This is a genomic window from Acetobacterium sp. UBA5834, assembly GCF_002435675.1.
Lineage (GTDB): Bacteria > Bacillota > Clostridia > Eubacteriales > Eubacteriaceae > Acetobacterium > Acetobacterium wieringae.
This window is the reverse complement of record NZ_DJGY01000044.1, coordinates 1-89319: the sequence shown is the minus strand read 5'-3', so window position 1 is coordinate 89319 and position 89319 is coordinate 1. Positions and strand designations below refer to the sequence as shown.

General features: G+C 42.9%; 79 protein-coding genes, 1 tRNA gene, 2 pseudogenes and 1 CRISPR repeat array. Of the genes and pseudogenes, 34 read left to right on the top strand and 48 right to left on the bottom strand.

Annotation, left to right across the window (positions count from 1 at the left end; translation table 11 throughout):
* Positions 1-36: 36 nt before the first annotated feature.
* Positions 37-1709: direct repeats of the CRISPR family, unit length 30 nt; unit sequence ATTTAAATTCCAATATGGCGAAACTCTCAT.
* 176 nt (positions 1710-1885) lie between these two features.
* The 8 genes from cas2 to cas6 are packed head-to-tail and all read right to left on the bottom strand — an operon-like array spanning position 1886 to position 10203.
* Positions 1886-2164, bottom strand: a complete 279-nt coding sequence (gene cas2, locus B3F51_RS09080; RefSeq protein ID WP_286809244.1) for a CRISPR-associated endonuclease Cas2 — start codon at positions 2162-2164, stop codon at positions 1886-1888.
* A 12-nt stretch (positions 2165-2176) separates the two neighbouring features.
* Positions 2177-3169 (bottom strand): type I-B CRISPR-associated endonuclease Cas1b, encoded by a 993-nt coding sequence (cas1b, locus tag B3F51_RS09075; RefSeq protein WP_286946684.1) that lies wholly within the window; start codon positions 3167-3169, stop codon positions 2177-2179.
* Positions 3170-3183: 14 nt separating this feature from the next.
* Complete coding sequence (cas4, locus tag B3F51_RS09070) at positions 3184-3678, bottom strand: CRISPR-associated protein Cas4 (protein WP_286946681.1); 495 nt, start codon at positions 3676-3678, stop codon at positions 3184-3186.
* Between the two features lie 34 nt (positions 3679-3712).
* The gene (gene cas3 / locus B3F51_RS09065; RefSeq protein ID WP_286946679.1) at positions 3713-5956 is read right to left on the bottom strand and encodes a CRISPR-associated helicase Cas3'; all 2244 of its coding nucleotides are present in this window, start codon (positions 5954-5956) and stop codon (positions 3713-3715) included.
* A gap of 26 nt (positions 5957-5982) precedes the next feature.
* Positions 5983-7068, bottom strand: coding sequence for a CRISPR-associated protein Cas5 (gene cas5 / locus B3F51_RS09060; RefSeq protein ID WP_286946676.1), 1086 nt, complete (start codon positions 7066-7068; stop codon positions 5983-5985).
* Between the two features lie 30 nt (positions 7069-7098).
* Complete coding sequence (cas7i, locus tag B3F51_RS09055) at positions 7099-7983, bottom strand: type I-B CRISPR-associated protein Cas7/Cst2/DevR (RefSeq protein WP_286946674.1); 885 nt, start codon at positions 7981-7983, stop codon at positions 7099-7101.
* Complete coding sequence (gene cas8a1, locus B3F51_RS09050) at positions 7980-9446, bottom strand: type I CRISPR-associated protein Cas8a1/Csx8 (protein ID WP_286946672.1); 1467 nt, start codon at positions 9444-9446, stop codon at positions 7980-7982. The genes cas7i and cas8a1 overlap by 4 nt, the downstream gene beginning before the upstream one ends.
* 13 nt (positions 9447-9459) lie before the next feature.
* A complete protein-coding gene (gene cas6, locus B3F51_RS09045) occupies positions 9460-10203 on the bottom strand; it encodes a CRISPR-associated endoribonuclease Cas6 (RefSeq protein WP_286809255.1) in 744 nt (247 codons plus the stop codon).
* A gap of 465 nt (positions 10204-10668) precedes the next feature.
* Between cas6 and B3F51_RS09040 the strand changes: the two genes are divergently transcribed.
* Positions 10669-10968, top strand: coding sequence for a DUF2442 domain-containing protein (locus tag B3F51_RS09040; protein ID WP_286946669.1), 300 nt, complete (start codon positions 10669-10671; stop codon positions 10966-10968).
* Between the two features lie 93 nt (positions 10969-11061).
* On the opposite strand, the gene B3F51_RS09035 is transcribed toward B3F51_RS09040, so the two are convergent.
* Complete coding sequence (locus tag B3F51_RS09035) at positions 11062-11202, bottom strand: phage holin family protein (RefSeq protein ID WP_148636394.1); 141 nt, start codon at positions 11200-11202, stop codon at positions 11062-11064.
* A 433-nt stretch (positions 11203-11635) separates the two neighbouring features.
* Here B3F51_RS09035 and B3F51_RS09030 point away from each other — a divergent pair, with 433 nt between their 5' ends.
* Positions 11636-13198 (top strand): sensor domain-containing protein, encoded by a 1563-nt coding sequence (locus tag B3F51_RS09030; RefSeq protein ID WP_286946668.1) that lies wholly within the window; start codon positions 11636-11638, stop codon positions 13196-13198.
* Between the two features lie 62 nt (positions 13199-13260).
* Here B3F51_RS09030 and B3F51_RS09025 read toward each other — a convergent pair.
* Positions 13261-13337: transfer RNA gene (locus B3F51_RS09025), tRNA-Pro, on the bottom strand.
* Between the two features lie 192 nt (positions 13338-13529).
* Between B3F51_RS09025 and rlmH the strand changes: the two genes are divergently transcribed.
* The 8 genes from rlmH (at position 13530) to B3F51_RS08985 (ending at position 21555) form a co-directional block, all read left to right on the top strand.
* A complete protein-coding gene (gene rlmH, locus B3F51_RS09020) occupies positions 13530-14009 on the top strand; it encodes a 23S rRNA (pseudouridine(1915)-N(3))-methyltransferase RlmH (protein ID WP_070371127.1) in 480 nt (159 codons plus the stop codon).
* Between the two features lie 31 nt (positions 14010-14040).
* Positions 14041-14925, top strand: coding sequence for an Hsp33 family molecular chaperone HslO (gene hslO / locus B3F51_RS09015; protein WP_148636391.1), 885 nt, complete (start codon positions 14041-14043; stop codon positions 14923-14925).
* Between the two features lies 1 nt (position 14926).
* Entirely contained in the window at positions 14927-16465 is a 1539-nt protein-coding gene (malQ, locus tag B3F51_RS09010) for a 4-alpha-glucanotransferase (protein ID WP_286946667.1), read from the top strand.
* 208 nt (positions 16466-16673) lie between these two features.
* Positions 16674-17843, top strand: a complete 1170-nt coding sequence (locus tag B3F51_RS09005; RefSeq protein ID WP_070371124.1) for an ABC transporter substrate-binding protein — start codon at positions 16674-16676, stop codon at positions 17841-17843.
* A 197-nt stretch (positions 17844-18040) separates the two neighbouring features.
* Positions 18041-18934 carry a branched-chain amino acid ABC transporter permease gene (locus B3F51_RS09000; protein WP_070371226.1) on the top strand — a complete coding sequence of 298 codons (894 nt, stop codon included), beginning with the start codon at positions 18041-18043 and terminating at the stop codon, positions 18932-18934.
* A 14-nt stretch (positions 18935-18948) separates the two neighbouring features.
* On the top strand, positions 18949-20052 hold the full coding sequence (locus tag B3F51_RS08995; protein ID WP_148636389.1) for a branched-chain amino acid ABC transporter permease: 1104 nt from the start codon (positions 18949-18951) through the stop codon (positions 20050-20052).
* Entirely contained in the window at positions 20052-20855 is an 804-nt protein-coding gene (locus B3F51_RS08990; RefSeq protein WP_070371122.1) for an ABC transporter ATP-binding protein, read from the top strand. The genes B3F51_RS08995 and B3F51_RS08990 overlap by 1 nt, the downstream gene beginning before the upstream one ends.
* The gene (locus tag B3F51_RS08985) at positions 20842-21555 is read left to right on the top strand and encodes an ABC transporter ATP-binding protein (RefSeq protein ID WP_286946665.1); all 714 of its coding nucleotides are present in this window, start codon (positions 20842-20844) and stop codon (positions 21553-21555) included. The genes B3F51_RS08990 and B3F51_RS08985 overlap by 14 nt, the downstream gene beginning before the upstream one ends.
* A 41-nt stretch (positions 21556-21596) precedes the next feature.
* Here B3F51_RS08985 and B3F51_RS08980 read toward each other — a convergent pair whose 3' ends face one another.
* From B3F51_RS08980 to B3F51_RS08970, 3 genes are read right to left on the bottom strand one after another with little or no spacing between them, the layout of a single operon-like run.
* A complete protein-coding gene (locus tag B3F51_RS08980) occupies positions 21597-23132 on the bottom strand; it encodes a Ppx/GppA phosphatase family protein (protein ID WP_250932945.1) in 1536 nt (511 codons plus the stop codon).
* Between the two features lie 2 nt (positions 23133-23134).
* Positions 23135-25243, bottom strand: coding sequence for an RNA degradosome polyphosphate kinase (locus tag B3F51_RS08975; RefSeq protein WP_286946663.1), 2109 nt, complete (start codon positions 25241-25243; stop codon positions 23135-23137).
* Complete coding sequence (locus B3F51_RS08970) at positions 25240-26790, bottom strand: exopolyphosphatase (RefSeq protein WP_250932949.1); 1551 nt, start codon at positions 26788-26790, stop codon at positions 25240-25242. The genes B3F51_RS08975 and B3F51_RS08970 overlap by 4 nt, the downstream gene beginning before the upstream one ends.
* Before the next feature lie 176 nt (positions 26791-26966).
* Here B3F51_RS08970 and B3F51_RS08965 point away from each other — a divergent pair, with 176 nt between their 5' ends.
* Positions 26967-27656, top strand: coding sequence for a DUF554 domain-containing protein (locus B3F51_RS08965; RefSeq protein WP_250932950.1), 690 nt, complete (start codon positions 26967-26969; stop codon positions 27654-27656).
* A gap of 99 nt (positions 27657-27755) precedes the next feature.
* On the opposite strand, the gene rd is transcribed toward B3F51_RS08965, so the two are convergent.
* From rd to B3F51_RS08895, 14 genes are all read right to left on the bottom strand, one after another.
* A complete protein-coding gene (gene rd / locus B3F51_RS08960) occupies positions 27756-27914 on the bottom strand; it encodes a rubredoxin (RefSeq protein ID WP_070371116.1) in 159 nt (52 codons plus the stop codon).
* Between the two features lie 119 nt (positions 27915-28033).
* Entirely contained in the window at positions 28034-28954 is a 921-nt protein-coding gene (locus B3F51_RS08955) for an ROK family protein (RefSeq protein ID WP_070371115.1), read from the bottom strand.
* Between the two features lie 15 nt (positions 28955-28969).
* Entirely contained in the window at positions 28970-29593 is a 624-nt protein-coding gene (locus tag B3F51_RS08950; RefSeq protein WP_070371114.1) for a Yip1 family protein, read from the bottom strand.
* Between the two features lie 117 nt (positions 29594-29710).
* Positions 29711-31006 carry an ABC transporter permease gene (locus tag B3F51_RS08945; RefSeq protein ID WP_148636384.1) on the bottom strand — a complete coding sequence of 432 codons (1296 nt, stop codon included), beginning with the start codon at positions 31004-31006 and terminating at the stop codon, positions 29711-29713.
* Between the two features lie 12 nt (positions 31007-31018).
* Complete coding sequence (locus B3F51_RS08940) at positions 31019-31894, bottom strand: COG1361 S-layer family protein (RefSeq protein ID WP_187389149.1); 876 nt, start codon at positions 31892-31894, stop codon at positions 31019-31021.
* A gap of 39 nt (positions 31895-31933) precedes the next feature.
* Positions 31934-32614 (bottom strand): ABC transporter ATP-binding protein, encoded by a 681-nt coding sequence (locus B3F51_RS08935; protein ID WP_070371111.1) that lies wholly within the window; start codon positions 32612-32614, stop codon positions 31934-31936.
* Positions 32615-32688: 74 nt separating this feature from the next.
* Positions 32689-33513, bottom strand: coding sequence for a hypothetical protein (locus B3F51_RS08930; protein ID WP_070371110.1), 825 nt, complete (start codon positions 33511-33513; stop codon positions 32689-32691).
* A complete protein-coding gene (locus B3F51_RS08925; RefSeq protein ID WP_148636382.1) occupies positions 33507-34202 on the bottom strand; it encodes an ABC transporter ATP-binding protein in 696 nt (231 codons plus the stop codon). The genes B3F51_RS08930 and B3F51_RS08925 overlap by 7 nt, the downstream gene beginning before the upstream one ends.
* Positions 34183-34572 carry a GntR family transcriptional regulator gene (locus B3F51_RS08920; protein WP_070371108.1) on the bottom strand — a complete coding sequence of 130 codons (390 nt, stop codon included), beginning with the start codon at positions 34570-34572 and terminating at the stop codon, positions 34183-34185. The genes B3F51_RS08925 and B3F51_RS08920 overlap by 20 nt, the downstream gene beginning before the upstream one ends.
* A gap of 137 nt (positions 34573-34709) precedes the next feature.
* On the bottom strand, positions 34710-37346 hold the full coding sequence (locus tag B3F51_RS08915) for a methyl-accepting chemotaxis protein (protein WP_286946660.1): 2637 nt from the start codon (positions 37344-37346) through the stop codon (positions 34710-34712).
* 205 nt (positions 37347-37551) lie between these two features.
* On the bottom strand, positions 37552-39183 hold the full coding sequence (locus B3F51_RS08910) for an ABC1 kinase family protein (protein ID WP_084633701.1): 1632 nt from the start codon (positions 39181-39183) through the stop codon (positions 37552-37554).
* A complete protein-coding gene (locus tag B3F51_RS08905) occupies positions 39170-39565 on the bottom strand; it encodes a hypothetical protein (protein ID WP_286946658.1) in 396 nt (131 codons plus the stop codon). Before B3F51_RS08905 ends, B3F51_RS08910 begins: the two co-directional genes overlap by 14 nt.
* Positions 39566-39785: 220 nt before the next feature.
* Positions 39786-40982: a threonine ammonia-lyase gene (gene ilvA / locus B3F51_RS08900; RefSeq protein ID WP_070371950.1), complete on the bottom strand. Its 1197-nt coding sequence runs from the start codon at positions 40980-40982 to the stop codon at positions 39786-39788.
* Between the two features lie 209 nt (positions 40983-41191).
* Positions 41192-42847, bottom strand: a complete 1656-nt coding sequence (locus B3F51_RS08895) for an NAD(P)H-dependent oxidoreductase (RefSeq protein WP_286946656.1) — start codon at positions 42845-42847, stop codon at positions 41192-41194.
* A gap of 371 nt (positions 42848-43218) precedes the next feature.
* Between B3F51_RS08895 and B3F51_RS08890 the strand changes: the two genes are divergently transcribed.
* From B3F51_RS08890 to larC, 8 genes are all read left to right on the top strand, one after another.
* Complete coding sequence (locus B3F51_RS08890; protein WP_148636377.1) at positions 43219-44520, top strand: DUF362 domain-containing protein; 1302 nt, start codon at positions 43219-43221, stop codon at positions 44518-44520.
* 111 nt (positions 44521-44631) lie between these two features.
* The gene (locus B3F51_RS08885) at positions 44632-46629 is read left to right on the top strand and encodes a sigma-54-dependent Fis family transcriptional regulator (protein WP_286946654.1); all 1998 of its coding nucleotides are present in this window, start codon (positions 44632-44634) and stop codon (positions 46627-46629) included.
* Between the two features lie 2 nt (positions 46630-46631).
* Positions 46632-47333, top strand: coding sequence for a lipoyl(octanoyl) transferase LipB (gene lipB / locus B3F51_RS08880; RefSeq protein ID WP_228883139.1), 702 nt, complete (start codon positions 46632-46634; stop codon positions 47331-47333).
* A 57-nt stretch (positions 47334-47390) separates the two neighbouring features.
* Positions 47391-47627, top strand: a complete 237-nt coding sequence (locus tag B3F51_RS08875) for a biotin/lipoyl-containing protein (protein WP_070371954.1) — start codon at positions 47391-47393, stop codon at positions 47625-47627.
* A 4-nt stretch (positions 47628-47631) separates the two neighbouring features.
* A complete protein-coding gene (locus tag B3F51_RS08870) occupies positions 47632-48375 on the top strand; it encodes an SDR family NAD(P)-dependent oxidoreductase (protein ID WP_228883137.1) in 744 nt (247 codons plus the stop codon).
* Between the two features lie 33 nt (positions 48376-48408).
* Positions 48409-50268: a non-ribosomal peptide synthetase gene (locus B3F51_RS08865; protein WP_070371956.1), complete on the top strand. Its 1860-nt coding sequence runs from the start codon at positions 48409-48411 to the stop codon at positions 50266-50268.
* Positions 50269-50316: 48 nt separating this feature from the next.
* Complete coding sequence (larB, locus tag B3F51_RS08860) at positions 50317-51066, top strand: nickel pincer cofactor biosynthesis protein LarB (RefSeq protein WP_070371957.1); 750 nt, start codon at positions 50317-50319, stop codon at positions 51064-51066.
* A 49-nt stretch (positions 51067-51115) separates the two neighbouring features.
* The gene (larC, locus tag B3F51_RS08855) at positions 51116-52267 is read left to right on the top strand and encodes a nickel pincer cofactor biosynthesis protein LarC (RefSeq protein ID WP_070371958.1); all 1152 of its coding nucleotides are present in this window, start codon (positions 51116-51118) and stop codon (positions 52265-52267) included.
* A 96-nt stretch (positions 52268-52363) separates the two neighbouring features.
* On the opposite strand, the gene B3F51_RS08850 is transcribed toward larC, so the two are convergent.
* The 4 genes from B3F51_RS08850 to B3F51_RS08835 form a co-directional block, all read right to left on the bottom strand.
* The gene (locus tag B3F51_RS08850) at positions 52364-53884 is read right to left on the bottom strand and encodes a methyl-accepting chemotaxis protein (RefSeq protein WP_286946651.1); all 1521 of its coding nucleotides are present in this window, start codon (positions 53882-53884) and stop codon (positions 52364-52366) included.
* 226 nt (positions 53885-54110) lie between these two features.
* The gene (locus B3F51_RS08845; RefSeq protein ID WP_070371960.1) at positions 54111-54833 is read right to left on the bottom strand and encodes a DUF2786 domain-containing protein; all 723 of its coding nucleotides are present in this window, start codon (positions 54831-54833) and stop codon (positions 54111-54113) included.
* A gap of 158 nt (positions 54834-54991) precedes the next feature.
* Positions 54992-55759 (bottom strand): EFR1 family ferrodoxin, encoded by a 768-nt coding sequence (locus B3F51_RS08840; protein WP_286946650.1) that lies wholly within the window; start codon positions 55757-55759, stop codon positions 54992-54994.
* 46 nt (positions 55760-55805) lie between these two features.
* Positions 55806-56138 carry an ArsR/SmtB family transcription factor gene (locus B3F51_RS08835; protein ID WP_070371962.1) on the bottom strand — a complete coding sequence of 111 codons (333 nt, stop codon included), beginning with the start codon at positions 56136-56138 and terminating at the stop codon, positions 55806-55808.
* Between the two features lie 274 nt (positions 56139-56412).
* On the opposite strand from B3F51_RS08835, the gene larE reads away from it, so the two are divergent.
* On the top strand, positions 56413-57219 hold the full coding sequence (gene larE, locus B3F51_RS08830) for an ATP-dependent sacrificial sulfur transferase LarE (protein WP_250932977.1): 807 nt from the start codon (positions 56413-56415) through the stop codon (positions 57217-57219).
* A 74-nt stretch (positions 57220-57293) separates the two neighbouring features.
* Here the strand turns inward: larE and B3F51_RS08825 are convergent, their stop codons facing one another.
* On the bottom strand, positions 57294-57983 hold the full coding sequence (locus B3F51_RS08825; protein ID WP_286946648.1) for a glutamine amidotransferase: 690 nt from the start codon (positions 57981-57983) through the stop codon (positions 57294-57296).
* 322 nt (positions 57984-58305) lie between these two features.
* Between B3F51_RS08825 and B3F51_RS08820 the strand changes: the two genes are divergently transcribed.
* The 9 genes from B3F51_RS08820 (at position 58306) to B3F51_RS08780 (ending at position 66316) form a co-directional block, all read left to right on the top strand.
* Complete coding sequence (locus B3F51_RS08820; RefSeq protein ID WP_286809308.1) at positions 58306-59139, top strand: MetQ/NlpA family ABC transporter substrate-binding protein; 834 nt, start codon at positions 58306-58308, stop codon at positions 59137-59139.
* Between the two features lie 73 nt (positions 59140-59212).
* Positions 59213-60226, top strand: a complete 1014-nt coding sequence (locus B3F51_RS08815; RefSeq protein WP_148636365.1) for a methionine ABC transporter ATP-binding protein — start codon at positions 59213-59215, stop codon at positions 60224-60226.
* The gene (locus B3F51_RS08810; RefSeq protein WP_148636364.1) at positions 60216-60875 is read left to right on the top strand and encodes a methionine ABC transporter permease; all 660 of its coding nucleotides are present in this window, start codon (positions 60216-60218) and stop codon (positions 60873-60875) included. Before B3F51_RS08815 ends, B3F51_RS08810 begins: the two co-directional genes overlap by 11 nt.
* A gap of 28 nt (positions 60876-60903) precedes the next feature.
* Positions 60904-61437 carry a 2-oxoacid:acceptor oxidoreductase family protein gene (locus B3F51_RS08805; protein ID WP_148636363.1) on the top strand — a complete coding sequence of 178 codons (534 nt, stop codon included), beginning with the start codon at positions 60904-60906 and terminating at the stop codon, positions 61435-61437.
* Positions 61438-61740, top strand: coding sequence for a 4Fe-4S binding protein (locus B3F51_RS08800; RefSeq protein WP_148636362.1), 303 nt, complete (start codon positions 61438-61440; stop codon positions 61738-61740).
* Complete coding sequence (locus tag B3F51_RS08795; protein ID WP_148636361.1) at positions 61733-62902, top strand: transketolase C-terminal domain-containing protein; 1170 nt, start codon at positions 61733-61735, stop codon at positions 62900-62902. The genes B3F51_RS08800 and B3F51_RS08795 overlap by 8 nt, the downstream gene beginning before the upstream one ends.
* Positions 62895-63806: a thiamine pyrophosphate-dependent enzyme gene (locus tag B3F51_RS08790; protein WP_286946645.1), complete on the top strand. Its 912-nt coding sequence runs from the start codon at positions 62895-62897 to the stop codon at positions 63804-63806. Before B3F51_RS08795 ends, B3F51_RS08790 begins: the two co-directional genes overlap by 8 nt.
* The gene (locus tag B3F51_RS08785) at positions 63803-65131 is read left to right on the top strand and encodes a phenylacetate--CoA ligase family protein (RefSeq protein ID WP_148636359.1); all 1329 of its coding nucleotides are present in this window, start codon (positions 63803-63805) and stop codon (positions 65129-65131) included. Before B3F51_RS08790 ends, B3F51_RS08785 begins: the two co-directional genes overlap by 4 nt.
* 12 nt (positions 65132-65143) lie before the next feature.
* Positions 65144-66316 carry a pyridoxal phosphate-dependent aminotransferase gene (locus B3F51_RS08780; protein WP_148636581.1) on the top strand — a complete coding sequence of 391 codons (1173 nt, stop codon included), beginning with the start codon at positions 65144-65146 and terminating at the stop codon, positions 66314-66316.
* A gap of 36 nt (positions 66317-66352) precedes the next feature.
* Here B3F51_RS08780 and B3F51_RS08775 read toward each other — a convergent pair whose 3' ends face one another.
* Entirely contained in the window at positions 66353-67531 is a 1179-nt protein-coding gene (locus B3F51_RS08775) for a MalY/PatB family protein (RefSeq protein WP_148636358.1), read from the bottom strand.
* Entirely contained in the window at positions 67528-68673 is a 1146-nt protein-coding gene (locus tag B3F51_RS08770) for a trans-sulfuration enzyme family protein (protein WP_148636357.1), read from the bottom strand. Before B3F51_RS08770 ends, B3F51_RS08775 begins: the two co-directional genes overlap by 4 nt.
* A gap of 202 nt (positions 68674-68875) precedes the next feature.
* Here B3F51_RS08770 and B3F51_RS08765 point away from each other — a divergent pair, with 202 nt between their 5' ends.
* Together B3F51_RS08765 and B3F51_RS08760 are read left to right on the top strand one after the other, a co-directional pair.
* A complete protein-coding gene (locus tag B3F51_RS08765) occupies positions 68876-70744 on the top strand; it encodes a ThiF family adenylyltransferase (RefSeq protein WP_286946643.1) in 1869 nt (622 codons plus the stop codon).
* Positions 70745-70924: 180 nt separating this feature from the next.
* Positions 70925-71263, top strand: a complete 339-nt coding sequence (locus tag B3F51_RS08760; protein ID WP_148636355.1) for a DUF2325 domain-containing protein — start codon at positions 70925-70927, stop codon at positions 71261-71263.
* A 93-nt stretch (positions 71264-71356) separates the two neighbouring features.
* Here the strand turns inward: B3F51_RS08760 and B3F51_RS08755 are convergent, their stop codons facing one another.
* From B3F51_RS08755 to cysK, 13 genes and pseudogenes are all read right to left on the bottom strand, one after another.
* Positions 71357-72268 carry a PLP-dependent cysteine synthase family protein gene (locus B3F51_RS08755; RefSeq protein ID WP_070371978.1) on the bottom strand — a complete coding sequence of 304 codons (912 nt, stop codon included), beginning with the start codon at positions 72266-72268 and terminating at the stop codon, positions 71357-71359.
* A 1-nt stretch (position 72269) separates the two neighbouring features.
* The gene (locus B3F51_RS08750) at positions 72270-73430 is read right to left on the bottom strand and encodes a trans-sulfuration enzyme family protein (RefSeq protein ID WP_286946640.1); all 1161 of its coding nucleotides are present in this window, start codon (positions 73428-73430) and stop codon (positions 72270-72272) included.
* A 20-nt stretch (positions 73431-73450) separates the two neighbouring features.
* Complete coding sequence (locus B3F51_RS08745) at positions 73451-74488, bottom strand: uroporphyrinogen decarboxylase family protein (protein WP_286946639.1); 1038 nt, start codon at positions 74486-74488, stop codon at positions 73451-73453.
* Entirely contained in the window at positions 74485-75405 is a 921-nt protein-coding gene (locus B3F51_RS08740; RefSeq protein ID WP_286946637.1) for a homoserine O-succinyltransferase, read from the bottom strand. Before B3F51_RS08740 ends, B3F51_RS08745 begins: the two co-directional genes overlap by 4 nt.
* Before the next feature lie 125 nt (positions 75406-75530).
* Positions 75531-76838, bottom strand: a pseudogene (locus B3F51_RS08735) (O-acetylhomoserine aminocarboxypropyltransferase/cysteine synthase family protein).
* A 639-nt stretch (positions 76839-77477) separates the two neighbouring features.
* Positions 77478-79163 carry an ASKHA domain-containing protein gene (locus B3F51_RS08730; protein WP_286946635.1) on the bottom strand — a complete coding sequence of 562 codons (1686 nt, stop codon included), beginning with the start codon at positions 79161-79163 and terminating at the stop codon, positions 77478-77480.
* A 5-nt stretch (positions 79164-79168) separates the two neighbouring features.
* A complete protein-coding gene (locus B3F51_RS08725; protein ID WP_286946634.1) occupies positions 79169-80191 on the bottom strand; it encodes a uroporphyrinogen decarboxylase family protein in 1023 nt (340 codons plus the stop codon).
* A 51-nt stretch (positions 80192-80242) separates the two neighbouring features.
* Positions 80243-80914: a DUF1638 domain-containing protein gene (locus B3F51_RS08720; protein ID WP_070371984.1), complete on the bottom strand. Its 672-nt coding sequence runs from the start codon at positions 80912-80914 to the stop codon at positions 80243-80245.
* A 1-nt stretch (position 80915) separates the two neighbouring features.
* The gene (locus tag B3F51_RS08715; protein WP_286946631.1) at positions 80916-81869 is read right to left on the bottom strand and encodes a CobW family GTP-binding protein; all 954 of its coding nucleotides are present in this window, start codon (positions 81867-81869) and stop codon (positions 80916-80918) included.
* Positions 81870-81981: 112 nt separating this feature from the next.
* Positions 81982-83061, bottom strand: a complete 1080-nt coding sequence (locus B3F51_RS08710) for a uroporphyrinogen decarboxylase family protein (protein WP_228883104.1) — start codon at positions 83059-83061, stop codon at positions 81982-81984.
* 48 nt (positions 83062-83109) lie between these two features.
* The gene (locus B3F51_RS08705; RefSeq protein WP_070371987.1) at positions 83110-83775 is read right to left on the bottom strand and encodes a corrinoid protein; all 666 of its coding nucleotides are present in this window, start codon (positions 83773-83775) and stop codon (positions 83110-83112) included.
* A 244-nt stretch (positions 83776-84019) separates the two neighbouring features.
* Positions 84020-84454 (bottom strand): RrF2 family transcriptional regulator, encoded by a 435-nt coding sequence (locus tag B3F51_RS08700; protein WP_070371988.1) that lies wholly within the window; start codon positions 84452-84454, stop codon positions 84020-84022.
* The gene (cysK, locus tag B3F51_RS08695; RefSeq protein ID WP_286946628.1) at positions 84454-85383 is read right to left on the bottom strand and encodes a cysteine synthase A; all 930 of its coding nucleotides are present in this window, start codon (positions 85381-85383) and stop codon (positions 84454-84456) included. The genes B3F51_RS08700 and cysK overlap by 1 nt, the downstream gene beginning before the upstream one ends.
* Before the next feature lie 280 nt (positions 85384-85663).
* Between cysK and B3F51_RS08690 the strand changes: the two genes are divergently transcribed.
* The 3 genes and pseudogenes from B3F51_RS08690 (at position 85664) to B3F51_RS08680 (ending at position 88437) form a co-directional block, all read left to right on the top strand.
* Positions 85664-86785, top strand: coding sequence for a cysteine desulfurase family protein (locus B3F51_RS08690; RefSeq protein ID WP_286946627.1), 1122 nt, complete (start codon positions 85664-85666; stop codon positions 86783-86785).
* 23 nt (positions 86786-86808) lie between these two features.
* Positions 86809-87627, top strand: a pseudogene (locus B3F51_RS08685) (tRNA 2-thiocytidine biosynthesis TtcA family protein); the annotation flags it as partial.
* A gap of 57 nt (positions 87628-87684) precedes the next feature.
* Positions 87685-88437 (top strand): tRNA threonylcarbamoyladenosine dehydratase, encoded by a 753-nt coding sequence (locus B3F51_RS08680; protein WP_148636341.1) that lies wholly within the window; start codon positions 87685-87687, stop codon positions 88435-88437.
* Between the two features lie 37 nt (positions 88438-88474).
* Here the strand turns inward: B3F51_RS08680 and B3F51_RS08675 are convergent, their stop codons facing one another.
* Positions 88475-89188, bottom strand: a complete 714-nt coding sequence (locus tag B3F51_RS08675) for a response regulator transcription factor (protein ID WP_148636340.1) — start codon at positions 89186-89188, stop codon at positions 88475-88477.
* Positions 89189-89319 lie beyond the last annotated feature (131 nt).

Here is an 89319-nt window from a genome sequence, read left to right as displayed (position 1 = left end):
ATTTTTATTTTACAATAAACAAAGACTTAACCGATGATTTAAATTCCAATATGGCGAAACTCTCATCACTTTGAGCCGCCTGATACATTGCATCAACACCACATTTAAATTCCAATATGGCGAAACTCTCATCGAAATGGACGTTTGGGCCAAAAACGAATTTGGCCATTTAAATTCCAATATGGCGAAACTCTCATTTGAAGGGTTTTCGATTGAAATCATTAATTAATAATTTAAATTCCAATATGGCGAAACTCTCATCGATTTAAAGGGGTATTACAAGAAGTTTTCTCAAATTTAAATTCCAATATGGCGAAACTCTCATTTCCGGTGACTTTTCTTTTATCTTTGCGGCGATTATTTAAATTCCAATATGGCGAAACTCTCATGGCGGCCATTCAGTTTGACCAGGACTTAATAAAAAATTTAAATTCCAATATGGCGAAACTCTCATGTTAATCCCCATTTATGATAAAACAAAGTCCTACCAATTTAAATTCCAATATGGCGAAACTCTCATTAGACTCAATCCGGCGTGTTCGACCGAACTGGAATCAATTTAAATTCCAATATGGCGAAACTCTCATCCGGTCAAGCGTTTACGGGGTAAAGGTTACGTTAACATTTAAATTCCAATATGGCGAAACTCTCATGGAATAACAGGCGTTATTGATGGTATTGGAGATATCGCATTTAAATTCCAATATGGCGAAACTCTCATAAAAATTAAAAAATAAGACCCGTTTCGTTACAAAAATTTAAATTCCAATATGGCGAAACTCTCATAATGAATTTTCGCTTATTTTACCTGAAGCAGAAAATATTTAAATTCCAATATGGCGAAACTCTCATGAATTTCACTGATGCTTCATCGATCATCAGTAAAGTCATTTAAATTCCAATATGGCGAAACTCTCATGCTGCTAGTATTGCCAGAGTCGCTGATAATACATCATTTAAATTCCAATATGGCGAAACTCTCATAAAACGGCAAAGTTATCACAATAGCGACTGAACCAAGATTTAAATTCCAATATGGCGAAACTCTCATAAATGCATCAAATTAGCCGCTTAACGGCTTTAAATTAATTTAAATTCCAATATGGCGAAACTCTCATACGATTTACGTTCTCATTGGAGCCACGTTCCCAGCATTTAAATTCCAATATGGCGAAACTCTCATTTTGCGGGGATGACGGGATCGAGTGCTACTACAATGATTTAAATTCCAATATGGCGAAACTCTCATCGCAAAATTTTTATTTCCAACCTCTAATAGATGAAATTTAAATTCCAATATGGCGAAACTCTCATCTGTTTTATTATTTAGAGGACTGGAATAATTTTTCATTTAAATTCCAATATGGCGAAACTCTCATGGGAACTGCTGTCATGATTTATTATATTTATTCTGATTTAAATTCCAATATGGCGAAACTCTCATTAATTGCCGTTCTTCGAATGATAAAAACCGCTTAACAATTTAAATTCCAATATGGCGAAACTCTCATGGTCTTTTATTGATGTCGTATTTGCGTCCATCTCTTATTTAAATTCCAATATGGCGAAACTCTCATAGGCGGGCTATATAGAATTCATCAATCCACTCCTGCATTTAAATTCCAATATGGCGAAACTCTCATTTCCTCGTTGTCACCTACATCACCATCCTGTCTTGAATTTAAATTCCAATATGGCGAAACTCTCATGCGCTTTCTTTTATAGCGCTCGTTTAGTATGTTTCAAAGGTCTGTTTTGTCGACCTCTATAATTTAATAAATTTAAAATCAAATTATTCAAATTTAGCTCAACAATCATTATTCTTTTCCCATGCTATCAACAATTGTCAACCCCACTGTATTTTTACATGATCTCAGGTCGACAATTATAGAAAGTTATCCGTTTTATCATCTTCCCTTGCCCATAGTTCTTTTTTCAGCCATCGCTCATTTCGACTTTTAAATAAAATAACCGAATCTATGTCTTTACGAACATATTCATTTAATTCATATCTTAAATTCATGATCTGAGGTTCAGATAATTCCCCTTCAAATACAGAATTTTGGATGTGGTTTAAATATTTCTTGCATATTTTAAACGTCTTACTAAGTACACGCTGTCCACCATCATCGCCGCAGATATCATATACTAGAATAACATACATTTCGTTGCACCTCTACCACCAAATTTTAAATGGTTCATATTCTTTTTCTCCCAGCAGATGTTTAATCATTTTATAGCATTCCAACCGAATTAAGTATTGATAGGACACCGATTTCTCCAGATCCCGATGTTTGATTGTCGTCTGCAATTTGGCATCCAATTCGGCTACAATTGTTTTAGAGGCTTCTTTGGTTAAATGTAAATAGTTCAAATTCTTTGTGAAACTCTTTTCTGTAATCTGATTGCGATTCAACAACGAAAAAATCAGTCGATCTGCTAACAATGGTTTAAAGATCTCAGCTATATCCAAGCATAATGAAAATCGTCTTGTTCCCGGTTCATGTAAAAAACTGATCGTTGGGTTTAATTGAGTCTGATAGATTTCTCCCAAAACTTTAGTATAAACAAGGGTATTGACAAATGAAATCAGCGTATTGATCATATTGTCCGGAGGATTCTTAACACGTTTTGTAAAATCAACATCCTGGTCTATGATTTTATTCCAAACCGAATAATAAGTTTTACGAATATTGCCTTCATATCCCATAAGTTCTTTTATTCCTGTCGTATTGGGTACGTTTTTTCGCAAATCTTCAATGGTCCCCATTTCAGTTTTAACATCTTTTCCACGGCCGTTATAATAACGTAAATTTCTGAATATATTATAGGATGCGCCATCGATCAGAGCTCTTGCTATCTGCATTCTTTTTTCATTGTCCTGATAATACTCAACCTGTTTAACAATGATATTCCCCGAAACCAACTGTTCTCTGGGATAGAAACTGCCTGTGTAAAAGCTGTAATAATTGAAAAAATGTATGCACACACCATATTTTGCCAACAAATTGATCAAACTGGTGTTCAAACTCATTTCTGACATCACATAAAGATTCCCCATATTTTCAATGGGCAAATCCCTATTTCCATTCGCTTCACTCGTAAAAGTTATGGTATTATCTTTTCTACGAATGATACCATCATTATAAAAATAATAATCTCGTTTCATCGTCACCCTGACTTTCAAATAAAACACAAATCATGATAGGCACATGCTTTGCAGATCGCCATTTTCCTAAATGGCGGCGGTATTTCTTCTTTTACGATCTTTGTAATAGTAGCTAGAATTTTTTCAATTTCGACAACATCTTCTTCTGACAGCGATACTTCAACACTTTGTTTCAATAACGGATAATCGATTTTTGCGGTAATCCCGATTGCACCTTTTTTCAGCAAATAATAGAGATAATATTTTACCTGGAGAATACTGGCTTCTTCAATTTTTCTGCTCTTTTTTAATTCGTGAAGAACTTTTTTCGTGCGAATATAGTCAATATTAATGACATTGTCGATATTGATATGCTTATCATCCCTGCTATAAGCGTTCTCATCGAGGAGTTTTCCTATTTTGACTTGATCACTGTTTTGTTCCATTTGAATTTCATGATAAAAATACCAAAGCTTTCGGTGGCAAACCTGATAGTAATAAACCATTACTCCAGTAATCTCTTTTTCCAAAATGCATACCTCCTTCATTATCATTGCTTGAGTTTCAAAAGAACTCTGCTTTTCTGATGGTTTGAAAGTCCATCTTGCGAAACCCCAGCAAGTCATCATATTGACATTCCAAAACCTTTATCGATTCAAATCTTCCAATTTGAATCGGGGTATAAACTGTGGCCTCTCCACGAGCTTTTGCCTTTTCGTAATTTTTTGCGTGATATGATTCTACAGAAAGGGTATGAGCATAAAGCTTTTCCTTTAATGCAATTTTCTCTTTAGTATCAGTTTGGGGATGATTGATCTTTTCAGTCAATTCAAATATTTCTTCCCTGTGAGCATCAAAAACCGGACTGGGAATGATCTCCACAGTCAGAATGTTGCGGAGTTTGATATCATTCTGCTTTAATTGATAGGGCTTGATGGTTGCAATCCAATTGCATTTTTCTTTATAGGCCTGGTAATAATTCGAACTTTTTAATTTTTCAGTTGTGAGGTGCTCATTCATCAAAGCGAGTTTTTCTGCTTCGGTTATCGGCCCGTTCCAGTTCCCGAGGGCTTCTTTCGAAATGTTAAAAATATCCCAATCAATAAACCCACGATTATTAATAATGAATAGATTCTCATTGATAACAGTATATACAAAGCAATTTGTCACGTCAGTTGGCTTCACACCCTTGCGATTGCAACGTCCCAGTCTTTGCAGCAGGGAATTGAGATCCTGCAACTCTGTGAATAAATAATCGAAATCAATGTCCAGACTCGCTTCCACCAGGGAGGTTGACACCCAGATGCCATTCTGAATATCAATGGTTTTTTCATCTTCTTCATAAGTTTTCCCAAACTCTTTAATCGCGGCTTCTTTTTGCGTGCGATCCCCCCGAGTAAATTTACTGTGTAGCAAGAATAATTCATCTTTCGACACCATGTCTGCTTCGCTTAATTTCTCATAAATCTCCTGCGCTTTTTTTACGGTATTACAGATGACTAGTATTTTGTTGCCTTTTGCCAATGCTTTGTTGGTTTTATATTGGTTTAAGACATCGGTAACGCTTAATTCTTCCGCCTTAACCAGAATATTATGCCGCAGCGTATTATCGAAAAAGCTTTGTTTGATCAACCCAGGAATTGCTTTATTCAACTCATCTTCCACAAAAGGCGCTAGTGTGGCCGTTAAAATAGCAATCTTTCCGCCCAGTTCGCAAATCCGCTTTAAACCCATCAACAGATAAGCCAACAAGTCACTGTCATACATTTGTATTTCATCAATAACAATTTTTGAGTAAGACAAGGTTGCCAGTTTAAGCTCATACCCCTGATATTTAAAAACGAAATCAAAAAGCTGATCCATGGTGGCGATATTTAATGGTATTGAATGTTTTAGCCCGCGATTACGATATTCTTCAACATCAAAATCCTCCCGATCAATTCCAGTCATTTCTGTTTCACTGTTATCCATCATGCCCAGATAGTAAGACAGTGAAGAAGAGTGGAGCAGCGCCACCCGTTCATACAGTTTTTCGGTCACAATCTTTTTCTGTTGATCCGCTACAATACGATGATAAATTGCGTTAATAGCGGTTCTTAGTGGCAGTACAAAATAGCCCTTATGATTACCGATCCATAAAAGCCCGGCTTCGGTTTTACCCATGCCGGTTTGTGCCACAGCAATAATATTTTTATTTCTGTGGTTGATGCAGAAATTCTGTAAATCATTCCAACGGTACCCCAGGCGGTCGAGGCCACTTTCTAAAAAATCATTGGGATATTCAGACACATAACCGCCACTGGCACTGTAATCACATTTGTGAAGTAATCCCTTGATTAACACAACCTGATCATCTTCAGTCCACATATTCAATTTATATTGAAGACTATGCTTGACAGGATAACAAGTAAAATTCTTTAAGAGTGCTTTACACAAATCTTTTTTATCTTTTAACACTTCATAAGGATCAGCATAATCGTGATGAAATAGAACGGCTTGAACCACTTTGTAATAGTCTTCCTGGCTGTCGAATGCCTTGGGATCAATGAGAAAAATCGATAAGATATTGTGATAAACTTCCCGCTCCAATGACATCCGGATTTTTTTGTCACTCATTACTCGATTTTGGAATTCGGCATTTGCCTTCCCAAAATCATGAAACCAACAGGCTTTTTTTGCTAGATCATATACTTTTTTATTATCGATATAGCCAAGGTTTTTGATCCGTTCCAATTCCCTTAACAGTTCAAGACTATGCTCCTTTATGGTTTTATCCGGTTTAGCCTGATATTCTTCTGGCTTCTTCATAACTCCCCCTATTTCAGAAACGTGACTTAAATCAAATTAACAATATACTCTTGCTGACCATCCCGATCCAACCAGACCGTGTCGCTCGTTTCTTCAATACAGTATTCTGACAGATATAACACTGATTTTTTGTTGAAAATGCGCTTCTCATCGATTATTTGATAGTTTTTGTTCAAGCCATACCGTGTGCCACCTTCGCCTTTTGTCTCATCTCCGATATTAGTTGGCATCAGCAAGCCTTTTTTAATGTCACGATAATCCAGGTACGCTGAATAGGAACTCGTTACATCACAGTCATCATCCTGCACCAGTTCAACAATTTTTGCTTCGATGACTTCAACAAAATCTTCACTACGACCAATGGCTTTCAAATTGTAGATATTGTTCAAGATGTCTTCTAAAATATTGTCTTCGGCTGCCACATGTATAAGCAGTTCAATATTATTGAGTATTTCATAAAACTTCAGTGATGTTGTCAAGGATCGAAACTTTGAAATGGGTTTGGTATAATGATTTTCTTTATACTTTTCAAACTCGTCTTTTATGTGTTTTTCGGTCGCTTTAATTTGCGCTTCTCTGCGGTTGAGTTTAAGATATTCTTCCGATTTTTTATCTAGCCTGTTTTTTTTGCTTTTTAAAGTTGCTTTACGACGTTTGATCACTTCTAGAACCGGTTTAATACGAGAATTCTTGAACACCTCAATTTGGTTATTCAGATCTTTTAAATCAATAAACTCCTGGTACAATGCTTCATTGAAGATGTTAGCATCTGCTCTTATTCGAAAATCACAGCCTTTAGACTTCCGTGGTGCCACAACCTTTTCAAAAGCCGTGGATAGTAACTCCGGATTTCTCATTTTGACCAAAACACCCCGATCAGGAAAAATTGAATTCAAAAAGCAATGATCGGTATAGGGTTCACGGTGCATTGACTCATATTTTCCCTGGATACTCAAATCCATGGGGTGATATTCTCTGTAGCCGCAGGCATCATGGAGTGCTCCGATAACGGTTGAAAAGGGTGGTAATGGATAGGTCATTTTATTTGTGTCGCTTTCCTCCTTACGATAATTGGCACTGCTCTGCTGCAACCGGATTCTTAATGCCTTCATAAAAATCACCTTCTTTCTAGCTGTTTGTCATCACACCCCATACCAGGCATCGATTTCTTTGTATAAATCGCCAAAGAATGCTGTCATCGATTTCGGCTTTAACTGTTTCACAATTTCATCCTCATTTAAAAACTCTTTGCCTTTAAGTAAACCACAGCTAAATCCTTTTTCCAGCTTACCGATTAAATCTTCACTTAATTCCAGATTTTCGCCTTGGACCCTAACCACATTTTCAAAGTAATGGGTTTTACGGGGTGACATGCCACCCACGATAAAAATTGGTTCAGCATTGTCCAGGTTTCCTTTGACAACCAGACTCAAATTTTCAACGGTTTCGACAATGGCTTTCACGCGTGCTGCCTTTTCTTCAGAGCTGGCTTCATTGTTAAAATTTTCATCCTTGCCAACCATTTCCAGATCAATGGTTAAGCTATATACTTTTAATGATTTATCATACTCATACTGATATGGCATTAAACCTGCGGGATTATCTTTTGTCTTTTCCTGTAAATTAATTCCTTTCTGCCGTGCTTCAGTACTGGCCAAATAAAGGTTATTGTGGAAACGGGTCTCATTGACAAAGTTATCGGTTGAAATCGCATCAGTAAGATAGAAGGAGCTCTTACGGATATAGGTCGTTCCTTTGGTGCTCATATAACCACCCTCCAGTGCCTTACAATTGGCGGCGTTTAAATCTTCGGTTACCAATTTTTGTGTAGCACCGTCGACTTCTGTCTGGAGATCATCATATAAACCACTTTGTACCATTATCGCATTTTTTAAGCTTTCACGACTCCGTATCGAATAGACTTTTTTATTCTTGAATACTTTTTGCACACTGGAAATAATTCCCAAACCTTCTGAGTAATTGGCGGTCATATTTGCCACAATCGTTAGTGTTAATGCTTTTTTCATGCTTGTGTTCCTCCTTCATTTTTTGTCTTATAATCAGTCTCGTTTCGCAATGCATTGATAAATGTATAGGCAATGTCTTTATTGTTTTCAAAATCTTCAAATAAATCATAGGCAAAATTAAACGAAACATCTGAATAATTGGATAATTGTAAAAGGATCTGACAGACCCGATCATAATCCTTAAAGACAATTGCGCTGGTTAATTTTTGGCGATAGGATTCAATTTTATTAGTCGGTATTTTTTTTACCACTTCTTTGGCACAGGCATAAGCGCCACTCATTTTCTTTTTCATCATTTCTCCCCCCCTGCGGATTAACCAATTAATCTCAATAAACTGACTTATTAAATAATCATTGCCGTTTTTTTGTTTTAAGAACAGCTCGATGAGTTCATCGGTTAATATTAAATTTAAAATACAATTGGTCACTTTTTCCTGAATATCGATGTAGTAATTGTCATTGATTTTTAAAGAAAAACAAAATGACTTGTAATTAATAAAATCAATTTTACCCATGGTTTTTAAAATTTTCATACTTTCTTTACGGATATAGAGGGTTTCAAAAAAATCACGTTCCCGATTTTTGTAAATCACTTCTACATCTTCATCGATAAAACCCGCCGAATGAATAATACTGTTGAACAAGGAATAACGGACATTCTGATTATTGTTTTTGTTTTCATCATGATCTTTTTGGATCTGATGACTTAAAAAGGTATGCGTCTGTTTTAGCTGCTTTAATGAGCGATTGGCATTGATAAAAAACGCCTCCCGATCGCCATTAAAAGCGAAAGGAACCCAGTCAAAGAGAAGAGAATCTATTCCAGTTTTTGTTTTTGCATTGAAATTATAGGCACTTGAACGACCTTTTTTCCCCACATCGAGGGAATAACCTGTTAATCGGCAGCAGTCTCCACTTTCATTGCACAGTTGATAGGTATTGTTGTAATTGGCATAGAGATTTTTCTTATACCGGAAACTCTCTTTGGTTAAATGATCCCTGTTTTCTTCGATAGCTGTCAGAATCTCCTGCTTGTTCTGACCATCAAACTTCATTTTGCTAAAAACACTTTTCATCACAGTATTTCCCGCTAACCATGAATTGATTTCTTTCAATTCGTCGTCATTAAACTGCGATTTCTTCAGCTGTTCCTGGATCAGCAGTGGGTATAAGTCTTTTGAATAAATTTTTCTAACAAAATCAAAATAGCTTGCTTCTGTCAAAAGCGCTTTTGCAAAACATAGATATTCAAAACCTGTTTCACTTTCATACACAATTAGCGCCTGATCCGGTAAATCTTTTACTATCTCTACTTCATTGAGCAATTCAACTTCTTTTTCAACAATCGGAATTGCCAGAAAGTCAAAATACTTCATCAATCCCAAAGCCGCAGCCGAATAACGCCACTCGTTAGCTGACAATTTAATGTAGGTTTTTTCGTTAATTATAAATGCTTCAATCACCTTGAACCTCCTTTCAGAACAAATCCTGGGCAATTAATTCAAGTAGTCCAAAACCAGCACTGTGACGGGAACCCATTCCGGCATCATAAAAATACTGAAGCAAGTCAGCCTCTGCTTCGAATTGAAACAACCCTGTCGAAACAGGTATAAAGCGGTTATAATGCTTAACTGGCACAATTTTGCAATTTAAAGGTTTACATTTTAAGTTCTCGGCTTTGTTTTCTCCCAATCCTGCCCGGACAGCCTGGTTAATCAGGACCATTTTCAACTTCTCAAGAAATAAATCATCATTATGGACGTAATAATTGTCGGTATTTTGTACCCGGTCATGGTCTCTGATACAAAGACCCGAACCCATTGCGGTCTGAAAAATAACTCTATTGGTGATTATCTTTTCGATCTTTTTTTCATGAATGGCAACAAGTTTCATTTCATTGCTGTTCGGTAATGGAAATGGCTTATTTTTCTGGGCAATAAAAGCTGCATACATAATAAGGGCAACCTTATCCTGATCAACAGCCGAAAATAAAACTTTCAACTGGGGTTTACCCAATATAATTTTTTCCTTTTGAAAATCAGGTCTATTAAATACGATCGAGAATGAAAACGACTTTGCAATGGTATCCTTATAAAAGCGATCAAAATACTCACCGCCTTTTGCTTCAGACAGTGACTTTTTTATAAAAGATATCATGATCTTCCGGTAATCCAATGGAAATTCCAAATTTTTTAAATTAAAATATAATTCGAGTTTCAATAGATTTCACCTCCTTTAATCCTAAACAGCTCAATACGTCCCAAAGAAGACGGCTGTTATAAACTGATCGTTTTAGCAAGCTCTTACATAACAAAACCCTCCTTAAGAATTTATACTTCTAATTTATAACTTTAATGCCGAACTTTTTTCAGCACAATGCAAATGATAATTAATCATTTAGATTTAATTATTTTTAACTTTATCTTAACATATCTTTTTATTATGACAAATTATTTTTCAACTTTTTTGTTTGATTTTCATTTTTTTATTATTATATCTTTATTGTTGTGCCATATGTGGGATAGGTTCTCATAATTTTCGCAATTTTTAAATAATTCTACATAATTTCTTTTAAGGTTATTTATCTAACCGATTGCGCTGCTTAAAACCTCGGCGTAACCATAATCCTATTGAGAAAAAACAGCCACTACATTATAATCAAGGTAAATAGAGGAGGTTACGACCATGTATATTATCAACGACATCGCTTACGCCGGGGAACCTCCGCCGATGCTGAAAATCAAGTCGGTGCGACCGCTTGGCGACTACCGTTTGTGGGTGTGCTTTAGCACCGATGAAACAAAAATTTTTGATTTTAAACCCTTGCTGGATGACCCCGTCTTTATCCCCCTCAAAGACAAGGCCGTGTTCGAGCAGGTGTATGTCGACTATGGTGTGGCCGTATGGAATGATGGCGATATTGATATTGCCCCAGAAAAACTCTATGCCGACGGGATTGCGGTCAACGACGCTGAAATTGCCTGAACGCTTTCACTTAAGCTTATTTAAATAACTGCCAAACAAAAAAACAGCGACCCGACATCGCTGTTTTTTAATTGCTTTTTTTATTTGCTTTCCCTACTCCCGCTCCTCCCCCAGCTCCGCCACCACCTGTCTCAGCCGTTTGGGGATCGGCACCCCCAGGGCACCGAGGTTTTCGATGATGCTTAAGCCTTCATTGGAGAGGTAGAAGAAGATCATCGCCGAACGCAGGGGCACACCGTGTGCGCCCGGGTTGACGGTTTTAAGAAAACAGGTTGAAAGGGTTAGGGCTGCTTTTTCCGGTTAACTGATTAAAGAAAACGAATCACCAATTTTAACAATTTGTCAAAAAATGTTTCCCTACCTTTACAATGGCTTGATACCGCCAGATCATACTACAGTTCCCGGCCGTCCCGGAGGCATTTAATCTGAACGATGCCCGGCCTATAAAAATTGAGCATCAAAAGATTGTCGTTTGCACAGCTCGCATTTTTACAGTTTCATCAGCTGACTCAACCATTTGTATTCCACCGTTTCCGGTTTAATATGCCAGACCTGATTGCCATTAATCACCCTCGTCATAACCTTTTTCTGATAAAGATGGTTTTTAGGGTATACTATACCCTATCAGCAGACGATCAAACGGACTGAAATAAAAAGGAGGTGCCCGATGAAAAATGACACTGCACCCAACACAAAGTTATCCACCAACGTGATCCGGATCACCGTGATTGCTCTGGCCATTAATGCCCTGGACTATTTTTTAATCCGCAACCTGTTTTCTGACGTTGCCAACCCTGCTATTTTTTACGGTCTTGGTTTTATGGTGCTGTTTATGCCAGTGCTCGCTGTTTATCTGCACCGACAACAAAAAAGCGCTAATCCGGAGGACAACGACCAGCCTGACAGCTGTGAAATCGATAAAACTGCTTTAACCCGTGAAATTGATGAAAGTGAAGCCCGCTATCGGGTTCTGGTCGAAAACTCACCGGCAGGCATTATCACCTGTGACCTCGACGGTAACATCACCACCGTCAATCCGGCTACCCTGAAACTACTGGGATCGCCTTCCGCACAAGCCACCAAACAGATCAATGTGTTTACCTTCGGGCCCTTGGTTGAATGCGGTATCGCTGGCAGTCTGAAAAAAAGTCTGGAAACCGGAGAAATCGTCACCTGCGAAACTTTCTATACCACCAAATGGGGCAAAAAGGTTTATATGCGGATGCATTGTGCCCCGCTTCACAGCTTTTCCGGTGCCATCGTCGGGGTTCAGGGAATTCTTGAGGATTTCACGGCTAATAAAAAAGCCCAGGATCAACTTAAGACCTATTATCACGTCATTGAGCACAGTCCGGTGGCGGTGCTCATCAGTGATAATAAAGGGCAGATTGAATACATTAATCCCAAATATGTTGAGCTGACCGGTTATACGCCGGATGACGTCCTCGGCAACAATGTCAGTATGTTATATGCCAGAGACCAAGCGTCAGCGGAATATTATCAAGAACTACTTCATGAGGTCCAGACGGGTAATGTCTGGCGTAGAGAAGCTTTTAATGTGCGCAAGAATGGCGAGGGTTACTGGGAGAATATTTCCGTCTCCCCGGTACTGGATGAAAATGGCCAAATTTATCATTTTGTTGTTTTGAAGGAAGATATCACCAAGCGCCGGGAGGAATCAGAAAAAGCAAAATACCTGGCCTATCATGACAGTCTGACCGGGTTGTCCAATCGCAGCCTTTTTTATGACCGACTGATGATAGCCGTGGCCAATGCCACCCGTTATCAGAGCCAGATGGCGGTCATGTTTCTGGACCTTGACGGCTTCAAGGAAATTAATGACACCTATGGACATGATACTGGCGACGACGTTTTAAAGGCCGTCGCCGAACAGCTCAAAACAGTCATGCGCAAAGGCGATACCGTCGCCAGAATGGGTGGTGATGAGTTCACCCTGATTGTTCCGGAGTTTGAAGATATAAGGGATGTGGAATTAGTGGCCGAAAAAATTCTTAAGTCGCTGCGTCAGCCCTTAACGGAAAAAGCACTACTGATTACCCCCAGCATCGGGATTGCCTTTTATCCCCAGCACGGCATCAATCATGAAGCCCTGTTAAGCCATGCCGACAAGGCCATGTATCAGGCCAAAAAACAGGGTAAAAATAATTATCAGATTTATGAACCGGATCAGGAAACCACAAATCCAGACCGGCACCAGTACAACACGTAGCCAATAAAACCAAACCCGCAAAAAAAAGACAGCCATCACTAGCTGTCTTAACTATTTTTTAATGGTCGGAGTGAGAGGATTTGAACCTCCGGCCTCATGGTCCCGAACCATGCGCTCTACCAAGCTGAGCCACACCCCGTAATATGTTGCATTTCCGACTCATATATTGTAAACTATAATAGATAAAAACACAATCATAAATTTAAATTTTTTCGATGTTAAGGAGGAACCCTACCATGCACAAAAGAAACCCACTCTATCGTGTTGGCGCATTGGTTTTAGTCGCCGTTATTGTTTTAAGTCTTCTTGTTGTTTACAGTTTCTAATCTGAATGAATATTCGCGTTATTGCTGTTGGAAAAATAAAAGAAAAATATTTAACCCAGGCTATTCAGGAATACACCAAACGACTAAGCGCCTATTGTCGCCTGGAATTAATCGAAGTTAAAGATGAGAAAATTCCAGAAAACGCCAGCGAAGCTCAGCGCCAAAAAGCCGTGGACAGTGAAGGACGCCGAGTTCTTTCTCATTTGAAAGATGATGAAATTCTGGCCACCCTGGAAATACAGGGCGATCAACTGGACTCACCAACTTTTGCCAGGAAAATCGAAAACTATGGCATTCAGGGAAAAAGCCAAATCACCTTTGTCATTGGCGGTTCCATCGGGCTTTCCCCTGAGATTACCAGTCGTTCACAATGGAAATGCTCCTTTTCTAAAATGACATTTCCCCACCAGTTATTTCGAGTGATGCTGTTAGAGCAAATCTATCGTTCCTTTAAGATAATCCGTGGCGAAACATATCATAAATAGCTAATTCAATTTAAACACTGAGAGGTAAAACATGCCGGACTATGTACTAAAAGCCACCGCCGGAAACGGACAGATTCGGGTCTTTGCGGCAACGACACAGGGACTCGCCGAAACCGCCCGTAAGCTTCATCACACCAGCCCAGTCGTTACCCAGGCATTGGGCCGATTATTGACTGCCGGTTCACTGATGGGGTCAATGATGAAAAATGCGGATGAACTGATCACTTTAAAAATCGCCAGTGATGGCCCACTCAGCGGCTTATTGGTAACCGCCGATGCCAGCGGCAATGTCAAAGGTTATCCCTATGTCAGTGATCTTTCTGACACCATGGAATCCCCCATGCCGGTTTCAGAAGCCATTGGCGATGGTGCCTTGAACATTTTAAAAGATATCGGTTTAAAAGAGCCTTATGTTGGTTATTCACCACTTGTCAGCGGTGAACTGGCCGAAGATTTAACTTATTATTATGCGCAATCTGAACAAATTCCCACCTCGGTTTCCCTAGGCGTTTTATTAAATGATGATGGCACAGTCCGACAGGCTGGGGGATTTATTATTCAATTAATGCCGGATACCGATGATGACGTGATTGATGCCCTGGAAGCAGCCCTGGCTGATACCCCATCTTTGACCAAACAGCTTGACGAAGGAAAAACGCTGGAAGAAATTATGGAAGGTCTGTTTAAACACCTGAACTTAAAGATTTCCAAAACAGAAATCACCCGGTTTATTTGTGATTGCTCCCGCCAGCGTATTACCAAAGCACTGATATCGATTGGAAAAAAAGATCTAATCGACATGATCGCAGATCAGGAAGATATCGAAATCAACTGTGACTTTTGTAAGGAAAAATATCTCTTTACCCCCGAAGACCTACAGTCCATCCTGGATCGCATCATAGAAAAAGAGGGTTGATATGGCTATAAAATCGCGCTCCAGTGGTGTCTTGATGCCAGTTCCCGCCTTACCGGGGGATTACGGCATCGGAACGTTAGGCAGTGATGCCCGCACTTTTGTTGACCTGCTTCAATCCATGGGCTTTGGCTACTGGCAAATTCTGCCAGTAGGTCCTGTGGACAGCTGTTTTTCGCCATATAAAAGTACATCCGCTTTTGCTGGTAATCCCCTTTTGATTGACCTTGAACGGTTATACCAATGGGGTTTATTAACTGCGGATGAACTGGCAACCGGTAAATCTACTGCTCCTGCTTACTCCATTAATTATCCCGATCTGATCTGCAATCGTCATTCTATTTTCAAGCTGGCTTTTTCTCGACTCACACCAAAGCAAAAAACAGACATTCAAAACTATGTCGAAGCCAACAGCGAGTGGCTTCCAGATTTTTCCTTATATACAGTTTTAGCCCAACATTATTCTGAAGAAGACTGGACTAAATGGGACAATCAGGATCTGGTAAAGCGAACGCCAGCCGCACTTTCCATCGCCCGATCTGACTTTTGTGAAGAGATTAATTTTCAGAATTTTCTCCAATACACCTATGCTAAACAATGGTCGGCTCTTAAAGATTATGCTAATACAAAAGCGATAAAAATTATCGGCGATATGCCCATATATGTTGCGCATACCAGTGCCGATGTGTGGTGCCATCCGGAGCTTTTCCTGTTGGACGAAAAAGGCTCTCCCATTGAAATTTCCGGGGTTCCTCCAGACTATTTTGCCAAAAACGGTCAACTATGGGGTAATCCATTATATCGTTGGGATGTGATGAAAAAAGACCACTATTCCTGGTGGATGCGACGGATAAAAAAAGCACTGGCGGATTTTGACATGGTTCGAATCGATCATTTTCGGGGCTTTTCTGCATATTGGTCAGTCCCGGCAAGTGAAGCAACTGCCAAAAATGGTCGTTGGGTTCCCGGCCCGGCGATGGATTTCTTCAGGCAATTGGAAAAGACCTTTCCCAAACCGAGTATCATTGCTGAAGATCTGGGGCTTCAGGATGAAGACCTGGTCAAATTGTTAAAAGACACCGGTTTTCCCGGAATGCGGATCATGGAATTTGCCTTCATTGATGATTTGGATAATATTCATCTGCCCCATAACTACAGCGCCAATACCGTAGCCTACTCAGGGACCCATGACAATAATACACTACTGGGGACTTTTTTTGACTACACCCCGGAACATCGTCGTTATGCTTTTGACTACTGCGGCTACACTGAGGCCTGGGAAAACCAATGGCAGATCGGCGGCCACCAGAGTCCTTCCTGTCGGGCTTTTATCCGCACCCTTTTTCAGAGTGCTGCCAATTTAGTCATCCTGCCCATTCAAGATATTTGCGGATATGGCTGCGACACCCGCATGAATGAACCCGGAACCACAGCGAATAACTGGGTTTTTCGAATGACCCGGGACGGTCTTTTACAAATCGATGTTGATTGGTACAATCGTATCAATCATCTCTATCATCGAAAAGCTCTGTCTGTCATCTGACTACGGACGATCTGATTTCCTGATTCTTTCTGCAAACCATTACTTTAGCGCGCTAATGCAATACTGCAGATTGTGTAAATCAGTGTCATTAAAACAAGTGTCCGTATCATTCAAACATTTCTTAATATAAACTTGCAATAAAAGTGTAAACTTTGGTATAATAGCCACAGGTAAAAATTAGGAAAAAAAGAAAAAGGAGGACTTTACCTTGAAAAAACCTTTATCAGTATTATTGTCTCTGGCTTTGGTCGTAACCATGGCCGCTGGTTGTTCTAGCGGAACAACAACAACTTCTTCTGGGGATAGCGACGTCATTAAAATTGGCGTATTCGAACCCTTAACCGGTGCAAATGCCGCTGGTGGCGAGCTGGAAGTTGAAGGGGTCGAATTGGCCAACAAATTGCGTCCAGAAGTATTAGGCAAAAAGGTTGAATTGGTCATTGCTGATAACAAATCAGACAAGGCTGAAGCAACAACTGCTGCTGCCCGTTTAATTGAAAAAGACAAGGTTGTTGCCATCTTAGGTTCCTGGGGATCTTCACTCTCCATTGCTGCTGGTGACGTTGTCAAAACAAACCAAATTCCTGCCGTTGCGCTTTCAGCAACCAATCCACAGGTTACCGCCGGAAATGATTACTACTTCCGTGTTTGCTTCCTTGATCCCTTCCAGGGAACGGTCATGGCCAACTATGCTTCTAAAAAACTGAATGCAAAAAAAGTTGCCATCATCCAGGAAGTTTCCAATGACTACTCAGTTGGCTTAGCTAAATTCTTTACCGATTCTTTTGTTAAACTAACTGGCGATCCAAATGCCATCGTAGCTACTGGTAATTACAATACTGGCGATCAGGATTTCAACGGAATCTTAACCAATATTAAAGCTGCCAATCCCGATGCCATTTTTGCTCCTGGTAATTTCACCGAATCCGCATTGATTATCAAACAGGCCCGTGCCCTTGGCATCACTGCTCCATTTATTGGTGGTGATACCTGGGAAACAAACGAATTCATCACCGTTGGTGGTGCTGATGTAGAAGGCGCAGTCATGTCAACATTCTTTGACGATACCAATCCACTGACAGAAGCCGGTAAAACATTTGTTGCCGAATACAAAAAAGCTTATCCTGACCGTGAAAACATTGCAGCTGTAACAGCCCTTGGTTATGACGGCTACATGATGACCCTGGATGCGATTGAGCGAGCAGGATCTGCTGATCCTGTTGCCATCCGTGACGCACTGGCGGCCACTAAAGACTTTGAAGGCGCTACTGGGATGATTACCATTGATGCCAATGGTGACGCTACTAAAAATGAAGCGATCATTAAAACCGTTAAAGATGGTAAATTCACCTACATGGATTCCGTTACAATTGACTAACAAAAAGTCACAAATTACCATAAAGAAGTCATATTTTATGTGACTTCTTTTATGCGCAAGGGTGCGCAAAACAAAACGTACACTGTCTGTTTTGTTTGTGCTGCCTTCACACCAACTAACTTTGAGGGTATTTGTATGATCAGATACCCTCAATTTAAATTAAATGATATAACGAGGTTATAATTATGGTCGTTGGAATGACAATGGAAACATTCTTGCAGCAACTAATAAATGGTTTATCTCTTGGGAGTTTGTATGCGTTGATCGCCATCGGTTACACGATGGTTTATGGTATCTTAAGACTGATCAACTTTGCCCATGGCGATATCTTTATGATGGCTGCCTATTTCACATATTTTGGGATTGCCGTGTTCTTTCTTCCCTGGTATGTCACGTTTATTATTACAATTGGGTTAACCATTTTACTCGGTGTCACGATAGAACGGGTAGCCTATCGTCCGCTCCGTGATGCACCTAAAACATCACTATTAATTTCAGCGATTGGGGTATCATTTTTGCTTGAAAATGTTGCCACTTACTTATTTTCAGGAAAGCCACAAGCGTTTCCAGAATTCCCGCTTTTGACAACACCTTTCTTTATAGGCGGTTTGTCGATTCAACCGGTTTCTATTGTTATTCCAATTGTTGCGTTTATCTTGATGTCAGCACTACTTTTTATGATTAATAAAACCAAACTTGGTATGGCCATGCGGGCTGTCGCAGTCGATTATGATACCGCCAAACTCATGGGTATTAAGATCAATGGGGTCATTTCTTCAACCTTTGCCATCGGTTCTGCGCTAGCTGCCGTCGGTGCTATTTTATGGTGTATGAAATACCCATCGGTGTTACCCCTCATGGGCGTTGTTCCCGGATTAAAATGTTTTATTGCCGCCGTAATCGGTGGAATTGGTAATGTTAAAGGCGCCGTTCTTGGGGGCCTGATCCTCGGGTTTTCGGAAGTACTGATGGTCGCCTTCTTTCCAGCACTTACCGGTTACCGGGACGCCATCGCATTTGTCATCTTGATTATTATTCTGCTCTTTCTTCCCAATGGTCTCCTTGGTAAGAAACAAGTGGAAAAGGTTTAGGGGAGGTACCAAAAATGAACGAAACTCAAAACAGCCTCGGTGCCTACTTAAAACTTCACTGGAAAACAGCGGTTTTCTTAGTTGTTCTCCTGATTGGAATAGGTTTAGCCGATATTTTTGTTGATTCCTATATGCGTCGTTTACTGAATTTATGCGCAATTTATGTCATCGTCAGTTTGGCAATGAATCTGGTTAATGGTTTTACCGGTCAGTTTTCATTGGGCCAGGCCGGTTTTATGGCGATCGGCGCCTATACTGTCGCCATCTTTACAGTGCCTGTTGAATCTCGTGCGGCCATTTTTTATCTGGAACCGATGGCGCCTTTCTTAGCTAATATCCAGTTGCCCTTTGTGGTGGCATTGATTCTGGGTGGTCTGGCTTCAGTGGTGGTGGCCTTCTTTATTGGCTCCCCCTGTCTACGGCTTCGGGGTGATTATCTGGCCATCGCAACTCTCGGGTTTTCGGAAATTATTCGTATTGTCTTTACCAATACGCAATCGATCACAAATGGCGCCCTGGGTATTAAGAGTATTCCCACCATCAGCAGTCTCTGGTGGACCTATGGAACCGCTCTGCTGATCATTATCGCAACCATTTTACTTGTTTACTCGTCCTATGGCCGGGCCTTCAAGTCCATCCGGGAGGACGAAATTGCTGCCGAAGCGATGGGGGTTGGGCTCTTTAAAACAAAGATGACTTCCTTCCTGATTGGAGCATTTTTTACTGGCATCGGTGGTGGATTATTCGCCGCCCTATTGGGTACTGTTGATCCCAAACAGTTTTATTTCACCCTGACGTATAACTTTTTGCTGATCATTGTCCTTGGTGGAATGGGCAGCATCTCCGGAACCATCATTGCCAGTTTCCTGGTTACACTGGGACAGGAAGCCCTGCGTTTTCTGGATGAGCCCATGGCCTTCGGCCTGGATCTGCCGATCTTTCGACCCGGTCTGCGAATGGTTGTATTTTCATTCCTGCTGATGATTATCGTACTTTTCTATCGCAAAGGCTTAATGGGTACCAATGAACTCACCTGGGATTTCATGGCGCAGAAATTCCAGTCCATCAAGAAAAAACTGAGCCGAAAAAAGACCTCGACTGAAGGAGGTGGCAAGTAATGAGTCTGCTTAGAACAGAAAATGTCATCATGCAGTTTGGCGGTGTTGTCGCCGTCAACGACTTAAATATCAATATTAAAAAGGGTGAACTGGCTGCCCTGATCGGACCCAATGGGGCCGGTAAAACCACTGCCTTTAATGTCATCACCGGGGTTTATACGCCCACCAGCGGCAAGGTTCTTTTTACCCCAACCGATAAAAGCGGCACCGCCACTGAAATTGATATTACCGGTAAAAAGCCGGATAAAATCACAGCTCTGGGTGTCGCCCGAACCTTTCAGAACATCCGCTTATTCAAGGAATTGTCTGTTCTTGAAAATGTTCAGGTTGCTACCCACTTAAATACTGATTATAGTTTTTTATCTGCGATTTTGAGAACCCCCAAAGCCCGGAAGGGCGAAGCTCAGGCTAAAGCCGACTGTGAATTTTTGCTGGAACGATTGGGACTTATTGATTTAAGAAATGAAAAAGCTTCATCGCTCCCCTATGGACAACAGCGGCATCTGGAAATTGCCCGGGCCTTGGCAACCAAGCCACAGTTACTGCTGCTTGATGAGCCAGCAGCCGGCATGAATCCTCAGGAAACTGATGAACTGACGGATCTGATTTTTAAACTGAAAACGGATTTTGATCTGACCATTTTTATGATTGAACATCATATGGATCTGGTCATGGAAATTTCTGATCATATCTATGTATTGGATTTTGGCTGTACCATCGCCAAAGGAACCCCAGATGAGGTTCAGAATAATCCTAAGGTTATTGAAGCATATTTGGGGGTAGACGCCGATGTTGAAGATTAGTAATTTACAGGTCGCTTATGGCGGTATTGAAGCGGTTAAGGGCATTGATCTGGAAGTGCCAGAAGGCAAAATCGTGACTCTGATCGGCGCCAATGGGGCGGGAAAAAGCACCACGCTGCGAGCCATTGTCAATTTGGTTAAATCAAAAGCTGGCAGCATCACCTATAACGGTGAAGAACTGCTGGGCCTTGATACCACCAAAGTCGTTGACAAGGGTATTACTCTGGTTCCGGAAGGACGGCATGTATTTCCCGATCTGACCGTGCTGGAAAATCTCAAGATTGGCGCTTATATGCGCAAGGATAATCTGGACGCCGACATCAAGCATATTTACAGTCTCTTCCCCCGGCTGGAAGAACGTTCCTGGCAGGCCGCAGGCACCTTATCCGGTGGCGAGCAGCAAATGCTTGCAGTTGGTCGGGCCATGATGAGCCGGCCAAAACTATTGATGATGGATGAACCATCCTCGGGTCTGGCCCCCTTGGTTGTTCAGGGTATTTTTGATATCATCGAGACCCTTAATAAAGAAGGAATGACCATTCTTTTAATTGAACAAAATGCCAATATGGCCCTTCGGGTCGCTGATTATGCCTACGTACTGGAAACAGGCAAGATTACCAAAGCTGGAACTGGCCGGGAACTACTGGCTGATGAAAGCATTAAAGAAGCCTATCTGGGCAAAAGCCAACGAAACAAATAAGAAAAACTCCAATTATTCAGTTTTGAATAATTGGAGTTTTTTTATCGTCGCGAAATAATAACCTTGTTATTGATGGTCAGCGTTTTGTTAAACACCCGTTTGAATTTTTTGCCACATTCGTTGATGATCATATTATCAAATACTGAATGACCGGTTGTGAGGACATTCAGCTGGACTTCTTTTTCCAGAATCACGCAATTCACATCCTTGACGACACCATCCATACTGCGATCCAGATATTCTGATATTTGCAGAAACAAGCTCAATTGATCGATGAGGTGCCGCTCTTCATTCTGGAGCAGCCCCATGTATTCTTCCGAAATATGGATTTTTTTATTGGTACGATGATTAAGCGCAATAAAGGCACTCATTAAAAGCTCTTTCTGTTCGATCCCCAACAAACCGGAGTTTAAAATAATATAAAAACTATGCTCGTGATGATTTCCAAATTGAAGCTTGATGCCAACATCATGAAGCATGGCCGAGGCCCGGATCATCTTGCGGACGTCTTCTTTGATGCCATGGAGTGGTTTGAGCTGCTCAAACAGGTTTTCGGTCAGCTTCAGCACATGATAGGCGTGAGGGATATTCACATTAAAGTTTAACATGATATTGACCAGAGACAGTTCAAAAATATCATAAACCAGATTGTCTTCATTATAGCCAAAATAATCGTAGATGATCCCATCCCGTAACCCGGCATTACTGATAATGAGTTCTGGCGAATCAATATGTTTCATAACCCGTTCCAGGGTATGGCTCGAACCCACGAAAATATCGATCCGACCCTTGGACAATCCTTTAAGATTGGAACGTTCCGCTAAATTCATACTGGCGGCCATTTCGCAGATCCGCTTGACATCATTGGATTTCATCCGATAATTATGGGCAATTTCCAAAGGATAATCGATGAAACTCCGGTGGATCCGGCCAACATTTCGAATTGTCCCACCCACGCCAATAACCGGCAACCCCTCAGCCTTTTTAAGGATTGCAATCGTACTAAATGCTTCTTTTAAAAACTCATCGAGAGCTTTCAGTTTTTTCTCTGATACCTCGTCGGTCAAATCAAATTTTTCGGCCAAATCGATGGAACCAAAGGGCAAACTCACCGCCTCTACCTTCTTGCGGTCTTTGATCAGCACAAACTCGGTACTCCCACCGCCGATGTCCATCAGCAAGGCGTCTTTAACATCAAGGGTGTTAATCGCGCCCAGGTAATCCATTGAAGCCTCGACTTCTCCGGGAATAATGGCCACATCCAAACCGACTTCGGTTTTAATTCGCGCCACATAGTCAGCTCCATTTGATGCTTTACGAACCGCTGCCGTTGCTACCGTAATTACCTTTTCGATGCCGTAGGCATCACACATACTAACAAACATGGTCAGGGTTTCGATTCCGAAATCCATCCGATCCTGCTGCAGTTTTCCGGTTTCAGCCAGCTTATCATTTAACCGGACATTCACCTTGACATCGTCAATAATCTGAAAATATTCATTGTTGTAGTATTCACCAATCACCAGATGGACACTGTTTGAGCCAATGTCGATGACTCCAATATTTCGCCTATCCATTGCTATTCTCCCTCACTATTATGTTTTATAACGGCTTTATTCTTGACCTGTTCAAATTCTGCTTCAGCTTCTTTGCAGAAGTAATCCTGACAGGAAAGCAATTCCTTGCCACGTTTGTCAACCCGGATATACTCTCCTGTTTCAGTCATTAACCGGGTTTTGATGGTGTCTTTTAAAGTAATCTCCAAAATGTGCTTTAGTTTTTTCTTGAGACTCTCTTCTTCAACCGGAAACAATGTCTCAATTCGCCGGTTCAGGTTTCGCTCCATCCAGTCGGCACTGGACAGAAAAATGTCTTCCTTACCCTGGTTGTAAAAATAATAGATCCGGCTGTGTTCCAAAAAGGTTCCCACAATGCTGTGAACCGTGATGTGCTCACTGATGCCCGGTAACCCTGGTTTGAGTGAGCACATTCCCCGGACAATCAGTTGAATTTCCACCCCAGCCTGAGAGGCCTCATAAAGCTTGTTGATGATATCTTCATCGACAAGGGCATTCATTTTGGCAAGGATTTTACCTTTTTCTCCCATTTTGACATTTTCAATTTCCCGGTCAATGGCAATGTAAAAGGCATTTCTAAGCGTTTTCGGAGCCACCTCGATCTTTTTCCACAAAGTGTAGTGACTGTAGCCGGACAAGAGGTTAAACAAGGTTGAAACATCCGACCCATAACTCTCTTTGGCAGTGAACATTCCCAAATCGGTGTAAAGACCGGCGGTCACATCATTATAATTCCCGGTTCCAAGATGTACATACCGCCGGATCCCATCGGACTCTTTGCGAACCACCAGAATCATTTTACAATGGATTTTTAGCCCTACCAACCCATAAATGACATGACACCCAGCCTGCTCCAGTTTCTTCGCCCAGACAATATTATTGGCTTCGTCAAAGCGCGCTTTGAGTTCGACCAATACAGTAACCTGTTTACCATTTTGGGCTGCCTGAATCAATGCTTCAATGATTGGCGAGTCGCCACTGACCCGATACAACGTTTGTTTGATGGCCAGCACATCGGGATCGATGGATGCCGCCCGGACAAAATCAACCACTGTTTGAAAAGACTGATACGGATGGTGCAAGAGGCGATCCTTCTCCCGGATGACTTCAAAGATGTCGTCAACCTCATAGAATTCATTGGAGATAAGCGGGGTATAGCGGGGCTCCCGGAGTTCATTAAACTCGCTGCGGTTCTGAAATTTCATAAAGCAGGTCAAATCCAGGTTTCCCTTGAGTTCATAAAGCTCACTTTCGATAATTTCCAATTCATGCATCAACCATTTTTTCATTTTTTTACTCATGTCCCGGGTTACTTCCAGTTTAATGCTGGCTCCCCATTTACGTTGCTGAATTGATTTCTCAATTTCAATCAGTAAATCCTCGGCTTCATCCTCATCGATGGCTAAATCGCCATTACGGGTAATCCGGAATTCACTGACCTGCTTGACATCATAACCGGTAAAAAGTTCATTTACAAACGGGCTGATTAAATCTTCAATAAAAATATAGTTTAGCACATCCGATTCTTTCGCTTTCGGTAATGCAATGATTCGGTCCAGAACCTTGGGGATTTCCAGGATCGCCATAAAATCTTTTTCATCCTTAATCTTCGCCTCGGTGTCATGGAGCATGATACACAGATAAACCTGATTGTTTTTTACTAACGGAAAGGGGCGACTGTTGTCAATGGCTTGTGGCGTCAAAACCGGATAACACTCATGCCGGAAATAATGAAGGGCGAAGTCTTTGCCTTCCTCATTCAGTTCATCATAACGCAAAAAAAAGATATTGTTCTGATTCAGCTCCGGGATGATCGATTTTGATAAGCAGGTATACTGCCGAGCCATCATTTCCTGAGTCATGCTGTTAAGAACTGCCAACTGTTCAATCGGGGTTAGTCCATCTACCGATTTTTTGTTGTAGCCAACATTAATCTGATCCATAATCCCAGCAACCCGCACCATAAAAAACTCATCGAGATTTGATGCCGTAATCGCCAAAAATTTCAACCGATCCATTACCAGGTTGCATTTGTCATAAGCCTCGTCTAATACCCGGTAATTAAAATCCAGCCAACTGATTTCACGGTTTATAAATAATCTACTTTTCATGATTCAACCCTCTTAATTTTTAATATCGGTTTAATGCCATAAACATTCTCCATGGTTGCCCGACTTGCTTTAAAGAAATACTCTTCCAACTGAAAATTTTTCCCGGTGGTTAATTCAAGCATCAATTTTTCGTCCTTGACATGACAGTGAAGGTTTTGTATTTTTTGCTGATAACTCTTATCCAGGGCAATGGCCAGCTTTAAAATAGCCGCCAGTTTGGCTACCAGCAACTGTTCTTTTTCATCACTGGAATGAATCTTTTCTTCCACTTTAATAAAATTCGTTTTAACCGCCTCGGCGACCTTACCCATCACCGCTTTCTCTTCCTGGTTAACCCCGATAATGTCGGTTGTTTCAATAATATAGCGGCTTTGCACCCAAAAATTTTTATGATCAATAAAACTGCCCACCTCCATCAGATAACAGAGCATCGATAAGAGCTGCCGCTCTCTTTTTCCCAGTTGGTGATATTTTTTGAGCGAGTCAAATATCTTTAAGCTGATTTTTTCAACAAATTCCGAATGCCTGTGACTGGTATGATACTTTTTACCGATGGTTTTAGCAGAAAGATAACTGCCCTCTTCGATCCATTCAATCAACTGTTGTTTTTTTGTGATCTGGAATTCAAAATCCAAAAAAGCATCGCCGATAATCATCGGAATCAAAATAAAGGTTTCGACTCCTGTTTCAGCCAGTAGCTTTAAATAAAGCATCAGGGTATGATTCAGGGTTTCTGCTTCACTTTGATCCAAAAGTGGGTACTTTTTCAATAATTGGTTCACGGTCAGATCGCCCGCCACCTTGCACAGCTTCCCAAAATCCTCGGCATTGATCACATAATAATCCTGTCGTTCCGTGATGCCACAAAGCTGAGCAATGACATCAACTTCGTGGGAGGATACAAAAAGTCTTTTAATGTGACGTTTTCTGATGTTTTCAACAATATCCTGGGTATTGATGGAGATGAACTCCATCAGTAACGTTTCAAAGCGCTCCGAGTTTTCTTCGATGGATTTCAGGATTTCCTTCATTTTTAAATAACCCAGCTCAGCGGTCTGATGATAATCAATGACTCCATTTTTTAGGAGTGCCACTGACACATTCCCGCTGGAGATAGATGCCAGCATCTGATCCTCTTTGGTATCAGTGATTATATTAAATTGCGGATCGCACTTTAACACCATATGGCGATAAATAAGATGGGTCTCTTCTTCCTTGTCGAGAATTTCCACCTCGTAACCACCGGTATTGATTTTGATTTGTTCAAGAATATAAAGCCGATTTCTGGCTTCACGGAGAGCTGTTGTTCCAAATATTTTAATCGATTCAACGCCGTAGGTTTTAGACATTTCGATGTATTCATTAATCGTTTGACACAAGGCATATACAGATTTAAATGAGATCTCCCCTTTAGTAAAGCTCTGACTCCCAAAATTAATGGGAAACATGGCTCGATCCAATATTTTAATGCAGCCTTTGCCCCGCTGTCCAACGATCAGTTCACAACGGATTGAACCAATATAGATTACTGAAAACCGCTTAATCATAAACGTCACCTCGCATTCTTTTTTCTATTTTATCACAATTTAAACACTTTTTTTGTTAAAACTAATCGAAACACTGATTTTTTTTCAATAAAACAGCTCATCAGGGTAGTTATGTTTTCAGCGCTAGCGCTTTTATGTTACAATAGTAAAAGACTTTACATCAGGAGGAAAATCTTTTGCTTGGAACCATTATCAATGCCGCCGCCATTGTTGTCTGCGGCCTCATCGGCCTATTATTTAAACGGGCTTTACCACAACGTCTCTGTGAAACCATTACCCAAGGTCTGGGACTGGGCGTAGTTGTCATTGGCATCACGATGACCATCGAAACCGAAAACATTATGCTGATGCTGCTGAGTCTATTATTTGGCGGCATCCTGGGGGAACTGATCAATATTGAAAAACAATTAAAACGAATTGGCGACAGCCTGGAAAAAAAGATGAAAAACAATAGCAATAATATCTCCCACGGCTTTGTCAGTGCCTCGCTGCTTTTCTGCACCGGCTCGATGGCCATTATGGGTGCTTTGGAAAATGGGCTCACCGGGACGGTCAGTATTCTTCTGAGCAAGTCGCTCTTGGATGGTATTTTTTCGATGATTCTCTCATCGACTTTAGGAATCGGCGTCGTCTTTTCCGCTATTCCAGTTCTTCTCTACCAGGGCAGCATTTCACTTTTAGCTGGCTCAGTCAAAACCCTGCTCTCTCCGGAAATGATCACCGAAATGAATGCTGTTGGTGGCGTTCTAATCTTGGCCATTGGTATTAATATGCTTAAAATCAAAGAGCTTAAGGTCGGCAACCTGCTGCCAGCAGTTTTTATGCCGATTCTGTTTATCTGGATCATGGGAATTTTGGGAATTTAGCATAAAAAAAGTGTAGAATTCAAAACCGATTCGGTTAAATTCTACACTTTTTAAGCAAGCCATCATTACGACTTTTTTTATACTAATTGAAAACGCTGTTTAGACTTCTGAAAATGCGTTTTTATCAACGCCACATTCTGGACAGACCCAATCTTCAGGAATATCGGCAAACGCAGTTCCAGCTGCTACCCCGTTGTCTGGATCTCCTAATTCTGGATCATAAACATAACCACAGATATCACATTCAAATTTTTGCATTGTATTTCTCCTTTACTCTTAGAATGACATATTTCTATTATAATCATTCTAAGCAATATTACAATGTTTTTTTTTACTATTCAGTTTTTTCTCGCAATTTTCATTAAAAAGAAAATGCGTCAGATGAATTGTCGAAGATTGGCCGCACCGATCAAACCGGCTTCATTTCGAAAGGTAGCCAGCACAATTTCAGGCATTGCATACTGGGGATAGGTTAAACAACTTTTGGCGCTGGCCTGAATCCGGTTTAAAAGAAAATCTCCAGCCTCAGACAAGCCACCACCAATTACGAATATCCCGGGATCTATGAGATCGTTGATGTTGGAAATGGCCCAACCTAAATATTTAGCCAGCCGATTGACTGCTGCCAACGCCAGTACATCGCCAGCTTTGGCAGCATCAAAAATTCGTTTGGCATCATAAGTGTCGTCTTTTTTTAATTCGGACTCCACGCCTTCATCTAGTTGTTTCTGACAATAGCGAATCAGTGCTGTTGCCGAAGCAAAGGTTTCAAGACAGCCGTTTTTGCCGCAATTGCAGTCGTAGAAATTTTCTTCCATGATCATGTGGCCGGCTTCTGAGGCGACCCCATGGGCTCCCGAAATAATCCGATCATTGATGATCACCCCACCACCGACACCGGTGCCAAGGGTTAATAACACCGAGCTGGTTCGACCCCGAGTGCTGCCAAATGCCGCTTCAGCAATACAAGCTGCCGTGGCATCATTAACCAGAAGCACCTCAAGTGCCAGGACTGCTTCGAGATCTTGCTTTAGTGCTTTGTTCTTCCAATTAAGATTAGGACAGGAAACGACGGTTGATCCATCCCCTGAGAGGATTCCGGGAATTCCGATTCCCACGGTGGTTTCTTCCGGTGAAAGCTGAACCAGTTCGTTTATTAATGCAGCAAGATCACTCACTACACGATCATAGCCCATTTGGCTTTGGGTTTTGACTCGCCGTTCTTCCTGAATGACACCCCGATGATTGACAATACCACCTTTAATTGCGGTGCCACCTAAATCAATACCGATTCCCATCCTATTCCTCCCTTTTTAACTGATGGCTGTGGTTGATAATCCCGCCATCGAATTAAGACTAATCAACGACACACCTAGACTAAGACCAGCGGCTACCACTTCCAGTCCAATCACTGGAAGCGCCGTTTTTTTGTAACTCACACCGTAGACAATGGCCAGACCAATAATGGTCAGGACAATCTGCCAGATATTGAAAATGCTGAAAATCCCTCCCAGGAAGGCCACCCAATCCATCTCATAAACCTTGGTCATATCAATCGGTTTTTGAAAGAAAATATTGAGAATATTCTGGAAAATTTTGGGGAAATAACTCAGGCCGACCACATACACTGCTGTCTTAAACGAACCCTCACCCCCCATTTTCTTTAACACCAGATTAAAGATGGCTGCCTTCACCACCATGGCAACTGCCACGCTGATGATCCCGGAGATGATTCCGGTAACAATGCTAATGGTTTTAACCATTCCCATCTGATCAGCTGGCAGATCCATGGTGCCTACCACATTTCCGGCAATGACACCTGTTAAACAGCCGATCATGGCAATAATCAAAATTGGGATAATCAGAGAATGTTTTTCTTTTTCGGCAACCTGTTTAAAAAATCTGACCGGATTAATTAATAAATATAAATAGTTCATCCTTACTCCTTCTCGTCTTAAATTTCTATCCTGTCTTTGCAACCGCTTATTCACACCTTAAAAATTGCAAGCTCAGTTATTTTTATTATCGCTTTCTGATATTTTTGCGCTCTTTCACTATTCACTGCGGATCGCATCCAGGGAACTGAGATTGGCTGCTTTGATAGCCGGACGAACGCCGGACAAGAGCCCGACCAGCGCCGAAAAAAACAAGGCAAAAACAACCAGACCGGGGGTGATGTAGGAAATCGTCACACCCCCTTCACCACCGATAAATAAACCCGCAATCAGATTGATCAGTACCGATAGCACCAGGCTGATGACAATCCCCACCAGACCGCCGATCAATCCAATCATGGTTGATTCGGCAATAAACATGTTGCGGATATCCGAAATCGATGCCCCAATGACCTTCATGATCCCAATTTCCTTGGTGCGTTCATAAATGGACATGGTCATGGTATTGACAATGCCGATACAGGCAACCAACAAAGCGACCCCACCGATACCACCCAGCAGAATCTGAAGCATCTGAAAGACGCTGCCCATCGAATCCAAAATCTGTTGCATCGAAAAGACTGTAAATTTCATCGCTTCAACTTCAGAAGTGACATCATTTACCACCGAAGAATCCTCGACGGTCACCAACGCCTGGGAATAGCCCTGCTTCTTGACATTGGCTTTCCTCCCGGTCTGCCATTCGTTCAGGTCTGTCACCAGATGATAGTCAGCGATGATCGAGTAATCCTCATTTCCCCCAGTGGCTTCCAGCACACCAGTCACCTTCAGCTTCTGAGTCTTTATCTCTTCTTCGCCGTTGGCATTGGTACGTTTGATGGTCATGGTAATGTTCTGGCCTATTAGATCTTCCGGTTTAACCGCACTGGCTTCAAGTTGGGTTGACGCACCGGTGTAGGTAAAGCTGGTTAATACATCTTTGCCAAGGATCACACTGTTTTCATCGTTGGCTCCAGGCTTTTTACCACTGGTTGTAACATAGCGCATATCTTCCAGGACAGCATAGTCCACGCCCATCAGAGAAACCCCATATTGCTCACGATCAACTTCTATTTCCCCGCCGCTTAGATTGACCACCGGCGTAACCGCCACGACCCCATCGATTTTCTTTAAATCTTTGATGGCATCATCATTAAGGATTGCTTTATCGTCCGTTTTTCCACCACCCATCGCAGTCATCCCCATCGAAGAGAGATCCTGATAGACCTGTAGCGTGGTCACAGAACCAATCCCGGACAATTCATCCGTAATGCTCTTTTGAGCCCCGTTTCCAATGGAAACCATCACGATGATCGAGGCCGTTCCGATGACTACCCCAATAATTGTGAGGATTGTTCGAAATTTCATCCGCCAGAGATTCTCCCAGGATAATCGCAGGAGTTCTTGCTTATTCACACCTTCACCCCGCTAAGCGCCAATGCCAAAGACTACTCTGAGAAATTTTTGAAAAAAGTTCTCGTCTCCCGATTCCGCCGTCTGAGTTGTGGCTTCCTCAGAAACAATGGTAATGTTTTTTTCAATCACCCGTTCATTATTGAAACTGTCCATGTATTTTACGGATATTTTCCCGGGAAATTCACCACTTTGACTCGTGGTGACATCAGCGGAGAAGTCATCGTTATCATCTTTTTCGAAGGTGCCATAATACTGATAATCTTTGGAGAAATCGACACCATCAGCAGATACACTAACCTGCACCCCACGCACCGGATTTGATCCAAAATTAGCAATTTCAAAATTGATCGGGGTAACCCCTTTATCATTCTTAGCTAAAACAAAACGATCTGGGGCAATAATCGACATCGATTCACTTTCATTGATTACAATCCCCACTGTTTCTGTGAAATTATAAACACTGCCACCACTGGTTTCGCAATTGATTTGCAAATTTAAATTATAATTTTTAGCCTCAGCATTTGGTGATGTCACCATGGGAATCTCAATCGTTGCACTTTCACCAGAAGGAATTTCTTCCCGATAGAAATGACTGCCGCTTCCTACCATCGAAAAGACCCCCAAGTCATTCGCGCCCGACTGGGACAATACATCCAGGGTTACATTATGGGCATCATAGTCACCGTGATTGGTTAAGGTAACCACCATCTTGAATTCCTTACCGGGTGATACCGTCGCCGGATTGAAAGTGACTGAACTGATCTGAAGCAACGGTTGTTCCGGTGCCGCCAAAGCTGTTGGCATAAAACATAATGATAGCAGGATAATCACCAATAGGGCTGAAAGCAGCGGTTTTGTCTTCATTTCGATTTTTGTTCTTTCTTTCATAATTTCTCCATTTCTTTGAGTATTCATTCTGATCAATGTTTATTGATTGACTTCGGCCTCAATCAGGCCATCACACATGTGGATTACCTTGGTACAGTATTTAGTCGTATCCGGATCATGGGTGACGATGACAAAGGTCTGCTTCTCTTCCCGATTGAGTCGGGTAATCATTTCCATGATGTCGGCACTGGTTTTGGAGTCCAGATTCCCGGTTGGCTCATCGGCCAGAATTATTTCCGGATGATTAACCAGCGCCCGGGCAATACTCACCCGCTGTTGTTGGCCTCCAGAAAGTTCACTTGGTTTGTGTCCCATCCGATCCACTAAGCCAACAACTTCCAGCGCTTCCTGTGCCCGTTGTTGCCGGATTTCTTTTTTGACCCCGGCAAAGGTTAGTGCCAGTGCAACGTTTTCCATGGCTGTCATGGTGGAAATCAGATTATAGGACTGAAAAATAAATCCCAGGTGCTCCCTGCGAAACAGACACAGTTCATTTTCAGTCATGTCGCTGATGCGATAATCACGAATCATAATGTCGCCGGAAGTAGGCGGTACCAGTCCCCCCAGAACGTTTAAAAAGGTGGATTTGCCTGATCCTGAAGGACCAAGCAGGGCCACCATTTCTCCCTGTTCAATATCCAGATCGATTCCCTTGAGGATATGAATGTCTTCCTTCCCCAACTTGAAATCTTTGTGCAAATCTCTGACTTGAATAAATATTTAGATCGCCCCGCTTTCATTTTATCTTTTTCAACCATTTAATTGCAGATTATTATAACACAAATCAACACAAATTATTCCAGATTTAGTCTTTTTTTCATAATGGTTAGGGTCGTGTAATAAAAACCCACTCCCATTACAACATTAAGTACGGTTGAACTATTAAGAAGCCAATTGATGGTAGTGATGGCATCGCTGCCATTTAGAACACTGTTCTCCAGATTTCCGATGGCAAAAACAGTCATAAAAATCGACATGATAATCTGGAGTGCAATCGTAATGACGATATAAGCCCCAAACGCAGCGACAATCCGGTGCTGATTAAATAATTGGCCAATGGCTATGGCTGCATAGATCATCAGAATCGAAGCAACGGTTTCAACCAGTAAAAAAATGATCATTTCAAAAATAAAAAAATTCAGTTCCATTCCAGTCTGCAGGTAAAACATTGAGTAAGCTGACCGGATCGCCTGAGTCAACTCCATCATCGAAAAGTTCCCCAGCGAGAAGATAAAAAAAGTCAAAAAAATCATAATTGTACAAACAGCCGACCAGATTAGGCCAACGACAAGTTTGGAGCATACCAGCTCCCAGGTTTTAACTGGCAGCGAAAACATCAGGTAGCCTTCGTCAGTAAATAAATTTTTATAAAAGCGCTGAATGATCATGACCAACGTCATCACACATATGGCTACTACCAGCACAAAATAGAGAGTGAAGCTGATACCTAAAATGATTTCCGCTACCTTATTATTGGATACCGCTTCAGAAAAGAAATCCGGAGCACCAATTGCCATCACCAATTTGGTGAAAACTGTTAAAATCAACAGGGCGCCGTAAAGAGGAATAAAAATTCGGCTGGTGGCCCTAGTTTCATGCTTAATTAATTTTGCTAACATTTAAAAACCTCCCTGAATAATCCATCCACAGACTTATTATGGGTTTCCCGGATTTCATCCACACTGGAACTCAATGCCAGTTCGCCCTGATTAATAAAAATAATGTCATCCAATATCTGCTCAACATCAGCAATCAAATGCGTCGAAATAATTACCGAGGCCTCTTCTTTATAATTGGTGATGATCGTATTCAATATATAGTCTCTGGCGGCTGGATCCACCCCTCCAATGGGCTCATCCAGGAGGTAGAGCTCAGCTTGACGGCTCATCACCAGGATCAGTTGCACTTTCTCCTTGGTTCCCTTGGACATGGTCTTGAGTCGATCATCAGGGTTGATATTTAGATCTTTTAACATGTTTTCAGCTTTAATGCGATTAAAGTCAGCATAAAAATCTTCAAAGAAAGCAATGATTTCACTGACCCGCATCCAATCATTTAGGTAGGTTCGTTCCGATAAATATGATACTTTCGCTTTGGTATCGACCCCTGGAGGCTGACCGTCAATAATAATTTCCCCTGCTGTTGGCACCAGCAAACCAGCTGCTATCTTTATAAAGGTGCTTTTCCCGCTGCCGTTTGGTCCCAGTAATCCAATGATCCGGCCCCGGGATATTTCCAGGTTGATTTGGGAAAGGGCTGTTTTCTTTCCATAGCTTTTGGTTAAATTCTTAGTGCTTAATATGGTCATCTTCCTTCTCCCCTTCCTCGATCTTTTCCATCAATTCCAATATTTCATTACGACCCATCCCCAACTTTTTCATTTTTTCAAGGAATGCGCTAATTTCCTGAACTGCCAAACCCTTTTTTGCTTCTTCTATCACTTTCATATCCTCCGTAATAAATCTGCCGCTGGTTCGTTGTGCAAAGACGAGTCCCATTCTTTCCAGTTCTGCCAATGCTTTTTGCATCGTATTGGGATTGACGCCTGCATCCATTGCCATCTCTCTCACTGATTCAAGTTTTTCTCCCGGTGCATAAATACCGGAAATGATTCTAAGCTCTATTTGTTCCACCAACTGTTTATAGATGGGGCGATCGGAATCGATAATCCATTTCATGGCTGTCCTCCTTTGTATTATTGTATTACTTGATTAATACAATAATACTATTTAATTAAATTGTCAAGCGTTATTAAACAAAAAAGAAAAAAACAGAACTCCGAGAGCTCTGTTTGAAGTTAACTCAGCATACCGCTTTAATATATCACGGCTTCGACTTCTTTGATTTCAAAAGCACTAACCATCTGTTTAAGCAGCTGTGCCTGTGCGGACAGCTCTTCACTGGCGGCAGAACTTTGTTCGGCAGTGGCGGAATGGGTTTGAACTACCGTCGATACCATTTCAATTCCCTGATTAATCTGTTCGATCGCGCAAGCCTGATCATGAGACGCCTCGGCAATATTTTTTACCAGATCGGTAACAATTTCAATCTCTGCCAGAATTTCTTTTATGCTGAGCGCTGTATCATCGGCGATTCGGCTACCAACTTTTACCGCATCAATGGAGCCTTCAATCAGACTGGTGGTTTCTTTGACGGCGGATCGACTGCGTACTGCAAGATTTCTGACTTCCTGGGCAACGACTGCAAAACCTTTGCCGTACTGTCCGGCCCGGGCCGCTTCCACTGCGGCATTCAAGGCTAAAATATTGGTCTGGAATGCTATATCATCAATAACCTTGATAATTTTGGAAATATTTTGTGACGATTCATTAATCGCTGTCATAGCGGCCACCATTTTCTGCATTTGGGAATTGCCATCGATGGCATTTGTTCTCACTGCCAGCGCCCGCTCATTGGCTTCATTGGCGCGACTAGCATTATCTTTGGTTTCAACGGCCACTTCCTCAATCGATGCCGACAATTCCTGAATTGAACTGGCTTGTTCGGTCGTCCCCTGTGCCAATGCCTGGCTACTGTCAGAAATTTGGATGGCACCTCCCTCCACCTGGGCTGAAACCCCATCAATATCGGCAAGGGTGGTACTCAGTTGCCGATTGATGTCGTTAAGTGATCGTTTGATGGCTGAAAAATCGCCTCTGAATTCGGTGGTAATTTCCTGATTTAAATTACCCTGTCCCATTGCCGCCAACGTACCTGTTATTTCACCCACATAGGCCGCCAATGAAGTGATCGTCTGATTAAGATCCTCTTTAATTCTGGCATGATCGCCCTTGTATGCACCCTTAACCACCGTTTGAAGATTTCCTTGGGCCAAGTCCTGAAGCACGCTGGATGCTTCTTTGACCGGTTCGATAATCGCATCAAGCGTCTGATTAAATCCCTCAATGACCATGGCATACTCACCACAAAACTTACTGCTATCGCCTCGATGGCTTAAATCACCTTCCACCGCAATCTGAGCCATGGTTTCAGTTTCAGCCACCAATTGATAAATATTTTCCATCATCCCCACCAGGGTCGGCATCAATTTATCATTTTCGCTGCGCTTGCCATTCTGCTTTAAATCGGCCAAATCACTGAGATTGCCTTCCCGAATATTCCCTGCTATTCGTGTGATGGTCAGCAGCAACCGACGAATCCCATTGATGGACTCGGCAATTTCGGCATAAATCCCCAGGTAATCACCCTGAATTGACTGAGAAAAATCATTCTGATTCATCAGACCCAGCACCCGATTACCATCTTCCAGCGCCGCTAAGCCATCAATGCAGGCGTTGATGCTATTCTTAAAGGTTTCGAAATCACCATAGTAGGTGTCTTCTATTTTTTCGGGGATGATCCCACATCCAATCTGACTGACATACTCAGCGGCAACGTTTATTGGTACAACCAGGGCATCCAGTGTGCGATTAAAGCCAATCAGAATTTCTTTGAACCCACCATTAAAGGCATCGGCATTGCTACGGATCTCCAACTGCCCGGCAACAGCTGCTTGAGCTAGCAAAGTAGACTCGGCAATCAGTCCCCGAATGGTTTTTATGGTCTGCTTTAACGCCGGGGTTATTTCATCCTGATCATCCTTGGCCTCAATGTTAGCCGACAGATTCCCGTTTGAAATCTGATGCATGGTTTCAATGACAACGTGCTGCAGATCATCCGCAAAATGGTCCATGGCCTCCGCCATTTCTCCCACCTCATCCTGACACTCCATCTTCAGTCGCATCCCCAAATGACCCATACTCATTTCTTTGATCATCACATTAATTCGAGCCATCGGTTTCGTGATGGTTGACGTAATCAAAAAGCCCAGCAGTAACGAGAGGATTACTCCAACAACCAACAAGATGATCGTTAACAAAGTTGATGATGCCGCAATAGCCTGGTTACTTTTAGCGGTATCTTTTACAATCACCAGTTTAAGCTCCATCATTTCACGATAATTGGCTTCAATTTGCGTATAGATTGTTTCAAACTCACTGCTCTTTGCTAGAACTCCTGCTTCGGCTGATCTCCCCGCACGTGTCAGATTGATCATTTCGGTGACCATGGCATCAAATTGATCTTTAAGCAGATAGGTTTCATCGGCGATTTCAATGGCTTTCGAATCCATCAAGGTCGTTTGAAACGTTTTAAGATTGGAGTCGAATCGAGCGTTTCTTTTTAAAATTTCTTTTTCAATGGCATCAATGTCTTCCGGCGTTGTGGCCCGGGTTAAATCATCAACTTTGCCGATAATTCCCTGAAAGGAGTCGACAATATAAACCAGTTCCCCCAGTGGTTTGGCCATTTTCTCATAAAGATACACATCCTGCTGGCTTATTTTTTGAATTCCAATCAGTCCCATGGCACCAATTCCCCCAGCGATCATGGCGATAATCAGATATCCCAAAATTATTTTTCGACCAATTTTTAAATCATAAAACCATTTCATTTATACTTCTCTCCATCTTCTGCTAATTTATATCAATGTAATAGTTAAGAAACTAAATAACAGCGATAAAGATCCTCAGTTTCCTGTTTATCTTTATCGCTGTTAAAAGTCTAACATGTGCTGAAAGTGCATATGTTAAGATTTTGAAAAGTTTAAATTAAGAGTCTGTTAATTCATTTTGCAAATATTATTATAGCATCTTTTTTTAGCGCTTCCGTTTCTTGCGATGAATCGAGATTGTCAGCGCCAGGCTGAGAATGATTGCCGTAAAATAGCCCAGCGCTCCCAGCGCTGGAATCCCCATAAATTGAGGGGTCATGTCAGTGGTGGCAATAAAGCTCGAACCAATTAAAAGCGCTGCCAGAATAATGCAGATCACGATCTTATTAACCATCTTATCAATTTCAGCCAGGGGCTCATCCGAACCCATCACCTCCAGATTGACTTTCAGCTGCCCTTTATTGGCCAGACTCAAAAAATCGGAAATTTGGCCGGGAACGCTGATGGCCTTTTCGCCGGAGATCAGGATTTTTCTGCGATTTGTTTCCATAAAATTATTCAAGTCAAAATTGGCAACCTGCTGTCCGGCCATGTGATTGGCCATGATCCGGACAAAATTAGCGTCCGGAGAGATTTCGGCAATGACCCCTTCGATGGTGATCATCCCGCGGCTCAGCATGCTGATCCCCCGGGGCATGCCGATATGATTTTCAGCAGCGATCCGCAAAATCTCTTCTAAAAATCGGCCCATATTGATATTGCTGAGTTCTTCGGTGCCGTAGACATCAAGCATCCGGTCAATCGATTCATATAACAGTGAATGATTGATCCGTCGACTCTTGTGAACCCCCAACGATAGAATGGCCCCTTCCAGGCTTTCGACATCACGACTGGCCACGGCCTTGACACTTCGCCGTAGTAGTCCCATTTCACGCTTGGACAGTTTCCCCATCATCCCCAGATCAATCCAGACAATCTGACCATTTCTGATAAAGATATTGCCCGGATGGGGATCAGCATGAAAAAAACCATCATCGATGATCTGTTTGACATAATTTTCGGCCAGTTTAACTCCAATTTCCTGAAGATCATAACCGGCATCCTGCAGTCGTTTTTTTTCATTGATTTCGATCCCAACAATGTCCTCCATAACCAGAACCTTTGAGGTCGTAAACTGATTGTAAATTCGCGGACAACCGATGTATTTGATTTCGGCATTGAGCTCGTTGAATAATTGGGCATTCTTGGCTTCAAACAAAAAATCCATTTCCTGCTGGGCAGTACTCCACATTTCATCGACGATCATCTTAAAATCGACCACATCGCCGATGTTGCTGGCAAGATTGAGAATTCCGGTGGCCCGGTTTAAAAGGACCACATCCTGAGCCATCACCTTATAGATCCCCGGGCGCTGCACCTTGATCACCACCTTGGCACCATCAACCAATTCGGCAGCATGAACCTGGGCAATTGAAGCCGATCCCAGCGGAACCCGGTTGATTGTACGAAACACCTCATCGACCGGGCAATCATACTCTTCTTCAATAATACGGATAAATTCATCAAAGGGCATCGGGGTAACCTGCGAACGCAGTTTTTCAAGCTCGATACAATACTCGCTGGGAAAAATATCCCGACGCATCGACATAATCTGGCCAATTTTAATAAAGGTTGGCCCCAGGTCTTCAATGATCAATCGAAGCTTTTCCGGAGTCAACCCTTTGGTAATCTCATGTTTTACCAGAATGGAAATAATTATTTTAAGCCGTCTTCCATTGGTTTCCATTGAATTTTTGGTTAGATCTTTTACTGTTACACCGGCATCACTTAAGTTCATCAATTTCCTTTTCGCTGACATTTTCTTCTAAATCAGAAACCTCGATGATTTTCTTCTCAACTGGGGCTGCCGTCGTCATCGCCTCCAGTTTGTCTTTAATCTTCTGAAGCTCTTCGGGGGTCATCTGATCGAGACTATCAATAACGACTTTCGCACTCGGAGCTGTTTCTTCTTTGACTACATTAACCGTCACTGTATCTCTGATGGTTTCTTTGATATTATGTTTTAGTTCTTCATTGAGAATTTTGCCCTGCTGAACCGTCAGATCACCCTTTTCCACCAGTTCATCGATGAGAACCTTTGATTTTTCAGCGGTAATCGCCACCGCTCCGACACCAAATAAAAACACCTTTTTTAGATCTTCGCTGATATTGGTTAACATTTTTCTCCTCCTGTTTTACATCAAATTTATTTCTTTTTTCCTTTGGAATAATCGAACGATTTTAGAAGTTATAATTTTTATTTATCTCAGTGTGCTCTTTTTGAGAGTCGCCCCGTTCTGATAAAAAAGCACACCGCCGATAAACAGATGTTAAAAGACCTATCTCAAGAAATATACCCCGTTCTTTTTAAATCAATCACCAAACGGCATTATTTTCATTTTAATTCTGCAATTTAAAACCACCTTGAATCAGACCTTCCCGAATCTGGCGAATGTGTTCGTAATTCCGGGTTTCCAACTCAATCCGCAAAAAACAGCCATTGATATCTGATCCTTCATTGCTCCGCTCATGGTGAATGGAGATGACATTGCCACCGAGATCGGCAATAATCTGGGAAACCTTCTTTAGCTGACCGGGCTTATCCAGCAGCTCAATGTTAAAGGAACAGGTTCGACCGGAAGTAAGTAATCCCCGTTTAATGATTCGGGATAAGATCGTGACATCAATATTCCCACCGGAGACAATGCAGACCGTCTTTTTCCCTTGAATCGGTAGTTTGCCAAACATCGCTGCTGCCACCGCCACTGCCCCGGCCCCTTCAGCAATAAGCTTTTGTTGTTCAATCAGAGTCAGAATAGCAGTCGAGATTTCGTCTTCAGTCACCGTGACAATTTCATCGACAAAATCACTGCAGAGGCTGAAAGTCAACTCACCCGGTTCTTTCACCGCAATCCCATCTGCAATGGTGGATACCTGAGGTAACCGACAGATTTTATTGTTTTTAATCGACAGCTCCATACTGGGTGCGCCACAGGCCTGCACCCCATAAACTTTAACATCCGGCTTTAAGGATTTAAGGACATAGGCAATCCCGGAAATCAGACCTCCGCCGCCAATTGGGACGATCACTGCCTCCAGATCCGGCAGACTTTCCAATAATTCAAGTCCGATGGTGCCCTGGCCGGCGATGACAAACTCATCGTCAAAGGGATGGATAAAGGTATAACCCTTCTCAGCCTGAAGCTCCAAGGCTTTGGCATAGGCCTCATCATAGCCGCCTTCAACCAGACAAACCTCGGCGCCATACGCTTTGGTGGCCTCCACCTTAGAAATCGGCGCACCGTCCGGCAGACAGATCAGAGCTTTGATCTGATTAATCGCCGCCGCCATCGCCACTCCCTGGGCATGATTGCCAGCTGAACAGGCAATGACGCCTTTGGCTTTTTCTTCGTCACTAAGCTGGGATATTTTATAGCAGGCCCCCCGAACCTTAAATGATCCGGTGATCTGCAGGTTTTCGGTTTTTAAATAAATATCACTGTCTGGACAGATTTTGGGCGCATGAATCAGATCGGTGGGACGGATGTATTTTTTTAATGTAAATGATGCGTGGTATATTTTATCCAGTGTTAGCATTAGCTCTCCTATAATATTTTACTGTTAGGTAATTGCGAAACTGCCGTGAGCTTTGTGCCCAGTTTCGCACGAAACAATTGTTACACTGTACGGCGGACAGTTCGCTGAACTGTTCGCCTACACGTTACACAATTGTTTGTGGAAACTGCACTCAAAGCAACCATTGTTCGGTGCTTTTTCATTTCGCAATTACCTATATTTTACTGTTTTTATTTGGGTTTGGCCATCTCACTGGGGTACCATTTTAGAAACCACAGTGAAAATGCAAAGGTTGGGATGCTCAAAAGGATCGGAATGATCGCAGCAAAATTGATCAGCAGCGTGGTATTAAGCCATAGGGCCAGGCCTGCCTGGGCCAGAAATACCAGTGACCAGATATAACATAACAACCGATTGGTTCTTAGAAACAACACGTTTTTAAGGGCGTTGCGGCCATTGAAATAGTGGGTGTAGTCTGCTGTTAATGGAACCGTCTTTAAGGTCGAAATGACCCAAATCAGGGCCAGGGCAAAATACCCGATGATTGCAAAAGTGTTTCCCTGATAATCCGATCCAACGGTTACCACCATTAAACTGAGCAGAGAAAAAGTTAATAAAGTCGCCCGTTCAAAATAAACCAGATCGGTGCCCCGCTTGATACCGCAAAGGATACCACTGATCATCATCGGAATCACTACTCCAATCAAGGGATTGTAATTGGCAAAAAGAAAACAGAAAATCCAGGGGCACATTGCCACAAAGAACCAGTAGGGGGTGTTTTTAAAACTGATCGGCACCAGCCGTTTTTTCTTATCGGGATTTAAATTGACCGGTCCAAACAAGCCATCGAGAAAGGCATTGAAAACCCGCATATCGCCAACAACGGCGTATTTTTTTTCTAATAGCGATTGGGCGGCATCAATTTTACCTTCCAGGATACGCTCCAGAGTGGTCAGCGTGATGCTGATCGCCGTTGTCTCCCGGGCAAAATCATTTCGGAGTAAGGTACAGGTTTCATCCTTGATCACCAGCTGATAGCGTTCTTTTATGTCGGTAAAATCAATCTGGAGCACCGCATTCATTTTAGGCCGGATCTTGGGATTAAAGGCAGCCTGAACCTCTTTCATATAATTCCAGGCGATCAGACCACCATCAGAATCCTTCATCCGGGTATCATCCACTCCCCAACTCAGGTTTGTTGTCTGAAGATAGGTTGGCGTTTCCACAAAGGGTTTTGCCAGACCTTCCCGTATTTTTGGTGAAATGCTCAAGTTTTCACCGTATTCTTTTCCGGCTATTTTAACCAGATCCAGATACGGGCCGGTCAGATTGTCCAGCTGGTGGATCCCCAGCAGTTCACCTTCAACGCAAATAATTTTTTCCCACTTATCCTTGCCAAAAAGATTATTAAACTGTTCTTCGACTCCTTCATAATTGTTCTTTTTCGATGGAAAACCACATGTGCTGATCAGCACATGTTTTTTATTTTGCATTTTTTCTGGGTTCCTGAAGGGATGTCCGTAGGTTCCCCGCCCTTCATTGTCAATAAATGGGAGCAAAGCCGGTTGGGTTCGTTCCATAAATTTTTTCATGGCGCTGGAGATCCCATAATGGTACAGCGGCGTGGCCCAGATCACAATGTCGGCCTCTTCATATTGATGGAAAAGTTCCGTCATATCATCCTGAAAAACACATTCTCCCGGGGTGGTCGTCCAGCAGCTATGGCAGCCGGTACAGGCACTAATATTCTTCTGGATTAAATTGATGGTCTCGACGACTGTTTCCGGATCATACTCAATTAACCCCGATGCAAATTGTTCGGCAATGATCATTGTATAGCTTTTGGTTGATTTATGACTGCCGTTTAACAATAGAACTTTACGCATGGTATCCTCACTTTCTTATTTAACTAACTGAAAAAGGTCATCAAACAAACGATCCTGTTGGTGGCATCGTTTTTCCTAATATATAATACCTCATCTCCCAAAATTATAACAAAAAACATCGCCGACGAATACACCTAATTTGAAACTTATGTTTTATCAGTTCTGGGATTAAGGCATCCTTCGTGTGTCACGTGTTATAATGATACACAAAAGCGTCTCATTTTGACACACGAGACACAGATTCACCATCAAAAAAACCAGTTTCCGGCTTTTTTAAGCGTACTTTGTTTTGGCATGATTATTGCGGGTATATAATTACACGTCCATGTTTATGGGCAAATATATGGTGACTATACCAAAAGGAGATTATCATGAGTAAAACAAAAGTATCTGTTGTAAAGGTTGCACAACCTGAAGGCAATGCCTCTTTCATGAACGGAAAATATGTCCGGATTGAAGAGGATGTCAGAAAAATTGAAGCCGCTGTTGCCGAAGCAGTTGAACTCGCTATTGGTTCCCTTGATACCATCATCAAGGAAGGCGATACGGTCTTAATTAAACCGAACCTTGCTTTCCAGGCCCCGCCTGAAAGCCACGCCGTTGTCGATCCCCGAACCATCGAAGCTGTTGTTTCTTATGTTAAGAAAAACTCCAAAGCCGGAAAAGTCGTCGTCGGCGATAACCCTTCCTTAGGCATGCATGTTGGCCGGGCCAAACCTGCTTTTAAAGATTCCAAAATGGAAGAAGCTGCTAAACTTGGCGGTGCTGACGAAGTCATTTATTTCGACGAACATGATGTCGTTCCCGTAGAAATTGAAGGGGCCAAATTATTCAAACATGCCACCGTGTTTAAACCGTTTATGGATGCCGATGTAGTCATCAACCTGCCAAAAATGAAGGTTCATTTGGCCGGTACCGTTACCTTAGGCCTTAAAAACTGGAATGGGATCATCCCTAACTGTCACCCCAATGATCAACAGCAAGGTGCCCACCGGATCGAGTTGGGCCAGAAAATGGCTGACATGTATCGAATTCGCCATGCCGATTTGACGATTGTTGATTCCGTTATTGGAATGGAAGGTCAGGGACCGCACGCCGGAACCCCGATTGAAATGAACCTGATTGTCGCCGGCACCGACACCGTCGCTGTCGATTCGGTCGCCTGTTCGATTATGGGCTTTGAACCGATGGAAATACCTGCGATCCGCTGTGCCGGAACCGAAGGTCAAGGCGAAATCGATTTAGATAAAATCGACGTTCTGGGGAACTCCATCGAATCAGTCATGAAACATTTTAAACGTCCCGGAGGTGATCCCATTGGGATGTATGCCGGATTAACCTGCATCATGCAGCAAACCTGTCCTGGTTGCTTTGTCAATGTTCGAGGAGCTCTGGACTCATTTAAAAACTCCGGCATCGACATGAAAACCTTCCTGGCTAAATCCGGTGAAGTCGTGGTCATCGCCGGTGGTGTGCCAGACATTGATCCACAATTCTGTGCCGGTAAAAACGTCTTTATTTGCGGCGATTGCTGGGAACTATTCCCCTCAGCAGACAAAGTTCGGGAAGCAGCCTCACTGGCTAAATCAGTAACCTATTATCCCGGTTGTGCACCCGTATACATTTTTGCACAACTCAACGGTGATCTTCAGAAACTGGCTGCTGGCAAATAGATTTTCGACTCTCGGTATCAGGGGATCCCCCCCTGATACCCTTTGTTAATCAATTGCAAAAGCAATCGCCTTCGCAAGAAAAAACCAACAAAATAGAGGAGTGTGAACGCGTTGAAAATTTCTGCTGATTTTGAGATGATTAAAAAAACCTGGGAAGACTTTGTCGTATCCGGGAACGTCGGACATCATGTCCGTAAACCGATCATTGATTCCTGGCTGCGCTGTCAACAAGCAGGACTTGATCCCCGGGCTTTAAATCGCACTCCAACAGTCAGCGAAGAAAATTTTAGAAAACGCCTCGAACAGAATCAGTTGCTTCTGGATGTCAGTATTCCCTTTATGGTTGAATTACAGGAATTTGTCAACACGTCTGGTTTTTCCACCACCCTTACCGATCCTAATGGCGTCATTCTTGAACTGATTTGTGACCAAGCTATTTTAAAAGAAGCCTTCACCAAAAATCTGGTTCGGGGCAGCATCTGGAATGAGCACATGGCTGGCACCAACGCCACTGGTTTAGCCATTGATCTGCTCCAGCCGATTCAGGTAATCGGCGCCGAGCACTACTATGAATGCTATCACGAACTAACCTGTTCCGCCGCACCGATTCTTGATGCCAACGGCAAACTGCTTGGCGTCATGGATATGGCCGGGCCTAAAGAAATGGCCTATCCCCATACCTTGGGCATGGTTGTTGCTGCCACAAAAGCAATCTCCCGACAGCTCTGTATTGCCGAATCCCATCGCCAGGTTGATTTAACCAATCACTACCTGCGAACCCTGATCGACTCAATGACCGATGGGGTGGTGGCCGTCGATCTCAAAGGCAAAATCATTGGCATCAATTCTCAAGGTGCCAAGATTTTAAAAACCACTACCTTTGAATCCTACGGGAAAAATATTCTGGAAATTATGGACGGCGAAACGATTCTCGATCATAACGGTGATGTTCCGCCATCATTTGAAGAAAAAGATAAACACATTATTACAAAGAGTAAAAAAATCAACTGCCTGATTAACAGCAAACTGATTCTTCATGACAATGGCACTGTTGCTGGAGCTGTTGCCACCTTGAAAGATCTGGATAAAACCATTCAGGTTTCAGAAAAAGCCAAACGCAAAGGCACCCGATTTACCTTTGATGACATCATCGGAGAAAGCTCTGAACTGCTACGCTCTGTCCATCTTTCACAAATTGCCGCCAAAGGTAGTGCGACGGTTCTTTTAGAAGGCGAAAGTGGAACCGGCAAAGAAATGTTTGCCCAGGCCATTCATAATGCCCATCAATCAGACCAGCCCTTTATTGCCATTAATTGTGCCGGAATTCCCGAAAGCCTGATTGAAAGTGTGCTTTTTGGCTATGAAGAAGGATCTTTTACGGGAGCCAGCAAACACGGAAAAATCGGAAAATTTGAACTGGCCAGGGGCGGCACCATTTTTCTCGATGAAATTGGTGAAATGCCCTTAAACACCCAGACCATCCTGCTACGGGTTTTACAGGAGCGGTACATCCAACGCATCGGTGGAAACAAGGATATTCCCATTGATGTGCGGGTTATTGCCGCTACAAATAAAAATCTTGCCGAAGAAGTTAAAAAGGGGCGGTTTCGACAAGATCTTTACTATCGACTGAATGTATTGCAAATCAATATTCCACCGCTACGCAAACGAAAAAAAGACATTCCCATTCTGGCTGAGTTTTTTCTGCGTGACATCACCCAGACCTGCGGTAAATACATCGAGCCCCTCCACCCTTCCACTATCGCAACGATGCAGGAATATGAGTGGCCGGGCAATGTGAGACAATTTAAAAATGCCATTGAACAGGCCGTCAATTTTACCGAAACCAATCGCATTGACAACTATTTTATTGCCAGTTACTTACCCAATATTAACGCTGAGCTGACCCCGAAAGAAAACCTTCCTGTACAAAAAAAGATTATTGAAACACTAACAGAGCAACCCAATGTGGACTTAAAAAATATCGAACTCACCACCATTAAAAAAGCTCTAGCTCTTTTTTCTGAACGCAAGAAAGCAGCTGAGTACCTGGGTATTTCCCGGAGTACCCTGTACCGCAAAATGAAACTGTATCACCTGGAGGACTAAGCATGAAAAAAGACCTCATTTGGATTGACCTGGGACTGATTTCCTATGAAGATGCCTTTGTCATTCAGGAACAACTCCATAAAAAATGTGTCACCAAAACATGCCCGGACACCCTGCTTTTTCAGGAAAACTATCCGGTTATCACCCTGGGTCGGGGCACTCATGAGCAGAACCTGCTCCTGACCCCAGCTGAACTTTTGGATCAAGGTATTGCTCTGACAGCGGTTAGCCGTGGCGGTGATATTTCCTATCATGGCAATGGTCAATTCATTGTTTCACCAATTCTGCACTTTGATCAGTATGTCAAGGGGGCACATCAATATGTTCGCTGTCTGGAACAGGTGGTTATTAATCTGCTGGCTCATTATCAGCTAAAAGGCAAACGTATCAAAGGACGCAGCGGCGTCTGGGTTGTAGAACCCGAAACCGGCGAAGAAAAGAAAGTCTCCGCTCTGGGCATTGCGGTATCCCATGGGGTTACCCTCCATGGCATATCGATTAATGTCAACCCCAACCTCGAACATTTTAAGGCCATCATTCCCTGCGGCATTGCAGACAAAGGTGTCACCTCCATGGAAGCCTGTGGATGTCCCCCGATCAACCTGCCTGATCTGCGTGACCAGTTCATTTTGGCCTTCGATGAGATGTTTGGCAGCAACACTACTAAAAGAACCATTGACGAAATTGTCAGTCATAAACGTTAAACTGTGTCTTAAACAAATAGTTGTTAATCTTGAAGAAAAAATTTAAAGGAGAACCAAATGAAATACGAAATAGCAATCCCCGAATTCGCTGAAGGCGCTGAAGAAATCAATTTAAGACAATGGCTTGTGGCTGTTGGCGACACGGTTAAAAAAGGTGATAACATTGCTGAAGCAGCCACCGATAAAATTTCTATCTACATCGAATCCCCAGCCGACGGGGTTCTTTCTGCGATCCTGGCGCAAGAAGATGATCGCGTTTTAGTTGGCCAGATTATTGGCGAAATTGAGGGTTAAGAACATGGCCGGTATACATCAGGATAAGGTTATTATCATCACCGGGTCGTCCCGGGGAATTGGTTATTCGTTTGCTGAATATCTCAGTAATGAAGGGGCCAATATTGTTATTATTGGTCGAAATATTGAAACTGCCAAGGCTGCTGCCGAAAAGCTGCCGACCAAATGTATTGCTATACAATGCGATATCTCGTCCGAAGCAGACGCCATCAGAATGGTCGACATTGTTATGGAAACCTACGGGAAAATTGATGTGCTGATTAACAACGCCGGAATCTTCCCCGTTAAAACCTTCAGCGCCATGACCCTGGACGACTGGAAAGCGGTGATTGACATTGATTTAACCGGCACCTTTATCGCCACTCATGCGGTTTACAAGGTGCTGGAAAAGCAAAAACGGGGTAAGATTATTAATGTGGCTTCCATCGCCGGTCGGGTTGGTGGACTCGGGTTTACTCATTATTCCGCCGCTAAAGGTGGTGTCATCGCCTTTACCAAAGCCCTGGCCCGGGAAGCTGCTCGTCTCAACATTCAGGTTAATGCCATCGCTCCAGGAGTTATTGAAACCGACATGGCCAATTCAAACTTCCCCAAATATGCCCTGACTGAGCACACCAAAAATACCCCGGCCGGTCGACTGGGAACAGAAGAAGACTTATTGGGGATTATCTCCTTTCTTTGCTCATCAGGCAGTGATTACATCATCGGGCAGACCATTGCCATCGATGGTGGTTATACCATGATCTAATGTGGATCTGACCAAATTGTTGAGGAGACTTCCATGAATATACAAGACTCGTTTATCAAGCTAAAAACCAGTGATGTCACCATCACGTATCTGGAGGCCGATGGCCAGGAATTTACTCAGACCTACGCCACGCTTTTTGAAAATGCCATGAAAGTCCTCGGCGGTTACCAGTCAGCCGGTCTAAAAAAAGGATCCCTGCTGGTGTTTCAGCTAAAAAGTATCCAGGCCCAAATCACCTGTTTCTGGGCGGGCATCCTGGGCGGCATGGTTCCCGCCATCCTACCCCTGGCCCAGGATGAAAAATCACGGGCTTATCTGCAAAGTGTCCTTAACACACTGGAAGACCCCATCATTGTCAGTGATCTGGAAGGGGTAACAACCCTGTTTGAAAACAACCAGCTGATGTTTCGGGCCTTGACCGAATCGTCCCCGGGAACCATTGTTTCAGTGTGTGACACAGATCCTGGAATGATTCAGTTTACCTCCGGTACCTCTTCGGATCCGAAAGGCGCTGTTCTGACTACCCGCAACCTCCAAGAAGGCGGTGTTGCCAGCAGTATCATCGTCCGCGACAATGTGCAGGAACGCTATCTAAGCTGGCTGCCGCTATCCCATTGCTTTGGTTTTGTCGGCTATCATCTGGTTCCGATTGTCAACAACTTTCCTCAGTATTTAATGAGCCCGCTGCAGTTTGTAAAAAACCCCAACCGCTGGCTGGAAAAGCTCTCGCAGTTTTCCGCCACTGTCACCGGAGCGGCCCTTTTTGGCATCGAACTATTGCTGAAAGTCGGCATTAAACAGAATCGGGCAGTAAATCTTGACACTCTTTATATCTGCTTTTGCGGTGGCGAAGATGTCAATCCCCTTTCCTTAACCGCTTTCGAAGATCAAACAGCCCCAATGGGTTGGACCCGGGATACCTTAAAACCAGCCTACGGTCTTAGTGAAACCACCATGGGTGTGGCTTACACCCCCTACGGTTCACCCTTCCGGATGGATTATTTTTTGGGCAGCGGCATTGCCATTGGCGAAAAACTGTTCTTCTGTGATCCTGATGATGATACCATCGGCCGGATGTCAGTAGGTGTTTTGGACGAATGTAATGAGGTCGTCATTAAAGATCTGAACGGAAATGTTTTGGATCCGGAATATCTGGGTCTGATCCATATTCGTGGCACCAATGTCATGCAGGGATATTATTCCAAAACTAAAAACACCCCTACCGGGGTGGATGAAGACGGTTATTTTAACACCGGCGATCTGGGCTTTTTTCGAAATGGCTGGTTGAATATATTTGGCCGCTATAAAGATATTATTATCGTCAACGGTGAAAATTATCTGGTCTCCGATCTGGAAAAAACCGGCAAGCAGGCCTTGCCTGAGAATACCAACCTGATTGTTGTTCAGGGCAAAAACCGGAATACTCAGGACAACTGTCTGATTCTCTTTAGTGATTCCAAAAATCCGGAAACTTTAACCCTGGCTGGCCAGTCTATTTCTGCCACCTGGCAGCTTCCGATAAAATGGGGTGTGATGATTGACGAAATACCCAGAACCACCTCTGGAAAAATCAACCGGTTAGCTTTGGCTGTTGCCTGGGAAAACGGCGACTATGATCATTATGATCTGGCCATTCCCTTAAGCAACGTTTCTGAATCAACCCTGGATGGACCATATAATGAGATGGCAAATTGCTGGGCCGATATTCTGAAAATTTCGCCAGCGATGATTGGGCTTGACAGTCATTTTATTTTTGATCTCGGCGGCGATTCGCTGGGTCTGATTGATCTGATTAACCAACTGGAGCAGACCAATGGGATTAAAATAAACACCAATCAGTTCCGCAACTACCTGACCTTAACTGAAATGACCAATTATATTTTGTCACTTTAACAAATTTTTTAATATTTTGCTGACTCATCAGCAGTAATGGAGACAATTATGAATGTAGATCAATTAACAAAATTATTGGAAGACGTCAAAAACCACGAATGCGAGGTCAATACCGCTCTGGAGTTGCTAAAAACCTTGCCCTATGAAGACCTTTCCTATGCCAAAGTGGATCATCACCGGGAGCTACGAAACGGTTATCCGGAGGTGATTTACAGTCCCGGAAAGTCGCTGAACCAGATTAAGGGGATTGTCGAAAACATGCTGACCCGATCCACTGGCAACATCCTTGCTTCCCGGGCTGAACGGGACGTCTTCGACACCATCAAATCCATTACCCCTGATGCTATTTATTACGAAGAAGCCCGCTCCGTGGTCGTCAAACGGGAAGAATATAAAACCACCGAAGATTATATTCTTGTCGTCACGGCCGGAACCTCAGACATTCCGGTTGCTGAAGAAGCCGCTGTAACTGCCATGGTGATGGGCAATCAGGTCAAACGACTCTATGATGTGGGAGTCGCCGGGATTCATCGGCTACTTGGCAACGTCCCAATTATCAATCACGCCAAAGTCATTATTGTGGTGGCTGGTATGGAAGGTGCTCTGGCCTCAGTCGTCGGTGGACTCACCGATAAACCCATCGTCGCCGTTCCCACCAGTATCGGTTACGGCGCCAGCTTTGGTGGAATCTCGGCTTTACTGGGGATGCTGACCTCCTGCGCCAGCGGGATTGGTGTTGTCAATATTGATAATGGTTTTGGGGCTGCCTGTATGGCATCAAAAATTAACAAACTATAAACATAAGCGAAATTTCATCAGGGCGTGGCCCAAAGAAGGAGAATTGTCCATGAAGGTTTTATTTTTCGATTGTTTTTCCGGTATTAGTGGGGATATGGTTTTGGGTGCCTTTATTGATTTGGGTATTGATCCAGCATACCTTGACGCTGAACTGAAAAAGCTGAATCTCAGCGGGTTTCGTATCGAAGCCGAGCAAACCATGAAAAAGGGAATTTCCGGCACTCGCTGTCATGTTATCCTGGAAGCTGACCGACACCATCATCGGCACTTTAACGATATAAAAGAAATCATCGAAAATTCAACCCTCTCAGACGAGGTTAAAAAAACTGCTCTGGCTATTTTTATGCGGGTGGCAGTCGCCGAAGGCAAGGTTCATAATGTTTCGGTTGAACGGGTTCATTTTCATGAGGTTGGCGCTCTCGATTCAATTGTTGATATCGTCGGGGCGGCCATCTGTTATCATGCCTTAAAACCGGATCTGGTTTATGGTTCCAAAATAAATGTCGGCAGCGGCTGGGTTCGCTGTGCCCATGGTCTCTTACCGGTACCAGCTCCAGCCACCGCAGAGATCCTCTGTAATTCCAATTTCGAAATGTATTCCAAGGCCATAGACGGTGAATCAGCCACGCCCACCGGGGTGGCCATTCTCGCTGAATTGGCTACCTATTCCCCGACCACCCCCAGTTTTATTCCGGAAAAAACCGGCTATGGTTTTGGCGGCAAGGATTTTGGGGTTTTAAATGCTCTGCGGATTATTCAGGGGCGTAAATCTGAAGCCAACACCATTATGGTGGTAGAAACCAATGTTGATGACATGACTGGCGAAATGGCTGGCTATGTCCTCGAAGTTTTATTGCAAAACGGTGCCCTGGATGCCTTTTACACGCCGGTCTATATGAAGAAAAACCGCCCAGGCATCCACCTGACGGTTCTCTGCAGCGAAGCCCGGCTGCCGCTGATTGAAGAAATTATTCTAAAGGAAACCTCCACCATCGGCATTCGCAAATACCCGGTTGAGCGAACCTGCATGCACCGGCATTTTAAAAAAATAGCAACTCCACTGGGTGAAGTAACCATTAAAATATCCCAACAGGGCGATATTACCCGGGCTACCCCGGAATATGAGGATGTCAAAAAAATCGCCCAGGAATCGGGCAAATCGCTGTGGGAAGTATTAGAAATGGTTGAAAAACTAAAGTAGCGTTGCAAACCAGTAAAACAAAAGACTCAGATGCTTAGCTTTCTGAGTCTTTTGTTTTGTTGTATCCACTGATATTCCTTTTAAAATTACCCTGATTTACTGAAGCTTAAATTGATTGGTCTGTCTTTTTAATATCTCAGCCTGGTTAAAGAGTTCTTGACTGGCGGCGGCAGTTTCTTCCGATGTTGCTGAATTAGTATGAACCACGTTGGCAATAATACTGATCCCTGAATTGATTTCGTGAATATTTTGGGTTTGCTGCTCTGATGCTTTGCCAACTGCTTCAACCCGGGTTTCAACGGCTTTCATACTCGCTTTGATTTCGTCCAGTGCTTCCGACACCCGATTTGCCACTTCGATACCGATTTTGACATTCTTTCCCGATGCTTCAATCAAACTGGAGGTTTGTTTTACTGCGTCAGTCGTGCGGATGGAGAGGTTTCTTACCTCGCTGGCGACCACTGCAAACCCTTTGCCATGTTCCCCGGCCCGAGCGGCCTCCACACTGGCATTTAATGCCAATACATTGGTTTGAAAGGCAATCTCATCGATTACTTTGATGATGTTTCCGATATTCTGCGATGAATCATTAATGTCATCCATACAGGCCAGCATATTATGCATTTCCCGGTCACCGCTGTTAACCTTAGCCTGGGCATCACGGACCAATGCAACAGCTTGACTGACACTTTCGCCGTTGATGGTAGTCTGCTCATCAATTTCGTTGATGGAGGCAGTCAGTTCCTCAATGGAACTGGCCTGTTCCGTGCCGCCAATCGACAGGGATGTGCTGGCCGTGGAAATATTCTGGGCACCCATGGCAACCTCTTCCGAAGAATCCGCTATTTTTTTTAAAGCTGTTCGCATATTAACGATCATCCGCTCAATCGCCACGGCTAATACGCCGATTTCGTCTTTACTTTTGACCGTTTCAACTTGTTGCGTCAGATCGCCTTGCGCTACCCGATTGGTGACTTTTTCCAGCATCACTAATGGTCGGGTCATCCGGTCAGTAATGATCCAAATGACAATACCCGCCAGCGTAACGGCCACGATGGAAAATAAAATCAGCATATTTCTGAAATCCGTAGCCAATTTGTCATAGATGGTATTGGGAATTCCCACGTACCAGATGCCGATCACCTCGCCCTTGGCATTGGTGATCGGTTTATAGACTGTTTGGTTCCAGACACCCACTACATTGGCCTTACCGATGTATGTTTCGCCCTGATCCAAAACAGTTTTTTTAACCACGTCGGTTGCCTGCGTATTAACCGCCCGATTACCTTCTGCATCTTTTACGTTTGTGGCAACCCGGGTATCATCTTGAAAGACCGTTACCGTATCCCCTGTTAACTCCCCGATTCGATCAACAATTCCGAAATTATCATTCATTTTCACCGAGTCTTTGTACAAATCGCCCTCTTTAATAATCCAGTCCCCGGGAATCTGTTGATCCAGGAAAGCCTCGCCCAAAGCAGCATCACTCAGGAGCTTGGAGCGGGCAGCATCAAGCACTTTATTCTGCATGCTGTTTACCGCATAAATACCGATTCCAAGGTTGATTAAAACAATGGCCGACACAAACAGGGCTACGATTTTATACTTGAATTTCATCAATCATTCTCCTTATCGGTAAGTATATTGGCTTATTTATATTTTTATCCAATTTGCGCGCCGATAAACAAAAAATGCCAGCTTCCTGTTTTCAATTACCATAACCTGAGCTATAAGATCCGTCTATTTTCTTTATTTTAACATAATAATCCTCCGTATCACGCAACAAAACACCGATAACTTGTTAAAAACAAGGTGCCGGTGTTTTTTTGCTTACCTTTGATTTTCAGACAGCTTCTTGATTTGTCGTTGGATTATCTTCTGCTGTCGTTTTTTCTTTTGTATCTGCCAATTTATTTTGGGTCGTAAAGACCTTGCCTTCGCGGTAGCCCTGAGCATAAAACGAATAATGATCATCATGATTCTTCTCTTTAATGTGCGCACGTTCCATCGGTTCAAGAATTGCTTTAACTTCCGGTGGGACCACCATCACCAGCCCCCACTCCTGATGCACATACTCCTGGGTCGTGTAAGCGTCATCCAAACCTTCATAAAAACCCTTACCATAAGTTTCACACGCTTCATTAATGATATTAGCTGGCTGCTCATTTAACTTCATCACTTTTTTTATCGCTTTGATCTGGGTTCGCACACAATCAACCGCATAGGCAAAAATGCTGTTGCAAATCAGCGCATCTTCCTCGTAACCATGAAAAATAATATAATGGCGTTGCGATCCGGACGGCGTGACCATATAAAAGACACAGCAGTTGTTCTCCGAAATCACATCCGCCAGGCCAGTCATCCAATGCTCACTGCGGGTTGTATAATAAATATCACTATCCACTTTAATCGGATTTTCATCATGGCGCAATAATTCCCGTTCAGTCAGCTTGTATTCAACCATCAGCTTTTTTGCTTTTAATATTGCGTAATTTGCTTCATTGGGATTGGGACTTCTACCAAGGGCTAACAGTTTTTTTATTCGATCTTTGATATTGGCTTCCATTTTTCTTCCTCGTTTTGAACTTTCTGCTTTTTGCCAAAAACAAACACTTCAATATAGAATCCATCTTAATTAAATATCATTTTACTATACATCTCTTATTTTATTTGGTATGGCTCCAACTGTCAAGAACGAAGACGGAAAAATTTATGGATTCTTAATTATTTTAGGATGGGATTTTCAAACCGTCGCCACTTAAGGGTTTTCTTTCCATACTGAATCGCTTTCTGGGGACAGCGGTTGATACAGGCGGTGCAGTGCGTACATTGTTTTGCCGTCCAAACCAGCTTGTTATTAACCATTTGAATCGCCGAAACAGGACAAATTTTCTCGCATTTTCCGCAGCCGTTACACTTGTCATCAGCATAAAAGAGCCTGGTTTTTCGGCCATGGACGTATAGCGGATAAGCTATATTGGTCAAAAACGATTTTTTTCGTTTGTTGCTATCATCCTTCTTTTTCTTTGATATTGCTGCGATAATGTCAGTTAGCTTTTTATCTGTTGTAATCTTTATCTTCTTTTGTAGCGCTGGCCCCGTTGGCTGGTACATCATGATGTAATTGCTGGCCATCTTAACTTCAAACGCAGCATCGAGCGACACCTTTTGCTTTTTCAGGAGATCTTCCAGCATTTTCGGCGTTCCGCCCATTCCGCCGCCACAAGTCATCACACTAAATACATAAGGTTGCATGCGGGCTTCCAGATTTTGTTCAATTATGAGCTCAGCGATAAAATCAGCTACAATTGAAGGTACGCCATAAAAGTAAACCGGGAAAATAAAGCCAATTTTTTCATCGACTGAAAGCGAATAAACAAAAGATTTCTCTTTCATAGCCGTGGTTATATCGACGAGTCGTTCACCCAGCTCGTCACCAATCCTTTTTGCCACATACAACGAGTTACCGGTTCCGGTAAAATAAAATATCATGTTCTGCTCCTTTGTTTTTTTTATTTTGAGTATGTAATTTGATACACTACTTGCATTGTTTCATTAACAGTTCAATATGCTCCACCAATGTTTTTAAGTGCAGCAACCTGCTTTTTTCCGGATCCAGATAATAAAAATTCATGGTTCCTTGCTTACTCACATTAACAATCTTAGCATCCATCAGGATTTTGATATGATGGGATACTGCTGGTCGGGACAGATTGACTTTTTTGGTAATTTCTCCTACCCGAATGCCAGGATAGCACCCATTTTCCATAATTGCCACCATGATTAACTGTCGGGTTTCATCCCCGATGGCGGTGAGTAGTGGTTGACAATCTTTGAACATTTCAATCAGCGCTTTTTGCTCGTTACTCATTTCTGGTACTCCCTTCCTCCGTTTAATGGTTTAATTCATTAAACCATTGCTAACAGTATACATGAATAAATATTTTTATCAACATCGGGAAAGAAATTCGAGACCATTCAAGTTGATTATCTGCGTTTTTTTCATCCGATCCGTATTCAACGACTGTAAAGCAATTCCCTCCTTCAGGCCATTTATTCCCCACAATCACACTTGACAACGGGTTAAAAATACCATAAAATATTAATCATATATAGTTACTATGATTAATGTGAAGGAGTGTATTATGGATAACCTGACCAATAAATATCAAGCGTTAAAAGATTACCTGAGCAAACTGGAAAGTGTCGCTGTAGCCTTTTCTGGTGGTGTTGATTCGACGTTTTTGCTAAAGGTTGCTTACGATGTCTTAGGAAAAAAAGCGGTTGCAGTGACCGCCCGGTCCGAGAGCTTTCCCAAGCGCGAATTACAGGAAGCCACCGCCTATGCTGAAGAATTGGGTGTCGATCACTTTATAATTGATTCGGAAGAGCTGGATATTGAAGGTTTTTCCCATAATCCCAAGAACCGCTGTTATTTATGCAAGTCCGAGCTTTTTACCAAGATCAAAGAAATTGTGACTCTTCAGAAATTAAATTACGTTATTGAAGGCTCCAACACTGACGATGATGGTGATTACCGACCGGGACTATTAGCGGTAACCGAGTTAGGTGTCAAAAGCCCGTTACGATTTGCCAAGCTTTCCAAGGATGAAATCCGTCAGCTGTCGAAGGAATTGAATCTTCCCACCTGGAACAAACAATCCTTTGCCTGTCTGTCTTCCCGATTCCCTTATGGCGAGAATATTACCCCAGATCGCCTGCAGATGATCGACCAGGCTGAACAATACCTTCTTGATCTCGGCTTCCATCAGGTGCGCGTCCGCTATCACGGTGACCTGGCCCGGATCGAAACCGATGAAGCCGGTTTCGAAACCTTAGTTAATGAAGGTATTCGCAGTAAAATTCATGATCGTTTTAAAACCATTGGCTTCACTTATATCAGCCTTGATTTAAAAGGCTATCGAACCGGCAGCATGAACGAGACGCTATAAAAAAACAGGATTGCTAGACTCTTTGATTTAGTAATCCTGTTTTTTGTCGTCTCTTTTATCATATTCTAATCTAACTAGCTATTGTGCCAACGCATTGTTTTTTCATCATTTTGTGCTGTCACAGCTAAATCATAAAAGCGCCTTAATAAGGCTTTACCATATGTTTTATGTTCAATAGTATTACAAAATACATCGCCTACACATTCTGGATGAAATTGAACGCCCCAGACGCTTTCCTTATATCGAAGTGCATGAGTCGTCTCAAAATCATTTTCTGCCAATATCACGGTATCAGGTGGTATTTTGGTAACGGTCTGAAAGTGGGACGAATATGCACTAAAACGGGCTGGTAATACCCCCAGCAATGGATCTTTCTTGCCATCTTCAGTAAGATGAATCTCAACCTCGCCTTTTTCTTCACCCTGTTCATGATAGTCAACCGAACCACCAAAGGTATGGGCAAGCAATTGATGTCCAAAACAGATACCCAAAACAGGAATGTTCTTTTTAACAACCTGTTTTAACCATTGCGCGGTTGCTACCCCCCAGGGTTCCAAATCCGTTACCATTGAAGGGGAACCAGTAATAATAATGCCAGCAATATCGTCCGGCAGAATTGGTACGGCATTTTCATAGACTGAAATTACCCGGACATCATCATATGGTATTCCGATACATTGGGCAATGCGGACATCACAGTCGCCACATTTGTTGATCACATGTTGATCCGATGATCCGGTCTTTATAATGAGTAGTTTTTTCATAATAGTTCCTCCTTCAAACAACGTTCTTTTCATACTTTTCCTATATGTAATAAATTATATATAATAACGTGCTAATTGTCAATAGAAATGGCTGATGAAATAAATAACATTATTCATATTATTTTTATATGTTTTGTGTGTTTTATTCTTGCAAAAACAAATGGTTCCTGTTATAATAAATCGCATTAAACATATAAAATTACTATGATATGAAAGGTGGTGACCTCATGACTAAATCCATGTGTTGTCTGATGTAGTAATTACATGTAGTAGATAAACCAAAAAAATAAAAATTTTATGATTAGAAAAGAGAGGATCTCAAATGAAAACTAAACGAATTATCGGATTTATTGCAATTATAAGCATTTTGCTGATCGCCCTGACAGGTTGTTCTTCATCAAGTGCTGCCACAACCGAACCAGCAAAGGTTTTGAAAGTAGGCGTGTGTGCCGGACCATATGGCGATATGTTCACAGAAGCAATTCAACCTTCCTTAGAAGAAAAAGGCTACACCGTTGAAATCGTCGAATTCTCAGACTATGTTCAACCAAACAAAGCATTAGCCGCCGGTGAAATTGATCTCAACCTGTTTCAGCATTCTACTTACTTGACCAACTTTGCCAAAGAGAACAACTTAGACCTAACCTTCATCAAAGAAGTTCCCACTGCTGCGATGGGAATTTTTTCCGAAAAATATAAAACCATTAATGATATCGAAGACGGCGCTACCGTAGCGATTCCAAATGATGCGACTAACTTATCCCGGGCTATTCGAGTCTTGGCGCAAACCAATATTATCACCATCGACCCAGCTGTCGATCCTAAAACAGCCACTCAAAACACCCTTTCCAGCAATCCTAAAAATTTACAGTTTGTCGAAATCGAAGCGCCTCAATTACCAAGAAGTCTTGACAGTGTCGGCATTGCCGTGATTAACGGTAATTATGCACTCAGTTCTGGACTCAACCTTTCTGATGCCCTTTATAATGAAAAACTGTCTGAGGGCTACATCAATGGTGTCGCTGTCCGAATTGAAGATAAAGATTCCGATTTTGCGAAAGATGTCATTGCCGCAATCGAATCCGATGCCTTTAAAAAAGTAATCGAGGATCCGACCAAACAATATGTTTCTTTCCAAAGACCATCTGACTATTAAAATTTTAACAAAAGCTCAGTTAATTTAAAGAACTGAGCTTTTGCCTTAAATCCTATAGAAAAAGGTAACGATTATGATTGAATTCAAGCATGTCTCTGTCAGCTTTAAACAGCACAAACAAATTTTTGAGGCTGTTAATGATGCCCATTTTAAAATTGAAAAGGGTGAGATCTTTGGTATCGCCGGTTCAAGTGGTGCTGGCAAAAGCACCCTGCTTCGTACCATCAATTTATTACAGACTGTTTCCTCCGGTGAAATATTGGTAGACGGCGAAAATGTCACCAATTATCGGAGAACACAGTTGCGAATACTCCGTCGCAATATCGGGATGATTTTTCAACACTTTAATCTGGCCCGAAATCTAACCGTCTATCAGAATATTGCCTTTGTTTTAAAGGCAGCAGGGAAATCAAAAGCGGAAACTGAAACCCGGGTCAAAGAATTACTGGATCTGGTCAATTTATCGGAGAAGTCCAATTCCTACCCCGCCAACCTTTCAGGTGGTGAAAAACAGCGGGTTGCAATTGCCCGGGCACTGGCTAATGATGCCAAAATTCTGCTCTGTGATGAGCCCACATCCGCTCTTGATCTGGAAACCACCTCATCCATTTTAAGCTTATTAAAAGACCTGAATAAAAAATTTGGTATCACCATTGTCATCATCACCCATGAACTGGATGTCATCAAAAGTATCTGTACCCGATGTGCGGTAATGAACAAGGGATCGGTCGTCGAAATTGGCGATGTCTATGATATTTTCACAAAACCCCGGGAAGACTTCACCCGACAGTTATTAAGTCACACCAGTCATTTTAATTTACCTGAGCAAATTATTGACAAGATGCAAGGTCCAATTATCCGTCTCACATTTAAGGGGGACACTGCCAACAACCCGATTCTCTATTACGCTGCCAATACCTTTCAGATTGGTTTTAATATCTTGCTGGGTAAGGTGGAGTACATCAACGATTTACCACTGGGGATACTCTATGTCGAATTAATTGGTGAAACTGAGCCACTAAAACTGGCAATCGAATTTCTTGCCGCAAATACGGCCGATTTGGAGGTAATCAATCATGGACTTTGATTTAAAAGCAGCACTGCTTCTAACCTTTGGTCAAACCATGCAAATGGTCATTTCGTCCCTGTTGGCCGCCATCATCATTGGTGGCAGTATTGGGCTGTTATTATTTTTAACATCGAATACACTTTTTCTCAAAAATCGGGTCATCAACCAAATTGTCGGCGTCATTATTAATATCACCCGTTCAATCCCCTTTCTGATCTTGCTGGTATTGATGATTCCCGTTTCAAAAGCGATCGTGCATACATCCATCGGTCCCAATGCTGTGGTCATTCCCCTGGCAGTAGCGGCCATCGCCTTTTTTGGCCGACTGTCTGAAGCCTCCTTTTCCGATGTTGATAATGGCGTGTTGGAAGCTGCCATTGCTTCTGGGGCCAGTAAATTATCGATTGTACTGAAGATTCTGCTGCCGGAAGCCTTACCATCGCTGATTAAGAACATTACCGTCACTGCAGTGTCATTAATCGGTTTTTCAGCTATGGCCGGAACCGTTGGCGGCGGTGGAATTGGCGATCTGGCCATCCGATACGGCTATCAGCGCTATGAACCCGAAGTGATGTTTATCTGTGTGATCGTTCTGGTGCTGCTGGTACAGATCTTTCAGGTTATTGGGGATTCATCCGCAAAAAAACTGGATAAAACCAGCAAATAAAACACTACTTAAGAATCGAGGAAACAATATGATTGAAATACGATGGCATGGACGCGGCGGGCAAGGGGCCTTTACCGCTGCTAAAATTTTGGGAGCCGCTTCATTAATCGACAATAAATTTTCGCTGGCTTTTCCTTCTTTTGGCCCCGAACGCCGCGGTGCGCCAATTCAGGCCTTTAATAAAATTGATACGCAGGCAATTATCGATCGGAGTGAAATTAAAACCTGCAATTATTTAATCTTTCTGGATGACAGTTTGTTCTCTTTTGATTATTTAAACGATCTAAAAGACGATGGCATCGCCCTGATTAACACCGCAACCCCAGAAAAATTTCGTGATTTTTCACAGATCCAGACAATTGATGCAAATCTGATTGCCCTTAACATAATCAAAAAGCCCCTCAGTAACACAGCAATGCTCGGAGCCCTGGCAAGTATCTCTGACGATGTTTCGCTATTATCATTGCAGCAGGCCAGTAATCAGTATTTGCCGGCAACCCACGCAGCCAAAAACCAGTTGATTCTACAAGAATCCTATGATCATTTTAAGGAGGTTCACTAAATGAGCAAGCCTTATTTACGACATTATCAGAAACCCCAAAAATTGTCAGCTTACCCCTTAGGCACTGCCAGTGAAGCCGGCTATCTGGTTACCAAAAATTGCGGCTGGCGAAATGAACGTCCGATTATCGTTACGACTGAATGCATCAACTGCCTGCAATGTTATCTTTACTGTCCCGACGGCGTTATTTTTAAAACAACTGATGGGTTGGATATTGACTACGACTTTTGCAAGGGTTGCGGCATCTGTGAAAAAGTCTGTCCCAAGCAAGCCATTAAAATGGAGGTAGAAACAAATGACTAAAGCATTTTTATCAGGCAATGATGCCTTTGCCGAAGGGGTTCGGTTGGCCCGCCCCCAGGTTATTTCGATTTACCCGATCACCCCGCAGACAACAGTGGTTGAAAGGCTTTCTGAAATGGTGGAAGACAGCAGTTTAAAAAGCGAACTGATCCATGTTGAATCAGAACATTCCGCTCTATCCTGTGCCATTGGTGCCAGTGCCATGGGCGCCCGCACCTTTACGGCGACCTCTTCACAGGGTCTGCTGTACATGGCGGAATGTTTGCACTATGCCAGCGGCGGTCGCTTTCCGATTGTGATGATGAATGCCAACCGCTCCACTGCCTTACCCTGGAATATTTATGGCGACCAGCGGGATTCCCTCTCGCAGCTTGACAGCGGCTGGATCCAGGTATATGTGGAAGATGCCCAGGAAAGCCTAGACATGGCCCTGCAAAGTTACCATATTGCCGAAAACCCTTTGGTATCAACCCCGGTTATGGTCAATTTGGATGGCTTCGTCCTGACTCACACCTACGAAACCGTGGAAATTCCAGATCAGGGGGTTGCTGACCGCTTTTTGCCACCGTTTCAAACTGAGAACAAAATGAGTCTGGATAACCCGAAAAATCTGGCTTTTAGTGTTGGTCCCGACAATAATATGGAATTCAAATACCTCCAGCATCAAGCAATGCTCGATAGCAAACGAATTATCGAGGAAACCGATGCAAAATTTGCTGAAATTTTCGGCCGCAGCTATGGTGGGCTAACCCAGGGTTATCGTATTGACAATGCTGACTATATTTTAATTACCCTGGGCAGCATCACCGGCCTGTGCCGGGAGGTGGTAGATGAATTACGTGAACGTGGTGAAAAGGTTGGCCTGCTCAAGCTCCGTTTTTTAAGACCCTTTCCCCAGGAAGATCTGGTTGTGGCATTAAAATCGGCTAAAGCCATCGGGGTATTGGAAAAAGACATTTCCTTTGGTTATGAAGGCACCGTCTATACCAATGTTAACTCGGTTATTGCAAAGAATGGCTTGCGTCTGGAAACTTATAATTTCATTGCCGGTCTCGGCGGCCGTGATATCAGCCGCGAAAACATCAAAACAATCTTTCGCCATCTGCAAACCGGTGGCCAACACATTAATTTTATCGGACTGGGGGTGACCATTAATGAGTAATAAAATAACCGCAAAAACGATCACGGACAGTGAATTTTTTTATGGCCATAAGGCCTGCGCTGGTTGCGGCGGCAGTCTGGCTGTGCGAATCGCTCTTAAAGTTCTGGGCGAGGGGGCCATCTCGGTGCTCCCGGCTGGCTGTATGTCCGCAGTTGGTTTTAATTATCCACATTTGTGCTTTAGCAATAATTCGATTATTTCAACCTTCGCCGGAACCGCTTCAATGCTAACTGGTGTGGAAGCTGGCGCCCGGGCGGTTGGGATTAAGAATTTCAAAGCGGTTGGGTTGGCCGGAGATGGCGGAACTGCCGATATCGGCATTCAGGCCTTATCTGGGGCCATTGACCGCAACGATGATATTCTTTATATCTGCTACGATAATGAAGCCTATATGAATACCGGCATCCAAAAAAGCGGTTTAACTCCTTTTGGTGCCAAAACAACCACAACCCCCAGCGGTGAAAATATTCACGGTAATCTACGCCCCAAAAAAAATCTCTTTGAGATTGTGGCAGCCCATAATATTTCCTATGCTGCCACCGCCAGTATCGGGAATCTTCCCGATTTTATCAATAAGATTGAAAAAGCTTCTAAAATAAAAGGCACGGCCTACATCCATGTGGTCGCCCCCTGCCCAATTGGTTGGGGAATTCCCGTCAATGAAACGATTGATATCGCCAGAAAAATGATGGATTGCGGTTTGTGGTACCTGGCCGAATACGAAAACGGACAGTTTACACTTAATAAAAACCCCCGCGACTTTTCATCAATTAAAGATTATCTGCTATCACAAGGTCGCTTTAAACATTTAGACGATGCAGACATTGAAATACTGGCAGCACAGCGGGATGCCAAATGGGAGTTGATACGAAAAAATTGGAATACCACCAAGGAGGAATTATGAGCGAGAAAAAATATTGGGATGAAAAAATCGAGACCCTGCCACGAGCAGATCTGGAAGAATTACAGCGTCGCGAATTAAAAGATATACTGACATTTGCCTACAGCAATTCTGCTTATTATAAAGAAGCCTTTAATGCGGCCGGACTGACCCCAGCCGATTTTAACCAGCTCGAAGATATTCAAAAATTCCCGTTTACCAATAAGGCCACCCAACGGGAACGGCAGGCCAAAGGCGGGCTTTTAGGCGACATGATTGCCGTCAGTGAAGATGATGTCGTTTTTGTGTCGGCTTCCAGCGGCTCAACCGGAGTGCCAACCCTCAGCCCCTTTACCAAACAGGATTTCGACGAATGGCAGGATGTCGAAAGTCGCCTGTTTTATGGTGCCGGGATGCGTAAACATGACCGTTATGTTCACGCTCTGAATTTTTCACTATTTGTCGGTGGACCGGATGTCATCGGGGCCCAGAATTTGGGAGCCCTTTGTATCTGGGCCGGAACTGTGCCATCGGAACGACTGCTTTTTATTTTAAAAGAATTCCAACCGACGATTATCTGGACAACTCCATCTTATGCTTTGTATCTTGGCGAAACAGCCCTTAAAATGGGCATTGACCCTGCCAAGGATTTGGCCATTCGTACTATCATTGTAGCCGGCGAGCCCGGTGGCTCGATTGGAACCACCCGGGAAACCATCGAAAAAGTCTGGAATGCCGAGCTATATGACTTTTTTGGATTATCAGATATATTCGGGGCCTGCGCCGGGATGTGCGAAGCCAAGGATGGCCTCCATATCGCTGAGGATCACATTCTGGTTGAAGTCCTGGATGTAAAAACCGGAGCACCCTTACCCGATGGTGAACGGGGTGAACTCGTCTACACCACCCTGCGTAAAAAAGCCCGACCACTGATCCGTTTCAAAACCGGTGATATTGGCTCAGTCAACCGCAAACCCTGCAGTTGTGGGCGAACCCACGCCCGCATTAAAATTCATGGCCGATTGGATGACATGTTTATTGTCTCTGGGGTTAATGTTTTCCCCAGTGATATTGAGTTTGTTATCCGGGGAACTGAAGGAATTACCGGCGAATACCTGATTCGTTTATATGAACAAAATCATTCGGTTAAATATCGGCTGGAAATCGAAAAATCCGATGACAACAATGAACCGGATGAAGTATTAAAAGAACGGGTGGCTGCTGCGCTAAAAACCCGGTTAGGTGTAAAACCTGGTGATGTCACAATCTTAAACGATGGTGATTTGGAGCGGGCGACTCATAAGGCAAAACGCTTAATCGATGAGCGAACCTTAATCTATGAAATTTAAAGAAGGTGCATGATGAAACCACTGAGTAACCGAACTGCTGACTTTACCGATTCTGTAATCCGACGGATGACCCGTATTTCCAATCAGTATAATGCGGTCAACCTGTCCCAGGGATTTCCTGACTTTGATCCACCGAAACCAATTCTTGAGGCTCTGGAAAAAGCTTCCCGTCAGGGGCCTCATCAATATTCGATTACCTGCGGGGCGCAAAATTTCCGGGAAGCCCTGGCACAAAAACAGAGCCGGTTAATGGGCCGATCAATTAATCCGGAAACCGAAATTGTAGTGACCTGTGGCAGCACCGAGGCGATGATGGCCGCGATGATGACTGTCGCCAATCCTGGTGACAAGGTCATCGTTTTCTCGCCTTTTTATGAGAATTATGGAGCGGATACCATTTTATCCGGTGCTGTTCCGATCTATGTCCCCCTTCATCCACCTGCGTTTAACTTCAATACCGATGAATTGGAAGCCGCCTTTAAACAAGATCCCAAAGCGCTGATTCTGTGCAACCCTTCCAACCCCACCGGCAAGGTGTTTAACCGGGAGGAACTGACGATTATTGCTGATTTAGCTAAAAAATATGATACCTATGTAATTACCGATGAGGTTTATGAACACATTGTTTACGAACCCCATGAACACATTTATCTGGCTTCGCTACCGGGGATGTTTGAACGCACCATTTCCTGCAGTTCTTTATCAAAAACCTATTCCATCACCGGCTGGCGGTTAGGCTATATTATCGCTCCGGAACCGATTATTGATGTCGCTAAAAAGGTTCATGATTTCTTAACCGTCGGTGCCGCGGCACCGCTCCAGGAAGCCGCCACCGTTGGGCTGCAATTTGGTGATGACTATTATCTTGATTTGCGCAAACACTATACTGCCAAAAGGCAGCTCTTTTTAAACGGTCTTGATGATATCGGCCTTGGCTACAGTACACCCCAGGGTGCCTATTATGTGATGATTGATGTATCCCCCTATAAAGCCGATGATGATCTGGCTTTTTGTACCTGGTTAGCCGAACATGTCGGCGTTGGGGCCGTCCCCGGCTCTACTTTTTTCAGGGAAGATGTCAATCACCTGATCCGCCTGCATTTTGCCAAAAAAGAAGCAACCCTCTATGAGGCGCTGAACCGTTTGGCCGATCTTAAACAAAAATGGCAGAGACATTCTTTTTAGAAGTCTCTGCCTTTTTATTTCACTATTTATTTGGTTTTACAAGTCATTTTTAATGGCCTTTTCCAGCTGATTAAGGGCCTGCTCCAGAATCAACCGGGGTGACGCCATATTGATACGCTGAAAGCCATCGCCACCAGCACCAAACATCGTCCCGGCATCCAGCCAGAGGCCCGCCCGGTTGATAATTAAATCTTCCAGTTCTTGATTGCTAAGGCCCAGTTCACAAAAATCCAGCCAGATCAGATAGGTTCCCTCCGGTTCAATCAGTTTTATCTGGGGCAGCCGCTCTGCCAGATACGTTCTAACAAAGTTCAAGTTATTAAATAAGTAATCCTTTAATTCCTCCAGCCACTTCTGCCCTTTGGAATAGGCGGCCGCGCAGGCGACAATGCCCATAATGCTGATCTCATTATAACCGCCTTTATGCATTTCTTTTCTAAACTTTTTGCGGATCTCCCGGTTCTCGATGAAAATATTGGAAACCTGAAGCCCAGCCAGATTAAAGGTCTTGCTGGGAGCGGTACAGGTAATTGTATTACTTAAATATTCCGGCTTCAAATTAGCAAAAACCAGATGTTTAAAGCCCGGATAAACAAAATCCTGATGAATTTCATCCGCAATGACGATGACCTCATGTTTTAAACAGATATCGCCCAGGCGAGTCAACTCTGCCTGCGTCCACACCCGTCCCACCGGATTATGGGGATTGCAGAGAATGAACAACTTGACATCATTTTCTAAGATCTTTTTTTCAAAGTCGTCAAAATTAATGCGATAGCGGCCTTCCTCGTAAACTAACTGGTTAACTACCAGATTCCGCTCATTGACCGTGATCATTTCGGCAAAGGGATAATAAACCGGTTGCTGAATAATGATGCTGTCACCTTCTCTAGTCAACGCCCGGATGGCAGTGGCAATAGCGTAAACCACTCCGGGGGTGGTCACCAGCCAATCCGGCTGGATATTCCAGCCAAACCGACTTTTAAACCATTCCTTTAAGATAAAGAAATAATCCTGGCCGCTTTCTGAATATCCAAAGATACCATGCTTGCTCTTTTCAACCAGGGCCTCGACAACCGGGGCTGGGGTCTTAAAATCCATATCAGCTACCCAGAGTGGCAAAAGCCCCTCCGGCATGCCACGCCGATGGGCAAAGTCATACTTGATGGAATTGGTATTATCCCGGGTGATAATTTCGTCAAAGTTATACTTCAATGGACCGTCTCCTTTAAAACCCGATCGAGCTCATCGATCAGGTCATTAACACTTTCAATTCCAACAGACAAGCGTAGCAGGCGACTATTAATCCCCTTGGCTTCACGCTGCTCTTCTGGAATATCGCCATGGGTCTGCAGCATTGGATAGGTGATTAAGCTCTCCACTCCGCCCAGACTTTCAGCATACTGAATCAGTTTTACTCCTTCCAGAATATGGTGAGCCGTTTTTTCACTGTCCACTTCAAAAGAGATCATCCCGCCAAAACCCGTCGCCTGACGTTTCGAAATCTCATAGCTGGGATGGCTTTCAAGACCTACATAATGGACTGCCTTAATGCGTTCCTGTTGACATAACCACCTGGCAATCACACCAGCATTTTGCTGTTGTCGATCCATCCGAATCGGTAAGGTCTTGATTCCCCGAATTAATAACCAGCTGTCAAACGGTGCTAACCCTGCACCGGTCGTTTTAAAAATAAAGCGCAGCTTGTCAGCCAAGGTTTTATCCCGGGTGACTACAAAACCGGCAATGGTATCATTATGACCCCCTAAATATTTGGTGCCGCTATGAATAACAATGTCGGCACCTAATTTCAGCGGTTTCTGAAAATATGGAGTCAGAAAGGTGTTGTCAACCATTAACAGCAACTGATGTTTGCGGGCAATTTCGGCTACACCTGCCAGATCGGTGACCTGCATCATCGGGTTGGTCGGCGTTTCAATAAATAAAGCTCTGGTATTGGGTCTGATCAGCGGCTCTATTAACGAAAGATCGGTAGTGTCAACCAGATCAAAGCTGATTCCATTCTTAATCGAAATGTGATGAAAAAGCCGATGGGAACCACCGTAAAGATCGTCCGAGGCGATGATGTGATCCCCCGGGGAAAAAATTTCCATCACTGCGCTGATGGCTGCCATCCCCGATGAAAAAGCCATCGCATCGACACCTTCTTCCATCCGGGTCAGGATATTTTCGAGATGCTCCCGGGTGGGGTTTTGTTGTCTGGTATAATCATAACCAGTACTCTCGCCAACCCCAGGATGAGCAAAGGTAGCCGTCTGAAAAATCGGGACACTGATGGCTCCGGTGTTATCATATTTATTATTGTTACCATGGATGCATAATGTTTCAAAATCCATATCATTCTCCATTCTTATATCAATTCATAGTGATTCAGTATGTTTAGTCAATACTAACCGATTCGCCTGTTAATGTCAAGGTGATTCGACATATCTATTCGATCACATCAATAATTTTTTCTTTTACTTAAGATCATTCAATTCAGTTGTATATCATATTAATTCCATAGTATAATTGTGATATATGCGTAGGAGGTATATCATGTACAACGAGATAGTACTCGATCATTTTTCCAATCCCCGTAATGTTGGCGATTTTGCCACGCCTGATGGCGTGGGACACGCCGGTAATCCGATCGATGGTGATAGAATTACAATTTATATAAAAGTTTCAGATCAGCGATTGACAGGAGTGCGTTTTAAAACCTTCGGTTGCGGTGCAGCCATTGCCGCCAGTAGCATGCTTACCGTAATGGCCAACGGAAAAACCCTTGCCGCAGCCCTTCAAATTACCAATGCCGATGTCGCGACTGCACTTGGCGGTTTGCCACCTGAAAAGCTACTGTGCTCGAACATTGCCGCCGATGCCCTCCATGATGCCATTCAAAACTATCAGCAGCAAGGAGCAGCAATCAAGAGGATCGAAGCGACTGATCAGGACGCTGCCCCCAACGGGAATCAGGCTCCAACCGAAGGATTAACCGACCCTGCCCAGATTAAACGCTATCTGCGTCAGATCATTATGCCAGAAATCGGTGGTGCTGGCCAAAAAAAACTGCTGACGACAAAAATACTGGTTTGTGCTCCAGATCTTAAGATCGCCGACCTGCTGCTTCGTTACCTGGTTGCCATGGGCATTGGTCAGATTGACTGCTTTCTTGGTAACCCGGACAATTGGGAACCCGTTTGTGAAAACTTGCGGGATCTAAACCCGGATATCACCCTCCAGTTGGTTAAAACCGTCACGACGCCTGCTGATTTTAACCTGATCCAGGGAAACAACCGCTTTTGCCGCAAGCTGGCAGAATCGCTTCTCAGTGATTCTCTCACCAGAGCCTTTACACCGACCCTAGTTTCAGTTTGTGACGCCTGGCAGGGATGCTTCAACTATTGTCACGATCAGGCCGCCATGAAGCTATTTCTAGACGTCCTGCAAAAAAAGGGTTTTGCCGATCATCAGGCCATAACTCATGAATTAAATATGCTTGGATCTGATCTCTGTGCCGCCTTTTCAGGCACCCTGCTGCCAATCGAATTGGCTAAAGCCTGTCTAAATATTGGCGAGCAGCAGACAGCAGGCTTTTATTATGACTTGATCAGCCTAATTTTTGATAATCAGTTTACCACCAGTCAGACCCCTTGTCCGCCCACGGATTTATCACAAACGATTGATATGAACAAGCTTAGATCTGCCCGAGTTTTAACCGTCGGTGCCGGAGGCCTGGGATGTCCGGCCAATCTGGTTCTCGCCATGACTGGACTTGCTCACCTGAGCCTGATCGATTTTGACCAGGTTGAAATCAGTAATCTGAATCGCCAGATCCTCCATTCCAGTTCCCGAATCGGCCTGTTAAAAGTTGAATCGGCCCGGATCGCCCTTAAGTCAATTAATCCCAAGCTGAATATAACGCTTTATCCCGAAGCTCTCAGTACTGAAAATGCCCGGGCTTTAATTAGCCAGCATGATTTGGTCATTGACGGTCTGGATAATTTACCAACCCGTTATCTGCTCAATGATGCCTGTTATCTGGAAAATAAGCCGCTGATTGAAGCTGGTGCCTTGTCATATTACGGTCAGGTAACCGCCTTGATTCCTGATGACGGCCCTTGTTTTCGCTGTCTGTTTCCTCAAACTGATGGTCAGACTGCTGGCAGTTGCTCTGAAACCGGTGTGTTAGGCCCGGTGCCCGGGGTGATTGGGGTACTCCAGGCCGTTGAAGCCATAAAACAATTGCTTGGTCTCACTCCCAATTTAACCGGACGTCTTTTAATGATTGACACCCTGGCAACCTCATTTGATCTTTTTAGTTTTAAAAAAGATACAAGCTGTTCATTATGCGGTCAAGATCCGAGTATCCATGAACTTGGCTCCTTTTCATTTGTCTGCGAAGATGATCGCCTTGACAACTAAACACTTGATTTAAATACTTGATTTAAATACTTGATGTATTAAATTGCGACGCTGTTTTTTTTAATAATTGTTGTTAACTAATTTTTAACAATTATCGATAAATCCTTGAACAGCTGTCCGATTTATGATATCATATTATTCATATAATAATTATATGAATAATATGAGGAGGTTTGAATTATGGGGATTGTTATTATTGGAGGGCATGACCGAATGGTATGCAAATATAAAGAAATATGCAGAAGCTATCAGTATAAGGTTAAGGTTTTTACCCAAATGCCAGCAGATATGAAAAATGTGATTGGCAGCCCCGACCTGCTCGTACTTTTTACCAATACGGTATCGCACAAGATGATTCACAATGCCATCAAAAGCGGCGAAAAAACCGGGACTGCAATTGTCCGTTCCCACAGCAGTAGTGCCTGTGCGCTGCAGAAAATCCTTGCCGACCATTGCCAGAAAACTACCTGCCAGGGATGCCCCAACCATTTATCCCAATCACAGTCGTTGCATCATTAACAAACAATTTAGGAGAACAAAAAGCTTCGGTTCGAATCATCTAACCGAAGCTTTATAAATTAAAGCTAAAATCACTTTTTTTATCTTGATTCCCTACTCATACAAATTCTTACTGAAATAACGGTCGCCACGATCAGGAAAGATCACAACAATATTGCCTTGCTCAATTTTTTCTGTCAGTTTGAGTGCCCCGTAGAGTGCTGCTCCAGATGAAGTTCCGGCAATAATGCCCTCTTTTTTTGCCAGTAATCGCACCAAATCGAAGGCGGTTCGATCATCCACTTTGATAACCTCGTCAACCAGGGTCATATCCATTGTGTTGGCAATAAAGTCGTTGCCTATCCCTTCAATATCATAGCAACCGGCTGTCCCGCCGCCCATGATTGAACCGTAGGGATCTGCTAAAATCCCTTTGATGTTGGGATTTTTTTCTTTCAAATAACGCACCACCCCGGAATAGGTGCCGCCACTGCCAGCACCAGCCACCAGATAATCAATGTTTCCGTCGAGATCATTAAAAATTTCCGGCCCCGTGGTGTCGTAATGAATACCTGGATTAGATGAATTTTCAAACTGCTGTAGCGAAATAGCATCGGGAATTGACTTCAGCAACTCCCGGGCCTTGCTCGTAGCTCCTTGCATTCCCAGTTCACGGGGCGTGTTCACAATTTCTCCACCATAGGCCCGCATCAGTGTCTGTTTTTCCACTGAAAATTTAGTTGGCACCACAAAGATTACCCGATAACCGCGATTGATGGCGGCCAGGGCCACGCCGAGACCCGTGTTCCCGGCGGTGCCTTCAATGATTGTGCCACCTGGTTTAAGTAACCCTTTTTTTTCGGCATCTTCAATCATCGCTACCCCAATCCGATCTTTGACGCTGCCGCCAGGATTCCAGAGTTCCAGTTTGGCAAAAATATTCACCCCTTTTTTGACCTGAAACTGGTTAAGCTTCACCATTGGCGTATTGCCAATCAATTCTCTGATATCATTATAATACGCCATCTTATGCCTCTAAACTTTTCGCAAATGCCTGTTCCAAATCCGCTAAAATATCGTGTTTATCCTCAATCCCAACCGAGATACGAATCAGGTTTTCAACAATGCCGACTTTTTGCCGGATTTCATAGGGAATCGATGCATGGGTCATACTGGAAGGATGGCAAACCAGGGATTCAACGCCGCCCAGACTTTCGGCCAGGGTTATTAATGTCAGCGACTCCACAAATTTATTGATATTATACTTTTCATCCAACTCAAAGGAGAGCATCCCACCTGGTCCGTCAGCCTGTTTTTTATTGATCGCATACCCCTGACCATCCGGTAAGCCGGGATAGTAAATGGCCTTAACCCCAGGCGTTTTTTGTAACGCCTCGGCAATGAATGTAGCATTCTCAATATGTCGATCCATTCGCACACCCAAAGTTTTAATGCCCCGTATCAACAAAAACGAATCAAATGGCTGCAATACTCCGCCAGTGGCATTTTGAATAAACCAAAGCCGTTCTGCCAGGGCTTCGTCATTGACAACCGCCAGACCGGCAATTAAGTCACTATGACCACCCAGGTATTTTGTCGCACTATGAACAACAATATCAACCCCTAAGGCAATCGGTCTTTGAAGATAGGGAGTCATAAAGGTATTGTCGACAATACTTAAAACGCCATGCTTTCTGGCAATCTCTGCTACCGCCGCAATATCGGTAATGGTAAGGAGTGGATTGGCCGGACTTTCGATGAAAATTGCTTTAACGTCTTCGGTCAAACTGTCTTCAAGCAGCTTAAGATCGGCTGTTTCTACAATTTCATAGGTTAATCCAAAGTTATTAAAGACCTTATCGAGCACCCGAAAGGTACCGCCATAGACATTACTGGAAATAATTACTTTGTCACCAGTTTTAAAAAGACTGAGTACCGCCGTAGTAGCTGCCATGCCAGACGCAAAGGCAAAGCCAGCTATTCCCCCCTCCAATTCGGCAATCAGGGCTTCAAGAGCCTCCCGGGTGGGATTACCCGATCGGGAATATTCGTAACCCCGATCTTTTCCCAGCCCATCCTGCTTATAGGTGGAGGTCTGAAAAATAGGGACATTTACGGCTCCGGTTTTTTCATCGCCATCAATACCGCCGTGAATCAACTGTGAATTTAAATTACTATACTTACTCATGCTTGTCTCCTTCAAACTTTTTAATATATTTCTGTCACATCAAAATGATGCGCCGTCTGAATCATTGTCTGAACATTTTCAAGTTTGGTTTGCGGTGCAATATCGCAACCCGGAATCAACACAAATCCTGTTGCTCCACCATCTCTGATGCAGCTTAGTGACTCCGCTTCAATTTCTTCCGGGGTCCCCTCCAGCAGCACCCGAATTGGATCCAACTGACCGCCAAAGGCCATTTTTCCGGACAGTTTTTCTCTGGCTACGTTTAAATTGACCTTGTAGTCCATCGAAAATAAATTGGCTCCGGTCTCGGGAATTAAGTCAAGAACCTTTGTCGTATTGCCACAGATGTGCAGAGATCGGGTGCTGATGCGTTTGATAGCCTGATTGGCCGACTTGATGCGGGGAAAGGATGCTTCTCTGAATAGCTTTGCTGAAATGACATCACCGGATGATAGCGGCTCAGCCTGATTGACCATTTCGACTCCGGCATCTATGAACAAATTCCAGTATTTTAACAGGAGTCTCTCCGTAAATTCCATGATATGGTTTAGTCCCGGTTTATCCTTTAAGGCTGTCTTCATCATATTATCCATCCCCAGCAGCTGCCCAGCCAGGGTAAATGCACCCCATTGACTGACTGCCACCAGGTACTCGTCACCAATTTCACCAACAACAATTCTGGCTGTTTCCAGCAGGTTAGCAATCTCCCGGGAATTCTCCAAATCCTCTACCCTTAACTGATCAACATCTTCGGGTCGGGTAACCAGGGGCTCATCGATCGTAGATGCTTCTCCCAGCAGATTAAAGGTGCATTTTCCCCCAAGAGCTTTGACAATCACATTGCTACAATCAGCAGCAACCCAAACTACATCTGAGCCAACTTTTTTGTTGTCATCAATAATCGTCTGGGCAATTTTTTGCGGTTGTCCGATCATCACATCCTGAAGGGTCAAACCATTGCGATAATCTGTCCAAACCCCGCTCGAAAGGATCATAGCAGGAAGCCGCGGGGTCTTCTTAAGGGCTATCCCTGCAAGTATTATCTCTTTATGTGTCAAAAACTCAACTCCTTTAAATGATAGGGTGTTTGCTGATAAACGTAATAATTCAGCCAATTGGCAAACAATAGGGTAGCATGGCTACTCCAGGTCGTCTGATCCGATATCCCCAATTCGCCTTTCAGCTGATAATTTTTAGGTACATCTGGTTTTAAACCCTGTAAATAATCCCGTATGTATTCATTTTTTAAAGTTACCCGATCATACTCACAGTGACCGGTAACAAACAATTGCCGATTCGTAATATCGGAAATCAAATAGACACCTGCTTCCGACGATTCAGCCAGTATTTCCAGCTGTGGTATAGTCAGTACATCTTCCCGGGCGATCGCAGTATAATGGGAATGCGGAGCATAAAAGAAATCATCAAATCCCCTGACAATGGGATGTCGACGATTATTTACATCATACGCACAAACTCCGGAAATCTTAGCCGACGGGACAGACTTTTTGATACCATAATGATAATAGAGTGCCGCCTGAGCCCCCCAGCAAATATAGAGTGAAGAAAAAACATGCGTCTTAGCCCATTCCAACACGTCACACAACTCCTGCCAGTAAGCAACTGCTTCGAACTCTTGTTTTTCAACCGGTGCTCCTGTAATTATGATCCCGTCATAGTGATTGTTTTTTATTTCCTTAAAACTGTGATAAAACTGTTTAAAATGATCTGCAGTTTTATCCCCAGTCAGCTGGTCAGAAATTTTTAAAAATTCGATATTCAACTGGAGTGCGGTGTTGCTGAGCAAACGAAGCAGTTGCGTTTCAGTTGCAATCACTGTTGGCATGAGGTTGACAATCAATAGATTAAGCACTCGAATATCCTGATGTATCGCCCGTTTCTCAGTCATGATAAAAATATCTTCCCTGGCAAGGGTCTCAATGGCCGGTAAACCTTCTTTTACACAAATTGGCATAGTGACACCTCAATTCATTTATCGTTAAGGATTCTTTGTAAATATTTGAAAACTTAATCAGCCCGAAAAGAAAACATCTGCTGCCTTGGTAATAACAGCAGATGTCCATTCTTACAGTTTTAAAATCAAATTTTTTGAGGGGGAGTTATTTTTTGCAGTGCTTTTTCCAAAGCCTGTTCAATATCGTAAATCAAATCATCAACATCCTCAACACCAATAGATAGACGGATCACATCCGGAGCAAATCCAACCGCTGCCTGTTCTTCAGGACTTAACTGTTGATGGGTAGTCGAAGCTGGATGAATAACCAGGGATTTTGCATCGGCAACATTCGCCAAAAGTGAGAAAATTTCCAGACTGTCAATGAACTTTTTAGCCTGATCAATCGTACCATCAATGGAAAATGTAAAGATGGAACCGGCTCCCAATGGCAGATATTTTTGACCCAGCTCGTAATACTTATTTGATTTGAGTCCAGGATAATTTACTTTTTTGACTTTGGGATGATTTTCCAGAAATTCGACAATTTTTTTAGTATTATCAACATGCTTTTGCACTCTTAAGGATAAAGACTCCAGCCCCTGTAAAAACAGGAAGGAATTAAATGGCGATAATGAAGCTCCGGTATCTCTCAACAATTGAGCGCGAATCTTAACTGCATAGGCAATCGGGCCCAAATCTGCAAAATTGATGCCATTGTAGCTTTTGTCCGGTGTTGTGAAATCCGGGAATTTTCCACTGGTCCAGTCAAAGTTGCCACCATCAACAATAATTCCACCGATGGATGTTCCATGACCGCCAATAAATTTTGTCGCTGAATGAACAACGACGTTGGCACCGTGTTCCAGTGGTTTGAATAAATATGGGGTGGCAAAGGTATTATCAACGATTAAAGGAATTTTATTTTCAGCTGCGATCTTGCCAACTGCATCAAAATCGATAACGTTAATACCAGGATTTCCAAGGGTTTCAATAAACAATGCTTTTGTTTTATCAGTGATGGCTTTTCTGAAATTTTCCGGATCATCCGGATCGACAAAGATTGTATTGATACCAAATTTAGGTAGTGTTTCAGCAAAAAGATGATAGGTTCCGCCGTAAAGAGTACTGGCTGAGACTATTTCGTCTCCAGCACTGGCAATATTTTGAATGGCATAGGTAATCGCCGCGGCCCCAGAAGCTGTTGCCAGTCCGGCTGAACCACCCTCTAAGGCGGCAACCCGTTGTTAAAATGCATCAGTAGTCGGGTTAGTTAAACGACTGTAGATATTACCAGCATCCGTTAAGGCAAAGCGACCTTCTGCCTGGGCCGTGTCTTTAAATACATATGAAGTTGTCTGATAAATAGGAACAGCTCTTGCTCCGGTTACTGGGTCTGGGGTCTGTCCTGCATGGACCTGTAATGTATCGAATCCTAATTTTCTTTCGCTCACGTTAGTTAACCTCTCATTTCTTTCTGCTATTTTTTGATTATGGTCATTTAATTCTTTTGACCGTTCATTTTTTTCTTTGTGATTTTTATCGAATATTCTTTTAAAAAAGTTCTTCTCTGACTTGCTCAACGATGCAGCTCCTTTCTTAAGAAATATTCAAATGCCATTAAATGGAATGACAAATGCAATATCTCATCATGCTTAGCAATCGTTCCGATAGTCGGTGCTATTGCAACACATGGAAAAATTTCTCCCAGATAAAGTGCATAATTCATTTTTCAACATATTGCTTTGCCTCCTTAAAAAAATATATTGCATATATATCCTATGTGTTTAATATGAAACAAATATAACGTATCTTCAGCTATTTGTCAACTGGTTTTTTATATTTATAACAAATAATTCCGATCTGATTAATCGATAAACATTTGATCGTAACTGCTGACCAAAGCGCTTCGACTTCTGCAGACCTCATTTTTTAATATCCGGATAATCCAAATTCTTCCATCAGTCGTATCGTCCGGAGGAGTAACTTGAAATCCCTTGTGGTTTTAATAGTAAAAAACTGTTTCCATGCACAATCCACTTGTCAGTTGAACCTTGGAACAGTTTTTTCTGTATTCATTAATTTACTTGAGCTCAGGCACTCTTCTTGTCGAAAGACAGGCAGTCAACAAAAATCCGATCAAAATTTTCGCCATTGGACAATTCAATGACATCAATCTCGGTAACCAGGCTTTCCATCTCATCGCGATATTTCTGATTGAGTAAAAAAGCCAGTCCTCCGGATTTTGACGTGTTGCCGACAAAGTCAATTTTGCCTTCAAATTCTTTTGGTAGCAGTCCGATATTTATCAGGCTCTTAGCCCGCAGATGAAAGCCAAACGAACCAGCAATTTGAATCTCGTCAACATCTTCGGGTCGCAGTTGCTTTGCATCCATTAAAAACTCAATACCTGCTCGCACTGCGCCCTTAGCCAGCTGTACCTGCCGGATATCTTTTTGTGTAAGGTATACCCCACTGGCAACCTCAAAGGCTATTTTTCCATCGATTTTGACCAATCTGTTTCTGAGGCTCTGTTTCAAATCAGTATTCTCTGGAGATGCCAGTCTGCCCCGTTTGTCGATCACCTTATGAACCACGAGTTCCCCCACAATGTCCAACAGACCGCTGCCGCAAATACCAATAGCTTCGCCATCTTCAATGGTTCGGATGTCAATCTCGCCATGATCGTCAATTTCAAAATACTCAATTGCGCCTTTTTCAGCCCGCATTCCATAAGAAATATTCATTCCCTCAAATGCCGGTCCGGCGGCGGTTGAGGTCGCCGTTAAGGCGCCATGATCTGACAAAACCATTTCACCATTGGTTCCGATATCGACAAATAAAGTAACCTGTTCTTTATCCTGAAGCCGGGTTGCCAAAACACCGGATGTGATATCTGGCCCCACAAAGGAAGATATAATCGGCGGTAGATAAATTGATCCCAGCCTGGAAATATCCAGGAGATGTTCTTTGTAGCTTAAGCTGCTTCCCCCGGTAATGGCTGGAGTATAGGGGTATTTACCCAATGAATAAGGATTCACGTTGGCAGCCAAATGTATCATACAGGTATTGCCACTAAAAATCACTTCATAAATATGCTTTTGTAAAACACCAGTGTGTCTGGCTGCTTTTTCAATCAGCTTGTTCAATTCCTTTATAATCATTGAGTACATCGCATCCAGCCCTTTTTCATCAGAGGCAAATTTAATCCGCGACAAAACATCCTGAGCATGCTGGCTTTGGGGATTTAGGGCTGAGACGGAGTGCAGTTCTTCACCAGTGTTAATATTGACAAGTGTTGCCACTAGCGTGGTCGTTCCGATGTCAACAACGACGCCATAATTCTGGGTCGTAGTGTCCCCTTCTTCCTCACCTAAAACCTTGCCACCGGCAGTTACAATCGTCTTTCCATTGCTGGTATATTCTTTTTTAATAAAACTATTGACGTCGATATCAAAGCTCTGACCGTGGTTTAATATTTGCAGGGTTTTATTACGATTTTTCGCAATGGCCTTAACATCAACATGACCGGTCACAGAAGTTTGACATGAAAGCACAAATCCCTGTTCCTTTTCCTCTTCTGACAATTGATGTTTTCCGTATTCTTCCACATTTTTCAGACTTGCTTCGGATATTCTAACCTTACATTTTCCGCAAACCCCTTCCGAATTACAGGGCGATTCAATAACAATTCCAAGTTTTTGGGCCGCTGCTAAAATCGTCGTGCCTTTTTCCACCAGAATAGCTTTGTTCTCGCCGATAAAATTTACTTTTACCATAATCGTTACGCCCCCTTTGCCTGATTCGTCATTGAGGTAATATTTGCCAGTGGTGTGGAGGTACTGAGTCCACAAGCTGGCGCAATAATATCAATGCCATCCAATTTAAGTTTTTCGGTTTGTCTGGCAACCTTTTCGGCTTCGCCAAATTCCAGCAGATAGGTACTGAGGTTCCCCATGGTGGTTAATTCAGGATAGTCTTCTTTCAACTTTTTCAAGCTGATGGAGGAATCGGTGCTGATCGCATCGGACTTAATTGCCGGCACAAATTTTCTGACCGCATTCATTTTTCCGCAAATATGGACAATGACCGGGGTATTGGTTTCATGAATCGCATCGATGATCTTATTGAGATAGCGCACCGCATATTCATCAAACATCGCCGGTCCCAGGATTTCTCCGGTGGCAGTGGGATCAGCAATGGTAATCACACTGGCGCCGCTCTCCACCATTAGCCTGGCCAATTCGATAATATGATTGGTGGCATAATCAACCACCCGATGGGCTTCGGCGGGATTCTTTCTGAGTTCTTTTAAAAACGGAATCGGGTCAACCAGTGATGCAGCGGTACTGAGCGGCCCGGTGATACTGCCAAATACCGGTATGTCTGAATATTCTTTTGACAACTGATAGGTTGCTTCAATAATCGCATTAACCCGTTTATTTTTGGCCATCGCTCCCAAGTCCTGATAAATGACATCTTTAACCGAAGGAAACACTTCTTTTTGTATTTTTGGTTCACAGGCCAGGGTGCCATAATTAATTTCACTGCCCAGTACCTCTGCTTCCACGGTCATGCAAAAGGGAATACCGAAGTTTTCAAAACCGGTGTTCTCCTGAACGTCATTGGCAATTTCTGCCATCAATTGACTATTGTGATGGCCATCCGGTAAGGTGTGGCCAGTTTTATTCATTACATCAACGATGGCTGAATTCATCATCCCACCGGGACAGATAACCGGTGCCCGATCAACGGATTCTTTATTTAAGGAACGGAGGATCCGTTCTTTTGGGGTTAAATCATTCATCTAAAATTCCTCATTTCTTATTATTTGCTGGCTTCGATAAGTTTTGAAGTATTACGCGCTTCTCGCATTTTTTGAAAAATCCGCATCGGAAATTTCCTGCATGGGGAGCAGCGTTATGAAGTTATCTTCATCCCAGGGACCGGTTATAATTCTTTCAATAAAGCCGATTTCACCTTTAACCGTCTGATATTCCGCCTCAAACAGCTTTGCAATTTCTCGGGATTGCTCAATTACCATATCCTTGGGTTCTGCTGATGTTTCAATAAACAGCACTTTTTTATAGCCATCATACATATTTTCCAACATCCGTCTGGCTTTTTTTTCACCGAAACGGTCATAAATACGCTGATAATCCGAGAGAATACTTTTTTCAGTAATCATCCAGCCATTGCTGAGATAAAAAGTTCCCATTTCTTTTTGAAAATCAAAGGCTCTACAGGTATCTGAGCACATAAAGATCGAAATACAGTCATGTACTCTGGGAATAATCAGTTCACTTGTTTTAGAAATTAAACCATTAGCAGACCCACCACACAAACCAAAAGCCAGGATGATTTTTTGATAATTCTGGGAAGCATCAATAAGCCGTTGGAGCTCGACCTTTAGCTTCTGGGGGTATAAATGAAAGTCCATCGAGACAAATTCAAAATCCCGATCCGGAATCGGCATCAGATTCTCTATTTCCGCCTGCATGACCTCGCAGGCAATCACTTTGATACGCATATCAGAAAACGGTGTCCAGAATAGCCTGATTCAGATCATGGCCAATTACGGTAATCCGCCCGATTTCATCGGGTTCGGACGCTCTGATTTCCAGGGCATTGGGAACAAAGTCAAACTCCACCCAATTAACTGTATCAATCTGTACCTTGCCCTTTGATCGGACCACTTTTCCAAAAACCGCCTCATCCTTCAAACTTTCAAAGATGCTTTTTAACTTAATTACCGGAAATATCTTTGGCGTTTCGATGCCCCAGCTTGTAAATATATCATGATTATGATCGTCATCGTCGTGATCGTGGTCATCATCAAATTCCAGATCAAACGCACTTAAATCCTCATCCCGGGAAATTTGTTGTCCATCCGCTTCGGAAAGACCGAGCAGCTCAACGCCACTTAAGTCATCCCAGGGCGTGGTTACAATCGATGCGGTCTCATTGATCTCCCGTATTTTCGAAACAACCTTGCCTAACTCCTCATCATCGACATTCTGGGTTCGACTTAAGAGAATGGTACTGGCATGACTGATCTGGTCCCCATAAAACTCACTGAACAACTCGGTGAATTCCTCATACATGGTCACATCGACGGCAGCAATCACCAGGTTGAGATGAATGTCATCATCCTCTTCCAGTTTCTTGACAATCTTGACGATTTCAGACAGTTTACCAACTCCCGACGGTTCAATGATGATTCTTTCTGTTTCTTTCGATTTAATGATTTCTCGCAAAGTATTGGTAAAATCAATTACGGTAGAACAACAGATACACCCGGCCTTGATTTCCTTTATTTCAATGTTGTATTTTTTTAGAAATGCCCCATCGATTGGAATTTCGCCAAACTCATTTTCAATCAGCGTTATTTTTTTAGAATACACGTTTTCATCGATCAGCTTCTTAATTAATGTGGTTTTACCGGCACCAAAAAAACCAGAAAAAATATCAATTTGTATTGTCATACGATCACTTTCCTATCTGTTAATCATTGAACTTGTCATTGATCACCTGGACTTAATTCACTTTTATTGCTATATTGAATTGTTCCGCTTCTGTACTTAATTTGTTTGAAAATTACTTTATCGACCAGCGCCCGTATCGTCTGGAAGCTTCCACCATTGCCGCAGCATTTAGTAAATTACCATTGGGCGGGAACTCACAGCCAGAAGAAAGGATAAAACCAGCATTGTGTTTTTTGAACAGATCCAGTTGTCTTTTAACATCTTCGAGCACCTCATCAGCAGTAAATACCAGACCGGTTTCGGCGGGATCGGAATATCCGATGGTGATAATCTTGTCACCCCAGGTTTTTGCATGTTCTTCCCAATCTTTGGCACCATGGGCCGGATAGGCAACTGAGATCGCCACCGGATCAGACCACTTGATAACTTCTTCAAAATAAACACCACCACCGCAATTGTGAATGGCCACTGCCGAACCGGCCGCCCGAATCGCATCGGCAAGTCGTTTTAGATAAGGGCCTTCAAATTTCTCCCAGGTAGTGTTTCTTAAAACTGTTCCTGAAGAGTACAGCGGATCAATGACAATGGAATGGGCCCCGGCTTCAATCTGAGCTTCGGCATATTCGATCAGCACATCTGTAATCACATCAACTGCCGCCAAAACCTCCTCAGGATGCTTGATCAAATCAACAAACAATTCTTTATGACCTCTAATCTGTGATAAAACGCCCAGTGGACCATAAACAAATCCGAAAATAGCGACTTCATTGCCTTTAGCAGCCGATAGACCCTTGACCGTATCAATGACCTGCTTCATCCGAGTCGTTTCCCGGGGATTTATTTTTCCGATTTTTTCATATTCCCCGGGAGTCTTAATAAATTGGTTGTTAAAATCAGGATAGGCGGTGCTGAATTTTGGATAAATAATTTCCTGACCAAAGTCTGCCGCTTCCACTGAGAGGTCAACCAGTAACAAAAAGGCATCCTGACCAATCAGTTCCTGTGCTGCCAGTAAACTTTGGGTGGCAATTTCAGCGTCTTGAGACCATTTATCATAGCGGGAACCGGTCACCCGATAAGAGGCTCCGCAAACCAGGGGAATCGCCGGGATTCGATCGACTTCTTTACGCTGCAGGGTCAGAACAACCCGTTCCAGAGACGATAATTCTTCATTTCTTTGTATTAATGACATCGATGATTTCCTCCATTTAATTGTCTTGCAAATTTACTTGAGTACGCTTTAGAGCTCATTGCCATAAGCGGCGGCAATATTATTTGCCAACTTCACGGCCTCTGCCGCATTTTCTGCGTAGCCGTCGGCGCCAATTTTATCTGCATAAGACTGGGAAACCGGCCCACCACCAATTAATACCTTATAATCTTCTCTGATTTTCTGCTCTTTAAGAATTTCAACAACTTCACTCATTCCTTCCATGGTTGTTGTCATCAGCGTTGAGATAAATATAAACTCGGCATTCTCTTCTTTTGCCCGTTCCACAAAGGTATCCGGGGCAATATCACGTCCAAGATCAATCACATCATAACCACCTGTTTCAAGCATAATCTTGACCAGGTTTTTACCAATATCATGGGTATCCCCTTCAATTACCCCAATGACAGCTTTTCTTTTCGTTTCGTGTGAATTGACCTTGATATGAGGCTTTAATAAATTTAGCCCGGCATACATAGCATCTGAGCACATCAGTAATTCCGGTACAAAATACTCTTCTTCATCAAATAACTTCCCAGCCTGGTTCATGCCAACGGTCAAGCCATTAACAATCGCTTCATACGCATCCACGCCCTCGGCAATCACCTTGTTACTGAGTTCAATGGTTAGATCCTCATCCATATCCACAATTGAAGCTGCCAGTTTATCAAATAATTCCTGTTTGTTTAATGACATTTACTAATCTCCTCCCTATTAACATATATCTCCTATATGATTGGTATGATTATTATATGTGATGCTTTTGACTTTGTCAATACGTTTTTGTACTATTCTGATATGATTTTATGTATTAAAAAAAGACAGGATTGAAAGCGTGCTATGCTTCAAATCCTGCCATTTTTAATTCATCGGTGAATCGCTTGAAACCGACTGATCTCTTCGATTTTTCTCTATAAAAACTTAACAATATTTGACTAAGTCAGATAAAATATTCACAATTGCCTTTTTCGTGATAACGTCTAACCAGTTCTGCCAGGGTAATATTGTCCACCACCTGATCAATAGCATCTTTAATTTCCTGCCAAACATCAGCGGTGACGTGACGATCTGCTTCCTCGTAATTCCCTGCCTCGTCGCTCAGAATAACTGGTGATAATTCACCTTCCAAAAGTCTGACAATCATGCCAACAGTATAATCTTCTGGGGGATTGGCCAGTTGATACCCCCCCTGGGATCCCCGGACACTACGAACAAAGCCAGCTCGTGAAATCTGGGTAATAATCTGTTCCAAATATTTTTCTGAAATCTCCTGGCGTTCAGCAATCCGCTTAATGGGAATGTATTCCCCGGTGTTGTTGATCGCCAGGTCCAGCATTAAACGCAAGGCATACCTGCCCTTTGTGGAAATTTTCATTACTGAAACAACCCCGTTGACAAATAACGTTCACCGGTGTCCGGCAATAAAACCACAATAGTCTTGCCTTTATTTTCGGCTCGTTTTGCCAATTCGGTGGCTGCATAGATGGCAGCTCCTGAAGAAATACCTACCAACAATCCTTCCCGTCGACCAATTTCTTTGGAGGTCTGGAACGCATTTTCATTACTGACCTTAATGACTTCATCATATACCGCGGTATTGAGTACCCCTGGAACAAACCCAGCACCAATTCCCTGAATTTTATGTGGCCCAGGATTTCCACCTGATAAAACGGGAGAAGCTTCCGGCTCAACGGCGACAATTTTCACCCCTGGTTTTTTTTCTTTTAAAACTTCGCCAACCCCGGTAATGGTTCCACCGGTTCCAATTCCGGCAACAAAGATATCCACATCCCCATCGGTGTCTTCCCAAATCTCAACCGCCGTCGTTTTTCGATGAATCTCAGGATTGGCTGGATTCTCGAATTGCTGTGGCACAAAGGCATTGGGGGTGCTTTGCGCCAGTTCCTGAGCCTTGGCAATAGCACCCTTCATTCCCAGAGAACCAGGGGTCAAAACCAGTTCAGCGCCGAGCGCAGAAACCAGATTTCGTCGTTCAATACTCATTGTTTCAGGCATGGTTAAAATTAAACGATAGCCTTTAGCTGCAGCAACAAAAGCCAGACCAACACCGGTATTGCCACTGGTAGGCTCAATAATGACTGAATCCTTGTTGAGCAAACCTGCTTTTTCAGCTGCATCAATCATCGCAAAGCCAATTCGGTCTTTAACCGAAGAAAGGGGATTAAAGTATTCCAGTTTGGCTACGATTTTTGCCTCTAAGTCCAAATTCTTTTCATAATTTGATAGTTCAAGCAGTGGTGTATTTCCAATCAGGTCGGTCAGATTTTTTGCAATTTTTGACATCGTGATACCTCTTTTCATTATTTATATCATATTATTTCTATATGATTTTATTATATTTCCCTTTTATTTTCTTGTCAATACTTTTTTTTATTTTCAGCGCCAGTATTTTGTTTTATGATACCCAGATAAATCTTAAAACAAAAATATTCAATTGTTAATGTACGTCTCTTGTAGTATAATTGGATAATTCCCTGGTGATTTCATACTAATCATCTGGGTATTTTTTTGAGTCATTTTAGAAGTTATTAACCGTTTTGGTTTTTTAGAAGGGAGTTACGACTTGATATATTTAGATTACGCTGCCGACACCCCAGTTGATGTCCAAGTGCTTGATTTATTTTGCCAAATCAATCAAGTTGCTTTTGGTAATGCAAACGGCACCCATCTGTCCGGGAAAAATGCCAAGCAACTGATTAAACAAGCAACTATCAAAATAAAAAATCTGCTGAATTGTTCAACTTCGGAGGTTATCTACACCTCTGGAGCCACTGAAGCCAATAACCTGGCCATTAAGGGTGTTGCCAGAAATTATCGTGAAGTAGGCCGCCATATCATTTCCACCTGTCTGGAACATGCGTCAGTCAGCGGAAGCCTCAAGCAGCTTCAATCGATTGGTTATGAAATTGATCTGGTGTCGATCAGAAAAGATGGCACTGTTGACCTGGATCATTTAAATGAATTAATTCGAGAAGATACAATCCTGGTCTCTATCAATTATGTTGATAGCGAGTTGGGAATCTGTCAACCGATCCCATCAATTGCAACGATTGTTGCCGCTTATCCCAATTGCTTTTTTCATGTGGATGCCACCCAGGCTGTCGGTAAAATACCAATTCATTTAGATCAAATTGATCTGGTTACCTTTTCACCCCACAAGTTTTTCGGCCTGAATGGCATGGGCGTATTGCTAAAAAGCGAAAGCCTGATCCTTGAACCACAAATCCATGGGGGCACCAGCACCAGTTATTATCGCAGCGGCACGCCTTTTACCGCTGGTGCCGGGGCAACGGCGCTAGCCCTTGAACTGTGCGTGGCTGAGCTGAAAGAACGGCTGACCCAGGTTACTGTAAAAAACGACTGGTTAAAAAAACAGTTATCAGCGTATCCGCTAGTAGCTTTCAACAGTACTGGACATGCTATTCCCCATATTCTTAATCTCAGTGTCAAAGGCGTCAAAGCCCAAGCATTTCAGGCTGCACTGAGCGACCGGAAAGTCTGCGTTTCGACCAAATCAGCCTGTTCCACCGACAACACTCCCTCACGATCGGTTCTGACAGTCACCGGAAGCAGGGATCTGGCCAGATCTTCCTGGCGGATCAGTCTCTGCCATTTAACCACTGACAGCGAATTGCAGCAGTTTATGAACATCTTTGATTATTGTTATAAAAGTTTAACTAAATAGTAGGAGTTATTATGGAACGTTATCAAGAAATAGAAAAAAGTTTAAAGAAGAAGTATCGCAGCAGTATCTGGTGCCGCTTTACCAGTGGCATCAATGAATATCAGCTGGTCAAGGAAGGCGATAAAATTGCGGTGTGCATCTCTGGTGGAAAAGACTCAATGCTGATGGCCAAGCTATTCCAGGAACTGAAGAAACATAATAAATTCGAATTTGAACTGGTTTTCCTGGTGATGGATCCGGGCTATAACCCGATCAACCGGGAAATGATCAAAAAGAATCTGAAACTGTTGAATATTGAAGCCACTGTTTTCGAATCGCAGATTTTTGATTCGGTGGCCGATATTGACAAATCACCCTGTTATCTCTGTGCCCGGATGCGTCGGGGTCATCTGTATCATCATGCCAAAGAATTGGGATGCAATAAAATCGCCCTGGGGCATCATTATGACGACGTCATTGAGACGATCCTGATGGGCATGCTTTACGGCGGTCAGATACAGACCATGATGCCCAAACTAAAAAGCAGCAATTTTGAGAATATGGAGTTAATCCGACCGATGTATCTGATTCGGGAAGAGGCCATCATCAGCTGGAAGTTGCATAACGACCTGCAATTTATTCAATGTGCCTGCCGATTTACCGAAAATTGTATGATTTCAGACAACGAAGGCGGAGCCTCAAAGCGTCAGGAAATGAAAACGCTACTGAAAAAATTCCGCCAAACCAGCCCATATATCGAAAGCAATATTTTCAAAAGCGTCGAGAACGTCAATCTCAACACCATTATTTCCTATAAGCAAGATGGGGTTAAACATCATTTTTTAGATGATTATGATAACTGATTCTGTAAATAAAAGTAAAAAAAAATGAACCATTAATATCTGAACGGAGAATTTTTAATGTTAAACCAATTTTCAAGAACTGAATTATTACTTGGCGGGGATGCCATGGAAAAACTGGCGCAGGCACGCGTTGCCATCTTTGGCATTGGCGGAGTGGGTAGTTATACTGCCGAAGCCCTTGCCCGCAGCGGCATTGGCTCATTTGATCTCATTGATGACGATAAGGTCTGTTTGACAAATCTCAACCGCCAGATGATCGCCACCCGAAAAACCGTAGGCCAAAACAAGGTTGAGGTGATGAAACAACGGATTTTGGATATCAATCCCAATGCTCAGGTCGACGTTCATCAATGCTTCTTTTTACCTGAAAACGCTGATAAATTTGACTTCTCTTCCTACTCATATGTAGTTGATGCCATCGATACCATTTCGGCCAAAATTGAGTTAGTGCTCCAAACAGAAAACACAAAAACACCCATCATCAGTTGTATGGGTGCCGGAAACAAATTAGACCCGACGCTTTTTAAGGTTGCCGATATCTACAAAACCAGCATGTGTCCGGTCGCCAAAATCATGCGTAAAGAACTTAAAAAACGTAGGATCAAGCATTTAAAAGTTGTGTTTTCAACGGAAGAACCGATTAAACAAATAAAGAATTTAGCAAACAGTTGTCAATCCAATTGTATTTGTCCACCGGGAACTGAAAGAAAATGTACCGATCGACGATCTATTCCCGGCAGCATTTCCTTTGTTCCGTCGGTAGCGGGTCTGATTTTAGCAGGCGAAGTGATCAAGGATCTCGCTTTTTAAATTAACCACAAAGGCGTGGAAAAACTTAGTTGATAACTTATGTTTCGGGGGTTTCACCCCCGAATTTATAACCAATCCCGTAAATTGTTAGGACATAGACCGGATTTTTGGGATCCTTTTCTATTTTTTGACGCAGGTTCTTGATATGGCTATCCACGGCCCGATCATATCCTTCAAACTCATCACCCAACGCTACTCTGATTAGATCCTCCCGGGTAAAAACCTTACTGGGATATTTTATTAACGCCGCCAGTAGTTTATACTCATTTGGAGTAAGATTAATTGCCACTTGATTCTTTTTGATCAGATGACTTTCAAAATCAACCTCCAAATCACCGCCATTGAAAGAGGCTTTATTATAAAGCGGCACCAGATCATCACTTGATCGGCGCAGAACTGCTTCAATTCTGGCATTTAGGGCTTTTAAACTAAATGGTTTCGTAATATAATCATCTGCGCCGATATTCAAACCTTTAAGCATATCTGATTCTTCAATTTTTGCAGTAAGCATAATAATCGGCACCCGGGATTTTTTTCTGATCTGAATACAAATTTCTTCGCCCGTCATATCCGGAAGCATCAGGTCTAATACGATGAGCGCAATGTTTTCCCGGTCAAAGATATCGAGGGCTTGTTTACCATTTTCCGCCGTAAAGACGGTAAAGCCTTTACTTTCCAGAAAAGACTTTACCACCTCAATTATTTTGGTTTCATCATCAACAATAAGTACTTTTTTTAAATGATTGTTCATTATTGTCAAACCTCTATACTTCCCAGTTGCTCAATTGAACATCAACGTCTTCGATCATCACGTGTATGAAATCTTCTTGTGACACTATTCTCATTATACTACAGGTAACTAGTGTAATGTATCATTGACAT

Bases quoted from the DNA above. Each gene is read 5' to 3' on its own strand.
- B3F51_RS08970 (WP_250932949.1), bottom strand. From the start codon at position 26,790: ATGATTAAGCGGTTTTCAGTAATCTATATTGGTTCAATCCGTTGTGAA.
- B3F51_RS08705 (WP_070371987.1), bottom strand. From the start codon at position 83,775: ATGTCATTAAACAAACAGGAATTATTTGATAAACTGGCAGCTTCAATT.
- cysK (WP_286946628.1), bottom strand. From the start codon at position 85,383: ATGTCAAAAATTGCAAAAAATCTGACCGACCTGATTGGAAATACACCA.
- cas7i (WP_286946674.1), bottom strand. From the start codon at position 7,983: ATGAAAAAAGCATTAACACTAACGATTGTGGCAAATATGACCGCCAAT.
- B3F51_RS08870 (WP_228883137.1), top strand. From the start codon at position 47,632: ATGGCCGGTATACATCAGGATAAGGTTATTATCATCACCGGGTCGTCC.
- cas5 (WP_286946676.1), bottom strand. From the start codon at position 7,068: ATGAAGGCATTAAGAATCCGGTTGCAGCAGAGCAGTGCCAATTATCGT.
- B3F51_RS08810 (WP_148636364.1), top strand. From the start codon at position 60,216: ATGGACTTTGATTTAAAAGCAGCACTGCTTCTAACCTTTGGTCAAACC.
- larB (WP_070371957.1), top strand. From the start codon at position 50,317: ATGAATGTAGATCAATTAACAAAATTATTGGAAGACGTCAAAAACCAC.
- B3F51_RS08910 (WP_084633701.1), bottom strand. From the start codon at position 39,183: ATGAACTTAAGTGATGCCGGTGTAACAGTAAAAGATCTAACCAAAAAT.
- B3F51_RS08930 (WP_070371110.1), bottom strand. From the start codon at position 33,513: ATGTTAGCAAAATTAATTAAGCATGAAACTAGGGCCACCAGCCGAATT.
- B3F51_RS08915 (WP_286946660.1), bottom strand. From the start codon at position 37,346: ATGAAATGGTTTTATGATTTAAAAATTGGTCGAAAAATAATTTTGGGA.
- B3F51_RS08940 (WP_187389149.1), bottom strand. From the start codon at position 31,894: ATGAAAGAAAGAACAAAAATCGAAATGAAGACAAAACCGCTGCTTTCA.
- B3F51_RS08920 (WP_070371108.1), bottom strand. From the start codon at position 34,572: ATGAAATGGATTATCGATTCCGATCGCCCCATCTATAAACAGTTGGTG.
- B3F51_RS09030 (WP_286946668.1), top strand. From the start codon at position 11,636: ATGAAAAATGACACTGCACCCAACACAAAGTTATCCACCAACGTGATC.
- B3F51_RS08815 (WP_148636365.1), top strand. From the start codon at position 59,213: ATGATTGAATTCAAGCATGTCTCTGTCAGCTTTAAACAGCACAAACAA.
- B3F51_RS09000 (WP_070371226.1), top strand. From the start codon at position 18,041: ATGACAATGGAAACATTCTTGCAGCAACTAATAAATGGTTTATCTCTT.
- cas1b (WP_286946684.1), bottom strand. From the start codon at position 3,169: ATGAAACGAGATTATTATTTTTATAATGATGGTATCATTCGTAGAAAA.
- malQ (WP_286946667.1), top strand. From the start codon at position 14,927: ATGGCTATAAAATCGCGCTCCAGTGGTGTCTTGATGCCAGTTCCCGCC.
- B3F51_RS08835 (WP_070371962.1), bottom strand. From the start codon at position 56,138: ATGAGTAACGAGCAAAAAGCGCTGATTGAAATGTTCAAAGATTGTCAA.
- B3F51_RS08790 (WP_286946645.1), top strand. From the start codon at position 62,895: ATGAGTAATAAAATAACCGCAAAAACGATCACGGACAGTGAATTTTTT.
- B3F51_RS08765 (WP_286946643.1), top strand. From the start codon at position 68,876: ATGTACAACGAGATAGTACTCGATCATTTTTCCAATCCCCGTAATGTT.
- B3F51_RS08740 (WP_286946637.1), bottom strand. From the start codon at position 75,405: ATGCCAATTTGTGTAAAAGAAGGTTTACCGGCCATTGAGACCCTTGCC.
- larC (WP_070371958.1), top strand. From the start codon at position 51,116: ATGAAGGTTTTATTTTTCGATTGTTTTTCCGGTATTAGTGGGGATATG.
- B3F51_RS08780 (WP_148636581.1), top strand. From the start codon at position 65,144: ATGAAACCACTGAGTAACCGAACTGCTGACTTTACCGATTCTGTAATC.
- cas3 (WP_286946679.1), bottom strand. From the start codon at position 5,956: ATGAAGAAGCCAGAAGAATATCAGGCTAAACCGGATAAAACCATAAAG.
- B3F51_RS08680 (WP_148636341.1), top strand. From the start codon at position 87,685: ATGTTAAACCAATTTTCAAGAACTGAATTATTACTTGGCGGGGATGCC.
- B3F51_RS08995 (WP_148636389.1), top strand. From the start codon at position 18,949: ATGAACGAAACTCAAAACAGCCTCGGTGCCTACTTAAAACTTCACTGG.
- B3F51_RS08710 (WP_228883104.1), bottom strand. From the start codon at position 83,061: ATGTCATTAATACAAAGAAATGAAGAATTATCGTCTCTGGAACGGGTT.
- B3F51_RS08845 (WP_070371960.1), bottom strand. From the start codon at position 54,833: ATGGAAGCCAATATCAAAGATCGAATAAAAAAACTGTTAGCCCTTGGT.
- lipB (WP_228883139.1), top strand. From the start codon at position 46,632: ATGAAAAAAGACCTCATTTGGATTGACCTGGGACTGATTTCCTATGAA.
- B3F51_RS08755 (WP_070371978.1), bottom strand. From the start codon at position 72,268: ATGGCGTATTATAATGATATCAGAGAATTGATTGGCAATACGCCAATG.
- B3F51_RS08825 (WP_286946648.1), bottom strand. From the start codon at position 57,983: ATGAAAAAACTACTCATTATAAAGACCGGATCATCGGATCAACATGTG.
- B3F51_RS08795 (WP_148636361.1), top strand. From the start codon at position 61,733: ATGACTAAAGCATTTTTATCAGGCAATGATGCCTTTGCCGAAGGGGTT.
- B3F51_RS08980 (WP_250932945.1), bottom strand. From the start codon at position 23,132: ATGGATAGGCGAAATATTGGAGTCATCGACATTGGCTCAAACAGTGTC.
- B3F51_RS08700 (WP_070371988.1), bottom strand. From the start codon at position 84,454: ATGAAAATTTCCACAAAGGGCAGGTATGCCTTGCGTTTAATGCTGGAC.
- B3F51_RS08720 (WP_070371984.1), bottom strand. From the start codon at position 80,914: ATGCGTATCAAAGTGATTGCCTGCGAGGTCATGCAGGCGGAAATAGAG.
- B3F51_RS08785 (WP_148636359.1), top strand. From the start codon at position 63,803: ATGAGCGAGAAAAAATATTGGGATGAAAAAATCGAGACCCTGCCACGA.
- B3F51_RS08840 (WP_286946650.1), bottom strand. From the start codon at position 55,759: ATGATATTTTATTTTACCGGAACCGGTAACTCGTTGTATGTGGCAAAA.
- B3F51_RS08725 (WP_286946634.1), bottom strand. From the start codon at position 80,191: ATGAATGATTTAACCCCAAAAGAACGGATCCTCCGTTCCTTAAATAAA.
- B3F51_RS08675 (WP_148636340.1), bottom strand. From the start codon at position 89,188: ATGAACAATCATTTAAAAAAAGTACTTATTGTTGATGATGAAACCAAA.
- B3F51_RS08760 (WP_148636355.1), top strand. From the start codon at position 70,925: ATGGGGATTGTTATTATTGGAGGGCATGACCGAATGGTATGCAAATAT.
- larE (WP_250932977.1), top strand. From the start codon at position 56,413: ATGGATAACCTGACCAATAAATATCAAGCGTTAAAAGATTACCTGAGC.
- B3F51_RS08800 (WP_148636362.1), top strand. From the start codon at position 61,438: ATGAGCAAGCCTTATTTACGACATTATCAGAAACCCCAAAAATTGTCA.
- B3F51_RS08905 (WP_286946658.1), bottom strand. From the start codon at position 39,565: ATGTTAACCAATATCAGCGAAGATCTAAAAAAGGTGTTTTTATTTGGT.
- hslO (WP_148636391.1), top strand. From the start codon at position 14,041: ATGCCGGACTATGTACTAAAAGCCACCGCCGGAAACGGACAGATTCGG.
- B3F51_RS08750 (WP_286946640.1), bottom strand. From the start codon at position 73,430: ATGAGTAAGTATAGTAATTTAAATTCACAGTTGATTCACGGCGGTATT.
- B3F51_RS08770 (WP_148636357.1), bottom strand. From the start codon at position 68,673: ATGGATTTTGAAACATTATGCATCCATGGTAACAATAATAAATATGAT.
- B3F51_RS08820 (WP_286809308.1), top strand. From the start codon at position 58,306: ATGAAAACTAAACGAATTATCGGATTTATTGCAATTATAAGCATTTTG.
- B3F51_RS08715 (WP_286946631.1), bottom strand. From the start codon at position 81,869: ATGACAATACAAATTGATATTTTTTCTGGTTTTTTTGGTGCCGGTAAA.
- B3F51_RS08975 (WP_286946663.1), bottom strand. From the start codon at position 25,243: ATGAAAAGTAGATTATTTATAAACCGTGAAATCAGTTGGCTGGATTTT.
- rlmH (WP_070371127.1), top strand. From the start codon at position 13,530: ATGAATATTCGCGTTATTGCTGTTGGAAAAATAAAAGAAAAATATTTA.
- B3F51_RS08875 (WP_070371954.1), top strand. From the start codon at position 47,391: ATGAAATACGAAATAGCAATCCCCGAATTCGCTGAAGGCGCTGAAGAA.
- B3F51_RS08850 (WP_286946651.1), bottom strand. From the start codon at position 53,884: ATGAAATTCAAGTATAAAATCGTAGCCCTGTTTGTGTCGGCCATTGTT.
- B3F51_RS08955 (WP_070371115.1), bottom strand. From the start codon at position 28,954: ATGGGAATCGGTATTGATTTAGGTGGCACCGCAATTAAAGGTGGTATT.
- B3F51_RS08950 (WP_070371114.1), bottom strand. From the start codon at position 29,593: ATGAACTATTTATATTTATTAATTAATCCGGTCAGATTTTTTAAACAG.
- rd (WP_070371116.1), bottom strand. From the start codon at position 27,914: ATGCAAAAATTTGAATGTGATATCTGTGGTTATGTTTATGATCCAGAA.
- B3F51_RS09040 (WP_286946669.1), top strand. From the start codon at position 10,669: ATGTATATTATCAACGACATCGCTTACGCCGGGGAACCTCCGCCGATG.
- ilvA (WP_070371950.1), bottom strand. From the start codon at position 40,982: ATGCTAACACTGGATAAAATATACCACGCATCATTTACATTAAAAAAA.
- B3F51_RS08925 (WP_148636382.1), bottom strand. From the start codon at position 34,202: ATGACCATATTAAGCACTAAGAATTTAACCAAAAGCTATGGAAAGAAA.
- cas2 (WP_286809244.1), bottom strand. From the start codon at position 2,164: ATGTATGTTATTCTAGTATATGATATCTGCGGCGATGATGGTGGACAG.
- B3F51_RS08985 (WP_286946665.1), top strand. From the start codon at position 20,842: ATGTTGAAGATTAGTAATTTACAGGTCGCTTATGGCGGTATTGAAGCG.
- B3F51_RS08990 (WP_070371122.1), top strand. From the start codon at position 20,052: ATGAGTCTGCTTAGAACAGAAAATGTCATCATGCAGTTTGGCGGTGTT.
- B3F51_RS08895 (WP_286946656.1), bottom strand. From the start codon at position 42,847: ATGCGTAAAGTTCTATTGTTAAACGGCAGTCATAAATCAACCAAAAGC.
- B3F51_RS08805 (WP_148636363.1), top strand. From the start codon at position 60,904: ATGATTGAAATACGATGGCATGGACGCGGCGGGCAAGGGGCCTTTACC.
- B3F51_RS08890 (WP_148636377.1), top strand. From the start codon at position 43,219: ATGAGTAAAACAAAAGTATCTGTTGTAAAGGTTGCACAACCTGAAGGC.
- B3F51_RS08865 (WP_070371956.1), top strand. From the start codon at position 48,409: ATGAATATACAAGACTCGTTTATCAAGCTAAAAACCAGTGATGTCACC.
- B3F51_RS08730 (WP_286946635.1), bottom strand. From the start codon at position 79,163: ATGGTAAAAGTAAATTTTATCGGCGAGAACAAAGCTATTCTGGTGGAA.